The sequence below is a fragment of the Flavobacterium sp. GNP011 genome (genome assembly GCF_056428925.1).
This window is the reverse complement of the sequence record NZ_JBWJVJ010000001.1, coordinates 230,686-346,028: the sequence shown is the minus strand read 5'-3', so window position 1 is coordinate 346,028 and position 115,343 is coordinate 230,686. Positions and strand designations below refer to the sequence as shown.

Annotated in this window: 92 protein-coding genes and 1 tRNA gene (2 of these 93 only partly in view); 33 read left to right on the top strand and 60 right to left on the bottom strand. The window is 33.4% G+C overall.

The window, feature by feature from the left end:
- The 5 genes from AC061E_RS01480 to mce form a co-directional block, all read right to left on the bottom strand.
- A protein-coding gene (locus AC061E_RS01480) for a hypothetical protein (RefSeq protein ID WP_478284679.1) crosses the window boundary here: on the bottom strand, positions 1 to 1,098 show its 5' portion. The gene continues 945 nt to the left of window position 1, outside the view; only the first 1,098 of its 2,043 coding nucleotides appear in the window; its start codon is at positions 1,096 to 1,098; the stop codon falls past the left edge of the window.
- A 3-nt stretch (positions 1,099 to 1,101) separates the two neighbouring features.
- Positions 1,102 to 1,398 carry a helix-turn-helix domain-containing protein gene (locus tag AC061E_RS01475; protein ID WP_478284678.1) on the bottom strand — a complete coding sequence of 99 codons (297 nt, stop codon included), beginning with the start codon at positions 1,396 to 1,398 and terminating at the stop codon, positions 1,102 to 1,104.
- A 96-nt stretch (positions 1,399 to 1,494) separates the two neighbouring features.
- Positions 1,495 to 2,415 carry a hypothetical protein gene (locus AC061E_RS01470; protein ID WP_478284677.1) on the bottom strand — a complete coding sequence of 307 codons (921 nt, stop codon included), beginning with the start codon at positions 2,413 to 2,415 and terminating at the stop codon, positions 1,495 to 1,497.
- A 302-nt stretch (positions 2,416 to 2,717) separates the two neighbouring features.
- A tRNA-Ile gene (locus AC061E_RS01465) sits at positions 2,718 to 2,791 on the bottom strand.
- A 142-nt stretch (positions 2,792 to 2,933) separates the two neighbouring features.
- A complete protein-coding gene (mce, locus tag AC061E_RS01460) occupies positions 2,934 to 3,335 on the bottom strand; it encodes a methylmalonyl-CoA epimerase (protein ID WP_314840414.1) in 402 nt (133 codons plus the stop codon).
- A gap of 173 nt (positions 3,336 to 3,508) precedes the next feature.
- Between mce and AC061E_RS01455 the strand changes: the two genes are divergently transcribed.
- Complete coding sequence (locus AC061E_RS01455; RefSeq protein ID WP_478284676.1) at positions 3,509 to 5,179, top strand: Ig-like domain-containing domain; 1,671 nt, start codon at positions 3,509 to 3,511, stop codon at positions 5,177 to 5,179.
- Between the two features lie 2 nt (positions 5,180 to 5,181).
- Here AC061E_RS01455 and AC061E_RS01450 read toward each other — a convergent pair whose 3' ends face one another.
- Positions 5,182 to 5,952, bottom strand: a complete 771-nt coding sequence (locus tag AC061E_RS01450) for a nitrilase family protein (protein WP_478284675.1) — start codon at positions 5,950 to 5,952, stop codon at positions 5,182 to 5,184.
- A gap of 74 nt (positions 5,953 to 6,026) precedes the next feature.
- Here AC061E_RS01450 and AC061E_RS01445 point away from each other — a divergent pair, with 74 nt between their 5' ends.
- Positions 6,027 to 6,590, top strand: coding sequence for a hypothetical protein (locus AC061E_RS01445; protein ID WP_478284674.1), 564 nt, complete (start codon positions 6,027 to 6,029; stop codon positions 6,588 to 6,590).
- 130 nt (positions 6,591 to 6,720) lie between these two features.
- Here the strand turns inward: AC061E_RS01445 and AC061E_RS01440 are convergent, their stop codons facing one another.
- The 3 genes from AC061E_RS01440 to AC061E_RS01430 all read right to left on the bottom strand — a co-directional run bounded on the left by AC061E_RS01440 (position 6,721) and on the right by AC061E_RS01430 (position 10,216).
- Positions 6,721 to 7,467, bottom strand: a complete 747-nt coding sequence (locus tag AC061E_RS01440) for a succinate dehydrogenase/fumarate reductase iron-sulfur subunit (RefSeq protein WP_478284673.1) — start codon at positions 7,465 to 7,467, stop codon at positions 6,721 to 6,723.
- Positions 7,468 to 7,536: 69 nt separating this feature from the next.
- A complete protein-coding gene (locus tag AC061E_RS01435) occupies positions 7,537 to 9,537 on the bottom strand; it encodes a fumarate reductase/succinate dehydrogenase flavoprotein subunit (protein ID WP_478284672.1) in 2,001 nt (666 codons plus the stop codon).
- A gap of 13 nt (positions 9,538 to 9,550) precedes the next feature.
- A complete protein-coding gene (locus AC061E_RS01430; RefSeq protein ID WP_478284671.1) occupies positions 9,551 to 10,216 on the bottom strand; it encodes a succinate dehydrogenase cytochrome b subunit in 666 nt (221 codons plus the stop codon).
- Positions 10,217 to 10,585: 369 nt separating this feature from the next.
- Between AC061E_RS01430 and AC061E_RS01425 the strand changes: the two genes are divergently transcribed.
- A complete protein-coding gene (locus AC061E_RS01425) occupies positions 10,586 to 11,947 on the top strand; it encodes a hydroxymethylglutaryl-CoA synthase family protein (RefSeq protein WP_478284670.1) in 1,362 nt (453 codons plus the stop codon).
- 109 nt (positions 11,948 to 12,056) lie between these two features.
- On the opposite strand, the gene AC061E_RS01420 is transcribed toward AC061E_RS01425, so the two are convergent.
- The gene (locus AC061E_RS01420; protein WP_478284669.1) at positions 12,057 to 13,538 is read right to left on the bottom strand and encodes a helix-turn-helix domain-containing protein; all 1,482 of its coding nucleotides are present in this window, start codon (positions 13,536 to 13,538) and stop codon (positions 12,057 to 12,059) included.
- Between the two features lie 142 nt (positions 13,539 to 13,680).
- Here AC061E_RS01420 and aceB point away from each other — a divergent pair, with 142 nt between their 5' ends.
- Together aceB and aceA are read left to right on the top strand one after the other, a co-directional pair.
- The gene (gene aceB, locus AC061E_RS01415) at positions 13,681 to 15,300 is read left to right on the top strand and encodes a malate synthase A (RefSeq protein ID WP_478284668.1); all 1,620 of its coding nucleotides are present in this window, start codon (positions 13,681 to 13,683) and stop codon (positions 15,298 to 15,300) included.
- Between the two features lie 64 nt (positions 15,301 to 15,364).
- Complete coding sequence (gene aceA, locus AC061E_RS01410; RefSeq protein ID WP_478284667.1) at positions 15,365 to 16,645, top strand: isocitrate lyase; 1,281 nt, start codon at positions 15,365 to 15,367, stop codon at positions 16,643 to 16,645.
- 70 nt (positions 16,646 to 16,715) lie between these two features.
- On the opposite strand, the gene AC061E_RS01405 is transcribed toward aceA, so the two are convergent.
- Entirely contained in the window at positions 16,716 to 19,553 is a 2,838-nt protein-coding gene (locus tag AC061E_RS01405) for a VPS10 domain-containing protein (protein ID WP_478284666.1), read from the bottom strand.
- A gap of 203 nt (positions 19,554 to 19,756) precedes the next feature.
- Here AC061E_RS01405 and AC061E_RS01400 point away from each other — a divergent pair, with 203 nt between their 5' ends.
- From AC061E_RS01400 to AC061E_RS01390, 3 genes are all read left to right on the top strand, one after another.
- Entirely contained in the window at positions 19,757 to 21,049 is a 1,293-nt protein-coding gene (locus AC061E_RS01400; protein ID WP_478284665.1) for an aminopeptidase P family protein, read from the top strand.
- A gap of 330 nt (positions 21,050 to 21,379) precedes the next feature.
- Complete coding sequence (locus tag AC061E_RS01395) at positions 21,380 to 22,180, top strand: TIGR00266 family protein (protein WP_144890474.1); 801 nt, start codon at positions 21,380 to 21,382, stop codon at positions 22,178 to 22,180.
- A gap of 210 nt (positions 22,181 to 22,390) precedes the next feature.
- Entirely contained in the window at positions 22,391 to 23,173 is a 783-nt protein-coding gene (locus tag AC061E_RS01390) for an alpha/beta fold hydrolase (protein WP_478284664.1), read from the top strand.
- On the opposite strand, the gene AC061E_RS01385 is transcribed toward AC061E_RS01390, so the two are convergent.
- The 5 genes from AC061E_RS01385 to AC061E_RS01365 all read right to left on the bottom strand — a co-directional run bounded on the left by AC061E_RS01385 (position 23,170) and on the right by AC061E_RS01365 (position 33,476).
- Positions 23,170 to 23,841 (bottom strand): ATP-binding cassette domain-containing protein, encoded by a 672-nt coding sequence (locus AC061E_RS01385; protein ID WP_478284663.1) that lies wholly within the window; start codon positions 23,839 to 23,841, stop codon positions 23,170 to 23,172. The genes AC061E_RS01390 and AC061E_RS01385 overlap by 4 nt on opposite strands.
- A 300-nt stretch (positions 23,842 to 24,141) precedes the next feature.
- The gene (locus tag AC061E_RS01380; RefSeq protein ID WP_478284662.1) at positions 24,142 to 26,919 is read right to left on the bottom strand and encodes a PD-(D/E)XK nuclease family protein; all 2,778 of its coding nucleotides are present in this window, start codon (positions 26,917 to 26,919) and stop codon (positions 24,142 to 24,144) included.
- A 63-nt stretch (positions 26,920 to 26,982) separates the two neighbouring features.
- Positions 26,983 to 28,416 carry an OmpA family protein gene (locus AC061E_RS01375; RefSeq protein ID WP_478284661.1) on the bottom strand — a complete coding sequence of 478 codons (1,434 nt, stop codon included), beginning with the start codon at positions 28,414 to 28,416 and terminating at the stop codon, positions 26,983 to 26,985.
- Positions 28,417 to 28,526: 110 nt separating this feature from the next.
- A complete protein-coding gene (kbl, locus tag AC061E_RS01370; protein ID WP_478284660.1) occupies positions 28,527 to 29,720 on the bottom strand; it encodes a glycine C-acetyltransferase in 1,194 nt (397 codons plus the stop codon).
- Between the two features lie 48 nt (positions 29,721 to 29,768).
- Positions 29,769 to 33,476, bottom strand: coding sequence for a UvrD-helicase domain-containing protein (locus AC061E_RS01365; RefSeq protein WP_478284862.1), 3,708 nt, complete (start codon positions 33,474 to 33,476; stop codon positions 29,769 to 29,771).
- A gap of 274 nt (positions 33,477 to 33,750) precedes the next feature.
- Between AC061E_RS01365 and rbfA the strand changes: the two genes are divergently transcribed.
- The 3 genes from rbfA (at position 33,751) to AC061E_RS01350 (ending at position 37,037) form a co-directional block, all read left to right on the top strand.
- Positions 33,751 to 34,143: a 30S ribosome-binding factor RbfA gene (gene rbfA / locus AC061E_RS01360; protein WP_086453295.1), complete on the top strand. Its 393-nt coding sequence runs from the start codon at positions 33,751 to 33,753 to the stop codon at positions 34,141 to 34,143.
- Between the two features lie 3 nt (positions 34,144 to 34,146).
- Positions 34,147 to 35,346 carry an ABC transporter permease gene (locus tag AC061E_RS01355; RefSeq protein ID WP_478284659.1) on the top strand — a complete coding sequence of 400 codons (1,200 nt, stop codon included), beginning with the start codon at positions 34,147 to 34,149 and terminating at the stop codon, positions 35,344 to 35,346.
- Positions 35,347 to 35,984: 638 nt separating this feature from the next.
- Positions 35,985 to 37,037, top strand: a complete 1,053-nt coding sequence (locus AC061E_RS01350; RefSeq protein ID WP_478284658.1) for a glycoside hydrolase family 53 protein — start codon at positions 35,985 to 35,987, stop codon at positions 37,035 to 37,037.
- A 198-nt stretch (positions 37,038 to 37,235) separates the two neighbouring features.
- On the opposite strand, the gene dusB is transcribed toward AC061E_RS01350, so the two are convergent.
- On the bottom strand, positions 37,236 to 38,231 hold the full coding sequence (gene dusB, locus AC061E_RS01345; RefSeq protein ID WP_144890531.1) for a tRNA dihydrouridine synthase DusB: 996 nt from the start codon (positions 38,229 to 38,231) through the stop codon (positions 37,236 to 37,238).
- A gap of 140 nt (positions 38,232 to 38,371) precedes the next feature.
- Between dusB and AC061E_RS01340 the strand changes: the two genes are divergently transcribed.
- From AC061E_RS01340 to AC061E_RS01325, 4 genes are all read left to right on the top strand, one after another.
- On the top strand, positions 38,372 to 39,577 hold the full coding sequence (locus tag AC061E_RS01340) for a helix-turn-helix domain-containing protein (RefSeq protein WP_478284657.1): 1,206 nt from the start codon (positions 38,372 to 38,374) through the stop codon (positions 39,575 to 39,577).
- A gap of 118 nt (positions 39,578 to 39,695) precedes the next feature.
- A complete protein-coding gene (locus tag AC061E_RS01335; RefSeq protein WP_478284656.1) occupies positions 39,696 to 40,361 on the top strand; it encodes a GIN domain-containing protein in 666 nt (221 codons plus the stop codon).
- 75 nt (positions 40,362 to 40,436) lie between these two features.
- A complete protein-coding gene (locus AC061E_RS01330) occupies positions 40,437 to 40,919 on the top strand; it encodes a DoxX family protein (RefSeq protein WP_478284655.1) in 483 nt (160 codons plus the stop codon).
- A 2-nt stretch (positions 40,920 to 40,921) separates the two neighbouring features.
- Positions 40,922 to 41,281, top strand: a complete 360-nt coding sequence (locus AC061E_RS01325; protein ID WP_478284654.1) for a hypothetical protein — start codon at positions 40,922 to 40,924, stop codon at positions 41,279 to 41,281.
- 17 nt (positions 41,282 to 41,298) lie between these two features.
- Here AC061E_RS01325 and AC061E_RS01320 read toward each other — a convergent pair whose 3' ends face one another.
- Positions 41,299 to 41,937, bottom strand: coding sequence for a pyridoxamine 5'-phosphate oxidase family protein (locus AC061E_RS01320; protein WP_478284653.1), 639 nt, complete (start codon positions 41,935 to 41,937; stop codon positions 41,299 to 41,301).
- Between the two features lie 324 nt (positions 41,938 to 42,261).
- Here AC061E_RS01320 and lepA point away from each other — a divergent pair, with 324 nt between their 5' ends.
- From lepA to AC061E_RS01295, 5 genes are all read left to right on the top strand, one after another.
- Positions 42,262 to 44,058, top strand: a complete 1,797-nt coding sequence (gene lepA, locus AC061E_RS01315; RefSeq protein ID WP_230158008.1) for a translation elongation factor 4 — start codon at positions 42,262 to 42,264, stop codon at positions 44,056 to 44,058.
- Positions 44,059 to 44,559: 501 nt separating this feature from the next.
- On the top strand, positions 44,560 to 47,052 hold the full coding sequence (locus tag AC061E_RS01310) for a YbcC family protein (RefSeq protein ID WP_478284652.1): 2,493 nt from the start codon (positions 44,560 to 44,562) through the stop codon (positions 47,050 to 47,052).
- Between the two features lies 1 nt (position 47,053).
- A complete protein-coding gene (locus AC061E_RS01305; protein ID WP_478284651.1) occupies positions 47,054 to 48,925 on the top strand; it encodes a proton-conducting transporter transmembrane domain-containing protein in 1,872 nt (623 codons plus the stop codon).
- Between the two features lie 19 nt (positions 48,926 to 48,944).
- Positions 48,945 to 50,552 carry a SulP family inorganic anion transporter gene (locus tag AC061E_RS01300; RefSeq protein WP_478284650.1) on the top strand — a complete coding sequence of 536 codons (1,608 nt, stop codon included), beginning with the start codon at positions 48,945 to 48,947 and terminating at the stop codon, positions 50,550 to 50,552.
- A gap of 3 nt (positions 50,553 to 50,555) precedes the next feature.
- Positions 50,556 to 51,314: a DUF2490 domain-containing protein gene (locus AC061E_RS01295; protein ID WP_478284649.1), complete on the top strand. Its 759-nt coding sequence runs from the start codon at positions 50,556 to 50,558 to the stop codon at positions 51,312 to 51,314.
- Positions 51,315 to 51,550: 236 nt separating this feature from the next.
- On the opposite strand, the gene AC061E_RS01290 is transcribed toward AC061E_RS01295, so the two are convergent.
- The 5 genes from AC061E_RS01290 to AC061E_RS01270 form a co-directional block, all read right to left on the bottom strand.
- Positions 51,551 to 52,045, bottom strand: coding sequence for a hypothetical protein (locus tag AC061E_RS01290; protein ID WP_478284648.1), 495 nt, complete (start codon positions 52,043 to 52,045; stop codon positions 51,551 to 51,553).
- Between the two features lie 15 nt (positions 52,046 to 52,060).
- The gene (locus AC061E_RS01285) at positions 52,061 to 52,588 is read right to left on the bottom strand and encodes a hypothetical protein (protein ID WP_478284647.1); all 528 of its coding nucleotides are present in this window, start codon (positions 52,586 to 52,588) and stop codon (positions 52,061 to 52,063) included.
- Positions 52,589 to 52,604: 16 nt separating this feature from the next.
- Entirely contained in the window at positions 52,605 to 53,543 is a 939-nt protein-coding gene (locus tag AC061E_RS01280; RefSeq protein ID WP_478284646.1) for a 1-phosphofructokinase family hexose kinase, read from the bottom strand.
- Positions 53,544 to 53,621: 78 nt separating this feature from the next.
- Positions 53,622 to 57,272 (bottom strand): ABC transporter permease/M1 family aminopeptidase, encoded by a 3,651-nt coding sequence (locus tag AC061E_RS01275; RefSeq protein WP_478284645.1) that lies wholly within the window; start codon positions 57,270 to 57,272, stop codon positions 53,622 to 53,624.
- 1 nt (position 57,273) lies between these two features.
- On the bottom strand, positions 57,274 to 58,149 hold the full coding sequence (locus tag AC061E_RS01270; protein ID WP_478284644.1) for an ABC transporter ATP-binding protein: 876 nt from the start codon (positions 58,147 to 58,149) through the stop codon (positions 57,274 to 57,276).
- A gap of 259 nt (positions 58,150 to 58,408) precedes the next feature.
- Here AC061E_RS01270 and thiL point away from each other — a divergent pair, with 259 nt between their 5' ends.
- Positions 58,409 to 59,461 (top strand): thiamine-phosphate kinase, encoded by a 1,053-nt coding sequence (gene thiL, locus AC061E_RS01265; RefSeq protein ID WP_478284643.1) that lies wholly within the window; start codon positions 58,409 to 58,411, stop codon positions 59,459 to 59,461.
- Positions 59,462 to 59,610: 149 nt separating this feature from the next.
- On the opposite strand, the gene AC061E_RS01260 is transcribed toward thiL, so the two are convergent.
- The 5 genes from AC061E_RS01260 to AC061E_RS01240 form a co-directional block, all read right to left on the bottom strand.
- Positions 59,611 to 60,306, bottom strand: a complete 696-nt coding sequence (locus AC061E_RS01260) for a response regulator (protein WP_478284642.1) — start codon at positions 60,304 to 60,306, stop codon at positions 59,611 to 59,613.
- Between the two features lie 20 nt (positions 60,307 to 60,326).
- The gene (locus AC061E_RS01255) at positions 60,327 to 62,348 is read right to left on the bottom strand and encodes a tetratricopeptide repeat-containing sensor histidine kinase (protein ID WP_478284641.1); all 2,022 of its coding nucleotides are present in this window, start codon (positions 62,346 to 62,348) and stop codon (positions 60,327 to 60,329) included.
- A 103-nt stretch (positions 62,349 to 62,451) separates the two neighbouring features.
- Positions 62,452 to 62,637, bottom strand: coding sequence for a hypothetical protein (locus tag AC061E_RS01250; protein ID WP_478284640.1), 186 nt, complete (start codon positions 62,635 to 62,637; stop codon positions 62,452 to 62,454).
- Between the two features lie 47 nt (positions 62,638 to 62,684).
- Positions 62,685 to 62,930 (bottom strand): hypothetical protein, encoded by a 246-nt coding sequence (locus AC061E_RS01245; protein WP_478284639.1) that lies wholly within the window; start codon positions 62,928 to 62,930, stop codon positions 62,685 to 62,687.
- A gap of 173 nt (positions 62,931 to 63,103) precedes the next feature.
- A complete protein-coding gene (locus AC061E_RS01240; protein ID WP_478284638.1) occupies positions 63,104 to 63,916 on the bottom strand; it encodes a LytR/AlgR family response regulator transcription factor in 813 nt (270 codons plus the stop codon).
- A gap of 309 nt (positions 63,917 to 64,225) precedes the next feature.
- Here AC061E_RS01240 and AC061E_RS01235 point away from each other — a divergent pair, with 309 nt between their 5' ends.
- Positions 64,226 to 64,753: a DUF3575 domain-containing protein gene (locus tag AC061E_RS01235; RefSeq protein ID WP_478284637.1), complete on the top strand. Its 528-nt coding sequence runs from the start codon at positions 64,226 to 64,228 to the stop codon at positions 64,751 to 64,753.
- A 52-nt stretch (positions 64,754 to 64,805) separates the two neighbouring features.
- Here AC061E_RS01235 and AC061E_RS01230 read toward each other — a convergent pair whose 3' ends face one another.
- Entirely contained in the window at positions 64,806 to 66,347 is a 1,542-nt protein-coding gene (locus AC061E_RS01230) for a glycine--tRNA ligase (RefSeq protein WP_478284636.1), read from the bottom strand.
- 97 nt (positions 66,348 to 66,444) lie between these two features.
- Here AC061E_RS01230 and AC061E_RS01225 point away from each other — a divergent pair, with 97 nt between their 5' ends.
- Together AC061E_RS01225 and AC061E_RS01220 are read left to right on the top strand one after the other, a co-directional pair.
- Positions 66,445 to 67,128 (top strand): ComF family protein, encoded by a 684-nt coding sequence (locus AC061E_RS01225; RefSeq protein WP_478284635.1) that lies wholly within the window; start codon positions 66,445 to 66,447, stop codon positions 67,126 to 67,128.
- Between the two features lie 318 nt (positions 67,129 to 67,446).
- Entirely contained in the window at positions 67,447 to 68,055 is a 609-nt protein-coding gene (locus AC061E_RS01220; protein WP_478284634.1) for a superoxide dismutase, read from the top strand.
- Positions 68,056 to 68,413: 358 nt separating this feature from the next.
- Here the strand turns inward: AC061E_RS01220 and AC061E_RS01215 are convergent, their stop codons facing one another.
- The 4 genes from AC061E_RS01215 to purN form a co-directional block, all read right to left on the bottom strand.
- A complete protein-coding gene (locus AC061E_RS01215) occupies positions 68,414 to 70,312 on the bottom strand; it encodes an amidophosphoribosyltransferase (protein WP_478284633.1) in 1,899 nt (632 codons plus the stop codon).
- Between the two features lie 137 nt (positions 70,313 to 70,449).
- Positions 70,450 to 71,373, bottom strand: coding sequence for a PfkB family carbohydrate kinase (locus AC061E_RS01210; protein WP_478284632.1), 924 nt, complete (start codon positions 71,371 to 71,373; stop codon positions 70,450 to 70,452).
- 95 nt (positions 71,374 to 71,468) lie between these two features.
- The gene (rnhA, locus tag AC061E_RS01205) at positions 71,469 to 71,948 is read right to left on the bottom strand and encodes a ribonuclease HI (RefSeq protein WP_478284631.1); all 480 of its coding nucleotides are present in this window, start codon (positions 71,946 to 71,948) and stop codon (positions 71,469 to 71,471) included.
- A gap of 5 nt (positions 71,949 to 71,953) precedes the next feature.
- A complete protein-coding gene (gene purN, locus AC061E_RS01200; RefSeq protein ID WP_478284630.1) occupies positions 71,954 to 72,523 on the bottom strand; it encodes a phosphoribosylglycinamide formyltransferase in 570 nt (189 codons plus the stop codon).
- 176 nt (positions 72,524 to 72,699) lie between these two features.
- Here purN and AC061E_RS01195 point away from each other — a divergent pair, with 176 nt between their 5' ends.
- The 6 genes from AC061E_RS01195 (at position 72,700) to AC061E_RS01170 (ending at position 78,053) form a co-directional block, all read left to right on the top strand.
- Positions 72,700 to 72,936 (top strand): acyl carrier protein, encoded by a 237-nt coding sequence (locus tag AC061E_RS01195; RefSeq protein WP_007137004.1) that lies wholly within the window; start codon positions 72,700 to 72,702, stop codon positions 72,934 to 72,936.
- Positions 72,937 to 73,113: 177 nt separating this feature from the next.
- Entirely contained in the window at positions 73,114 to 74,367 is a 1,254-nt protein-coding gene (fabF, locus tag AC061E_RS01190; protein ID WP_478284629.1) for a beta-ketoacyl-ACP synthase II, read from the top strand.
- 4 nt (positions 74,368 to 74,371) lie between these two features.
- Positions 74,372 to 75,112 carry a ribonuclease III family protein gene (locus AC061E_RS01185; RefSeq protein ID WP_478284628.1) on the top strand — a complete coding sequence of 247 codons (741 nt, stop codon included), beginning with the start codon at positions 74,372 to 74,374 and terminating at the stop codon, positions 75,110 to 75,112.
- Between the two features lie 114 nt (positions 75,113 to 75,226).
- Positions 75,227 to 75,718, top strand: a complete 492-nt coding sequence (locus AC061E_RS01180) for an IPExxxVDY family protein (RefSeq protein WP_144890372.1) — start codon at positions 75,227 to 75,229, stop codon at positions 75,716 to 75,718.
- A gap of 5 nt (positions 75,719 to 75,723) precedes the next feature.
- Positions 75,724 to 77,154 (top strand): pyruvate kinase, encoded by a 1,431-nt coding sequence (pyk, locus tag AC061E_RS01175; RefSeq protein ID WP_478284627.1) that lies wholly within the window; start codon positions 75,724 to 75,726, stop codon positions 77,152 to 77,154.
- Positions 77,155 to 77,282: 128 nt separating this feature from the next.
- Entirely contained in the window at positions 77,283 to 78,053 is a 771-nt protein-coding gene (locus tag AC061E_RS01170; protein WP_478284626.1) for a Bax inhibitor-1/YccA family protein, read from the top strand.
- Positions 78,054 to 78,105: 52 nt separating this feature from the next.
- On the opposite strand, the gene AC061E_RS01165 is transcribed toward AC061E_RS01170, so the two are convergent.
- From AC061E_RS01165 to AC061E_RS01155, 3 genes are all read right to left on the bottom strand, one after another.
- Entirely contained in the window at positions 78,106 to 78,621 is a 516-nt protein-coding gene (locus AC061E_RS01165; RefSeq protein ID WP_478284625.1) for a PAS domain-containing protein, read from the bottom strand.
- 92 nt (positions 78,622 to 78,713) lie between these two features.
- Positions 78,714 to 79,784, bottom strand: coding sequence for a DNA polymerase IV (dinB, locus tag AC061E_RS01160; protein ID WP_478284624.1), 1,071 nt, complete (start codon positions 79,782 to 79,784; stop codon positions 78,714 to 78,716).
- A gap of 36 nt (positions 79,785 to 79,820) precedes the next feature.
- Complete coding sequence (locus AC061E_RS01155) at positions 79,821 to 81,923, bottom strand: transporter-like protein (RefSeq protein WP_478284623.1); 2,103 nt, start codon at positions 81,921 to 81,923, stop codon at positions 79,821 to 79,823.
- A 179-nt stretch (positions 81,924 to 82,102) separates the two neighbouring features.
- Here AC061E_RS01155 and AC061E_RS01150 point away from each other — a divergent pair, with 179 nt between their 5' ends.
- The gene (locus tag AC061E_RS01150) at positions 82,103 to 82,570 is read left to right on the top strand and encodes a CYTH domain-containing protein (RefSeq protein WP_478284622.1); all 468 of its coding nucleotides are present in this window, start codon (positions 82,103 to 82,105) and stop codon (positions 82,568 to 82,570) included.
- Here the strand turns inward: AC061E_RS01150 and AC061E_RS01145 are convergent, their stop codons facing one another.
- The 11 genes from AC061E_RS01145 to uvrC all read right to left on the bottom strand — a co-directional run bounded on the left by AC061E_RS01145 (position 82,571) and on the right by uvrC (position 99,093).
- Entirely contained in the window at positions 82,571 to 83,098 is a 528-nt protein-coding gene (locus AC061E_RS01145; protein ID WP_478284621.1) for a septal ring lytic transglycosylase RlpA family protein, read from the bottom strand.
- Positions 83,099 to 83,179: 81 nt separating this feature from the next.
- A complete protein-coding gene (locus AC061E_RS01140) occupies positions 83,180 to 83,614 on the bottom strand; it encodes a hypothetical protein (RefSeq protein ID WP_478284620.1) in 435 nt (144 codons plus the stop codon).
- A gap of 93 nt (positions 83,615 to 83,707) precedes the next feature.
- The gene (locus AC061E_RS01135) at positions 83,708 to 86,962 is read right to left on the bottom strand and encodes a TonB-dependent receptor (RefSeq protein ID WP_478284619.1); all 3,255 of its coding nucleotides are present in this window, start codon (positions 86,960 to 86,962) and stop codon (positions 83,708 to 83,710) included.
- Positions 86,963 to 87,300: 338 nt separating this feature from the next.
- Positions 87,301 to 88,953, bottom strand: coding sequence for a glucose-6-phosphate isomerase (gene pgi, locus AC061E_RS01130; RefSeq protein ID WP_478284618.1), 1,653 nt, complete (start codon positions 88,951 to 88,953; stop codon positions 87,301 to 87,303).
- Positions 88,954 to 89,110: 157 nt separating this feature from the next.
- Positions 89,111 to 90,331: a M23 family metallopeptidase gene (locus AC061E_RS01125; RefSeq protein WP_478284617.1), complete on the bottom strand. Its 1,221-nt coding sequence runs from the start codon at positions 90,329 to 90,331 to the stop codon at positions 89,111 to 89,113.
- A gap of 20 nt (positions 90,332 to 90,351) precedes the next feature.
- On the bottom strand, positions 90,352 to 91,287 hold the full coding sequence (locus AC061E_RS01120; RefSeq protein WP_478284616.1) for a tryptophan 2,3-dioxygenase family protein: 936 nt from the start codon (positions 91,285 to 91,287) through the stop codon (positions 90,352 to 90,354).
- Positions 91,287 to 92,057 carry a DUF3108 domain-containing protein gene (locus tag AC061E_RS01115; RefSeq protein WP_478284615.1) on the bottom strand — a complete coding sequence of 257 codons (771 nt, stop codon included), beginning with the start codon at positions 92,055 to 92,057 and terminating at the stop codon, positions 91,287 to 91,289. The genes AC061E_RS01120 and AC061E_RS01115 overlap by 1 nt, the downstream gene beginning before the upstream one ends.
- Before the next feature lie 292 nt (positions 92,058 to 92,349).
- A complete protein-coding gene (gene hppD, locus AC061E_RS01110; protein ID WP_478284614.1) occupies positions 92,350 to 93,510 on the bottom strand; it encodes a 4-hydroxyphenylpyruvate dioxygenase in 1,161 nt (386 codons plus the stop codon).
- A gap of 206 nt (positions 93,511 to 93,716) precedes the next feature.
- Positions 93,717 to 94,874, bottom strand: coding sequence for a homogentisate 1,2-dioxygenase (locus tag AC061E_RS01105; protein WP_478284613.1), 1,158 nt, complete (start codon positions 94,872 to 94,874; stop codon positions 93,717 to 93,719).
- Between the two features lie 181 nt (positions 94,875 to 95,055).
- Positions 95,056 to 97,254, bottom strand: coding sequence for a patatin-like phospholipase family protein (locus AC061E_RS01100; RefSeq protein ID WP_478284612.1), 2,199 nt, complete (start codon positions 97,252 to 97,254; stop codon positions 95,056 to 95,058).
- A gap of 33 nt (positions 97,255 to 97,287) precedes the next feature.
- The gene (gene uvrC / locus AC061E_RS01095; RefSeq protein ID WP_478284611.1) at positions 97,288 to 99,093 is read right to left on the bottom strand and encodes an excinuclease ABC subunit UvrC; all 1,806 of its coding nucleotides are present in this window, start codon (positions 99,091 to 99,093) and stop codon (positions 97,288 to 97,290) included.
- Between the two features lie 126 nt (positions 99,094 to 99,219).
- Between uvrC and AC061E_RS01090 the strand changes: the two genes are divergently transcribed.
- Both AC061E_RS01090 and AC061E_RS01085 read left to right on the top strand, forming a co-directional pair.
- On the top strand, positions 99,220 to 100,200 hold the full coding sequence (locus AC061E_RS01090) for a succinylglutamate desuccinylase/aspartoacylase family protein (RefSeq protein ID WP_158730414.1): 981 nt from the start codon (positions 99,220 to 99,222) through the stop codon (positions 100,198 to 100,200).
- A gap of 10 nt (positions 100,201 to 100,210) precedes the next feature.
- A complete protein-coding gene (locus AC061E_RS01085; protein ID WP_478284610.1) occupies positions 100,211 to 100,774 on the top strand; it encodes a 5-formyltetrahydrofolate cyclo-ligase in 564 nt (187 codons plus the stop codon).
- Positions 100,775 to 100,858: 84 nt separating this feature from the next.
- Here the strand turns inward: AC061E_RS01085 and AC061E_RS01080 are convergent, their stop codons facing one another.
- The 13 genes from AC061E_RS01080 to porZ all read right to left on the bottom strand — a co-directional run.
- The gene (locus AC061E_RS01080) at positions 100,859 to 101,455 is read right to left on the bottom strand and encodes a lipoprotein signal peptidase (RefSeq protein WP_478284609.1); all 597 of its coding nucleotides are present in this window, start codon (positions 101,453 to 101,455) and stop codon (positions 100,859 to 100,861) included.
- A gap of 85 nt (positions 101,456 to 101,540) precedes the next feature.
- Positions 101,541 to 101,921 (bottom strand): TraR/DksA family transcriptional regulator, encoded by a 381-nt coding sequence (locus tag AC061E_RS01075; RefSeq protein WP_086453962.1) that lies wholly within the window; start codon positions 101,919 to 101,921, stop codon positions 101,541 to 101,543.
- Between the two features lie 6 nt (positions 101,922 to 101,927).
- Positions 101,928 to 105,347 carry an isoleucine--tRNA ligase gene (gene ileS, locus AC061E_RS01070; RefSeq protein WP_478284608.1) on the bottom strand — a complete coding sequence of 1,140 codons (3,420 nt, stop codon included), beginning with the start codon at positions 105,345 to 105,347 and terminating at the stop codon, positions 101,928 to 101,930.
- Between the two features lie 420 nt (positions 105,348 to 105,767).
- Positions 105,768 to 106,310, bottom strand: coding sequence for a hypothetical protein (locus tag AC061E_RS01065; RefSeq protein WP_478284607.1), 543 nt, complete (start codon positions 106,308 to 106,310; stop codon positions 105,768 to 105,770).
- A 134-nt stretch (positions 106,311 to 106,444) separates the two neighbouring features.
- Complete coding sequence (locus AC061E_RS01060) at positions 106,445 to 106,975, bottom strand: MepB family protein (RefSeq protein ID WP_478284606.1); 531 nt, start codon at positions 106,973 to 106,975, stop codon at positions 106,445 to 106,447.
- Between the two features lie 229 nt (positions 106,976 to 107,204).
- A complete protein-coding gene (locus AC061E_RS01055; protein ID WP_478284605.1) occupies positions 107,205 to 107,822 on the bottom strand; it encodes an RDD family protein in 618 nt (205 codons plus the stop codon).
- 199 nt (positions 107,823 to 108,021) lie between these two features.
- A complete protein-coding gene (locus AC061E_RS01050) occupies positions 108,022 to 108,558 on the bottom strand; it encodes a YfiT family bacillithiol transferase (RefSeq protein WP_478284604.1) in 537 nt (178 codons plus the stop codon).
- 270 nt (positions 108,559 to 108,828) lie between these two features.
- Positions 108,829 to 109,257, bottom strand: coding sequence for a hypothetical protein (locus AC061E_RS01045; protein WP_478284603.1), 429 nt, complete (start codon positions 109,255 to 109,257; stop codon positions 108,829 to 108,831).
- Between the two features lie 277 nt (positions 109,258 to 109,534).
- A complete protein-coding gene (locus tag AC061E_RS01040; protein WP_478284602.1) occupies positions 109,535 to 110,632 on the bottom strand; it encodes a hypothetical protein in 1,098 nt (365 codons plus the stop codon).
- A gap of 409 nt (positions 110,633 to 111,041) precedes the next feature.
- The gene (locus AC061E_RS01035; protein WP_478284601.1) at positions 111,042 to 112,097 is read right to left on the bottom strand and encodes a serine hydrolase domain-containing protein; all 1,056 of its coding nucleotides are present in this window, start codon (positions 112,095 to 112,097) and stop codon (positions 111,042 to 111,044) included.
- Between the two features lie 140 nt (positions 112,098 to 112,237).
- The gene (locus tag AC061E_RS01030) at positions 112,238 to 113,374 is read right to left on the bottom strand and encodes a helix-turn-helix domain-containing protein (protein ID WP_478284600.1); all 1,137 of its coding nucleotides are present in this window, start codon (positions 113,372 to 113,374) and stop codon (positions 112,238 to 112,240) included.
- Positions 113,375 to 113,692: 318 nt separating this feature from the next.
- Positions 113,693 to 114,406, bottom strand: coding sequence for a DNA repair protein RecO (recO, locus tag AC061E_RS01025; protein WP_086455024.1), 714 nt, complete (start codon positions 114,404 to 114,406; stop codon positions 113,693 to 113,695).
- A gap of 54 nt (positions 114,407 to 114,460) precedes the next feature.
- A protein-coding gene (gene porZ / locus AC061E_RS01020) for a type IX secretion system anionic LPS delivery protein PorZ (protein ID WP_478284599.1) crosses the window boundary here: on the bottom strand, positions 114,461 to 115,343 show its end. It continues 1,406 nt past the right edge of the window; the window shows 883 of its 2,289 coding nt (coding positions 1,407–2,289); the start codon falls outside the window, past its right edge — the gene reads right to left on this strand; it ends in the stop codon at positions 114,461 to 114,463.

The following is a 115,343-nucleotide window of genomic DNA, read 5'->3' as shown; positions in this document are numbered from 1 at the left end:
TACGTTCCAATCATCAAAAAAATAATGCCCAAAATCTTCATATACTGTAAGATGTTCTCCGTAGTGTTCTGAAAATTCTATTTCAAAAAGCCTTCTTTTGGTACTGTTTCCAGAAGGAGCTTTCATAATATAATTCGATGTAATAAGCATCTTTGGAGAACGATTGAAAGGAACGTAAATTTCAGATTTATACTTTCTGTTAATGGTAAAACCGTCAGTAATTCTTCCGTAAAATTGCTCAAAATTTTGATTTTCTTTAATGTCATTAATTGCAATGATATCAGTTTGTGGACCTACTCTCTGAAAAGAAAAGGAATTCCGACCGTCAAAATCTTTCCCTGATATATCACAAACAATTCGCATAAAACTTAGTGCTTTTGCAAAAAGTGACTTCCCACTGCCTCCTGAAACTATGTTGAATTCATTGATAGTTCCATCAAGTAGAATAATTGCTTTAGATTTTGCGGGATCTTGAAAACGATGAAGTAGATAGCCAATTACCGATTCAAAAGAGTCAATTCTATCTTTAACTTGATTTGAAATATTGTCAATAAATTTCTGAAAGGGAGCAAATGTTTTTGAACTGCTGTCTTTTGGAAATTCAAAAATCCTACTATTAATTTGAAAGTCAAAAACATGATTATTTAAATCTTGATAGTCAATCAAACTTAGAGCATCTTTTTGAACTTTTACAACCGTATTTTTAAAATATAAATAACTTTCGTTTTTAGTATCAAGATGAGGTTGAATTTCAATAGTGGGAAGAAAATACAATGTCTTGTCATCCATCAAGACCCGAATTCTATTTACCCACGCTTCTTCAATATCTTTAATTGTGAAGCCATCTGTGGTAAAATCTTCAAAATTATTGTCCAACCAATCCAAAGATGTTTTAATCATAAATGATTTGTCAATTATCTTTACTATGTTGTGTTTAATATGTACGTATTCAAATACATCATTGATTTTAGCCTTGAAAAAATTTAGATAGTTTAAAAAATAAATAAAATCCATTGTTGGCACCTTGACAGTTTTGTTTTTAAAAAACCGCCATGGGGTCGAAATTTCTCTTCGAATTTCAGGTTTTTCATTTTCCATAAATTATGTTTTTAAGTTTTTAATGAATTGTTCGACTTCTGATTGTTTGTAACGGAGAGCTCCTCCTATGTTATAATGAGGGAAGTTTTTGTGAGCTTGTTTTACTTTATAAAATTGGGAAGTAGAAATACGAAGAGCATCACACAATTCATTAGGTTTCAAAAGATTTTCTTGGTTTGTAGGGGTCCCTAAAAATGAGTTAGAATGTTCCATTAGTTGGGATACAACTTTCCCAGCTATACGGTTTTCTAACTCTGAAAAGAATTTAAAAAAATGATTGTATAATGCTTGATCTTCCATAACTTTTACTTTACTGAAGGCAAATTTAGTATGGAAGGAGAGAGGTGCATTTTTAGCGTAAAAAGAGTTATTTTTTTATCCCTTTTTTACGCTAGCTTAAATATTTTGAAGTTGTGTTGTTAGATAGTCATCTATAGATTGTGAAGGATCTTTTTGATGGTATAAATTGTATGAATCTCTGATTTGAGGAAAGGTATTATACATTACTCTCATAAATTCAAGACGGCCTACACTCTTAAACTTATCATCTTTATTATATTTCCTATTGTAATCTTCGGTGAATTTTTCAACATGATTTAAAACATTGTTTTTATAGGTGTTGTTTAAATTCCTAACACATGAATTAAATATTTCTTTGTTAGCAATCTCAAAGTGTAAAAGTTCTATAGGGTAATCATTATTATGAAACGCAAATGAATTATAAAAAAATTGCTGTATTTGGTCAGGATTGAGAATAGGTTTTAAAATATTAAAAACCTCTTTCTTGAAATCGTTAAATATTGAAGAAACTCGATATTGGCTTTTCTCCGTTTCGAAATCTTCATTATTTATTTTTTCAAGTTTAACGTATAAAGGAATTCTGTATTTGTATGGTTTTGTGGATAATTGAGTTATGAAATCATCTTTGGCAGTATTATTTTTTATTGAACCTTTCAGCTTCTTTACAATTACTTTTAATTGATTTGAACTGGCAATATTGAATATTTTAGAAGCGTTTTTTGTAATTAAAGAGGTATACTCCAAGAAAGTCTGAGAAGTTTCTTGATCTACATATATTCGTTCTTGACTTTTCAGTAATCTATCCAAATAGCCACCTTCAGAACTATTAAAATATGATTTAGCGTAAACAAAAATAAAATACTGCTGTTCGAGTGTAAATTTTAATAGTTCCTCTTTAAAATAATTTTCATCTAATTGTTCTTCCTCTAGAAGAATATGAAGAAACTGGAATACCTTAGAAGCTGATTCAGGAGACAAATCAGTTATTTCTAATTTAATTCTATTGTTTTTGGGCATATTGAGGACTTTTAAAGAGACTACTTAAATATACAAAGTGAATCAAAGATAAAATTTATTAGTTGACGAAAATGGAAACATTTTCAATCTCTTTAGGAGTATGTAATAAAAGGATAATGGGAAAGATTAGTTATGAGATTTGCATCTAACAAAATCATTTTAAATTTTATTTCTGGGAAGTAATATTGTCAAACAAAGTCAATACTAGCAAGGCTTACGGAGGAAGTTTGAGCATATGTTTGAGCTTAATAAAAAAAGCCTCAATAATCTCACGATTATCAAGGCTTTACAAGCTTTACCTGTGGTCCCACCTGGGCTCGAACCAGGGACCACCTGATTATGAGTCAGGTGCTCTAACCAGCTGAGCTATAGGACCGGTTATGAGGTTGCAATATTACTACTATTTTTTAATTGCTACAAATAAATTTGACATAGTTTTTTAGTCTTTTATAAAAAAAAATCACAAAGCAAACCGAATGTATTGACTATTAACAACCTACATTTTATAGAAATTCGAATTATTGTATTTCTTGACACAATTCTATTAAAACTCCATTTGTACTTTTAGGATGCAAAAACACAACTAGTTTATTATCAGCACCTTTTTTCGGAGTTTCATTAAGAACCACAAAGCCTTCTTGCTTTAATCGAGTAATTTCGGACTCAATATCTGCTACATCAAAAGCAATATGATGAATTCCTTCACCTTTTTTCTCTATAAACTTAGCTATTGGACTGTCTGGATGGGTTGCAGCTAGTAATTCAATCTTATTAGGACCGCTCTGAAAAAAAGAAGTAGTTACTCCCTCACTCAGAACTTCTTCAAATTTATAAGCAGGTGCTCCAAACAATTTTTCAAAAACCAAGTTGGATACCTCTAAATCTTTTACAGCAATTCCTATGTGTTCTATTTTTCTCATGAATCAATTTATTTTTATTTTAAAAACAACCTGTACTTTGGTTCAGCAACCAATGCTGTAAAATTAGTATTTATATTCATAGACCAAAATTATCACTAACTCTATTCAGTTACTATTTATAATAAATCCTTAAAATATTTCGAAAGCATAAATTATAGTCGTTATTTTGTAAATTGAAATCAGAATTTATCATGTTGAAAAACAAACTCAAATACACTTTTTTTCTCTTTTTAATAATCTTAGCTAGTTGTGCAAAAAGAGGTACTATTACTGGAGGTCTAAAAGACACCATTGCGCCAACTCTTAAGGGAAGTTTCCCTAAAAATTTTACCACTAATTTCACAGGAAACAAGATTCAGTTGGTATTTGACGAAAATATTAAATTGAAAAACTTAAACAAGCAACTTATCATTTCTCCACCCATGAAAAATGAACCGCTTGTTCTTCCTACTACGCCTACAAAAACGTTAACAATTACGCTCAAAGATACTTTACAACCTAACACAACATACAGCCTAAACTTCGGGCAGAGCATTGCTGACAATAACGAAGAAAACCCCTTAAACCAATTTAAGTATGTGTTCTCTACAGGAGCAACAATTGATTCTTTGCAACTAGGAGGAACCATAAAAAGCGCCCTTGACAAAGAAGTAGAGTCTTTCGTTTCGGTTATGCTGTATGAAGTAAACGAAAAATTTAATGATTCTGTAATTTACAAACAAAATCCAAGATACATTACAAATACTCTTGATAGTTTGAAAACTTTCAAATTAGAAAACCTTAAAGCAGGGAAATATTTACTCGTAGCGCTTAAGGACTACAATAACAATAATAAATTTGATCCTAAGAAAGACAAGATTGGGTTTATAAAAGAATATGTATCCATACCAAACGATACACTTTATGAACTAGAAATCTTCAAAGAAAAGCTACCGTTTAAAGCTATAAAGCCAATACAAGCTGCCGGTAACAAACTTATAATGGGTTATGAAGGTACACTAGACAACCTTAAGAATTTACCTAAATTAACACTGAAAGACAATACTACCGAAATAAATCACTTGGTTACCAAATTTCCAAAAAAGGATTCTCTACAAATATGGTATAAACCTATAAAAACAGATTCCTTGAAACTTTTTGTAAAAAAAGACAAGTATGAAACCAACTTTACTTTTAAAATTAAGGATCAAAAAAAAGACACTTTAAATGTGACGCCTCTACAAATGGGGGATTTAAAATTTAGAGAGCAGTTTACTCTTGAAACTAGTACGCCATTAATTAATATTGTAAACGAGAAAATAACTTTATTGGATAGAAACAAAAAATCAATTACGTTTAAAACACAATATGACGTATACAATCAACGCTTGTATTTTGATTTTAAAAAAGAACCTTCAGAAAACTACGTAATGACCGTTTTACCTGAAGCTTTTGCTGATTTTTTTAAAAAAAAGAATGACACCTTAACCTTTAAATTCTCTACCCGAAACACCTCTGATTATGGAAATTTGAGTGTGAATCTTCAAAAGACAAAAAGTTATCCTGTGCTTATTGAGTTAACAAATGCAAAAGGTGATGTCCTAGCCTCTGAATATACTACAGAAAACAGCACTATCAATTTCAATTTAATAGAACCCGCACAATATACACTTAGAGCCACTTATGACTCCAATAAAAACGGCAAGTGGGATCCAGGAGACTACCTTAATAAACTCCAAGCCGAAGAAGTAATATACTTTTCTAAAGAAATAGATGTGCGTGCCAATTGGGATGTAAATCAACTCTTTGATTTAAGTATTCCGTACACCCCCGAAATTAAAAAGAAAGTAACAAACAAAAAATAACCTTAGTTATCTTTTAGTTCAAATACGTCTCGATCATTAAGAAAACCTAGTTTTTGTCTCGTTTCAACTAACTTTTCCTTATTTAATGTCACTACAAAACCACCTTCAATTTGGGTAGGTTCCTGTACATAATGACCTAAAAAATCAACGGCTTGAGAATGCCCTACATATTCATACCCATTACCATCAGTTCCTAATCTGTTAACTCCTACAACATAACACATGTTCTCGACAGCTCTCGCCTGAAGTAAAATATCCCAAGCATTCACCCTTGTTTTTGGCCAGCTGGCCACATAAACTAATAAGTCATAATCCTCTGTATTTCTGGAAAAAACAGGAAAGCGCAAATCATAACAGATTAAAGGACAAATTTTCCAACCTAAATAGTCAATAATACACTTTTCTTTACCTGAAACATAAGCAACGTTTTCACCAGACAATGTAAACAAATGTTTCTTATCATAATATTCGACCTTTCCAGAAGGTGCAACAAAAACGAACCTGTTAAAAAACTGATCTCCCTCTGTGATCACGAGACTACCCATAAAAGCACAATTTCTACTGGCAGCAAGTTGTTTTAACCAAGTTAAGGTTTCACCATCCATACCCTCAGCAACACGTTCAGGATTCATGGTAAAACCACTTGTAAACATCTCTGGCAAGACTATTATTTGCACATCAAGTTGTATTTCATTGATTTTGGATTCGAAATACACACGATTTTCCAAAGGGTTTTCCCATGACAACGGAGCTTGAATGAAGGCTATTTTCATTTTTTCTAATTTTCTATAAAAATAACAATTCTATACATACTGTAACTTCCTTACATTAGCAAAAAAACTAAAACATGAAAAAAATATTAGTTGCCATTGTTTTATTAACTCAGTTAATACTTCAAGCACAAGAAAAAACTGGGGCGCAACAATTTTGGGAAAACTTACAAAAACATTGTGGAAAATCGTTTGAAGGAGAAATCAAAGAAGGTGCTTCTAATGATACTTTTAGGGATAAAAAACTAGTAATGCACGTAAGAAGCTGTACCAAAAATACCATTAAAATTCCGTTTTTTGTTGGCGAAGACAAATCAAGAACTTGGGTTTTAACGCTTGAAAACGACAGAATTAAACTTAAACACGATCACAGACACGAAGATGGAACTGAAGATAAAGTAACACAGTACGGCGGTACTAGTCCTAATTACGGCAGTGCTGGTATTCAATTTTTTCCAGCAGATCAAGAAACATTAAATTTAATTCCGAGCGCCGCAACTAATGTTTGGTGGATTACAATTGATGAGACCTCGTTTACCTATAACTTAAGACGCATAGGATCTGATAGATTGTTTACCGTAAAATTTGATCTAACAAAAACAGTAGCAACACCCGCTGCTCCATGGGGATGGAAAGACTAGGCCACTTTTTAAACCTAACATTTAGACAAAAAAAACACAAACAAAAAAACGCATTCAACTTTGAGATTGAATGCGTTTTTTATAATTTTAAATGCTTTGTCCTAAGAATCTAATTTTTAAGACTAACTAATTATCCTTTTAAACTAGCCGATAAATATTCTCTATTCATTCTGGCAATATTTTCAAGTGAAATACCTTTTGGACATTCAACTTCACATGCACCAGTATTAGTACAGTTACCAAAACCTTCAGCATCCATTTGAGCAACCATGTTCATTACACGATCAGCAGCCTCAACTTTACCTTGTGGTAATAAAGCATACTGTGATACTTTTGCCGATACGAAAAGCATAGCAGATGAGTTCTTACAACTTGCCACACATGCACCGCAACCAATACAGGTAGCAGCATCAAACGCTTTATCAGCATCGTGCTTAGGAATCAAAATAGCGTTAGCATCTGTTGGTTTTCCTGAAGTATTTACTGAAACAAATCCTCCTGCATGTTGAATTCTATCAAAAGCACTTCTATCAACAACTAAATCTTTAATTACTGGAAAAGCTTTCGCTCTAAAAGGCTCGATAAAAATGGTATCACCATCTTTAAACATTCTCATGTGTAACTGACAAGTTGGTACACGTCTATCTGGACCATGTGCTTCACCATTGATATACAAAGAACATGATCCGCAAATCCCTTCGCGACAGTCATGATCAAAAGATACTGGTAAATCTCCTTTCTCTATTAAGCCTTCGTTAAGCACATCTAGCATTTCAAGGAAAGACATGTCCTCTTCAATACCATCTAATGGATACTCTACGATTTTACCTTCTGCTTTTGCGTTGGCTTGACGCCATATTTTTAATGTAAGTTTCATATTTTCTTTCGTTTGAAAGTCTTAGAATCAAAAAGTGGTATTACCATCATTTTTATCTCGGACTGATTCCTATTTATAACTACGCGTTACTAGTTTAACATTGTCATAGACTAATGGCTCCTTATGAAGTATAGCTTCACTTGGTTTACCCATGTATTCCCATGCAGCAACATAAGCAAAGTTTTCATCATCACGCTGTGCTTCACCATCCTCAGATTGGTATTCTTCACGGAAGTGACCTCCACAAGATTCGTTACGGTGCAATGCATCTTTAGCAAACAACTCACCTAATTCTAAGAAATCAGCAACACGACCTGCTTTGTCAAGCTCTTGGTTAAAACTAAAAGCATCTCCAGGAACTTTTACATCTCTGTAAAACTCTTCTCTTAAAGCTGCAATTTCTTCGATAGCTTCAGTTAATCCTTTTGCATTACGAGCCATACCCACTTTGTTCCACATGATTTTTCCAAGTTTCTTATGGAAATAATCAACAGAATGAGTACCATTGTTATTGATAAACTGATCAATACGTGCTTTTACATTTTTCTCAGCTTCAACAAATTCAGGTAAATCAGTAGAAATTGTTCCTGTTTTAATGTCTGGAGCTAAGTAATCACCAATTGTGTATGGCAATACAAAATACCCATCAGCCAAACCTTGCATTAAAGCAGAAGCTCCAAGACGGTTAGCACCGTGATCAGAGAAGTTAGCTTCTCCAATACTGAAACAACCTGGAATTGTAGTTTGTAAGTTATAATCAACCCAAATACCACCCATAGTATAGTGTACTGCTGGATAAATCATCATTGGAGTTGTGTATGGATCCTCATCAACGATTTTCTCATACATTTGGAATAAGTTTCCGTATTTATTAGCTACGATAGCAGCTCCTAATTTTGTTACTAACGCTTTGTCATTAGCATCAAGACCTTTAACATAAGCTTGTTCTTTACCATAACGCTCGATTGCTGCAGCAAAATCCAAGTAAACGGCTTCACCAGTTTTGTTCACACCAAAACCAGCATCACATCTTTCTTTTGCCGCACGCGAAGCGATATCTCTAGGTACCAAGTTACCAAATGCAGGGTAACGACGCTCTAAATAATAATCTCTGTCAGCTTCTGCAATTTGTGTTGGCTTCAATTTACCTTCGCGAATAGCTTGTGCATCTTCTAATTTTGCAGGTACCCAGATACGTCCGTCATTACGCAATGACTCAGACATCAAAGTTAATTTAGACTGGTGATCTCCAGAAACTGGGATACAAGTTGGGTGAATTTGTGTGTAACATGGATTAGCAAAATAAGCTCCTTTTTTGTGCACTTTCCAAGCTGCAGTAGCGTTACTTCCCATGGCGTATGTAGACAAGAAAAATACGTTACCGTAACCTCCAGAAGCAATTACAACTGCGTGTGCAGAATGACGCTCAAGCTCACCTGTTACCAAGTTACGAGCAATAATTCCTCTTGCTTTACCATCAACAAGAACTAAATCTTGCATTTCGTGACGTGTGTATGATTTAATCTTACCACGACCAATTTGACGGTTCATTGCAGAATATGCTCCTAATAATAATTGTTGTCCTGTTTGACCTTTTGCATAAAAAGTTCTAGCAACTAATGTTCCACCAAAAGAACGGTTGTCAAGCAAACCACCGTACTCACGTGCCAATGGCACACCTTGCATAACACACTGGTCAATAATATTTACAGAAACTTCTGCAAGTCTATGTACGTTTGCTTCTCTAGAGCGGTAATCTCCTCCTTTTACCGTGTCGTAAAACAAACGGAAAGTAGAGTCACCATCACCTTGATAGTTTTTTGCTGCGTTGATACCTCCTTGTGCAGCAATAGAGTGCGCACGACGAGGTGAATCTTGAAAGCAAAAAGTTTTAACGTTATATCCTAATTCAGCTAAAGTTGCAGCGGCAGAACCACCTGCAAGACCAGTACCTACAACAATAATATCAATATTACGTTTGTTCGCTGGGTTAACTAAATTGATGTGATTTTTATAATTTGTCCATTTGTCCGCTATTGGACCATTTGGTATTTTTGAATCTAAAGCCATTTATAATTTAATATTAATGATTAAAATGATGAAATAATGCAATGAAAATAAAGCCAACAGGAACTACAATTGCAAAAGCATATCCCAATTTGTGTAATGATCTAGAGTATTTATTGTTGAACCCTACAGATTGAAATGAAGAGTTGAAACCGTGCCACAAGTGTAGTGCTAACAATATAAATGAAAAACAATAAATAGCAGTACGAATAGGATCAACAAATTTGTGTTGCAACTCACCAAAATAACGAGTCTCATCAAGTGGATTTACCTCTACATACTTGTAAACCATTTCTGGAATCCAAAAATCATAAAAGTGTAAAAGCATGAAAGCTAATACAACAGCTCCAGAAATAATCATGTTACGTGATGCCCATGATGAGCTAGCTGCACCATTATTTTTTACATATTTAATAGGTCTTGCACTTTTATTCTGAAGATCTAAAACGATACCCATAATAAAGTGAAAAATAACACCTATAATAAGAATAGGTTGAATAACAAACTGCACCAACGGGTTATTTCCCATAAAATGAGAAATAGAGTTAAAAGTATCAGGACTAAAAACCGAGGTACTGTTTATAAAAAAATGTTGTGCTAAAAATAAAATTAAGAAAAGTCCAGAAAGCGCCATAGCTACTTTTTTTGCAATCGATGACTTTAATAATGAAGATTTTGCCATAAGAATTTAGTTGTATTAATTTAAAAAATCATACAAAAATAGGGCAATTAGAAATGAACTACAACCTTTTCGCTATAATTTATAATCATTTTAAAGTGTTACATCACAAAACCAAATAAACCTATATAAATCAAGACCTAGAACACTACAAAAGAAGAATTTCGTTAGACAAAACCAAAGAATTTGAAAATCTTTACGAATCAAACAAAAACATAATTCTTAAAAAAATTGGTGTTTTTTACGAGATCAATAATTTGCTCAAATCAAAAAATTAAATTTACTAAAAATAGACCGAAGGCAGTTTAAAAAACTCAAAATAAAAAAAGATTAGCGCGCTTATTTCTAATTTTATAGTCAAAATAATTTAAAATGAAAATCGGAATCGATGCCATCACTTTTGATGTTGCAAAAATAAATTTATCAATTGGCGCATTGGCAAAAGCCAGAAACATTGACCCTGAAAAACTGCAAAAAGGTCTTGGATTAGAAAAAATGACTCTTCCGGATGTACACCAAGATGTGGTAGTTTTTGGAGCCAATGCCTTGACCAAGTTAATCCTTGACCACAACATAAACCTAAATGAAATAGCTCGCATTTATGTGGGTACTGAGAGTAGTATTGACAACTCCAAACCTATTAGTTCCTTCTTAATTTCATTGATGGAACAAAAATTTGGAGAAAACACTTTGTCAGAATGCGATGTGGTTGATTTTACTTTTGCCTGTATTGGCGGCGTAGATGCGATGCAAAATTGTATCGATTTTATTCGACTCAACCCAACCAAAAAGACCATTGTTGTAACGACTGATTTTGCCAAATACGATTTAAACTCTACCGGCGAATACACGCAAGGTGCGGGAGCTGTTGCCCTACTAATAACCTCAAACCCCCGAATTATCGCTTTTGGAGAGGCCTGGGCAACGAGCACCAAAGGTGTTTTTGACTTTTTTAAACCTTACAGAACATTAGCAAAAACTGCCATAACTGGAAACGAAGCAAACGAAGCTTGGTTTGATAATTTAGAAAGCGAAATAGAAATCCACAAGGATCAACCTGTTTTTGACGGTCAGTATTCCAATCAATGTTACATGGATAGAACCCGAGATGCTTATTTTTCGTTCAAGAAATTAAAAAAAACGTCTCAAACGGTTTATAACACCTGGACCAGCATTGTCATGCACTTACCTTATGCGTATCAAGGCCGCAGAATGCTTAGTGAAATTTATGCTTTGGATGCCTCCAATAGTACCTTTTCAGTAAGTCAAGATACCGCAACCTACCAAAACAAACTCAAAGAAATCAGTAAATCAGAGGCGTACTCAGAATTTGTGTCTAAAAAATTAAAGCCAGCAGAATTAGCTTCGTCATTGATAGGGAATCTTTATACAGGTTCTATTTTTATGGGCTTACTATCAACATTAGCTCATTTTTATGATACTAAAAAAGAAATTTCTGGAAGTGTATTTGGTTTTCTAGCGTATGGAAGTGGCTCGAAGTCAAAAGTTTTTGAAGGAACGATTCAGCAGGATTGGCAATTAGCCCTGAGAGACGTAAACCTCTTTGAAACCTTAGAAAAAAGCTTTGAAATTGACTTTGAAACTTACGAAAAACTCCATAAAAAAGAACAACACCAAAGCATTCGTAGCCCAAAAAACGAGTGGATTTTAGATCGTATCGAAAGCGAAAACCCCAACTTACTAAGTGCTCGTTATTACAAATGGGCAGACTAATATTGTTTTGAAAAGAAAATTGAATTAAAAAAACACCGATTTCACCGATTTAGAGTATCCATCGGCGAAATCTGTGTTTAATATTATGCACTTAATTTAAAGCTCTTTTTTAACTAAACTTCGCCATGTATTTCTGAACAATAGCTTCGGTGTTTTCATTCCTAATTTTTTGTTCCAATTGAATAGGAGGCGAAGCACGTTCTAAACAATCTTTTACGGCACACGTTTCACAAGTAACACCTACAATTTGTTTTTTGAGCGACTCATTTTCGATGAACTTAAATTTTTTCTTCATTCCTGCTGTCATCAATATTCCAACAGAAATACTTCGGATACAATCTGTTTTAAAAGGATCTGGCGTAGCCGATGAAAAAACGAGATATTCATTTTTACTGTTTTCGTAACTAGAGATTTGAGCGTCAAAAAAGTGATTTTTACCCTGCTTTATTGATTCTTCAATCGTTCGTATAGAAACCCATCTGCGGCAGTAATGCTCGTTCATTTCATTAGCATGAGGTTCCTGCTGATTGGTGATGTGCAACTCTTTCTTTATTTGATAAGTATCTGTTCCTTTTTGGTGCGAAAGGCGCAAGAAGAACAAATTTTTGAGATTAAAATCTTTCGGTAAAATATTAGTCAAACGCTGGTAAAAAGACTCAGGAGACACATTAAACTGGTTCATCAACTGAACCATTTGTTGCGGTTTAGGATTTTCAAGAGCCAAGAATACATTTAGCTCGTCTATAAGATGTTGACGCGGCAATAACAAAGCACCAGCAAAATAAGAAGCATAAAAATTATTCAAAACCTGATCAAAATTATCAAATTTTATCCAACTAAAAGTATACAATCGCTCCTTGATTTCCATGTAGTTGTATGCAATTTCTTTGGCTAAAATAAACGCTTTTTGTCCTTCATCAATATCATTTGATAGCAACAAGGTTTTACTAGAGGGTACAAAAATAGAACGTAAATCACCCAAAGCTTCGTGCTCTGAAAAAATCAACTCTTGTATGGTATATCCATATTCTTCAACAAGAATAGCCTTGAGCTCTGTGATAGAAATATTAGTGGTTAAGTCTACATGAAACGCTTTGCAAAACAAAAGAACTTTATCCTCTAAATCTTCAAAATAATTATTGTGCGCCTCTTGATAAGAACGAAGTGCTGCCAGGAAAAAACTTTCTCTGGTAAGGTTATAATGTTGTGCAATTTCAATAATGGTACTTATAAAAGCATTGACTTTAGCAGGTGCATTGGCAATAATATCAATTAAATCAGCTTCTTGAATTCCAAACAGCTCCAGCGGAATCTCTTTTAAAATCCCTGATTTTAGTATTTCACCAATAGGTGCCAAATTATTATCCAGTTTCAATGAAACCATGTGATCATAAGTAATATCTAATTTTTCAGCCAGTAAAATAATCTTATCGGTTTTAGGATATTTCTTTCCTTTCTCAATTTCGTTCAAATACGATTTTGAGAGTGCTGTGATTTTGGCTAAACCAAATAAAGACAAATTTTTAGCCGTACGTGCTTGCTTGAGTTTAAGTCCAAAAATAAGCTTGATATAATCTTTTTCTATGTTCATATCTCAAAGATAAGACAAAAAATATTTTCGCCAAAAAAAATATTTTTACATTTTAGCGTACGTTCGCTTTTTTTATTAAAAACTTTTTGTATCATTGCAGTGTTAAAAAATACAATTGACAACAAAAACAAGATATTTAGTTATGGAAACAGATCAAAAAGCAGAAATTAAGGAAATATATTCAACCAATATGTTAAATTTTTCAATAGAGACTACAGAGCGTTATCCTGAAATTTTAACCGATGAAGCAATAACATTCCTTTCATTACTTCATGAAAATTTCAATAATGAACGTTTGTTGTTATTACAAAACAGAATAAAACAACAAGATTTATTTGATGCAGGCGCACTACCTAATTTTCCATTGGAAACAAAAGAAATTAGAGAAAACAACTGGGAAGCAGCAAGTACACCAGATGATTTAGCAGACCGAAGAGTTGAAATAACAGGGCCTGTAGATCGTAAAATGGTAATCAATGCCCTGAATTCTGGTGCCAAAACTTTCATGGCTGATTTTGAAGACAGCACTTCCCCAACATGGAGCAATCTTATGACAGGACAGCAAAACCTGAAAGATGCCGTAAACAAAACAATTACTCTTGAGGATCCTATAAAAAACAAAAAATACAGTTTAAACGAAAAAACTGCCGTATTGTTAGTTCGTCCCAGAGGATTGCATTTGCCTGAGAAGAATATTTTAATTGGCGGTGTACAAACTTCAGGATCACTTATTGACTTTGGATTATATGCCTTTCACAACTATAAAAAACTTATTGAAGATGGTACAGCACCTTATTTTTACATCCCAAAACTAGAGCATTATCTTGAAGCAAGATGGTGGAACGAAGTTTTCCTATTTACACAAGAGTATTTAGGAGTAAAAAAAGGAACATTCAAAGCAACCGTTTTAATCGAAACAATAACCGCCAGTTTTCAATTGGACGAAATTATTTATGAACTGAAAGATCATATTGTTGGTTTGAATTGCGGCCGATGGGATTACATTTTTTCATATATCAAAAAATTACGAAACAATCCTAATTTCATTGTCCCAAACAGAGATCAAGTAACCATGACAGCTCCGTTTATGAGTGCTTACTCACAACTGGTAATTCAACGTTGTCACAAACGCAACATACACGCTATAGGCGGAATGGCAGCACAAATTCCGATCAAAAATAACGAAGAAGCCAATACTATAGCTTTTAACAAAGTAATTGCCGACAAAGAACGTGAGGTTAAAAATGGTCATGACGGTACTTGGGTAGCACATCCTGATTTGGTTCCGCTTGCCATGACTGTATTTGACAAATATATGCCTGCCAAAAACCAAATTGATGTAAAACGAGAGGACGTTAACGTAACGGAAAGCGATTTACTAGAAACTCCAAAAGGAACCATCACCGAAGAAGGCGTTCGAAAAAACATCAGCATTTCTGTTTTATACATTGCATCGTGGCTCAATGGCCAAGGAGCAGCAGCATTGCACCACTTGATGGAAGATGCTGCAACTGCGGAAATTTCTAGATCACAACTGTGGCAATGGCTGCAAAACAAGGTTACGCTAGAAAACGGAAAACAACTAAACACCAATTACTACCATAAACTAGCCATGGAAGAATTTGAAAAAATAAAAAAACTAGTTGGGGATGAAAATCATGAGAAACAAAAATACATTCTAGCGGAACAATTATTAGATCAACTGGTGGTAAACAAGAATTTCATAGACTTTTTAACCCTACCAGGATACAAATACATTTAAAAAACAATTGCAATAAAATAAATATCAATAAAATATTAAACACCATTTAAACCATACAAACACTATGAAAACTACCGAAACAAGAATTCAAGAATTAGTTGCAGACTGGATTACAAACCCAAGATGGAAAGGCATTGAGCGTCCGTACACTGCTGAGGAAGTTGTTAAACTACAAGGTTCTTACCAAATAGAACACAGCGTTGCAAGACTAGGAGCTACTACTTTATGGAACAAACTTAATTCGCAAGATTTTGTGGCTGGACTTGGCGCACTTACGGGAAACCAAGCAATACAAGAGGTAGAAGCTGGACTTGAAGCCATATACTTGAGCGGTTGGCAAGTTGCAGCCGATGCAAATGTAGCAGGCGAAATGTACCCTGACCAATCATTATACCCTGCCAATAGTGTTCCGCTTGTAGTAAAACGAATTAACAATGCACTCTTGAGAGCAGATCAAATACAAGTGGTAAACGGAACTGCTGATAAAAAAGACTACCTAGTTCCTATTGTGGCTGATGCCGAAGCTGGTTTTGGAGGAAATCTAAATGCTTTTGAATTAATGAAATCAATGATCGAAGCAGGAGCAGCAGGTGTTCACTTTGAAGATCAATTGAGTTCTGCTAAAAAATGCGGTCACCTTGGCGGAAAAGTTTTAGTTCCTACGCAAGAAGCTATCAATAAATTGATTGCAGCTCGTTTAGCAGCAGATGTTATGGGAACTCCTACGCTTGTTGTTGCTAGAACTGACGCTGATGCCGCTAATTTATTGACCAGCGATATTGACCCGAGAGACGCCAAATTCATTACAGGAGAAAAAACTGCTGAAGGCTTTTTTTATGTGAATTGTGGAATTGAACAAGGAATTGACCGTGGTTTGAGTTACGCACCGTATGCTGATTTAATTTGGATGGAAACTAGTAACCCTGATTTAGCATACGCCAAACAATTTGCAGAAGCTATTCACGCACAATTCCCAGGAAAAATGCTTGCTTACAATTGCTCTCCATCTTTTAACTGGGCTGCAAAACTATCTGTAGCTGAAATGGAAACTTTTAGAGAAGACCTAGCAGCTATGGGCTATAAATTTCAGTTCATCACATTGGCTGGGTTTCATGCCTTAAATACAAGTATGTTTGAACTTTCAAAAGCTTACAAAGAAAGAGGAATGGCGGGCTACTCTGAATTACAAGAAAGAGAATTTGCTCTACAAAAACACGGTTTCAAAGCGGTAAAACACCAAGGATTTGTAGGAACTTCTTATTTTGATGCGGTACAAAATACTGTAACAATAGGAAAATCAAGCACTACAGCCATGAAAGATTCTACTGAAACGGCACAGTTTTAAATATCTAAAGAACATAAAAAAAACACGATTTCTTACGGAATCGTGTTTTTTATTTTTTGAGAAATGATATTTATTTCGATTCAAAAATTTCTAGATCAGCCACTACTTTCTCTTTCGCTTTTTGAATATTAACTTTACTTACAGAAACGGGTAAGTAATACTTTCCGTTTTTAGCTGCTTCCCATTTCAATTTCTTATCTTTAGACAAAGCTTTTTCAACAATTTCTTTTGGAACAGACAAATCATAAACTTGCTTGTTTAATCCTTTTTTTGCCATTATTTTTTGAGAAAAAAGGACTTCTTTATTACTGTTTTCAATTTGCAACACCACTTCGGCATCTTCATTAGAGTAAAACCAAATCTCAGCTTTAGGATCTGTTGGTTTAGCCCAAGCACTCCAACTATTACCCCATTCTCTTGATTTTTTTATCTTTTTTAATTCAAAAACATGAATAGTAGAAGCTAAAACTTTCTCATTAATATTTTGGACTTGATCCAAATTAACTTTGTAAATAGAGCGTCCATGAGTTCCTACTATTAAATCTTTAGCTTTCTTTTGAATGACTAAATCGTGTACCGCAACATTAGGCATTCCATTGGAGAAATCTTCCCAAGTCTTCCCTCTGTTTAATGAAACATACAGTCCATTATCAGTCCCTAAATAGAGTACATTCTCATTGTTTGGATCTTCTGCAATTACATTCACTGAACTTGCTGGAATATTACTAGCTATACTAGTCCAAGTTTGTCCGTAATCATCGGATGCGTATACATAAGTTGTAAAATCATCATTGCGATATCCGTTTAAGGCTGCATAAACGCGTTCTTTTTTATGTGCCGATGCAACTACTCTAGTTACCCAACGGTTTTGTGGCAAAGTTTCTGAAATTTTGTTCCAGCTCACACCTCCGTCTTTCGTCACCTGAATTAGTCCGTCATCACTACCGGTGTATAGCAAACCAAATTGCAAAGTACTCTCACTAATTGTAGCGAGTGTACCAAAGGCAACATTACCTTCCTTAAGACCTTGGGTCAAATCTGGTGAAATTGCAGTCCAAGTTTGTCCTTGATTCATAGATCTGTGCAAAAAGTTCGAACCCATGTACAAGATATCTTGATTGTGTGAGGAAAGCAGAATAGGCGTTTGCCAATTAAAACGGAATGGCTTCTCATCCTTCTTTGGCTTTGGAGAAATATACTCTCTTTTGTTATTGGCACGATCTATTCGGTAATAATTTCCAAACTGAAATCCTGTAAAAACAATATTAGGATTACGTTTGTCAATTTGAATTTGCATTCCATCACCACCCATTAAATTTTCATAAGGATATTTTCCTGTTTGTAACCACTCTGAAGAGAATTGATAATTGCTTGGTCCAACCCAAACCCCATTGTCCTGCATACCTCCATAAATATTATACGGCTCTTGCTCATCAACATTCACAGCATAAAACTGACTCACACTATGCGAATTGCCTTTGAACCAGTGCGCTCCATCATCATAAGAAATGTTCAAACCACCATCATTACCATTTATTAAATGCCCAGATTTATTAGGATTCACCCATACTACATGGTGATCTGCATGGACATTTTCTTCGCTAATGCTAGTAAACGTTTTCCCACCATCATCTGATTTAATTACCGGTACTCCCGATAAGTAAATTTTATTTGCGTTACTCGGATCTACCGAAATAGCTGCAAAGTAATATCCATAAGAATAAAATAAATCGTCAATGAAGTTTTGGTGTGTTTTTGTCCAACTTGTTCCCCCGTTGGTAGATTTATACACTTCGGCACCAATAACCTCGGCTTCAGCCAAACTATTAATGGATGCTAAAACTAATTTTCCGGCTTCACTTGGTTGCAAATACCCATTTTGCACCCAATGTTTGATATTCTCAGCTCTGTATTTTTCGGTTAAACCATAGTTTTTCAGAATAGAGTTTAAACTTTTGTTGGGTATTTTAAGAAACTCATCTCCAGGAACAGCAAAGGCTGCAGGTAATGAATTGCTTTTTTTAGTGTCTAAAGGTCTTTTAAATTGGTTGTCCAGAACGGCATAAACTGTAGCATCATCATAAACTGCTAAACCAATTCTACCCACACCTTCGCCTGTAGGAAAACCACTTTCAGCTGTAGAATACAATTTCCAAGTTGCTCCGGCATCTTCACTTTTGTAAATTCCTGATGCCGATCCGTTACCTTTAAAATCCCAAGCTTTTCTGTCTTTAGTCCATGCAGCAGCATATTGTACTTTGAAATTTTTTGGCGATACAGCCACATCAATAATTCCTGTTTCGTTGTTTACAAAAAGGGATTTGCTCCATGTTTTTCCGCCATCTGTGGTTTTATAAATACCTCGTTCTTCATTTTTAGTATACAAATGTCCCACCGCACCTACTACAATTTCATCAGGATTTACTGGATTTATCAAAATTCTACTAATATGGTGCGTGTCATGCAAACCCATATTTTGCCAAGTCTTTCCTTTATCCGTTGATTTTAAAATCCCAATTCCAGCATAGGAAGAGCGCGAAGAATTAACCTCTCCCGTTCCTATCCAAATCGTTCCATTTTTCCAGTCAATAGCAATATCACCTACGTTTTGCGTTGGCGCATTATCCATTACAGGTAAAAAACTCATTCCGTTATTATTGCTATACCACAAACCTCCTGATGCATACCCTACATAAAATTCGGTAGGATTTTCAGGATTTACATCTACATCAACTACACGTCCGCTCATAACCGTTGGACCCACATTTTGTAAACTTAGGTTTTTAAAAAGCGATTGTTCTTGCAGTTGTTTTTTGGATACTAAACTATTTTGAACTGCCTCAGGAGAGACTTGTGCAGAGGCAACGGTTTGCGCAATAAAGGCAGCTAAGAGTATTCCTTTTTTCATAGAGTTGGATTTTGATGCCGAAATTTAAGGATAAATCAACGGACCAAAAAATTTTATACTCTAATTAACACCTGTTTCTCTCAAAGTTACTATTTTTGAATAATCAATAAAAAATATGGATTAGCATCTAATTGTTTTATATTAAAGAGATAAATAAGCCATTCCAATTACATTTTACACCCATAAAAAACAAAACTCAACTCATGAAATACCATCAAATTGACCGCAATTTATTTATAAAAAACAGAGCTAAATTCATGGCGCAAATGAAGCCAAAAAGTGTCGCTGTTTTTAATTCGAATGATATTTACCCTGTATCGGCTGATAGTACGTTGCCTTTTGCACAACACCGAGACATCTTTTATTTGAGTGGTGTTGACCAAGAAGAAAGTATTTTACTTTTATTCCCTGACGCACCTTATGAGCACCAACGCGAAATGGTTTTCTTGAAAGAAACTAGCGAGCACATTGCCATTTGGGAAGGCGAAAAACTAACCAAAGAACGCGCTTACGAAGTTACCGGAATCAAAACCGTGTATTGGTTACAAGATTTTGAAAAAGTGTTATTCGAAATGATGACGCACGCCGAAACCATTTACATCAACACCAACGAGCATTATCGCGCCACGGTAGAAACCGAAACCCGTGAAGCCCGCTTTGTAAAATGGTGGAAAGAAAAATATCCTGCACATGCCGTTGCCAAAAGCAACCCTATCCTGCAACGCCTTCGTTCTGTAAAAGAAACCGAAGAATTAGATTTGATCCAAAAAGCCTGCAACATCACTGAACTTGGTTTTAGAAGATTATTGCCTTTTGTAAAACCAAACGTTACCGAATACGAAATCGAAGCCGAATTGATTCACGAATTCATCCGCAACCGCTCTCGTGGTTTTGCGTACACGCCTATAATCGCATCGGGTAACAATGCCAATGTTTTGCACTATATTGAAAACAACCAAAAATGCAAAGCAGGCGATTTGATTTTGCTTGATGTAGCTGCTGAATATGCCAATTATTCTAGTGACATGACGCGTACCATTCCCGTTTCTGGTCGCTATTCTTCTCGTCAGAAAGAGGTTTACAACGCTGTATTGCGTGTAAAAAACGAAGCCACCAAAATGTTAACCACTGGCACACTTTGGAAACAATACCACATCGAAGTAGGGAAAATAATGACCTCAGAATTACTAGGTTTAGGACTTATTGACAAAGCCGATGTGCAAAATGAAAACCCTGATTGGCCCGCTTACAAAAAATATTTCATGCACGGTACCTCGCACCACATGGGGCTAGACACACACGATTATGGTATTTTGACCGAGCCAATGCAAGCCAACATGGTCTTTACCGTCGAGCCCGGAATTTACATTCCTGCCGAAGGTTTCGGAATTCGTCTTGAGGACAACATCATCGTTCAAGAAAATGGCGAACCTTTCAACATGATGCGCAACATTCCTATCGAAGTCGAAGAAATCGAAGACCTCATGAACGCATAACACCTCTTTCCCATCCATAACAAGCAGTCTAGCGCAATCTAGGCTGCTTTTTTTTGGGGAGCAGTATATCTAATTTTCAAAACCACAACCTGTCCTGCTGTCCGTTCTATTCCCGCTTAAAAAACTACGGCCGAAAAGCCTTGTTTTTTATAAGCGGGAGATGCCACTGCCATCAGGGCTAAAAAGTTCGCTCTATTTCCAAAACCACAAAATGTTAAAACAATTCTAAAGTTGTAACGTTACAAAACAGTCAAAGACTTATTCTTAAAACCGTTATCAGCAACAATTAAAATATTAACTAGAAAAAAAAAACTAAAAAACATAAAAATCATGCAAGCACACGAAATTGATTACCACATTTACGGCGAAGAAATGCAATACGTAGAGATCGAACTAGATCCTCAAGAAGTAGTTGTTGCCGAAGCCGGAAGTTTTATGATGATGGACAACAACATCCAAATGCAAACCATTTTTGGAGACGGTTCTGGACAAGAAAACGGATTGTTTGGCAAACTTTTAAGCGCCGGAAAACGAGTACTTACTGGAGAAAGTCTTTTTATGACCGCATTCATCAACCAGAACAATACCAAAAGTAAAGTTTCATTTGCCTCTCCTTATCCTGGAAAAATCATCCCAATTGATCTGACGCAATTTGGAGGTAAATTCATTTGCCAAAAAGATTCTTTCCTGTGCGCAGCCAAAGGCGTATCAGTAGGAATTGAATTCTCTAAAAAACTAGGAACTGGTTTATTTGGTGGAGAAGGTTTCATCATGCAAAAAATTGAAGGTGACGGACTGGCCTTTGTACACACCGGAGGAACATTAGCCAAAAAAGAATTAGCCGCAGGCGAAGTACTAAAAGTAGATACCGGTTGTATTGTAGGATTTACAAAAGATGTAGATTATGACATCGAGTTTGTCGGCGGAATCAAAAATTCTCTTTTTGGTGGCGAAGGTTTATTTTATGCCACACTCCGCGGTCCAGGAACAGTTTATATTCAGTCCTTACCTTTCAGTCGCCTTGCCGATAGAATCATTGCATCGGCACCAAGGGCAGGCGGAAGCAGCCGTGACGAAGGTAGTTTACTAGGCGGTTTAGGCCGATTAATAGACGGTGACAACAGATTTTAAAACTCACAAGCTCTCAGAAATGGGAGCTTTTTTGTAAACATATAAGTCATTTAAGTACTGTAATGAAATGAACAAATTAGCTTACATGACTTATATGTTTATTTTTTTATTCCGGCTATCACCAATATTCATCCAAAAAAATCTAAAACTTAAATGGCTTATATGTTTTGAAAAAAATTAAAGCTTTAGCTTTGCACAAACATTACAAAATTGAAACAAATCCTCTTTAAAAACACCACCATTTCCTATACCGATACTGGAAAAGGAACTGCCATTGTTTTACTACACGGTTTTCTAGAAAACAAAAGCATGTGGGATTTTTATGTCCCAGAATTGGCGCAAAAAAATCGTGTTATTAGCATTGATTTATTAGGTCATGGTTCCACAGAATGTTTGGGATATGTGCACACCATGGAGGATAATGCCGATGTGGTTCATGCTGTTTTATCAGAATTGCGCATTCGCAAAGCTATTTTTGTAGGGCATTCTATGGGAGGTTACGTGGCTTTGGCTTTCGCCGAATTGTATCCAGATACCATAAAAGGATTAGTTTTACTCAACTCAACCGCAAGAGCCGACAGTGAAGAGCGCAAAAAAAATCGGGATCGCGCCATTAAAACCGTGAAACAATCTTTTGTGAATTTCATCTCGCTTTCGATTGCTAATTTATTTAGTGAAAACAATAGAGAACGACTGGCTACCACGATCGAAAACGTTAAAAAAGAAGCGTTAAAAACGCCATTGCAAGGTATTGTTGCATCTCTGGAGGGCATGAAAATAAGACAAGATCGAGAAGTATTGCTGCACCTTACGCCTTTTCCGAAACTTTTAATTTTAGGAGAAAAAGATCCTGTTTTGAATTATGAGGAAACCAAGGAACAAATAGAAAACACCGCAGTGCAACTTATCACTTTTCCTGATGGACACATGAGTCACCTAGAAAATCAAGACGAATTATTAGCTGTTCTATTGTCTTTTTTTAAAAGTATTTAGAGCATACCAGATTTTAAATACCCTTTATCGACGAGTTCGTTTTTATCTTTTAAATGATGCATTTTCCCATCTTTCATTAATGCCAGTTTGGTCGAAATTTGAATCACATTTTCATAATTATGCTCGGTAATCAAAATGCCTTTTACAGCAGACATTGTTGTGATTAACGCATTTATGTTTTCAATCATGATGGGCGACAAACCGTTATAAGGCTCATCTAGCAGTACAAATTTTGAATCATTGTTCAAGATTAATTTAATTTCTAGATACCGCAATTCCCCACCAGATAAATGTTTGATTTTTTTACCCAACATAGACTGTATCATGGCATCTGCACAAAAATCTTTTACCTTCGCTTTGGCAATGCACAATTGAATGGTTTTATGAATAGAAAAAGAATTTGGAATAAAAGAATCCTGAGGTAAATAGCTGATTTCTTTTAACAGCTCACTTGTTTTTGACAGCACTTTTCCACCAACCCGAACAAATTTAAAATCAACTGATTCTATCCCAAAAATTATTTTAAGCAACGTAGATTTACCGGAACCATTTCGACCCAAAATCCCGAGAACAGTACCCGTTTCACATTTCAAATACACATCCGAAAGAATAATTTTTCCTTCGTATTGTTTTTGCACGCTATCTACTTCTAAAATACTTGTTGTCATAGGAAATTCAATATAAGATTCACAACAAGAATGAAGATCATCGAAAAGAAAAAATTAATGAGGAAGCCATAAACAATCAACTGAATTTTTGAAATACCGTTGTTGTAATAAAACAAGTATTCGTTTTTAGCATTCACCTCTTTAATCAAAAGACTAATGAAAAAACCGAAAAACAAAAGAACATATTTAAAGGTTTCAAAACCTCCAAACACAGCCGCGACAGCACTTACAGCAATATTTATAGCTAAAGTACTTTTGTAAAATTCAAAACTGTTGTATAGTTTTTTGATAGTATATGAATTAAATTATTTTTTCTTTGAAAGGCGTTTCCATATCCAAAATTTCACTTAATAGTATAACCAATTGCTCCAGATAATTATTCAGAATTTCAGTCGAAATAGTAGTTTGCACCTCTTTATCGATTTTAAAATTAAAAGGTAAGAAACCAGCCTTTAAATTTTTGAAAGAGATAATTCCAGCTTCAATCGGTTTTCCTTTTGCTTCGGTTTCATACATGTACGCATAGGCAAGCACTTGAATTATTTTATCACTTTTTATATCTTCAATAAGTCCGTTCCAGGATTTCAAAGTCACATTGGCTTTATCAACTTTCCCCGTTTTATAATCTATAATTCGGATGTTTCCATTGCGCTCTTCAATTCGGTCTACATTTCCTTTTATCAATACTGGAAAAGGCAAATTCGGATGCTGTAAAATGCGCTCAAAAGTTTGTTCCAAAGCAATAATTTTAATGGCATCACCATTTTTGATACTTTCTAATTCTACTTTCAAGAAATTAGAAACATTACGTTTGGCTACTTCAAAGGCTAATAAATTACGTCCTTTTTTGATTTCGCCTTCCTTGTATACTACTTTAAATTGCTTTAGAACCTCATCGTCTATTTGCTTAAAACAATTTAAAATATCACTTTCTGAAATAAATTTATCAATAAATGGTTCATATAAAACACGCAAAGTCTCATGAATAATGGTTCCCAAGGTATTCAAAGCAATATTTTCCTCTACCTCTTCCACTTCACTGATGCGTAAAATCTTTTGGAAATAAAACTGTATCGGATTCCGAATATAACTAGTTAAAGCAGAGGGTGAAAATCCTTTTTCTGCAATTTCTTTCAATCGTACCATCACACTTTCTGATTTAGGAATTACAATAGGTTGGTACGCCGTATCGGGTAAAACTGCATTGTAAATTTCATGAGTAATCGTGTGATTGTTTTGCTTTTCTACTTCCAATTGCGTAATAAATCGACTCTTTTCACCAGCATCTAATCCCTCATTATCTGTATTATAGAGCAAATAAATAGTCTTGGCACGCTGTAGCAAATGATAAAAATGATAGGTATAAATGGCGTCTTTCTCCTTGAAAGTTGGCAAACCTAACTCTCTTTTCACATCATAAGGAATAAAGGAATTTTGAGATTTGCCGGCAGGGAATTTACCTTCATTCATAGAGGTGACAATGACTGTATCAAAATCCAAAACCCTACTTTCAAGAACTCCCATAATCTGCAAACCATTTAATGGCTCTCCCTCAAAGGACACTTCGGCAAGATCAATAACCTGCTTATAAATAGAATATAGCGTTTCTATTTTATCAATATGTTCGTGTTTAGAGTAGTAGTTAATTAGTTTATTGATCACTTTAAAAATAGCAAAAACAAAGGCCTTCGCGATTTTTTCTTCCTCATTATCGTTGCTTAAATTCTCTTTAATGATTTGCAATAATTTAGAAATTGTTTCTAAAACAGGAATCGATCCGTTTTCCCATTTTTGAAATAATAACAGAAACAATTCACTAGGCTCAACTTGCAACTCCATCAATTTATGATGCGTGATAAACGTATAATTATTTTGATTGATAATTTTTATGAGCGCACTTGTATTTGCATACGGTTCTACTAAAGGATGTGTCAAAATATCCAAAACATCTTTATAATATAAGACGTAGCTTTTAGCATTTCTTGAAAGTGCATTGGTATGCATTTTAAATAATTTACTTATCAATATTTGAGCTGGATTATTCTTGCTGGAATAACCCATGGTGATGTTCAAAGCGCCAACACTTGATGGTAACGAATATAACAGTGGAACTAAAAGATTCTCATCTCCAAGTACTACAGCTACTTTATCAAGTTTACCAGCAGCCTGAGATGTTATTGATTCAATGATTACATTTTCTATTATACTTCCTGCAATTTTAGCTTGACCTATTGTTTTGGGTGTGCCAATAACCTTTATATTTTTGGTTTGCGAAAAATCATCAACTATCCATTCAAAAGGGTTTACCTTATAATGTTTCCAGTTTTCCTTAAACCTTCTCACAAAAAGTCCTGCATCATGATACGGATCGTTGAGAAAAGTTTGATCTACATCCCAAAAAATTTCAGCTTGTTCACTTGCAATGAGGTGTTGAATTATTTTTTCTTCGGCAGCATTTAATGCATTAAACCCCGCAAAAAGATATTTTTTATTTTGAACACTTTCCGAAAAATGAATTAAATTAAGTACTGCTTCTCTATAAATTAATCCTTGATAACCAATCCCTTTAGTCAATAAATGTGCATATAGCGATTTGTAATAATGAGGTAATAACTTCCAGAAATCAATATATTTTTCTAATAAAGTCGTTTTGTTTTCCACCTCAATTCCCCATTTTTTGATGTCTTCAATATCTTTCAAATAGGACAATACATGTGTTGGATCTAATAAATACCGATCAATTTCATTAAAATCTTGCAATAAGGTTTTGGCCCAGTTGGCAAATAACTCAAATGTCTGTTGGTTAGTTTTATCAGTAACAGACAAGTATACTTCATAAAATTCAAATAATAACTCAATAGGATCAATAGTACGAATACTTGCAATGTCTTGAATAAAATCCTCGATACTGATAATTTCTGGAGAGAAAACATTTGTAGTCACCTGACGTTTTAGAGCTTCAATAAGAAATATTTTAGCTCGTTTATTAGGCAGTACAACAATGGTATCCGAAAAACGAGTTGCATATTTTTCTATTAAAACTGTAGCTATTTTATCTAAAAAGGTAATATTTGTCATTTTATAAAAATAAAAAAAACGCCCCGATAAATCGAGGCGTTTTCTATAAATATTTTGAGGAAATTATTCTTTGATCAAAGAAATCTCAACTCTTCTGTTTTCAGCTTTTCCTTTTGCAGTTTTGTTTGGTGCAATTGGTTTAGTTTCACCAAAACCAGTAGATTTTAATCTATCAGCAGAGATACCGTTTTCAACTAAATAGTTTTTAACAGCTGCTGCTCTGTTTTCAGATAAAGATTGATTTAATTCATTACTTCCATCGCTATCAGTGTGACCTTCAATTTGGAAATTAGAATTAGGATACTCTTTCAAGATTGAAGTAATAGATTGTAATACAGTGTAAGTACCTTGTTGGAAAGTAGATTTAGCAGAATCAAATAAGATTACTTTACCGTAGTTATTTATTGTTTTCATCACTTCTTCAGAAACTTCAGGACAACCTTGGTTAGCAACTGTACCTTTTACAGAAGGACATTTGTCATCTTTGTCTAATACACCGTCGCCGTCAGTATCTGGCCAAGGACAACCTGCGTTATCTTTAGGACCTGCTACAGTAGGACATTTGTCATTTTTATCAGCTAATCCGTCTCCATCAGTATCAGGACATCCTTTTAATGAAACTGGACCAGCTTCATTAGGACATGCATCATCTTTATCAGCTATACCATCTCCATCTGCATCTGGACAACCATTTAAGGCTGGTAAACCTGCTACATCTGGACAAGAGTCAGCGCTATCTTGGATTCCGTCTCCATCAGTATCAGGACATCCGTTGAATTGCTTTAAACCAGCAACATCTGGACAAGCATCTTCTTTATCATAGATTCCGTCTCCATCAGTATCTTTAGCTCCAAATTTGAAGATGATACCAGCAGAGTGTTGGAAGTGAGATGGAGCATCTGGAGTACCATTAGCATCTTGTCTATCTCCAAAAGATCTTTTGTATCTTGTTGCTAATTCAACACCCACATTCTCAGTGAACCAGAATGTTAAACCTGCACCAGGATTTAAAGTACCGTAACTACTATCTCCTAAGAAAGTGTATCCACCACCTACAGAAAGAGATGGGTCAATAATTTTTGATTTGATCATGTTCATGAAGCTATATTTAATGGTAGCATCAATTCCATAATACATTAAGTCTCCAGGATTGTTTACAACATATCCACGAGAATCTCTTCCCGTAGCTTTTGGATCAAAGTTTACGTATTTATCAATTTTATTCACAGATCCTGCAAGACCAACAGAGAAATTATCCCCAACATATTTCGATACACTTAGGTACGATACTGATGGTAAAATATTCCAGTTGTCTTTTACAGCAAATGGTTGAGAGAAATGACGATCAGCCCATCCTTTTCCTCCTCCTGCACTAGTTTTAGTATCTATTGCATTTACCCCGAAAGATATTGCAATAGGATTGTTGCTATCTTGTGCTTGAGATGTAAATCCCACCACCATCATCGCAGCAACAAAAATTTTGTTAAGATGTTTCATACTTAAATTTTTTAATTACATTTAGTTAATTATAAACAAAAGTAGCACGTAAATTTTAAACTACAAAACGAAATGTTAAAAAAATTCGATTTACGTGCTCAATGTGGGAATTATATAATATTAAGCATTGTACCCACTTCAACAAATGCTTGAATTGCCTTGTCTAAATGTGCTTGTGTATGTGCTGCAGAGAGTTGCACTCTAATTCTTGCTTTATCTTTTGGAACCACAGGAAAGAAGAATCCAATTACATATATGCCCTTTTTCAGCAATTCATCAGCCATTGTTTGTGACAATTTTGCATCGTAAAGCATCACTGGTACAATTGCAGAATCACCATCTATAATGTCAAAACCAGCTTTTTTCATCCCGTTTTTGAAATAATTTGTATTCCATTCTAGTTTATCACGTAAAGTGGTATCTTTCTCTAATAGTTCAAAAACCTTTATTGAAGCACCTACAATTGATGGCGCTAGTGAATTAGAAAACAAGTATGGTCTTGAACGTTGACGCAAGATTTCAATAATTTCTTTTTTGGCTGTAGTGTATCCGCCCATAGCTCCACCTAGGGCTTTCCCTAGAGTTCCTGTAACAATATCTACCCTTCCCATTACACCTTTTGCCTCGAGCGTACCTTTTCCGGTTGCCCCAATAAAACCTGCTGCATGGCACTCATCTACCATAACCATAGCATCATACTTATCCGCTAAATCACAAATTTTATCTAATGGCGCCACTAATCCATCCATAGAGAAAACACCATCAGTTACAATTAACTTGAAACGAGTTCCTGCCTCAGTAGCTTTTATCAGTTGCTGTTCTAAATCCTCCATATTGGAGTTTTCGTAACGGTAACGAGCTGCCTTACACAAACGCACACCATCTATAATAGAGGCGTGATTTAAACTATCCGAAATTATGGCATCATGCTCACCCAATAATGGCTCAAAAACACCACCATTAGCATCAAATGCAGCTGCATATAAGATTGTATCCTCTAAACCGTAAAACTCAGATATTTTTCTCTCTAATGTTTTATGTATGTCTTGTGTACCACATATAAAACGAACAGATGACATCCCAAAACCATGTGTATCAAGCGCATCTTTTGCAGCCTGAACTACTTCTGGATGAGATGACAATCCTAGATAATTGTTTGCACAAAAATTAAGTACCGTTTCTCCGGTTGCTATTTTAATTTCGGCACCTTGTGGTGAGGTAATTATTCTTTCTTTCTTAAAAATCCCGTTATCTTCTATGGTTTGCAATTCTGCTTGAAGATGTTCTTTTATTTTTCCGTACATAAACTAATTATTAAAAGTTCTATTTTTTGCGAATTATTCATTTTTGAGTTACAAATTTACTACTTCGATTTCTTTTCCGATATAAATAAGTGCTTTTTTTGTCACTTTATAACCCATCAACTCTATTGCCGATTGATAATCTTCTAATTGTTGTTGGTACTTTATATTGGGAGTACCTGTTTTATAGTCTAACAATTGCACCTCTTTATTTGGAGTGATCACCATACGGTCTGGCTTTATAGATTTTCCTTCTTTTTGAATGATGGTTTGCTCATTTAAAACCTCATTCCCCTCTGAAAAACAAATTTCTAATTCCGGATGGTTCACAATTTCTTGAATGGTTGCTAAAACCGTTTCTTGTTGTAAAAATGATATTAAACCATTTTCTAATGCTTTTGTAATGGCTATAGAAACATCCTTTTTTGTTTTAACAAAGGATAAAATTTCATGGATTAAATTACCATACTCAATGGCCTCTTGTTGTTGCGTTCCCCACATTATAGATTCGCGTTGAGCAATTTTAATATTCTTTGGATTCAAAATTTCTGAAACAACAGGAATTGTTTTTGAAGTATCAACATATTGCTTTACCAAGGACAACTTTACTGGTTCACCCAATTCATATTCTAATTTTTGCTCATCAAAACCAATTTTATGATCTAAATAATTAATAAAAAAGCTACACATATTATTCTTTGGAATTTCGCCTTTACTAGATAGATTCATATTTGAAATCACATAGAGCTGTTCCTCTGCACGAGTTAAAGCCACATACAAAACATTAATATTATCTAGCAATTCTTCCTGTTTCTTTTGATGGTATACCGCCGCCGCCGCTTCTCCAAATCCCTCCACTGCACTACTATTGTCAATTAAAACTTTTGGCAAACCAATATCCTCCTCCTCAGCATTCAACCAGAGTTTGTCTTTTGGTTTTCTATTGTAATCTTCCTCGGCAAAAGGAAAAATAACAACTGGAAACTCCAAGCCTTTTGATTTATGAATGGTCATTATTCGAACGGCATTGGTTCCCTCAGGTGAAGGAATACTGAATTTCTCTGCATTTTTATCCCAAAAATTCAAAAAATCTGAAATTCCTGCTTGATTGCGAATATCACGTTCCAGAACAATGTCTAAGAAATATTGAACATAAGCATTCCCCTCCCCTCCCGAAGCGCCGGGACTCCCCGAAAGAGAGGGAGATGAAACTGGAGCAATAATATCTAGAAAATTTTCCTGAACCATTAGCTCCTTTTTGATTTCTTTTAAAACCTCTGATATGTTTTTTAACACTTGCTCATTAGTAAATCGGATAACTTTATATCCTAAATTATTGAGCGTATTGGTTCTATTACTATCTAGCTCAGCTTGTTCATCGGTAAAATGATACTCTCCATCTACTTCAATAACTAGTTTTTTTGACAAGCAAACAAAATCAACAATAAAATCATCTATTAAGTGTTGCTGCCTAAATTTATGATCATCTAGTGACTTAGATTTAAGCTCCATCCAAAGAACTTTCTCAGCAGGCGTTGGTTCTTTTCTCTTTTCTTTTGCTTTTTCATTTAAAAGATGAGCATAATTTCCGCCGGTCATGTATCCTAACTTATTTGATTCAGCTATAATATTTTTATCCAAACCATTAGCCGCTTCGTCACCCTTTCCTTTGGAGAGGGATGGGAAGAGGAATTTACTTATTATAGTTTCTACCGCTTCATACAATGACTTTTTTCGAATGTTTTGAAACGAAAGCGAAACATCAAAGCCGAGTAACCAAGTTTCAAAATCAGTTTCTTTATGCAAAGCCATTCCTTGTGCAATAAAATCATGAACAGGATACTTATCTTGACTGTTTTGTGCTATGTATTGAAGGAAATTGGCCTTAGACTCTAAATCAGAGCTGTTTTTTAAATATTTTAATAAATGAATAATCAATCGTACTTCGGTGGCATTTTGAATCATCAAAGTCTCCGATGACAAAAGTGGAACTCCTTGCTCTGTTAAATAATTTGCTACGGCAATTCCTTGACTTCGTTTTCTAGTGAGTACCACAATATCTTTATATTGAAAACCTTGTTGAAGCGTTTTTTGAATGGTGTTCAAAGTGGCTTCAACGTATAAATCTATTTTGCTCTTGCTTTCCTCATCTAGATTCGTATCATATTCCTCTTCTCCTTTTTCTGGTTTTGGAATAAATGAAATGTTTACATAGCCTCCTTTTTTATCATTCGTTTTTTGATAGCTGTGGTTTTCATACAAATCTTTGTAATCTGGGTGCTCAAATTCATTTGAAATTAACTTAAAAAAATCATTGTTAAACTCAATTATCTGGGAATAGGAACGATAATTTTTGTCTAAATGTTCCAGTCTTTTATCCGGATTGCTAAACGGGTTTTGATCCTTACTTAATTCAATAAACTGCTCAGCTTTTCCACCACGCCATCTGTAAATAGATTGTTTGGGATCTCCTACTATCATCAAAGTTCCTTTTACACCGTAATCGTCCTGACCTGAAAGTGCATTGTCAATTAACGGAATCAGGTTTTGCCATTGCATTTCGGAAGTATCCTGGAATTCATCTATGAAAAAATGTCGGTAACGCTCTCCTAATCTCTCGTATATAAAGGGCGCTGGCTGATTTTGAATTTCTCTGTGAATGATGGCATTAAACTCAGCAATTGAAAGGACATTTTGCTCCTGTTGTATTTTGGCCAATTCATTACTTACTGTATTTAATAATGATAAAGGTGTAATGTTTTTTAAGAATGCTTTGTAAAAATTTATTTTATCATGCAGTTTATAAATACTATCTAAAAGCTGAAGTAAATTAGGAATGATACTTTCTATTACGGCTCTGTCTTGTGCTGTTTTATTAATTTTTATATCATCAAATTCATGATAGGTTTTATTTTTAGGATTGTATTTTCCATCTTTAATTGCAACTAAATGATTAGGGAAATGTCCTGCCGAAAAGGATTTAAGATTGATTCCGTTTTTATCAATAATTGACAACCCTTCTTCAGCTAAAGCGATGCTTTCTTTTTCAAGAATTTTACAGGTTTCGGCTAATTTTTTTTTAATTTCAACAAATTCAGTGATAGATTTATCTTGAAAATGAGTGATTTCATTTCGGTTGTTTTCATTCAAGACCAGTTTCCCAGTTTGAAGAATTTCCCGAGATATATCCCATGACTTATCATCATCTGTTTTTTCCATTGTGAAATCAATTAACAATTTTGTTAATGTTTCATCTTCTCCGGCTTGAGCAATAATGGCATCAACAGCTTCTGTCAATAAATTTTCAGTGTCCAAAGTGACTTCAAAAGTCATGGGCAGATTCAGGTCATGAGCAAAAGCCCGAATCACTTTGTGGGTAAATTTATCGATGGTAGAAATATCAAAGGCCGCATAATTGTGAATAATATGCTTAATGATTTGCTGTGATTTGGTTTTGATTTGGATAATAGACAGTTGCGTATCTGAAGCTAAATCCTGCATTAAGTCCAGCGCCTTTTGGTTGGGCTCTTCTTTTGCAAACTCAGATAAACTACCTACGATTCGGGATTTCATTTCGTGTACCGCTTTATTGGTAAACGTGATGGCCAGAATGTTGCGATAGGCATCGTTTTTTGTTGCAACAAGAATTATCTTAAGGTATTCTTTGACTAACGCGTAGGTTTTTCCAGAACCTGCAGAAGCATCATATATAGAGAAAGATGGTTTTCCCTCCCCTCCCGAAGCGTCGGGACTCCCCAAAGGTGAGGGAGCCGAAACTGGATTTATTTTAGGTTCCAAATTGATGTTGTTTTTTATAAATTAAGATTTCTGATTTAGAATTAGCGATCTAATATCCCAAATCCCTAGCCCTGATGGAAACGGCATCCTTTTTATGAGGTGATTTTTCATCACCTTATAAAAAGATATAGTGAACAGCAGGAAATAGCTCCTAAAAATACGTGTATTAATAGGTTACTTTTTAAAATTTGTGCCGAAACTTCGGGATAAAACTTAAAAGTAGTATTTTTGCAGCATGGAAACAAATAGACAGAAAAAAATAGGTGGGGTGATCCAAAAAGATTTGGTTGACATTCTACAAGGTGAAGTGAGAAAAAACGGATTGGCAAACTTAGTCATTTCGGTATCCAAGGTTACGGTGACTACAGATTTATCAGTAGCTACAGTGCATTTAAGTGTATTTCCTCAAGAAAAAGCAAATGAAATATTGGAGGCTGTAAAATCAAATTCTAAGAATATAAAGCATGACTTGTCTCAACGTGTACGTTTACAATTGAGAAAAGTTCCAAATTTGGTTTTCTTTATTGATGACTCCTTAGATTATATTGAAAAAATAGATAATGCTCTTGCTAACCGAGACAATCCTATTGAAAACAGAGATTTATTAGACAAACGTAGATTTCAATAACCTTTGAATTTTCCGCTTTATATAGCCAAACGTTACCTCAAAAGTAATAGCAAAAACAACGCTATTAACATCATCAATCGGATTGCCAGTTTGGGAATTATTGTTGGTGCCATGGCTTTATTTGTGGTTTTATCAGTGTTTAGCGGACTTAAAGTATTTAGTCTTTCGTTTGCAAATGATATAGATCCTGATTTAAAAATAGGCAGCACTCTGGGTAAATCTTTCTTCGTTTTACCAAGTCAGGAAAAGCAGATTAAAAAAATAGATGGCATTGTTTCTTATTCCAAAATTATTGAAGAGCGGGTTTTGTTTACTTTTGATGGAAAGCAAGAAGTCGCTACTCTTAAAGGAGTGGACCACAATTTTAATAAAGTAAATGCCCTTGATAAAAAACTTTTTAACGGGCAATGGCTTAGCCCAGATACGTACCAAGTAGTTGTAGGCTACGGAATTGCTCAAAAATTCTCCATGGGATTGTTGGATTTCAATAATCAATTGGAAGTTTTAGTTCCAAAACCAGGAAAAGGCGCCATTGAAAATCCTGAACAAGCTTTTAATAAAACCGATTTAATACCAGTAGGCATCTATAATATTAACGATGACTTAGACTCAAAGTATGTTTTTGCTGACTTGGGTTTAGCCCAAGAATTACTGGAATATAAACCCAATCAAGTTTCGGGAATAGAATTTAAAGTATCTAAAACAGCCGATGAAAAGGCAATTACATCCCAATTAAACTCCATTTTTAGCCATAAAATAACGGTAAAAAACCGAGCCCAACTCAACGAGGCGCTTTATAAAATGCTAAACACTGAGAATATTGCTGTGTATTTAATATTTACATTAGTGATTGTGGTGGCACTTTTTAACTTAATTGGCGCTTTGATCATGATGATTTTGGACAAAAAAGGGAATTTAAAAACACTTTATAACCTGGGTACAGAAATAAAAGATTTACGCAAAATATTCTTACTCCAAGGTACTTTATTGAGTGTTTTTGGTGGAATTATAGGATTAACTATTGGGATTATTATTGTTTTATTGCAAGAATATTTCCAGTTGATTATGATTACTCCTACACTAGCCTATCCCGTTGTTTTCTCTCTTGAAAATGTTCTCATAGTGATGGGAACCATTGAATCGCTGGGTTTTATTGCTTCACTGATAGCAAGTAGCCGCGTGAGTAAGCGGTTGTTAGATTAAAATTCACAATTGAATATTTAATGCATTCATATTGTGACTACAAACAGCCAATACCTTTTATCTCAAAAAAGAAGCTGATAAGCATAAAATAAAAATTACAATTGAAGTCACTTAAACTTTTTTTGGACTACAAAATCTCTTCTAATTGGGTTATTCAGGGTAATAATAATTACTGAATCCTTACATAAATCGCTCTTTTCAAAACACTAAATTTTTTAAAAAATTAGCAACTAAAGAAATAATATTAAAACTATTGCTGTTTTTTTCTACAATTATAATATTGCCATTATGTAAAATTATCTTTACCACGCAGTGACATATAATTAATATTCTTTACTATAAAACTATTTCAACAAACAGGTTATACCCTATTTAGATTTAAAATTTTATCAAAATAACAACTACCTAATACGGGTGCTGTTTGCTGTTATGATAAAATTAACCACCACTACCTACCAGTTTTGAGTTATAATACTTTAACTTTTTTTATAATGAACATTTAAAGAGATTTTTCAATGGTTTTTTGAAAACAATTAAACTAAGTAATTAAAAACTGGTAGGCAAAACCGTTAATATATGTAATGTGTAATTATTTTTGATAAAAAAAACATATTCTTTAATTTATAACATCTTTTTTTATGAAAAAAATAATACAAAGCAGTATCTTACTTTTCTCATTATTTTTAATCAGTTGTGACAAACAAGACGACACCGCTATTGAATCAGTAGCGCCTAAAAAAACAATTAGCAGTAAATTAATTTCAGGTTTTGCTAAAGGCGCTGATGTAAGTTGGCTAACGCAAATGGAAAAAGCAGGCAGCAAGTTTTACAATTCAGCTGGCACACAGCAAGATCTTTTTACTATATTAAAAGGAAAAGGCATGAACTCCATTAGATTAAGAGTATGGGTAAATCCAGCTGGCGGATGGAACAATCAAGCAGATGTAATAGCTAAAGCAAAAAGAGCAAAAGCTGCTGGAATGCGAATTATGATTGATTTCCATTATAGTGATACTTGGGCAGACCCAGGAAATCAAACTAAGCCAGCCGCATGGTCATCTCACAACATTAGTCAGTTATACACAGACGTTTGGAATCATACTGTTACAGTATTGACAGCCATAAAATCAGCAGGAATTACTCCAGAATGGGTTCAAGTGGGGAATGAAACTAATAACGGTATGTTATGGAATGAAGGAAAAGCTTCAGTAAATATGAAAAATTTTGCTCAATTAGTAACTAGTGGTCACAATGGCGTAAAATCAGTTTTCCCAAATGCAAAAACAATTGTGCATTTATCAAATGGATATGATAATTCCTTATTTCGTTGGATGTTTGATGGCTTAAAAGCTAATGCTGCCAGTTATGATATAATTGGTATGTCACTTTATCCAGAAACAACAAATTGGCAATCTCTAAACAATCAATGTTTAAGCAACATGAACGACATGGTTTCTCGATATGGAAAATTAGTTATGCTTTGCGAGATTGGAATGTCTGTTGGCTCACCTGAAACTAGTAAATTATTTATTGAAGATATACTCAACAAAACTAGCTCAGTAACAGGAGGCAAAGGATTAGGTGTTTTTTACTGGGAACCTCAATGTCATAATTTCCAGAATTATACCAAAGGCGCATGGGGTAGTAATGGCAGACCAACCATAGCTCTAGATGGGTTTTTATTAAATTAAGAAGTAATTCTTCTTATCACTTAAATTCCCTAAACTAAATTTTAAAAACTAGTTTAGGGAATTTTAATTAACAATTTGTTGATTGTGCCTTTTACGAGTCCAATTTATAACAAAGGAACTGAGGCTCAATATACATTTTAAAACTTTGAATTTTGTGATGAGTAAAGAACAGTCTTACAATCAAAATAAGATTTAAAACTAAACTACCTCATAACCGGCATAAGCATCCTGAATTTCATCTAAAGCTGCAAATAACTCTTCGGGACGATCGAGGGTAACTAATTTTTGTTTGTGGGTTTTAAAAGAATGGATTCCTTTGAAATAATTCGTGTAATGCGGTCGTGTTTCAACAATTCCCAATCGTTCGCCTTTCCAGTCCATGGCCCAAGTAAGGTGATTGCGCACGGCTTCTACTCGATCAATAACGGTAGGTTTTGCTAGGTGTTCTCCTGTTTTGAAGTAATGTTTGATTTCGTCAAAAATCCACGGATAACCAATGGCAGCGCGACCAATCATGATTCCGTCAATGCCGTATTCATTTTTATACTGTAATGCTTTCTCTGGAGAATCAATATCGCCATTACCGAAAATCGGCATCGTAATTCTAGGATTGTTTTTCACGCGGGCAATGTGTGACCAGTCCGAGTGACCTTTGTACATTTGGGCACGTGTTCTAGCGTGAATACTCAATGCAGCAACACCAATATCTTGCAAACGTTCTGCAACCTCATCAATATTGATAGAATTATCGTCCCAACCCAAACGCGTTTTTACGGTTACGGGCAAATGCGTGCTATCAATAACAGCTTTGGTCAACCGAATCATTAAATCGACATCTTTTAAAACACCAGCACCGGCACCTTTGCAGACTACTTTTTTGACAGGGCAGCCAAAGTTGATATCAATAAGATCTGGATTTACAGTCGAAACAATTTTTGACGAAAGTGCCATTGCTTCTTCATCTCCACCAAAAATCTGAATTCCCACAGGGCGTTCGTAATCAAAAATATCTAATTTCATTCGGCTTTTGATGGCGTCACGAATCAAACCTTCTGATGAGATAAATTCAGAATACATCATATCAGCACCATGCATTTTGCACAATCTACGAAACGGAGGATCGCTCACATCTTCCATTGGAGCAAGAAGTAAGGGAAAATCCGGTAAAACAATATGGTCGCCTATTTTAATCAAGGTGTTTTTATTTTTTTGCAAAGATAAAAAAATTAGACCGATAATTTTGGAACTATCAAGAGATTAAGACACAAGAAGTCATACTTGCAAAATTTTGACATTGGTTTACAAAAAATAATTATTTTTACGAAAACTACAAGATGCTTTTTCAATTTGGCTTTTACAGTTCCGTTTTACTTATTTCGTTTACACAAGGAATTGTTTACAGCGCTTTGTTACTAGCAAAAGCTATTAAAACCGACAATAAATCGAATTATTGGTTGAGTTTTTTCATTTTTCTTTGTAGCCTCTATATTGCACCGTGGATGCTTGGTTTTGCAGGCTGGTATGACAATCAACCCTATCGAGATATTTTATTTTACACTCCTTTTCAACACCTTTTATGGATAGGTCCAATCATCTTTTTTTATACTCAAAGTTTACTAAATCCCTCATTTACATTTTCGAAAAAAGAGGCACTTCATATTCTGCCAGGATTGCTGTATCTTATGTACATCATGGCTATTTGGATTTACGACCAATTCATTTTGGGCGATTACTATTTCTATAAAAACGGAATGGACAAAGACTTTGAGGAATGGTATCAAAAACTAGGTTTATTCTCTATGATTGTGTACTTTATTTTGAGCATCCGATATTACAATATATACAAAAGACTCATGTTTCAAGTAGTGAGTTATGCCGATTCGGTTTTGTTTAAATGGATTCAAACGTATTTGATTGCTTTTTTAGTGATGTTACTTTTACCACTCGTTTTTGATGGTGTTGAATACTTTTTTCCAGAAATGAAATCGTATCAAGGCAGTTGGTGGTTTTATCTTTTCTTTTCGATTGTGATGTATTACATTGCCATTACGGGATATTCTAATCCTACAAATGCTACGATACCGTTTAAGATGTCATTTTTTGACAAAAACCCCATTCTTTTGTTAGAAAATAGCAGTGCAAATGAACTGGAGACCAGAATTGACATTCAATATGATACTGTTGAAGCAGTTGTTTCGCCTGAAACGGAACATTGGAAATCTAAAATAGAAACCTTAATTCAGGCTGAAAAACTCTATCAAAATCCCGAATTAACGCTTACCGATTTGGCAAAAAAATTAGAAACCAACGCCTCTGTTATTTCTAAAACGATCAATCAAGGTTTTCATATGAACTTTAATGATTACATCAATAATTTTAGAATTGAAGCGGTTAAAATCCGTTTGTCAAATGGCGAACACAAAAAATCTACCTTGCTAGGAATTGCTTACGATTGCGGCTTTAACTCGAAAGCTACATTTAACAGAGCTTTCAAGAAAAATACCTCAAAAACACCAAAAGAATTTATAGAAAACCTGTAACCTCAATATTTACAATACTTTAAAACATTATTTAGTTAGTCTCAAATCATAATTTGAAGCGATTGATGCTGATTTATGGCGCAACTTTGCCCTGTTATTAATCACTAAAAAACTAATTATGATAAAATTAATCTTGGCAATAACGTTGGTCTTCGCTTCAACTTTTGCACACGCACAACTACAAGGATCAGGAAAAACGATCACTAACAATTATGACTACAAAAATTTCGACAAGCTTTCTTTGGAAGATTTAGACGGAATTATTGAGGTTGAGATTGGCAAACCTTGGAGCATTGCTATCACTATTGATGACAATTTGGAACATCTCTTGAATTTTTCAGAAAACGGTTCGGATAAAGAACTAAAAATTCAATTTAAAGGAAATCAGAACAATAAAATGTATGTTGAAGACACCAATTTAAAAATAAAAATCACGATGCCAGAGGCGAGTGTCATCAAAAACGTTGGCAATAGTAATTTAACCGTGAAAAATGTTTTGGGTCGCTATTTTAGATTAGAAAACACCGGAAATGGCGAAAGTAAAATTAGCGGAACGATTGACGATTTAGATATTGTTAAAGTTGGAAATGGCGATGTAAACGCAGAGAATCTAGTTGCTAAAAAAGCCGATTTAAAAAGTACTGGAAACGGAAATCTAACTGCCAATGTGACTGAAAAACTTACTGCAAAATTAACTGGAAACGGAGATATCATTAACAAAGGGAAAGCCCAATTCGATTCTAATTCGAAAAAATCTGGCAATGGAGATCTGATTGTTAATTAATGAAAATCGCAATGGCAAAGTTCAATGGCAATGGCAAAATTCAATATCAATAATAAAATCAAAAAATACAACATTATGAAACTACTTACCAAAATCACCAAACCTGTTTTGTTACCACATTGGTCACAAGATCTATTTATTGCTATTCCGCGAATTGTTTGTGGGTACTTACTGGCTTTTAACTTCGGAGCCGATAAATTTGGAATGCCTTGGTCACCTGTTGATGCTAATTTAGGATTGTTTGAAGTCGCTTTTTGGTTTCCCGGTGATGTGGCAAATTATGGTGGGATTTTTGCCATTGTTCCAGCTTTTTTTGCTTGGATGGGCGCTTTTGCAGAAGCTGTTGGCGGATTGTTACTGTTGTTTGGATTTCAAACCCGTATTGCTTCTTTCTTAGTAATTTGCACCATGCTTGTTGCCATATTTATGCAACAAATACAAAATGGATTATGGAATTGCCTTGCCGCCATGGGATTTCTTTGGGTAGCGATGTTCTTTTTAATACTAGGGTCAGGACGATTTGGAATTGATTATTTACTAACTAAAAACAAAGCTTAATTATGAAAACTAAAACGATATTACTAGCACTTTTACTTTGTTTATTCTTGACAAATTGCGTTCAAAAAACCTATAAAAAAACCGTTATTTTTACTTTAGATGCATCCGAAATGAAAAATGTAAAAAAGGTAGCCATTCGTGGAAAAGACAAACCATTATCTTGGGGTGAAGCTACCGAAATGAAATTGAATACTGCCAATAACACCTATCAAATAACAACCACATTTGTTACCAGCTATAAATTTACAGAAGTAAAATTTGTAGTTAATGACAGTTTAGAATTTAAAAATGAAGACAACCGCAGAGTGATTTTTTCAGAAAAAGACACTACGTATTACCAAGCGAAATTCAATAGAAGATAATTTCCCTATACTTTACACTACGGAACTGCCCAAAAACTATCTTGTAAAACACTGTTTTCATAAAAGAAATTAGCTTTTCTGTTGCCAGTAAAGTCGAGGTATAAAAATTCAAGTTCATAGACGGCACAAGCAACAACCGTGAAATTTTCTTGAAACAGATCGCTTTCAATATCTGTGGGCTTGATGGTCGAAAAACGTTCTTCATATCCCAATGTTGGATGGTCTGATTTTGAATTGGGTGGTTCCAATGTCATATAACCCAATCGGGCTTGCGGACTGGTTGCCTTCCAACGATCATTTTTTAAGGCATCGTTAGTGTGTAAAGTGGCATGCGCTTTCACAACAATTTGAACGTGTTGACGTGCATCGTAAAACAAGAGTGAAATGCGATTGTCATTTTGTAAATCATAACATTTTTGGGAGCGATTGTCCGTGTGGAAGTAGATTGTTTTGTTTACCTCATCAACTTTTCTGTTTACTACAATTCGTAATGCGGCGGTGTTGTTTTCATTTAGGGTACCAACGCACATGGTTCGGAAACCGTTTTTTTTCTTAACTGAACCGTTGACTAATTTTTTCCACGCTAGTGTTTCTAGCTCTTGTAAGTTGTAAGAAGTGTCGTTTATGGTAATAGAATCTTGTGCTGAAGTTGGCATAAATAGTTGGTATAAAAGTTCAAATGTAACTGCAAGATGTTCTTGTAAATACGAGCAAAAATACAATAAGAAAGACCCTGAAAGAGAATTGCTAAAAAATTAAATTTCAATTGCAGTAACATTAGGCATTGTTGAATCTCTCATAAAAAACTTTTAGCCTATATTTGCAAATTAATTGACTCTTAGTGGGGTTTTGCGTGAGGGATAGCAGCGGCATCCTTTTGTGAAGTGCTAACGGAACAAAAGATAAAGCGCATAGCCCGACGGCTTTTTCTGCCGGCACGCCCACAAGTTGACAAGCAAATTTATTGATATTTACTGAAAATGAAACACATAAGGAATTTTTGCATTATTGCACATATTGATCACGGGAAAAGTACGCTTGCAGACCGTTTACTAGGTGCTACACAAACTGTAACTGCTCGTGAAGAAAAGGCGCAATTGCTTGATAATATGGACTTGGAGCGTGAACGTGGTATTACAATTAAAAGTCACGCAATTCAGATGGAGTACACCTACAAGGGTGAGGAATACATCTTGAACTTGATTGACACTCCGGGACACGTTGATTTTTCGTATGAAGTTTCTCGATCTATTGCGGCTTGCGAAGGTGCTCTTTTGATTGTGGATGCAGCGCAGAGTATTCAGGCACAAACGATCTCAAATTTATACTTGGCTTTAGAAAACGACTTGGAAATTATTCCAGTTTTGAACAAAGTAGATTTACCAAGCGCCAACCCTGAAGAAGTGAGCGATGATATTATTGATTTATTGGGTTGCGACCTAGAGGATATTATTCACGCCTCTGGAAAAACTGGTTTTGGTGTCGAAAATATATTAGCAGCTATTATTGAAAAAATTCCTGCTCCAAAAGGAAATGTTGACGAGCCTTTGCAAGCTTTGATTTTTGACTCTCATTACAACCCGTTTAGAGGTATTGAAGTTATTTTTAGAGTGGTAAATGGTGAAATTAAAAAAGGGCAAAAGATTAAATTCATGGCTACTGGCAATGAATATTTTGCTGATGAAATAGGTACTTTGAAACTCAATCAAGTGCCAAAACAAGTGATTTCAGCAGGTGATGTTGGATACTTAATTTCTGGAATTAAAGAGGCGAAAGAAGTTAAAGTAGGTGATACACTTACGGATGCAAAAACGCCAACAACGAATATGATTACGGGTTTTGAGGATGTAAAACCAATGGTTTTTGCCGGTATTTATCCTGTTGACACAGAGGATTATGAAGATTTGCGTGCCTCAATGGAAAAACTACAATTGAACGATGCTTCGCTTGTATTTTTGCCTGAGAGTTCAGCAGCTTTAGGTTTTGGTTTCCGATGTGGATTCTTAGGAATGTTGCACATGGAAATTATCCAAGAGCGATTGGAGCGCGAGTTTGACATGACTGTAATTACTACGGTTCCTAACGTTTCGTATTTGGCGTATACCAAAAAAGATCCGGAGACACCGTTTATCATTAACAACCCATCTGATTTACCGGAACCTTCACGTTTAGACCGTGTAGAGGAGCCTTTTATCAAAGCAACAATCATCACTAAAGCTGATTTTGTAGGGAACGTAATGAGTTTATGTATTGAAAAACGTGGTGTCATTACCAATCAAACTTACTTGACAACAGAGCGTGTTGAATTGAATTTTGACATGCCACTAGCCGAGATTGTATTTGACTTTTACGATAGATTGAAAACGGTTTCTAAAGGGTATGCCTCATTTGACTACTCTCCAATAGGAATGCGTACTTCGAAATTAGTTAGACTTGATGTATTATTGAACTCGCAATCTGTAGATGCTTTGTCTGCTTTGATACACGAGAGTAATGCTTACAACATTGGTAAAAAAATGTGTGAGAAATTGCGCGAATTGATTCCGAGACAGCAATTTGACATTCCAATTCAAGCAGCCATTGGTGCTAAAATTATTGCGCGTGAAACGATCAAAGCATTGCGTAAAGACGTTACAGCAAAATGTTACGGAGGAGATATTTCTCGTAAACGTAAATTATTAGAAAAACAGAAAAAAGGTAAAAAGAGAATGCGTTTGGTAGGGAATGTTGAAATTCCTCAAGAAGCTTTCATGGCGGTGTTAAAGTTGAATGATTAAAAATATAATTATACGCTTTTATTATTTTTTTTTAATAGTTTTGCTTGACGACTACTTATTATTACAATGATTAAAAAATTATTATTCCTATTCACAATTCTCACATACTTTGCATGTGGGAATTTGTTGTATGGAAATAATATACATAAAGTCAGTACCAATTTTAAGAATTATAAAGCAGAGCACGCAAAATCTTATGGGTTTTCTGCTCTAAATGAAATTGAAAATGATTTTGAATTTATCAATTTTGACATTGAAGAAGATGTTGAATTTGGTGATGATCTGGAAAAATGTTTTACATGCATTAGTTCCAATTTTGATTTATTTTCTTATTCCAAAAATCAAAAAATTTACAATAAAACACTTTTTTGTATCCTACAAAAAAGTATTCCTTTATACGATCTTTTCTGTAACTGGAAGCTTAATTTAAGTTAATACAATATTCATAACTGTTTGCTATACAAGCAAAACATTATTGTTATTAACTTAATTTAGAATATAATGAATTTAACTTCATTGCGATTTGTGGAAGAGGCAACTCTTCACAAACTTTCGCATTTTCTACCTGCACAAAATCCGTTGAAAGACTTTGTGCATCACAATACATTACATGCTTTTCAGGATAAAGACTTCTTTACAGCCTTACAAGAATCATCTGAAATATTTGGTTATAAAACGTTTTTACCTCTTTCTGATTTTAGAAACAAGTTAAAAAACAACCAAATAAATGAGGCTATTCTAGATAAAATTATTTATCAGAAAAAAGGAGAAGATAACTTTTCATCTTGGAAAGAAAATGTTCTGCATAAAAATTACGACGAAGCCATTTATCCTAAAATTGGAAAACTTAGAAGTCTATGGAAAGAGAAATATGCCATAAACTTAGACAAATCTACTCACGGTATTCTTTTTAGAATCTTATGCAGTTATTTAGATCAAGGCATTTCTGTTTGGGCATTTCCTATTCATCAAGACGGGTTTTTAGCTTCTATAAAAGAATTAGATAAAAATGGTGTTTTTAGTATATTTTCAACGGCAAGAGCCAAAAAGCTACTAAAAGAAGACACTTCAATTTACAAATTACTTCAAATTTTAGTTGGAGAAGGTTTGTATTTTGAAAATTATCTCTTTGATCAACAATTTTCTCATCCTGGATGGAGCGGTATGATTGCAACTTTAGAAAGCAATCCCACTTCGCTATTAGATGAAAGAAAAATAAACCTGAAAGAACTAATTACTTTTGAGTTGCTTTTAGAAATTGACGCATTAGATAAAAAATTTGGGGACAACTGGGAACCTTTAATTACCAAAATCACTTTTGAAGCTGAAAATCTATTTTCTCAATCGGCTTACTCAGAATATTTTGAAGTGCTTTCTATTTGGCAAGAAGCTTTTGAATGGACCTTTTACAACCAAGCCTTAACCGGTTTGCAACATAAAACAAGTGTAAAAGCCTCAGAAGAAAACACAAAATTTCAAGCTTTATTTTGTATGGACGATAGAGAATGTTCGTTTAGAAGACATATTGAAGCTTTAGAACCAAGTGTAAAAACTTTTGGGGTTGCGGCATTTTTTAATTTCGAATTTTTCTATCAACCCATAAATGGCAAGTTCTTTACCAAATTATGTCCAGCACCTGTTACGCCACAATTTTTAATTAAAGAGTTGCCTAGAAAAAAGAAAAGCGCTAAAGATTATCACTACCATAAAAAATCGCATTCCTTAGTATTTGGTTGGCTTATTTCTCAAACATTAGGGTATACCTCAGCGTTTAAATTGTTTTTAAATATTTTTAAACCTAGTATGTCACCCGCTACTTCGGCTTCATTCAAACATTTAAATAAAAAGTCGAAATTAGTAATAGAAAACACCAATCCAGAAGAAAAAATAGACGGTTTACAAGTAGGATTTTCTATTGAAGAAATGGCAAATCGAGTAGAAGGGATTTTAAAAAGTATTGGTTTAGTGGAAAACTTCGCACCTATTGTGTATGTGGTTGGCCATGGCGCAACTAGCGTAAACAATACCCATTTTGCAGGCTACGATTGCGGTGCGTGTAGCGGAAGACCAAGTAGTGTGAATGCGAAAGTATTAAGCTTCGCAGCCAATCATGTAAAAGTTCGTGAAATTTTGGCTGAAAGAGGCATTGTTATTCCAGCTGAAACTCAGTTTCTACCCGCTTTACATGATACAACTAGAGATGAAATTGTTTTTTACGATGAAGAATTACTTTCTGTAGTAAATACTTTTTCACATAAAGAAAACAGCAAAACATTCACAAATGCTTTAGCCAATAATGCCAAAGAACGCTCTAGACGATTTGATACTATAAATTCAAACGAAAGCATTGCAAAAGTACATGAGAAAATAAAAAATCGTTCGGTTTCACTATTTGAACCTCGACCTGAATTAAATCACGCAACAAATGCCATGTGTATTGTTGGTAGAAGAAGTGTTTCGGACCATGTGTTTTTAGACAGACGTTCGTTCATGAATTCTTTTGATTATGAAGTAGATCCAAAAGGCGATTATTTAGCCGGAATTTTAAATGCCGTAGCTCCAGTTGGTGGCGGTATTAATTTAGAATATTACTTTTCTAGAGTCGACAATCATAAACTCGGCGCAGGTTCCAAATTACCTCATAATGTTATGGGATTAATTGGCGTTGCAAATGGAATTGACGGCGATTTACGACCAGGTTTACCTAGTCAAATGATTGAAGTTCACGATCCATTACGCTTGTTAATTGTAGTAGAACATTTTCCTGAAATTATAAAATATGCCATAACAAAAGTTCCCGCAACTTACGAATGGTTTATCAATAATTGGGTGAATTTGGTTGCCTTACATCCAGAAACTAAGGAACTATATCGTTTTGTGAATGGTGAATTTGAAATATACCACCCCGTTGCATTTGACATTCAAACTATCGAAAATTCTTTGGAATATGCAATAACAAGTTCGGAAAATTTAAACATAACGCTACTAAAATAAGATGATGACAAATGAATTTTTATTAGTATTTATCATTATTCCTATTTTAGGATTTTTGATTAGTTTTTTTATTCCTGAAAAGAAAGAGTCTTGGCTATCTTGGACGGCATTCACAACGGTTTTTATGCAGTTGTTAGTGTTGTGTGCTTTTATAATTTACTGGATAGCAAATGGCGCGAAAGATTTAAACCTATTCGAAGTATCGTTAGTTAAGACAAATGACTACGACTTCTTTATTGATTTTTATTTTGACAAAGTAACTGCGGTATATTTATTTATCGGGGCTCTATTAACCTCCATGATCACTACATACAGTCGCTATTATTTACATCGAGAAAAAGGATACAAACGCTTTTTTATCACGGTTTTATTCTTCTTTTTTGGATATAATTTAGCCATTTTATCAGGGAATTTTGAAACCTTATTTATAGGTTGGGAAATTATCGGAATTTCATCATTTTTACTTATTGGCTTTTACAGAGAACGTTATTTGCCTGTAAAAAATGCTTTCCGAGTATTCTCAATCTATAGAATTGGTGACGTTGGAATTATTTTAGCGATGTGGGCTAGTCATCACTTGTTTCATGAAAACATCACTTTTATTCGACTACACAATTACGAATTGGTCAACGAACATTTGCAAAATCACACCTTAATTGGTTCGTTCATTGCCTTATGTTTGGCGTGTGCAGCTGCAGTAAAATCTGCACAAGTACCCTTTTCTTCTTGGTTACCAAGAGCTATGGAAGGTCCTACGCCATCAAGTGCTATTTTTTACGGTTCCCTTTCTGTGCATTTAGGTGCTTTTTTAATGTTACGAACCATGCCTTTTTGGGAACACCAAACGTCTATGCGAATTGCCATTGGCGTAATGGGTTTCACCACAAGTATCATTACCACATTAATTGCTAGAGTTCAATCCTCCGTAAAAAGTCAAATTGCTTATAGTTCGATTTCTCAAATTGGATTGATATTTATTGAAATTGCGTTAGGATTCGAAACATTAGCTTTATTTCATATTGCTGGAAATGCGTTTTTAAGAACCTATCAATTACTGGTTTCACCATCTGTGGTGAGTTATTTAATCCGAGAACAGTTTTACAATTTCGTACCTAAACAAGTACGAAAAAGCATTATTCCTAAAAAATTAGAAAATGCTTTATATGTGTTAAGTTTAAACGAATTTCACTTGGAAAAAATCATTAGAATTTTCCTGTGGAATCCATTAAACACAATTGGTAACAAATTAAATTTCTTAAACCTAAGAAAATTATTCTTTTTGTTTTTAAGCACGTATTTAGCAGGAAGCATCACTTTGTATTACAAAAATTCCATTCCAAGTTACGTGACTAATTATTTACCTGAAGTTTTCGCTACCATTGGATTGGTATTCGTTTTCAAAGCCTTTTCAGAAAGAAAAAGTCCGTTTGTAGCTTGGTTACTAATTGTTTTTAATCATTTCTGGATTGTGTTAGCCATTTTGTTTAACGAAAAAGTAAGCTATTACGAAATATCGCTTTATATCACAGGAATTGTAATTGCGGGAACAATTGGTTACATCGCTTTATTGAAATTAAAAACAATGGAAAAGAGAATTTTATTAAGTCAACATTCTGGACACGTGTATGAACATCCAAAATTTGCTTTCTTTTTCTTATTAGCAGCACTTGGCGTAACCGGTTTTCCAATTACTTCCACTTTTATTGGCGAAGATTTATTGTTTAGCCATATTGAAAGTCACCAAGTAGTTTTAGCTTTTTTAGTGGCAAGTAGTTTTGTAGTTTCTGGAATAGCTGGCGTTAGAATATACACTAGACTTTTCTTAGGCACACACATTAAAACCTATCACGAATTACCTTATAAATCATCTTAATTTAAACACATTCATTTCTATGAACTCAAAAATAAAAAAATTCATCCCAGCAGACGGAATTGCGGGATTAAAAGAAAATTTCTCAGCAGATGCTATATCTGGTTTTATCGTATTTTTATTAGCGCTACCTTTAAGTTTAGGAATTGCTAAAGCCTCCGATTTCCCCCCAATTATGGGATTGATCACAGCAATCATTGGTGGTTTATTAGTTAGTTTAATTTCAGGTTCACGATTAACCATAAAAGGTCCAGCAGCTGGATTAATTGTAATTGTTGCCGGTGCTGTTGCTGAATTTGGAAAAGGCGATCCAATTTTAGGTTGGAAATTAGCTTTGGGCGCAATGGTTATTGCTGGTTTAGTTCAAATTCTGTTTGGCGTTTTAAAACTAGGCAAACTAGCCGATTTCTTTCCGCTTTCAGCCATTCATGGTATGTTAGCCGCAATTGGAATCATTATTATTGCCAAACAAATTCCAGTACTATTAAACGATAATCCAACACTTGCAAAAGGAAAAGGTCCGTTGGAATTACTAGCTAATATTCCGAATTTCATTATGAATTTAGACTATAAAGCTACTATTATTGGTGTAGTGAGTTTAGCTATTATGTTAGGTTGGCCGTATATCAAAAACAAATATATCAAAATGTTTCCAGCACCGCTTGTAGTTTTATTATTCGCTATTCCAGCTGAGTTATATATGGATTTCGCACATACTGAACCTGCTTATTCTTTGGTGAAAATTGGAAATTTAGTAGATAATATTAATTTCAATGCTAGTTTTGCTGGTATTTCACAAACAGGAACGTTTATCAAATTCGTGATCATGTTTGCTTTAGTTGGAACTTTAGAGAGTTTATTAACTGTAAAAGCTATTGATTTAACGGATCCATTCAAAAGAAAATCCAATACCAATAAAGATTTAATTGCGGTTGGAATTGGAAATGTTCTTGCTGCATTTTTAGGTGGTTTACCAATGATTGCTGAAGTAGCACGTAGTTCTTCAAATGTGAACAATGGAGGAAAAACGCGTTGGGCGAATTTCTTTCATGGTTTCTTCATTTTAGCTTTTTTATTAGTCGCTTCCCCATTATTAGAAATGATTCCGAATGCCGCATTAGCAGCCATGTTAGTTACGGTTGGAATAAAATTAGCGCATCCAAAAGAATTCATTCATACCTTTGAAATAGGAAAAGAACAATTAGCTATATTTTTAGTGACTATTTTCTTTACTTTATTTGAAGATTTATTAGTAGGTATTGCTGCTGGTATGGTTTTAAACATGATTATCCACTTATTACACGGAACTCCAATTTCATCATTTTTTAAAGCGCCAACTGAGGTAGCTTTCGAAGGAAATGAGTATTTAGTAACGATTAGTAAAGCTGCAATTTTCACTAATTTCTTAGGAATTAAAAGAAAATTAGAAGAAATCCCATACGGATTTAATGTTACTATCGACTTGAAAAACACTAAGCTTGTTGACAATTCTGTTATGGAAAACTTAGAACATTTTGTTCATGATTATGAATCGAATGGAGGAAAAGTAACCATTGTAGGATTAGAAAACCATACGGCTTTCTCGGCTCATCCAAAATCTTCCAGAAAAAATTTAAATTTTATAAATTAACAAATGAAAAAATATAGTAATTTCTTAGTAGCTCTGATAGGGCTACTAGGAATTCTGTTGCCAAATAGTTCAAGCGCACAGGTAAAAACAAGTAATAACGATGTTTGGTTTCACTATGTTGGGAAAAACATGTTAAGCCAAAAGTTATCGTTTACACTAGAAGCCACTATGCGATATGCAAACGGGGTTTCAGAAAAGCAACAATATTTTGTGAGACCATCTCTTGATTATCAGTTTACTAAAAAATTAAATGGTAGCATTGGTTATTCACATTACAACACCTATGTGTATGGAAGTCCAGCCTTAAACAAAACAGATATTCCAGAAGATCATGTTTGGATTCAAGGAACTTTTGTTCACTCGAATGGGAAATTTAAATTCACGCATCGTTTAAGAGATGAAAATAGGTTTGTTGGAATTGCAGTAAAAAATGGTACAGAATATTCCATTGATCATTACGATTATAGAAACAGATTGCGATATATGTTTTTGATGAATTATACTTTAACGAAAAAAGAAGATAAAGTCAAATTGTTCGGAATTCTGGGCGATGAAGCTTTTTTTAATATTGGTTCCAATGCTGGAAAAACGTTCTTCAATCAAAATAGAATTATTGGAGGTTTAGGCTATAATATTGATAAAAACCAACAAATTCAAATGAGTTATATCCATCAAAACATTTGGAATTACACCAATACGTTACAAGAAAGTAATCCAACCGTTAGAATATCCTACATCACTAACATTAGTTTAATTAAATAAATTTATACTTTGAAAAAAGTGGTTTTTTAAGCAAACAGGCATACATATTTTACATTCCTACAATACAAATGATGGAGCAAAATCGACCAACTTTTGTAAGCTATAAATTAGTACTATTAGATTAAGGAGTATTTATAACGGTGTTGAAATTGAATGATTAATCTTTTTTTTAGAAAATAGAATAAAGAACAAAGAATATAGAGAAGACCTGATGATGTAAAAATTGTCAGGTTTTTTTATGGTGCGGGTGCTTCAAGAGACCATCCAGCAAGTACCAAGTCTCGAATAATTTCATTAGTTTCAGCACCATCTTTTAATGAATAAATACCTTTGTCGACTGCAAACCGATCTTTTAAAGTAGCTGTTCCATAAATAGCGATGAAAATGGCAGCTATAAATCCAAATGCGAGCAACACACCGCCTACCGCTACTATGTTATAAAACAAAAGAACTACCAATGCAACAGCTGTACCCCAACATATTAGAGCTGCCTTGGTTCCTGCTTTAGAGTGGATTTCTTTACATGAATTGCAACGTGGTATTCCTATTTCAATTTTTGCAAATTTAACAGAGCGATAGACTATTAAATTTGTAGTATCCTTTGTCATATACAACGGAATAAAATAGCAATCTTCTACGTTTTGGACTGCCTCTTCATTGCAATAGGTACAATTAGTTTCAGTAGGTTCAAACCTTTTATAAAGCTCGTTAAATGTGTAATTTTCAATCATTTTTAAAAAAATTAATTATATTTCATTATCGTTGTACATAAATCTTGTTACTACATATTTAATAAGCAAAGCTGGGCCAAAAGACAATGCTATAGGTATTATCAATTCGAGAGTAAAAAACGAATCTCTTCCTTTTAAATAAAATCCAGCAACAATGGGCATTAAAAATGCACCTACTAAAAAACCCGCTAATCCAGCTAGTGGCTTTTTAGGATAACCAATAAACCCTGCAATGGATGCTGCAATTATAGAAATCATAATTAGGATATTATTCCCTTTTCCCATTATGCTTACAATTAAGCTAAGTATAATCGTAAACATCATTGCAATATTACCTCTTTCTTGTAATTTTTTCTCTTCTTTTAAGCGAAAATAAAGCTCTTCTTTGTAATCTTTAATAATATTTAATACAATTTTAGTTGCTTCAGCTTCATCAAAACCTAAATTCATTACTGATGCCACCAATTCTTGCATTGAAAATGTTTCTGCTTTAATTTTGTTTTTTAATTCTTCCTGCTGTGCGTACGTGAGTTTCTTTTCCAATTGTAATTTTTTAAATTTATATAGATTTTAATTTTAGTGAACCAAGTAATTTTTTGACATCTTCTACTTTAAATAATTGAGTTCCTTCGTTCATAGTTGCTGCAGAACCACAAGCAACTCCCCACTGAATAACTTCTTTTAAAGTTTTGTTTTGAGACAATGCCCACACCATGCCACCTACCATACTATCACCAGCTCCTACGGTGCTTTTCTTTTCTACTTTTGGCGCCTGAACAAAATGAGTTTCGTCTTGAGTGACTAAAATGGCTCCATCAGCTCCTAGTGAAACTACAACAATTTCGGCACTTTTATTTTCTATTAATTGTTTGGCTGCTTTTTCAACCTCTGGTAATTCTAATCGATCTACACCAATTAATTTTGCTAATTCGCCAATGTTGGGCTTTATCAAGTAGACTCCTGTTTCTAACACTTTTTTCAGTGGTTCACCAGATGTATCAACAATAACTTTGATGTTAGAAGCTTTAGCTATTTGGGCTATTTCTTGATAAAAACTGGAAGGTAGTCCTTCATTTAAGCTTCCGCTGATGACAAGATAATCTGTTTTTAAGTCTTTTATCTTTTGTAGAATTGTATTCTTTTCGTCTTCTAATAATTCGTTTCCCGGAAAACCAAACCGATACTGTGATTGTGAAGTATTGTCAAAAGCGATGAAGTTTTCTCTTGTCCATTTTTTGGTAGGAACCACGATACTTTCCATATTTTCATGAGCCATTAATTCTTCTAAAAGTTCTCCAGAAGAGCCACCTGATGTAAAAATACAAGTTGACGTACCTCCTAATTTTGCTATTGCTTTCGACACATTTATACCGCCACCACCGGCATCATATCGAGGTGATTCACAACGAATTTTTTGTTCTGCAATTAGTCCTGTGAAATGAGTGCTCTTATCCAAGGAAGGATTTATGGTTAGTGTTACAATGGGTTTCATTTTCATGTAATCAAATTAAATTGTTGAAAGAAATATAAATTTAGTCAAAAAAAAAGCGAAATCTATATAGACTTCGCTTTCTTTTTACAATTTCCTTCTATTATCATCAGAATTTGTATCGATCAACTTATTATAAGGGTCAACGCCAACTTCTGTTGGTTTTTCGTTCACCATCAACACCACTGTATTATCAATAGTATTAATTTTTAATTTTTTTAGATACAATTCTTTATCTGTTTTTTTTCCTTTAATGGTTTGCTCCGAAAAAATTCCAATTTCTACATAATCTTGTAAAGGAAACGATTCTGTAGGATACTTGTCGCCTTTCCTAGTGAACTTTAATGTTTTTCCTTTAGGATCTTTGAAGATTCTTTTTCCTTCCTCGTCAGCTTTATACTTTGAAACTTCAAACTGAATCGTAACTTGAAATTTGCCATTAGGCATTTTTTTAGAAGTCACAGTACTAATTCTGTTATCGTATAAAGTTATTGTCTCAAACATATCCTTAATAACATATTGTAACGAATCTGGAGTTGCTTTTTTAAATTCGTTTACCAATTCTATTGAGTTGGTATAGGGAGCATCTTGAAAAGCTACCTTACTTATATAACTCTTTAAGGTATTGTTCATTTTCTGTTCTCCAATATAATCACTTAAGGCATACAATACTAATGATCCTTTCTCATAATGAATGTATTGTTGGTTTTCGTTAAACATTAAAGGTTGTTCTTTTTTGCTTTCAAAAGTTCTTTGTTTCAAATATTTATCTAGTGCCTCTTTTAGAAATCGTCGCATTTTAGATTTTCCATACGTATGCTCTAAAACTTTTAATGAACTGTATTCTGACAAACTCTCAGAGAGTAATGTTACCCCTTGAACATTGCCACCTATAACTTGGTGAGCCCACCACTGATGAGCTACCTCGTGTGATGTAACTGCAAAAGGATAATCAACAGCGTCTTGATTTTCGTCATTTACATCAGCTATAAAACCAATGGCTTCCGAGAAGGGAATCGTATTAGCAAATGATTGTGCAAATTGACCTTGCGTTTTAGGATATTCAATAATTCGAACTTGTTTGTGCTGGTACGGACTGAAATTTTTGCTATAATATTCTAGGGATTTCTTTACACCTGCAATCATTCGATTTAAGTTGTATTCGTGTCCTTTGTGGTAATATATTTCAATGTTTACATTTTTCCATTTGTCTCGTTTAACCTCATATCTAGCAGAGTTAAAAGCATAGAAATTAAGCATTTTTTTATCCATTTTATAATGGAAATAATTTCGTCCGTTTTTCTGCCATTTCTTTTTTAAATAACCAGGTGCTATAGCTGTTTGATCTCCAGAGGTACTTACTGTGGTTTCAAATGTTAACCAATCCGCATCAGAACTGATATAAGTGTTTTTCCTAGCAATACTATCTGTTGGTTTAGCCATTCGATCTTTTGGTTTCAGCCCGTATTTTTTTCGAACATCATCATCTGTCAATTCACTTGAAGCTGAATATCCTAGAGAAGGAAAAATATCCTTATTATTAATAAACGTTCCATTATATAAAACAGGAGAGTTATTTTTAAAGAAAGTATTTGGCTTGTTCTTAATAACAAAACTCATTTGGATAGAGTCACCAGGTTGCAACGCTTGCTCTAATTTATATATGTTAAAATTATAAAGTGTATCCTTAGAAACCAGCTTGTTTTTGACATTGAAACTAACTTGGGTTCCTTCTTTATAATCTACAAAAATGGAGTCAATTACTTGGGTTGATTTATTTTTTAAAATGTATTTCCCATTAGCAACAAAATTGCGTTCCTCTGGAAACAAATCCATATCAATTTTAATATCTGTAATTCTTGGTTGAACTTTGTTCTCGAACTTTTTGTATTTCTTTTCCCAATTTACAATTTCTACCTCCTGTTCGTTTCCGCTTTTATTTTCGTTTAAAATATTATCTTGATAATACAGCGCTCCACCAATTCCTAAAAAAACGAATGTTGCCGCTACCAGTAGCAATGCAATTTGCTTTGTAAATCTGGTTTTAAAATCAGACCAACGACCCTTAAAAGATTGTACCGTACCTCTAGTCCAAAAAAGTAATGCTAAACCAAAGAAAATAATTCCAAGTGCTAACCAATATATTTTATAGAGAAAATAAGATGACAATCTGTGACCATAACCATTCATATCAGAAAAACTATAACCCGTATCACTATTAAACTGATAAATTAGTTGCTCAACCCCTATTGCTGGCAGAAAACTTAATCCGATGTAAAAAAGTAAAAGGATAAAGAATCCTAACAAATAGTTTTTAACTAATGTTTGAATAAGAACTGCCATTAATGCCCAAATTATATATTCTATCCATTTTAAGGCATACAATTCAAAAAGATAATGACCTATTTCAAAATTAAAATAACCTTTATACACCTGAAACAAAATCCCCGAAAACATAATTACTAAAAGTAACACCATTTGCATTTTGACAATGGCAATAAACTTTGACAAAAGTAAAACCCAGTTAGGAGTAGGAGTTACATCTATTAAATGAAACATTCTAGTTGTAGTAGCACGATGAATTAAAATCCCAGAAAAAAGAAAGGTTAAAATATTGATAAACAACCCAAAAGTACTTCCAGGAATTTCGAGCATTTGCCAAGTAACCGGATAGGTTTCTGTTCCAAAAAATGCACCCGAAGACAAAGCTGTAATTAAAATAAAAAGCATTCCTACAAGCACAATGCTGATAAATATCCAGTTTTTCACAATAAATTTAAAATCTACTTGAGATAAACTCCAAGCTGTTTTCAAATTTTGTTTGGTTGAATAATCATACCCTACTTTAGGCAAGTTGACTTTAGTGATTCCACCAAAATTGTTCTTTGTAATACGCTCGTTATCTTTACTTTTTCTTAATGTTAATGCTGTTTGAGTAAATGAAAAATAGCGGTACATAAGACCTAGAATTACCATAGAAACAGTCAACCAAATTGACCTATTGTAAATAATAGCTCCCTTAAAAGGCAGTAAATTTTCGTTTTTCTCGTAAACAGTCCAATACTTTGTATAATAACTTAAAGCTTCACTACCAAAAGGATCAAAAAGCGCAACCAAAAATCGATTCTCACTTTCTTTTGTAAAACTACTTACAATACCTTGCACAAATAAAAGAAGTAAAACAGTAATGAAACCAACCGAAATATTACGGGTAATTGTTACTACTGAAAAAACAATTACACCAAAAAACGCTAAATTAGGGATTATAAATATCAAATAACTTTGCAAATAGGCCATAAAACTATGCGGACCCAATAACTGTGGATTTACTCCTGGTAAAAATGAAGCTAAAAAAGCACCTAAACCAATGCAAAGCGTGATTAAAATAACAACTAATAAGGAACTGAAAAACTTACTCATTAAGTAATCCCATTTGCTAAATGGATACGAAAACAAGATAGAATGCATGTTATATTTAAAATCACGATAAACAGACGCACCTATTATGGAAGGCAATAAAAAATAAATGAAAACTGATAATGCGTTTAACATATTGTTTAATGCTATAGGCGAATTTGCCATAGCGTTAGAGGCCGTAGTAGTTTTAAAACTATCAAAAATTCCAAGACTACTAGCCATCATTAACATAGAAAATGCCATGAAAATTCCGGCATATATATAAAAAGTTGGATTTTTTAGCCACCTTTTTAATTCAAAAGTAAATAAGGTTCCAAACATTTTATAAGTCTTTTTTTAGTGCAACAAAATATACATCTTCTAACTGAGGTTCTGCCTGAACAAAACTTTCATTTGGCTTTTCCTGACTATACACTCTAATATTAAGCGTGTTGTCTTGGTTGTAATTAGAAGAAATTACATTAAAGTCTTTTTCGTTTTGTTCCAATGCTTCTCTTTCAATAATTTTGGTCCAAATTTGACCTGAAAGCTCAGCTGTTGCAGTTTTAGGAGTACTTTGATTTAATATTTTTCCACCATTTAGAATGGCCATTTCATTACATAATTCTTTTACATCATCAACAATATGCGTTGAAAAAATAACGGTATGATTTGTACCTATTTCTCTTAATACGTTTAAAAAACGGTGTCTTTCCGCAGGATCTAAACCAGCAGTAGGTTCATCAACAATGATTAACTTTGGATTATTTAACAACAATTGCGCAATACCAAAACGCTGTTTCATACCACCTGAATAGCCATTTACATTTTTCATTCTAACGTCATACAGATTAGTAACTTCTAATACTTGTTTGACAATTACTGTTCGCTCTTTTTGAGATGAAATTCCTTTTAATCGGGCAAAATAATCTAGTAAATCTTCTGCAGACATATTAGGATAAACACCAAATTCTTGAGGTAAGTATCCCAAAATTTTACGCAATTCCATTTGATTTTCAAGAACATTAATTCCATCAAATTCTATGGAACCTGAATCCGGTTTTTGTAAAGTAGCTATGGTACGCATTAAACTAGATTTACCCGCACCATTAGGACCCAAAAGTCCGAACATTCCTGTTCCTATTTCTAAATTCAAATTATCCAATGCTTTTACACCATTGCTATACGTCTTGCTCAAGTTACTAATCTTTAACTTCATGATTTATTGGTTTAGTTAAGTCAGATTAGTATCGTAATTACTAAAATGTTACCAATTGTTTCTTATTTTTATTACTAATTTATCCTTTTTCGCATTGCAAATCGCTGAAAATCATGACAATAACAAAGGAAAAAAAATGGGTTCCTTTTAGCTTTTAACCTAATTTAAAAACTGTAAAACCTTTGATCTATGATAATTCAAAAATGCTTTGAAACGTTGAGTCTTTGCGACAAACAAAAATCCTTTGTACCTTTGCTACATGATAGAAGATAAAAACCCACAACGCACCAGCATTGCTCAACTAGGAGAATTTGGACTAATAGATCATTTAACAAAAAACTTCGAAATTACACAAGCTTCTACTCTAAAAGGAATTGGGGATGACGCAGCTGTTTTAGACTTCAAGGACAAAAAAGTAGTAGTAGTAGTATCTACCGACTTGTTGATTGAAGGAGTGCATTTTGATTTGGCATACATGCCTTTGAAACATCTAGGATATAAAGCTGTAGTTGTTAACATTTCGGATATTTGTGCAATGAATGCTAAGGCAACTCAAATAACCGTTTCTGTAGCTGTGTCAAATCGTTTCCCGCTCGAAGCCTTGGATGAGTTATTTGCGGGAATTACACATGCTGCTGCAGAATATAAAGTAGATGTAATTGGTGGAGATACTACCTCATCCCAAAAAGGATTGATCATAAGTATTACAGCTATTGGCGAAGCCAATGAAGAAGAAATCGTTTATAGAAATGGTGCTAAGGAAACTGATTTACTAGTTGTTACTGGAGATATTGGTGCCGCCTACATGGGATTACAAGTTTTAGAACGTGAGAAACAAGTTTTTCAAGTAAACCCTAATTCACAACCAGATTTAGATGCATATACCTATTTAATAGAGCGTCAACTAAAACCCGAAGCTCGAAAAGATGTTCGTACATTATTGCATGCCTTAGAAGTAAAACCTACCGCAATGATTGACATATCAGATGGATTATCATCAGAGATAATGCACATTTGCAAACAATCAAAAGTAGGTTGTAATTTATATGAGGACAAATTACCTATTGACCCGCAGTTTATCAATGTTTGCGAAGAGTTCAATATTGATAGTACCACTGTTGCCATCAATGGTGGCGAAGATTACGAGTTGCTATTTACCATCTCAATACAAGATTTTGAGAAAATAAAAGCCAATCCAAACTTTACAATTATTGGTCACATGACCCAAGAAAGTGAAGGAATTCATTTAATTACGCGTGCAAATACCAAGATTCCACTCAAAGCTCGTGGATGGGATGCTTTAAGTGAATAACTACTGAAGTTAAAAACAATACCTATTTAAAAATGCCCCAAGAAGTTCAAGACTTTTTGGGGCATTTTTTATCTGATAAAAAGAATCTCTATATAGTTGTATACTAATGCACTTTGATGTTGATTCAAAATAAAATTGGTACAAAATAATTAATATAACAAACCTTTAGCTTTAGCCTCTTGAACCAGATCTTTATCTAATCCGCTTTCAATTTTTAAGAGTAACATTAAATCTTTCTTTCTTCTCTCAATTGCACCTGCTGATAAAAGAATATATTGTGGTAATTCACTTTTTTTTGTTCCTTTAGATAAGTGAAATAATATTTGTTTGTCAAAAACGTCTATCTCAACTGCATCTGCATCTACTAATTCCAACATGCTTACAATAGAATCACTGTAGTATTTTTTACTGTTGATAATCGTGTCAATTGCAAAAATCAAAACTTCAAAATTAAGATCATTTTTTACAATCAAACCAGCTGGATTGATGGTTTTAACAATCGTTTTGATTTTCAATAATTCAGTGTACATGGTCAGTAAAATAATTTTACAATTCGGCATGTATGTTTGGAGTAACTTAGCTAAATCCTCACCTGAGAAAATATTTTTACTTTCAAAAGGAGGCATACTAATATCCAGAAAAGCAATATCAAAAGGAGCCGTTTCGGGATTAGTAATAATATGATAAGCTATTTCGCAGTTTTTGGCTTGATCAATTTTAAATATGTACTGATCGGTTTTATAACGATTAATAGCATTCTTATACCCCTCAATTATAAAAGGGTGATCGTCTACGATTAATATATTATTCTTAAATTTTACTTGAGCTGGGGCTTCAATTGTCATTCTTTTCTAGTATTAAGGTTTTATACTAAATGTATTGTTATTGTAATGTGGGTTCCTTTACTAATAATAGAATTTATAGTGAAAGTCCCATTACAATCTAAGGCTCTTGACCTGATGTTTTGCAAACCTATTCCTTTTTTTGCTTTGATAGTGTTAAAACCAATTCCGTCATCAATAATTTCTAAAGTTAATTGATCTCCATTTTTTAAAAACTTTACATGGATGGAATTAGCATGTGCATATTTATTTATGTTTTGTAAACTTTCTTGCACAATTCTATAAATATTGATTTTGATAGAATTACTTATTTCATCCCAATTAATACTATTATCAATACTGGTCTGTACAGGGATACTAAATGTTTTTCTTTGCTCTTCGAGAAGATTATGCAATATGACAACAAAATTATTAATCAATTCTTTATTTTCTCGACTCAAGTCGTGAGATATTTCTCGTAAATCTTGTTCAATTTTACGAAGTTCTAATAAATATTCGTTTCTCTTTTCAACTGCATTTGCGTCTTCAAATTGGTTCAAAGTGTCTAAGTTTATCCTAAGACCAAATATTCTACCCAAAACACCATCATGCAATTCCTGTGCTAATCTTTTCTTTTCCTTAACTCTACCTAAATCTATGATACTCTGTTGCGAAATCATTAAATTGTAAATGTCTTCATTAGCTTTTTGTTGTCTTTGTTTGTAGAGTAAAACTTTATTTCTATTTCTCTGGTTTAAAATAAGATACAACAGTAATACAACAACTCCAAATGAAATCAAAACGTACAATAAATTCCTGTTTTTAGTGGTTAAATAGTCATTCTTTTCAATAACTTCCTCTGTTTCGTATTCAATTCTTGAAAATTTATTCCCTATTGCTCGATCTGATTTTTGAAGTTTTTCACTAACAATGATATATTCTTTAGTATATTTTGCCGCATTTCTAGGGTCTATGATTGAGAGTTGTTTGAAAGAATTTAAAATTTCACGATAATTATTAGTCTTTTTTGATAAAATTAAAGCGTCATTAGCAAATTGTTTTGCCTTTAAAGTATCTCTTTTCCAGAGAAGATATTCCGAAATATTTATTTTACTAGCAATAATCCCAGTTGTTATTTGTAAACTGTCTCGGATTTGTAAAGATTTAAAAAACAATTGTTCAAGACCTTTGTTTTCTTCAAGTTTAAACTTCGTATATGCTAAATTATTCAATAACATTGCATAAAGAGAAGGCTTATCTTTAAAAACGTTTTCCTGTGTTAGTCCCTCTTCAAAATACTTTTTGGCATATTTATATTTTTTTTGGTTTAAATATACAAAACCTATATTGTTATATGAAGTTGCCTTGGGTTGTGAAAATGATTTTAAAAGATAATCATCTATACTTGATAAAGCCATATTGTGATAAGCAACAGCTCGGTCATAATCCTCAAGCTCGTTATAAATTTGGCCTAAAATATTAAAACAATCATAACGAATATCATTGTAATTTTTATTTTTAATCAACTTTAAAGCTTTCGAAATTGCTAGCTCTGAACCTAGAAAATCACTCTCTTTATATTGTAATGTAGCTTTGTTAAGAATTGTTAACGCAACATTATAAGTATCGTTTAACTCTAAATATTTATTCTCAGCAATGTTATAATAATAAAAAGTGCTATCAGCTTTTACTTTCAGTAAATAATAATCCCCCAAATAAGCATTGCCTTTTGCTATACCGTATGCATCTTTTTTTTCTTCCGCTTTTTTTATAATTTGATGAACTGTATTTTTATAGTCTATAAATTGATCTAAATTATAATATCGATTGGCTATTTTAAATAAATTATTAAGATAAATAGAATCATTACTTTGACGATCAACTATTGCAGAAGCTTTTTTTATGTAATTTAGTCTTTGATGAAGTGATAAGTCAAAATTATTTGCTAAAGAAAAAAACATCTCTAAACTATCCTTTGAATATATCTTATCCATGGTCTGTGTATTTTTTTGTGTACAACTATTACACAGAAAAAAAAACATAACAACAAAAAAATATTTTTTCAATAGAATTGGAATTTAACTACCAAAAATAGGGAATTAAACGGTTGTTTAAAAAAAAAGCTGCCATGAATTTGACAGCCCTACTTAATTTTAACAGTAAAAGGAATTAATCATTTTTTTTATTTCCTCCTATTGATGCATTGCCACTAAGATCTCTTTTAAAATTATCAATTTGATATTCTGTTTTTTTAGACTCTTTTTTAATTATAGAAATAGATTTAGCTTTAAATGTAAAGGAAGTTAGCACCAATATCATAAACACTAAAAAAGTTGTAATAATTGTATTTTTCATAAATAAATATTAAAAATGATTTTTTGTGAATCGTGTTTGATTTACAATTATAAACTATCCCACCAGTCAGAAATTTTGTCTAATAAAGTAGGTTCTTGTCTAGGTCGTGCGTCATTTTTTTTATCATTATTAACAGAACCATTACCACCAAGTTCCAACTTCATCGTATTTAAATTCAAAATCTCGATTTTATCATTGTTATTACTAAATGGAGTAATATGTGCATTTGATTCTACTGAAGTCAGTACCATTAATAACGCGAATAATCCTAATGTTGCAATTGATTTTTTCATGATTTGAGGTTTTATATTTATATTATTTTAACTCTTTATAGTGCTGATTAACAGCTTTCCTTGAGGTAAAACTACTATACAAAAAGCAAATAACAATCAATAAAAATGGGTTAATGGTAGAACAGGTCCGTGTACGGGTGTACGGGTATGAAACTTGGGTAAAATGTGGGGATTTATATTTCTAAATAATTCCCATTTGCAAAATCAGTGATAATTTGATCAACATTCGCTTTGTACATTTTAGAATAAGGTATACGTGCGTTGGAGTTTTTTATATAGCAAAGAGCATTGCCGCTGTGAATTCTAGAAATGTAATTTCTGTTTACGATGTAACTTTTATGAATCCTCGTGAAGGGTTGAGACAAAACTGTTTCAAAATATTTTAGGGTTTTAAAAGCCGTTATTAATTCCCCATTGTTCAAATAAATGTCTGTAGAATTGTTATCTGCTTTTAGGAAACAGATGTCTTTTGCATCAATATACCGATAATCACCATAGGATTTAATACACAAACGCAAGGATTCAACTTCAGGAACTGAACTGAATACACTTAATACAGGAAACTGTTGATGGTGAAATGTTGCAATCTCATTTGTAATTCCTTCATTTTCTACTTTTTTATTTAACCTCAACAAAAATTTTACAATGTTAGAAGGCTCAATAGGCTTGATCAAATATTCCCTAACGCCGTATTGAAAAGAGTCATACGCCAGTTTTTTATCACGAGTAGTAACTACAAAAATGGGCATGATACTCAAATATTTATAAAGGCAATCTATAAAATGCAAACCCAAATTTAAGGTGCGGTCTATTGGATCTATCTCAATAAAAACAATGTCTGGTTTATTTTCTAATACAAGATCTAGTCCTTCTGTGGCATTAAATGCAGAACCTACATAATTCAGTACTGGAAAAACATCAGCTACAGCTTTTGTTTCCAAGAGACTTTCTTGGTCGTCATCTATAATTATGTATTTATATTGCATTCTGGGCAAATCGTTTTTATCATCCTCTACAATTCAACATTCTCAGCATTTTTAAAAATAGTATTTCAAACTAAATAAAAAACAAAAGTATACAATATCCAATACCAAGTTAAAAAAACATTTTCATCATTGAAAAACTTTACAATATAACGCTCAATTTTTTTTAAATTATTCTACAGCACGATACTGCTTGTTATCATTCTAAGATTTATACCCAATTTTATTGGAAAAATAAATATAACTTTTCTAAAATATTATTGTAAAAATAATTTTTAACTAAAATTTATCTTACTTTTATCAAAAAAAGTCATGAGAAAAATAAGTGCTTTATTATGTGTATTTTGCTGCTTCATAGGGTTTAGCCAAGAAAAAGAAGTGTCAACCTTCAAGAAAAATGAAATTAAAGGAAATGCCTTATTCCTAGTTTTAGGTGCCGTAGAGATTACTTACGAGAGATTAATTACAGAGGATAGCGGTTTAGGCGCAACCGTTTTCTTTGTTGCCGAAGATGAATTTGATAGCAATTTTAACTTAACTCCTTACTACCGTGCTTATTTTGGAAAAAAACCAGCTGCTGGATTTTTTGTAGAAGGCTTTAGTATGATAAGTACTGGTATTAGTAATAAAATGTATTATTACGACAATAATGGAAATTTAACTAATATTGATGAAGATCGCTATACTGATTTTGCCCTAGGTTTTGGACTTGGGTCAAAGTGGGTGCACAAACGTGGATTTGTCTTTGAAATCAATGCGGGAATAGGTCGAAATTTACTAAGTACCAATAGCCCGGAAGTTGTTCCGCGTGGTGGTATAACACTCGGTTACCGTTTCTAAGCAAAAAAGCTTCTCAATCGAGAAGCTTTTTTTATACTATAATTATCGTGTATTACATTTTCATCAACCAGTTTTTCATTGAAACTTCATTTTCAATAATGACTTTTAAATCCGCAATAGCCACACGATCTTGTTTCATAGTATCTCTATGACGTATGGTTACCGTTTGATCTTCAATAGTTTGATGATCTACAGTGATACAGAAAGGCGTTCCTAAGGCATCTTGCCTTCTATAACGTCTTCCTACCGCATCTTTTTCATCATACGATACACTGAAATCCCATTTCAAATCGTCAATAATTTGTCTGGCGATTTCTGGTAATCCATCTTTTTTAACTAATGGTAAAATAGCCGCTTTAGTTGGAGCAAGTACTGAAGGTAATTTCAGCACTGTTCTAGTAGATCCATCTTCAAGCGTTTCTTCTTTTAACGAAGTTGCAAAAACTGCCAAAAACATTCTGTCTAAACCAACTGAGGTTTCTACCACATACGGCACGTAATTCTGGTTTAATTCAGCATCAAAATACTGTAATTTTCTACCTGAAAATTGCTCGTGTGCTTTCAAATCGAAATCTGTTCTAGAGTGAATTCCTTCTAATTCTTTGAATCCAAAAGGGAAATCAAATTCTATATCAGCAGCAGCATTAGCGTAATGTGCTAGTTTTTCGTGATCGTGAAAGCGGTATCTTTCTTTCCCTAAACCTAGAGATAAATGCCATTTTAGTCGGGCTTCTTTCCAAAACTCATAATGCTTCATTTCTTCGCCTGGACGCACAAAAAATTGCATCTCCATTTGTTCAAACTCACGCATACGAAAGATGAATTGTCTCGCTACGATTTCGTTTCTAAACGCTTTTCCGGTTTGTGCAATTCCAAAAGGAACTTTCATTCGTCCTGATTTTTGCACATTTAAAAAGTTTACAAAAATACCTTGAGCAGTTTCTGGACGCAAGTATAAATCCATTGCCGTATCTGCTGAGGCTCCTAATTTAGTACCAAACATCAAGTTGAATTGACGCACTTCGGTCCAATTACGCGAACCAGATTCTGGACAAGCAATTTCTAACTCTTCTATCAAAGCTTTTACATCCTCAAGATCTCCGTTACCTAATGAGCGACCCATTCTTTCAAGAATTTCTCTCTCTTTGGCTAAATATTCAACCACTCTCGCATTAGTTGTAATGAATTCTTGCTCATTGAAAGCATCTCCAAAACGAACTTTTGCTTTTTCGATTTCTTTTTTTGCCTTTACATTTAATTTTTCGGCATAATCCTCTATTAAAACATCGGCTCTGTATCTTCTTTTTGAATCTTTGTTGTCTATCAACGGGTCATTAAAAGCATCAACGTGACCTGAGGCTTTCCAGGTAGTAGGATGCATCAATATTGCAGCATCAAGGCCTACAATATTTTCGTTCATTTGCACCATTGCTTTCCACCAATACTCGCGAATGTTCTTTTTTAATTCCACTCCGTTTTGTGCATAATCATAGACTGCACTTAAACCATCGTAAATTTCGCTTGACGGAAAAATAAATCCGTACTCTTTTGCATGCGAAACTACATTCTTAAATAAATCTTCTTGTTTTGCCATAGTATTGCAAAAATATAAAAAGTGAACATAAAAAAAAGAAAATTATGTACCAATGGAGCATTGATTTGTTTATTTTTATCAATAAATACCTGATTCTATGTTTGAAAGCTTTATAAATCTCTTTTTTCCAAAAGTTTGTTCAGGGTGCAATTCTTTTTTGGTTGCCAATGAATTAGTGATTTGTACCCTTTGCAGACACAACATTCCCTTGACAAATCATCATTTGATGGAAAACAATGAAGCGTTCAAAAAATTCTATGGACGTATTCCGGTAATTCATGCATCAGCTTTATTTTATTTTAGAAAAAAAGGCATTGTACAGCAAATCATTCACAACTTAAAATACAAGGGTCATGAAAAGGTGGGAACACTTATTGGGGATTGGTATACTCATGAATTAAAAAAAGTTGAAGCTCTACAAGATGTAGATGCCATAATTCCGGTTCCTTTACACCCAAAGAAGCTTCGAGAAAGAGGTTATAATCAAGTTACTACTTTTGGGAAAGCACTTTCATCAAACTTAAAAATTAGTTACAACGATACTATTTTACACAGAAATATTTACTCAAAAACACAATCAAAAAAAAACTTATTAGGTCGGACTGAGGGAATAGAAAGCGTGTTTGATGTTGTATTTGATGAAAAAGATCACAACAAACATTTTCTTATTGTAGATGATGTAATTACTACAGGAGCAACGCTTGAAGCCTGCTCCAGGGCATTACTTAAAATCCCTGGAGCAAAGATAAGTATTGTTTGTATGGCTATGGCACAATCCTAAATCAGTCTTAACGCTAATTTATCTAAGGTTTAAAATCCACGTTTGAAAATTACATACTTATCCTATTAGGTATATGTTTAGTCATTAATGGAATAAAAATAGTATCCCTCTAAATAACACATTTTAAACATTTTAATCAACAATTACCTTCAGCGCCTTTACGAACACCTGTAAAACATTCATTTATTACTACTTACATAGTAATATAGTACTTAATAAATTAATTTAATGAAATTATAACGAAATAGAATTTCCGTTTCCAAACTTTAATGTTTAAATTTGAATAATATATTAATTCACTTATAAAACAATTATATCATGGCTTTTGAATTACCACAATTACCTTATGCATACGATGCATTAGAACCACATATTGATGCAAGAACAATGGAAATACACCATTCTAAGCATCACAATGCTTACACCACCAATCTAAATGCAGCTATTGCAGGTACTGATATGGAAGGTAAAACCATTGAAAATATTTTAATTAATCTGGATTTAAAAAACGCTGCTGTACGCAACAACGGCGGTGGATTTTACAACCACAACTTATTTTGGACCGTAATGACGCCTAATGGTGGCGGTTTACCAACAGGTGATTTATTAGTAGCAATTGAAGCTGCTTTTGGAACTTTTGAAGAGTTCAAAGCTAGTTTTAGTAAAGCGGGTGCTACACAATTTGGTTCAGGATGGGCTTGGCTTTGTGTACAAAAAGGAGGGAAACTTGAAGTTTGCGGTACACCTAATCAAGACAATCCATTAATGCCAGGAGTAGGTTGTGGCGGAACTCCTATTTTGGCAATGGACGTTTGGGAACATGCTTACTACTTAAACTACCAAAACAGAAGACCTGATTATATTGAAGCATTTTTCAACGTAATCAACTGGACTGAAGTTTCCAGAAGATATGCTTTAGAGAAATAGTTTTTCTTTAGATAAAAAAATACAGAAAATAGAGAATAGACAAATGGCTGAAAAGTTGTTTGTCTATTTTTTTATACTTAAAATTAATTATCTATTTAAAAAATTTTATTCTAACAAAAAAAGACGAACCAAATAACCTAATTTGCTCGTCTTTTTTCTATAATCTCTTCTTTTTCCTCTTCCCTGACTTTATTCCAATAAAAAAGGTGGAATTGCTTCCACCCTTTTTGCCCCAAATCTACCATAAATTTAACCTACTAATATTATGGTGATATAAAAATATACAAATAACTTTAAGTTTGCAAATTAATTAGATAAAAAACCTATAAAACCGATTAAAACCCCTTTTGGGATTATTTTAATAGGCGCGAGCATCTTTGCCTTCATAAAAATTCATAAAAGCTCTATTGACCACACGATTACCACCTGGCGTAGGATAATCACCTGTAAAGTACCAATCTCCTAGGTTTTTTGGACAAGCAGTATGCAAATCTTCAACTGTTTGAAAAATAATTTTCACTTCGGCTTTAATTTCCGGTGAACTTAACATTTCAGCAATTTTATCTGAAATCTCTTGAGCTTCAAAAGGAGCATATACAGCCGTTACATAATTTACAACATCGTTATCTTGATAATTTTCTTGTGCTTTACATTTGGCATACACTTCATCTACAATATGATATAAATTCCTTTCCTTGAGTAATTCAAGCGCTGCTCTAAAAGCTACTAAACCTTCTAACTTAGCCATATCAATCCCATAACAATCAGGATAACGTATTTGTGGTGCCGATGAAACTATTACAATCCGTTTTGGATTCAAACGATCCATCATTTTTATAATACTCATTTTAAGGGTAGTCCCTCTTACAATACTATCATCTATAATTACTAAATTATCTGTAGGCTTGATTACACCATACGTTACATCATAAACGTGTGCTACAAGATCATCTCGACTACTATCCTCAGTAATAAAAGTTCTTAGTTTAGCATCCTTTATAGCTACTTTCTCAGTACGTATTTTAACTGAAAGCAACTCTTGTAGCGTTTCCTTAGTTAAAGTATTTCTGTTTTCTAAAATGAAATTGTTTTTTCTTTGATTTAAGAAATCCTGTGCCGCCTCGACTAATCCGTAAAATGAAGTTTCCGCCGTATTTGGTATGTATGAGAAAACAGTATTATCCGTATCCTCATCTATAGATTTTAAGACTGCTGGCAAGATTAATCGACCAAGGATTTTTCTTTCTTGATAAATTTCGGCATCACTACCTCTTGAAAAATAAATACGCTCAAAAGAACACGCTTTTTTAACTGTTGGCGGTAAAATTTCTTTCATCGAAATAGTACCATTTTTTTTGATGATCAATGCATTTCCTGGCTCGATTTCTTGCACCGATTCAAAAGGAACATTAAACACGGTCTGAATCACTGGTCGTTCTGATGCTACTACCACAATTTCATCATCTTGATAAAAATAAGCAGGTCTAATTCCAGCTGGATCTCTAAATACAAAAGAATCACCGTGACCTAAAAGTCCAGCCATTGCATATCCTCCATCTAAATTTTTAGCTGCACGTGCTAAAATCTTAGCTACATCTAATCGTTCTGCAATTACAGGTGATGCTTCTCTTTTACTCAATCCTTCGTTTTTGCAATCTTGGTACAAATCTGTAACTGCATTATCTAGAAAATGACCTATTTTCTCCATTACAGTCACGGTATCTGCCATTTCTTTTGGATGCTGTCCTAGATCTATTAAATTCTGAAAAAGCTCTTTAACATTAGTCATATTAAAGTTTCCTGCTAAAATCAAGTTGCGATGCATCCAGTTATTTTGACGTAAAAATGGATGTACACTTTCAATACTGTTTTTACCAAAAGTTCCATAACGCACATGTCCTAAAAACAATTCACCTAGATATGGCAATTTTTGTTTTTGTAAAGCCACATTATCAGCATACTCAGGGTGCGCTGCCATTTCTTCGTTTATTCTGTCGTTTATTTGTGCAAAGACATCTTGAATAGGCTGTGCATGATTTGATCGTACACGGCTGATATACCGTTCACCTGGTTCTACATCTAGTTTAATACTTGCAAAACCCGCACCATCTTGACCTCGGTTGTGTTGCTTTTCCATCAAAAGATACATCTTCTGGATTCCGTAAAATGCGGTTCCATATTTCTCTTTATAATATTCAAGCGGTTTAAGTAATCTAATTAAAGCTATTCCACATTCATGTTGTAAAGCATCGCTCATTGTAGTGTAATTTGTTGTGTTGTTGTGATATTCTGAGATTAGCAAAGCGTAAGTTCTATAATTTTACAAAAGTAAAAACTAAAATTTCCTACTACTATTTTTAAACAAAAAAACCCCGTTTCCGAGGTTTTAAGATATTATAATTCTATGTCAAATTGTGTTAGCGATTTGAATTGTTTTAATCGAGACACTACTTCGGTTTTCTCTAAAGTAAGCATTCTCTCGGTACCAAATTTTTCTACACAAAAAGAAGCTAAGTTTGAACCTTGAATGATAGCGTTTTTCATATTCTCAAAAGAGATATTTTCGCTTTGAGTCAAGTAACCCGCAAATCCTCCTGCAAATGTATCTCCTGCTCCTGTTGGGTCAAACACTTCTTCTAATGGTAATGCTGGAGCAAAGAAAACTTCCTTATCATGAAAAATAAGTGCGCCATGCTCTCCTTTTTTAATTACCACATATTTAGGACCCATGGTGTGAATTTTGGCAGCAGCCTTAACAAGAGAATATTCTCCAGAAAGTTGTCTAGCCTCTTCATCATTGATAGTGATTACATCAACGCGTTTGATTACGTCTAGCAATTCAGATAGAGCACAATCCATCCAAAAATTCATCGTGTCTAGCACTACAAGTTTTGGTTGTGTTTCCATTTGATCTAAAACACTGCTTTGTACCAATGGATGTAAGTTTCCTAGCATTACAATCTCAGCATTTTTATAGTCTTGTGGTACTTTTGGTTGAAAATCAGCCAAAACATTTAGTTGTGTATCCAGTGTATCCCTTGAGTTTAAGTCATTGTGGTAACGACCACTCCAAAAGAACGTTTTACCACCTTGTACTACTTCTAGTCCAGAGATATCAATATTTCTTGAAGTTAATAAATCTAAATATTCTTGAGGAAAATCATCTCCAACTACAGAAACAATGGCTGATTGCACATTAAAAAAAGAAGCAGATATACCAATATATGTTCCTGCACCACCTAAAATTTTATCAGTTTTCCCAAATGGAGTTTCAATAGCGTCAAAAGCTACTGTTCCAACAATCAATAATTTATTCATTATATACGTTTCGAATTAAGCGGCAAAGATAGTTTATAAGTTGTAAAGTTGCAAAGCACTAGACATGTAAAGTTTTGCCAATTTAAACCAACCATTTACAACAATTTAGCTTCTTCTTTTTCATAAAAAGCATCTACAGAAAGCTGTTTTTGCATGGATGCCATAACGGCCAATTCATCACACCTTTCGTTTTGAGCATGATTGTTATGTCCTTTAATCCATTTAAAATCGACTTTGTGTTTTCGGTATACTAGTAAAAACCGTTTCCACAAATCAGTATTTTTTCTATCAACAAAACCTTTTTTTTCCCAGCCTAAAACCCATTTTTTTTCTACAGAATCTACTACATATTTAGAATCCGAAACTACTAATACTCTCGTATTGGGATTTTTTAACTTCTCAAGCCCAACAATTACGCCTAGTAATTCCATTCTATTATTGGTCGTCCTACGAAATCCTTCATAAAACTCTTTTTTATACGGTTTTCCTACCCATTCCATGACTACACCGTATCCGCCATTTCCTGGATTACCCTTGGCCGCACCATCTGTATATATATGTACATCGTGTCCCATTACAATTATATACTTTGGTTTAAAATGCGCTCAATAATAATTGGGAAAAATTCTTGCTCTAGTTCATGAATCTTTTCGGCTATTGTTGCAACAGTATCTTCTGCTGATAATGCAACACTTTGCTGTGAAATTATAGCACCTTCATCGTAATTTTCATTCACATAATGTACTGTGATTCCCGTTTCTAATTCCTTATTATCAAGAACTGCTTGATGTACATACATTCCATACATTCCTTTTCCACCATATTTAGGTAATAATGCGGGGTGAATGTTTATGATTTTATTAGGGAAGGCATTAATAATATTTGAAGGAAATTGGAGTAAAAAACCAGCTAAAACAATCAAATCTGGTTGGAGAGCTTGAACTTTTTGTAGTACTTCATTTTCAAATAATTGTGTTTTGGTAAAAATCTCTATTGGTAAATTGTATTTTTGAACTCTCGTAATCACACCCGCTTTAGGATTATTTGTAAAAACTGCAACAACAGCTGCAGAGGTTGTTTTTTCGAAATATTGAATAATATTTTCAGCATTTGTACCCGATCCGGAGGCAAAAATCACGATTTTTTTCATAATTACATTCTATTTGAAGCCACAAAAAAAAGCATAATAATTGAAAATAAATAACATTGTGACACCTTTGTCAAAATATATTTCATAAATTAGATGTCACATTTATTAACTAAATAGTTGTTTTAAAATAAAGTTTTTTATTTTTGCCAACAAATTAAATTCTAAAATTAAAGATTATGTCAGACATTGCATCAAGAGTAAAAGCGATTATCGTAGACAAATTAGGCGTTGACGAAAACGAAGTTGTAACAGAAGCAAGCTTCACTAATGATTTAGGAGCTGACTCATTAGACACTGTTGAGCTTATTATGGAATTCGAAAAAGAATTTGATATCCAAATTCCAGACGATCAAGCAGAAAACATCGCTACTGTAGGTCAAGCAATCTCTTACATCGAGGAAGCTAAAAAATAATAAATCAAACACCCGCTTGCATTCATGTGAACGGGTGTTATTATTTTTTTAAATATTAAAATTAAGATTGAACTTCAATCCAAAAGATATTATTGTATTACCCATAGCTATTTTGTAGTATTTTATACAGTATCAGCGTGGGTTTTATTTGTTTAAAGATAACATAACAAAGAATTTATGGAATTAAGAAGAGTTGTAGTAACAGGATTAGGCGCTCTTACCCCTATTGGAAATACTGTACAAGAGTATTGGGACGGTTTGATTAAAGGCGTTAGCGGAGCTGCACCTATCACTTACTTTGATGCCTCTAAATTTAGAACTCACTTTGCATGCGAGGTTAAAAACTTTAATGTTGAAAATTTCATTGACCGTAAAGAAGCCCGTAAAATGGACCGATACGCTCAATATGCCATGGTTGCATCTGAAGAAGCAGTAAAAGATGCCGGTTTTGATATGGAGAAAATTGACAAAGACCGCGTGGGTGTTATTTGGGGATCAGGAATTGGCGGATTAGAGACTTTTCAAATTGAAGTTCTTAATTATGCTTCAGGAGACGGGACTCCAAAATTTAATCCTTTCTTTATTCCAAAAATGATCGCTGATATTGCAGGTGGACATATCTCCATTAAATATGGTTTTAGAGGACCTAACTTTACAACTGTTTCTGCATGTGCTTCTTCTACAAATGCCATTATAGATGCTTTCAATTATATTAGACTTGGCCATGCCGATGCTATGGTTACAGGTGGCTCTGAAGCTGCGGTAACAATTGCTGGTATGGGAGGTTTTAATGCTATGCATGCACTATCAACAAGAAATGACGATCCAAAATCGGCCTCAAGACCAATGGACAAAGACAGAGATGGTTTTGTTCTAGGAGAAGGAGCAGGTGCCTTGGTTCTTGAAGAATACGAACATGCTGTTGCTCGTGGCGCAACTATTTATTGCGAAATAGGTGGCGGCGGTATGTCTGCAGATGCTTACCACATTACAGCTCCACATCCAGAAGGACTTGGTGCTAAAAATGTAATGCTAAACTGCCTTAGAGATGCTGGATTAAAACCTACTGATGTAGATGGGGTAAACATGCACGGAACATCAACTCCACTTGGTGATATGGCAGAGTCAAAAGCTATTCTTCACGTATTTGGCGAACATGCCTATAGCATGAATTTAAATTCTACAAAATCAATGACAGGTCACTTACTAGGTGCTGCAGGTGCTGTAGAAACTATATCTGCTATACTTTCTCTAAAATACGGCTTAGTACCTCCTACTATTAATCATTTTACAGATGATGAGAACATTGACTCAAAATTGAACTTTACATTTAACAAAGCTCAAAAAAGAGATATGAATGTAGTGATGAGCAATACATTTGGCTTTGGAGGTCATAATGCATGCGTTTTGGTAAAAAAATTAGACATCTAATTGTATGAACATAATTAGAAAAATATTTAAAAAATCCCGTTCGGCTACAGACGGGATTTTTTTTGATTCTATCCAGAAAATTCTTGACTTCCCTCCCTTAAACCTTGAATTTTATACCAAAGCTTTCACCCATAGATCATCTAATAGACTTGATTTATCTGGCAATCCCATCAATTATGAACGATTAGAATTTTTAGGAGACGCTATGTTAAGCGCAGTTATTGCTGCTCATTTATTCAATGAAGCACCAGCAGGTGATGAAGGATATCTTACCAAAATGCGCTCTAAAATTGTAAGTAGAGAACATTTAAATGAACTAGGGAAAGACTTAAATTTAATTCAATTTATAGAAAGTAAAGTTCCTGTTCAACATTTTGGAGAAAATATTCATGGCAATATTTTTGAATCTCTAGTAGGTGCCATTTACCTAGATAGAGGCTACGAATTTTGTGAAAAATTCATTAGAAACAGAGTAATTACTCCTTATGTAGATATTGCACGTCTAGAAGGCAAGGTAATTAGCTATAAAAGCTTAGTAATTGAATGGTGTCAAAAAGAGAAAAAAATATTTCATTACGATATTTTTGATGACAACTCTTTTGATGGACAACGTTTTTTTGGCGTTAAACTTAGTATTGACGACAAAGTCATTGCAAAAGCAAGGGCTACCTCTAAAAAGAAAGCAGAAGAAAAAGCATCCCAACGCGCATATTTTGCATTTCAAGAAAAAATGGACAGAAAATAATACAATTTTCTATAAAACTATATCGTTTTCGTTCATAAATTAACAAAAACATCTTATTTAGAAGACTATACACTTCAATAGAAATGCTATATTTACATCTTATTTTTTGATGAAATGGCAAATCTTAAACTTAATTTAGGTGAATTTGATGCAATAGACTATCATCTTATTGCTATACATACCTCATTAGAAGATTATCGATTGGCTTATTTTATCAATCAAAAATTACCTATCAATTTGAGTAAATGTAGCAATGAAATTCAAATTAAGATTAAGGAGGGAGAAACAAATTTTTCAAGATTTTTCTATGAAGGTCCTGAAAATGAAATTTCTTGGGATTTAATCCAAAATAAAAATGAAGTGCTACAAGAGAAACAAAAAGAATTTTCTCAAAATTTATTTTCTGATATCAAGATGGATGTAGCTACAAAAGTATTTTTATTACCTGAGTTTAAAAAAGTAGACTACTTTTTTAAAATTGAAAATACAGATGACACCTTGAATTTAAACGAAATAAAAACACTATTAAATACCATAAATAAAGTTTCTGCGGTTTACAGCGTAGAGACAACTAAAATAAAATCTAAAAACAATTTAATTTTTTAATACAAATGCTTACAAACAAAAAAACTAAAATTGTAGCTACACTAGGGCCAGCATGTAGTACAAGAGAAACCATCAAGGACATGATTGATGCAGGAGTCAATGTGTTTCGTGTAAATTTTTCGCATGCAGACTACGAAGATGTAAAAGAAAAAATAAATATTATTCGCGGGTTAAACAAAGAGTTTGGTTATACAACAGCAATTCTTGGTGATTTACAAGGTCCTAAATTACGCGTAGGTGTTATGGAGGAAGGCGTTGTTGTTCATGATGGAGATTTAATAACATTTACCACAGCCGAAGATATTCTTGGTACTGCAAAAAAAGTATTTATGAAGTATAAAAACTTTCCAAATGATGTAAATCCTGGAGAAAGAATATTACTTGATGATGGGAAACTTATTTTTGAAATTGTTGAAACCGATAAAAAATCTGAAGTAGTTGCAAGAGTCATACAAGGTGGGGAACTTAAATCTAAAAAAGGTGTAAACTTGCCTAATACAAAAATCTCTCTTCCAGCTATGACTGAGAAAGATATTGAAGATGCTATTTTTGCCATTGGACAAAACGTAGATTGGATTGCATTATCATTTGTAAAAACGCCACGAGATTTACAAGATCTACAAGAATTAATAGCAGAACATTCTGAGTATAAAATTCCTATTGTTGCAAAGATCGAAATGCCTGAAGCATTAGAGAACATTGATAAAATTGTAGCCTATTGTGATGCACTTATGGTAGCTCGTGGAGATTTAGGAGTAGAATTACCAGCTCACGAAGTACCTTTAGTGCAAAAAGAATTAATACGTAGAGCAAAAACAGCTCGAATCCCAGTAATTGTAGCAACCCAAATGATGGAGACTATGATTACAAGCTTGACTCCTACGCGTGCAGAGGTAAATGATGTTGCAAACTCTGTAATGGATGGCGCAGATGCAGTAATGCTTTCTGGTGAAACTGCAACCGGTAACTACCCTGTTCAAGTTATTCAAAAAATGACTCAAATTATTGAAGCAGTTGAAGATTCTCCGCTAATTCAAGTTCCACAAAATACCCCTCAAATTAAAACCAAACGTTTTATTACAAAAACTATTTGTCATCACGCTGCTACTATGGCTAATGTGATTAAAGCAAAAGCTATTTGTACCCTTACTAACAGTGGATACACAGCCTTTCAAATTTCGGCTTGGAGACCCAATGCACACATTTTAGTTTTTACTTCAAATGAAAGAATCCTTACTCAACTTAATTTATTGTGGGGAGTAAAATCTTTCATGTATACAAAAGATGTAAGTACTGATGATACCGTTACTGATGTAAACGAAATTGTAAAACAAAAAGGCTTTGTTCAAAAAGGAGATTTCCTTATCAATCTAGCTGCAATGCCTATTAAAGATAAAGGAATGGTAAATACCATGAGAGTATCTGAAATAGAGTAACAGTAATTACAGCTTAGCTAAACCATCCCATATTATGTGGATGGTTTTTTTTGTTAAAAAAGTAAAATCGTAGGTATGAATTTACATGAAATACAATTATATTTGAAAGTATAAAAAACATAAAAATTATGAGTTTGAATTCAAATAATCCGTTTTTAAATAGTAAAAGGTTTTCAACAGCTGTTTCAAAAAGTGAAGAGATAAATCAAGCAACAATCATTGATTACAATGATGAAATGACCATTTCTGGCACAATAAACAAGAGCTTACTATTGTTTATGATTCTAATCGGATCGGCTACGGTAATATGGTGGCTTACTTTTAACGGAATGAATCCACTTGTTCCTGCAATTGGCGGTGCCGTAGTAGGTTTAGTACTTGTGCTTATAGCCGCTTTCAAACCTCAATACTCGCCTTATCTTGCTCCCGGTTATGCTATTTTTGAAGGTTTATTTATTGGTGCAGTATCCGCTATTTTTGAAGCTTTGTATCCTGGCATTGTGCTTCAAGCTGTTGGTGCTACTTTTGTAACATTTATGATTTGCCTGGTTCTGTATAAGTACAAAATTGTACAAGTTAATGAACAATTCAAATCGATTGTAATTGCGGCAACACTAGCCATAGGGACTTATTATTTAATTTCTTGGTTACTGTCAATGTTTACTAGCTTTGTTCCTGTACACTATGGTAATTCTTGGATAAGCATAGGAATTAGCGTGTTTGTGATTGTAATTGCCTCTTTAAATTTATTTTTAGATTTTGATCAAATAGAAAAAGGAGTTCAGGAAAAAATGCCAAAGTACATGGAATGGTTCGGCGCAATGGGATTAATGATTACTCTGGTATGGCTTTATATTGAATTTCTTAGATTGCTTAGTAAACTCAACAGTAAAAACTAATGCTGTTTAAATCAAAAAAACCTTTCCAAGACTTATTTTGGAAAGGTTTTTTTTATGCTGCTCTTTCAAAGGCTATGTAATGGCTTAACTCTCCTCTGTTATTAAATAAAGGATATCCTTTTATTAAACAGGCGTAGACATCTCCATTTTTTTTATAATTCATTACTACATTCTCAAAAGGTTCTTGAGCATCTATAGCTTTTTTAATCTCACTTGATGTAATTTTATTAGTAACTTTCCCTTGAAACATTTTAGGGCTTTGACCAAGGACTTCTTCCTCTACATAACCATTCATTTTTACAAGATTGTGTGAGGCAAAAACAATCTTAAGATTAGCGTCGGTTACAATAACAACATCATCTCTTAAAATGGATTGCAAATCCCAATCGGTATTTTTCCATTTATTTCTTGCTGCCAAATCTTTTATTCTAGCAGTATCTATAAAGGTGTTCTGCAGTCCTCTAGTGTATTCATGATGGAAATCAAAAGAGTATAACGGCAAAGTTTTGATGCGCATGCAGTTATAAAATCTCGCAAATGCGTCGTCGTATTGTGATAAGTTACTCATGTTGTTTACATTATTTGTCAAAAGTAAATTTATTTATAATGAAAAAATATTATTTTACCAACTTTAACCATTGTTCAACTACAAATGAGAGGTTAGAATTCAAATTTTAATTGAACAACCACAAACTTTTTTTCATCTGTATTTAAGTTATTCATTGAAATCCCTAAAAGTCGTACTGAATTTTTAAGCCGTTCTTGATACAATAATTCTTTAACAATTTCTAAAATAAGAGATTTATCCGCAATAAAATAAGGTAACGTCTTGCTTCTTGTTTGTTGTGTAAAATCACTGTACTTAATTTTTAAAGTAACCGTTTTACCTGAAACCTGATGTCTTTTTAATCTTTTTTCTAATGAGGCCGCTATTAACTCTAACTTTTCAATCATAAAAATTTCTGAGGTTAGATTTACATCAAAGGTATGTTCCGCCGCCACTGATTTTGCTATTCGGGAACTTTTTACAGTGCTATTATGTACACCTCTAACCACATCATAATAATAGTTCCCCATTTTACCAAAATGCTTTTCTAAAAAGGCTAGTGATTTATCTCTTAGCTCTAATCCAGTAAAGATGCCTAGTTGATACATTTTCTCAGTAGTAACTTTACCAACTCCATAAAATTTTCTTATTGGTAAAGATTCAAGAAAAGAAATCACTTCTTCAGGATTAACTGTTTTCTGACCATTTGGTTTGTTAAAATCACTAGCAACTTTGGCAACAAATTTATTAACAGATATCCCTGCAGATGCCGTAAGTCCTACTTCATTAAAAATCCGTATCCTAATTTCTTGAGCTAATAAAGTTGCACTCGGATTTCCCTTTTTGTTATGGGTTACATCAAGGTAGGCTTCATCCAGAGACAATGGTTCAACAAGATCAGTATAATCGTAAAAAATTTTTTGAATTTGTTTTGAAATTTCCTTGTACCGGTCAAAACGTGGTTTGACAAATATAAGATCCGGACAGTTTTTCTTAGCTACAATCCCACTCATAGCACTTTTAACTCCAAATTTCCTAGCCTCATAGCTTGCTGCAGATACAACTCCACGTACCTCAGAACCACCAACAGCAATAGGTTTACCTCTTAAAGTAGGATTATCCATTTGCTCCACTGATGCATAAAAGGCATCCATATCTACATGGATAATTTTTCTATTTGACATTTTGTCTTGCATCCAAGTCGTAGATTATTCAATTACTTAAACTTTTTTATGACTATCATCTTTAGAATAATCTATCTGTAAATAGTTTTCAATAACGGCAGTTTTATTTTTACTCTCAGTTGGAAAAAAGAAACTTAAGGGTTTCGATTTAAAATGCCTCCAAATAGAGATTGCTATAGGCCTCAACTCTAACCAAGACATTCCTCTTGAACGAAAAGCGAGACCTAAGGAAAGACTAAAACTAATGGTAAAATTGATTAAACCAATGATTCCAACACCAAAAATACCCCAAAATAACATAGTTTGACTTACTTGATAATTAGATCCATATAATGCTAAAGCAAGATTACCACTAGCAAAGGTAATGTGTCTAATGTCTAGTGGTAAACCTAAAAACAAACCAAATGAAGCTGTACTACCCATAAAAATACCAAACCAAAAATTTGAAATAATACCAGCCCAGCGTTTTTCATATAATTTCGAAAGCGCTAAAGTTCTTTTTATACCAAGGCTGCGTTTCAAAAAAGGATTCTCAGCAATTCTATAATAAACCTGATTGTGTTTGTCTCTATTTGCAACACTACCAGAAATAATACCCGATAAAAATAAGAAAACACCAGCTATAGCGGCATGCAACATAGCTAGGGAATGTATTGGACTTAAATCTTGAACTAAACTTTCCCATTTTGATCCAGCAATATTATATTTAAAATAATAATCTATGATCCATATACCAAATAACGAAACCGGAAATGCAATAAGTACGTTTCCAATAAAGGCTATAAATTGAGAACGAAAAACTCTAGCAAATAAAATGGCAAAAGCCGTATATTTTTCAATTTCTTTCCCTTTTTTTGAAACACCATCCTCTAAAGCCTTTATCAATGCTGATGCTGTCATTGCCGGTTGCTTTGTGGCTAATGTAAATCCCAAAACATAAATTAAAATAAATCCAAATGCATAATTCATACTATATAAAAAAGCATGACCAAATAGACTGGTTTCTACTTTTGAAAGAGCAATTTTAATTAAGCACAATATTCCTACTATAAAACCACCTCCTATGGCAGTCCGTAACATCTTAAAATATTCTTTTCGGGTTTCGGTTATGTAGTGTTCACCTGTTTTAGCAGTATGTTGAGTGATTTCGTAAGATAAAAGCTGTGTACTCTCGGCAATAAATTTTCGAATATTACTCTTATAACAGTTAAACTGAATTAATTGTATACCAAGTCGTATTGTGTTTGTTGTAGTTCCATTTACATCCGAAACAACAATTAAGGAAATTAAAAATTCCAATCGTTCTAACTGTTGTTTTATTTTTAATAGATTTTGATTCACCCGAAGCGATATCCCAAACTTACTACTATTATGAAACGCCTTATTTACAAAATCTAAACATTGTTTATGCAAGACTAAAAGTTGTTGATAAGACAAATCATCAGGAGTTATAAAATGTTCTTTTAATTCTTTTATTCGATCCTCAATCAAAAATAATTCTTTTTCGAAAGCAGAAAAAGGGCTTTGTAATTGCTCATATTCAGGGACCATTTTAATCACTTCTCTTTCCATGGCTCTACCACTAACACGTTGCGTTATAACATGCATCGACATCATAACCTCAGATAAGGCAAAATTAGTGGGTCCTAAATCGTAAATAGTTTCTAATTCTAATAAATTGAATAAAGACTGTAACTGTATAATCGGAATATTACTAACCCAATCTCCATCTGTTGGTAAATAAAATATTTGATTTAAAACAAACTCCAAGCTGTCTTTTTCTGGTTGAAAAGGAAGAAACTTAGCTACAATTCGTTTCTTTAATTCAAAAATAAAATCTACATCCTGCAATATAGCTGCATCTGAAAGTACCGAATTAAACTTTAAATCCTTTAAAACTAATTTCAAATACAAGGAGAATTGCTCACAAAGAGATGGATTTTGTTCTAAAAAAAAAATAAAATCCTGTAAATCAACTGTTTTGTTTACGTTTTTTCTCGAAGGCCTTACAGAACTTACCAACTGTATCAAGAGTTCATAAGACACATTAGGAATAAAACCGCTAAAGCTACTTTCAAAAAAATTTTTGAAAATAGTTTCGTAAGTAGGTATACCTGTAGATATAGAAAAAAATTTCATCAATAACAATTTATGTAAATTTACAATTCAAAAAATAGAATACACTTTCTTTGATTAAAAATTACTAATTCATAAGATAAAAAAACTAAATTTTAAAAGTAATAAAATGTAATTATGTTTTAGAAATAAGAACTTCAATTAAAAAACAATACATTTGAATAGCCAAAATCAAAAAAGCTATGATTGAAATCGAACGAAAATTTATTGTAAAAAATCAATCCTTTAAAGAAGAAATTCATACAAAAAGCGTTGTATCTCAAGGATATTTAAGTTCAAAACCAGAACGTACGGTAAGAGTACGAATCAGAAATGAAAAAGGATACCTTACAATAAAAGGAATTTCAAACGAGTCAGGAACTTCCAGATATGAATGGGAAAAAGAAATACCACTAATTGAAGCAGAAGAATTATTCAAATTATGTGAAAAAGGAGCTATCACAAAAACAAGATTCGAAATTCAAAACGGAAACCACATCTACGAGGTAGATGAATTTCATGGAGATAATGAAGGGCTAATCATAGCAGAAATTGAATTGCAATCAGAAAATGAATTATTTGACAAACCCAATTGGCTTGGTCAAGAAGTCACAGGAAATCAACGGTATTACAACTCAAATCTAAGTATTTTTCCTTTTAAAGAATGGTAATTAATTGTTTAAAACCTCAAGTGTAACAAGCATACCACCACTTCCTTTATTAGATGCAATTTCCATGAAAGCACGTTTGGTTAAATCAATTTCTCTTGATCTCACAAATGGTCCTCTGTCTATAATTTCTACAATTACTGACTTGCCATTTTTTTCATTAGTTACTCTAACTTTTGTCCCAAAAGGAAGTTTTTTGTGAGCAGCAGTAAGTTTAGAGTTATCAAATCGTCTGCCACTAGATGTTTTTTTACCATTAAATTTATCGGCATAATATGAGGCATGAGACTCTTTTTTATACAATTTGAATGTTCCCAAGTTCGCCATCATTGAATCGGCTTTTTTTTCCTGAATATCGGCAATAGCTCTTTCTTTTTTAATGGAGTCTTTTTCTATAAGACCTTTATTACTTGCTCCTTTTACAGAAGCACCTTTAGTATTAGAGACGTTCTGCTTTGTCGCTACAGATGTTTGACAAACAGCAAAACTAACCATTGCTATAAATATAAATAGAGTAATTGATTTTTTCATGTAATATGTATTAATTGAACAAAAATTGCAAAAACCATACCTAGATAAAAAAAGCTCTATTTCTAGAGCTTTTACAGGTTTTTACAACCATAATTTCCATGGAATTCTACTCAATATAAGAAGTAAACCAATACCGTAAAAAATAGAAAACATTTTAAATTTAGACTCGCTTGAAACTAATTTTTTATGCTTAGACCAACCTATAGTAATAAGAACAATGGCAATAATATTAATCAACGGGTGCTCCAATGCTAGTAATCTACTTTCTGTTGTAAGGCCACCCATTCCAACTGCTTTTATCATTTGTATTCCATTTGGGGAAACAAAATACAAAATAATTCCAACTAGTAATTGAATGTGAATTGCAATCAAAGCAAACAGTGCTATTTTACGATCTTTTGAAGTAAAATCCTTTTTAGAAAACAATCCTATTGCAGCGTTTACAACTGCAACAACTAGGATTAAAAGTGCTAGATACGCCCAGCCTGAATGAAATTTTTGAATAAAATGGTACATAAATACTTTTTTTGTTTTAACAAATATAATAAAAAAAGACATAAAAAAACCCCCATTTCATAAGAAATGAGGGTTGATTTATTTATAAGTAAACTAGTTAAACGTATAACGAACACCAGTTTGCATTTGCCATCTTGATGAGTTTAAACCCACATCATCAACTTGGTTAATATTGTTTCCAACAGTTGGATTGTAACTAAAAGTAGGTGTATTTGCATTTGCACCTGTACCAAAACCAACTTGTGTTAACAATTGAACTTGATCATTTGCAGTAAAATATCTTTTACCCCAATTTTTGTTCAATAAGTTTGTAAAATTGAAAATATCAGCAGTAATCTCGAAAGTATGTTTCTTTTTACCCACATTAACTGTGAACTCTTGAGCGAATTTAAAATCTACAACATGGCTTGTTTTTAAACGATCACCATTACGCTCAGCATAACCACCTTTTCTCTCACGTAAATATTCATTACCTTCAATAAAAGCACTTAAAGCATCCCATTGTTGTTGTGGAGTTAATGTATTAGCAGTTGTACTAACCAAAACAATATCAGACTGTTTTGCAGGGATGAAAATCAATGCTGAATTAGAAAAAGTATCCTGTAATAAACGTCCAGAGTCATTGTAAACATAACTTATTGGAGTACCTTGAGCTCCTTCATAAAAGAAACCAATTCTAGACTTTGTAAATTTACTCCATTTAATTGTAGCATTACCATTTGAAATAATTCTTCTTCCTGGATCAAAATCAGATCTTGATAATCTCAATGAATTAGCTCCATTTACAGTTTCAGTATTATTCCATTGTGAACTATTTTGAGATGAAGTAGCATCAAGTAAAACAGTTGATTTACCGTAAGAATAAGTTCCAGAGATATTACCATCAATAAAATCAGATTTGAAATTTTTAGCTAAAGTAAAAGACATATTATATGCTTTTCCTTCACTAGTATTAGACCCTAAGTATATACCTAAATATTGATTATCTACTCTTGTATTACCATTGTAACGTGGTCTTGTATCTGGACCCGTTAAGTTATTAGAAGCTGCTCTAATATTTAAATTTTCGTAAGTTACCGCACTGATGTTATCATTATATGTGATTTCAGATGTAACAACAAAACCTAAAGGTAATTTTTGATCTACAGCAAAACTTGCTTTAAATACTTGTGGTAATTTAAAATCTTTAGCAAATAAATCAATATTACCACCTCTTCCACCAGAACCTGGTCTAGGGAATGCTGTAGTGTTAGGTAATGGCGCGATTTGGCTAGCAACACTTGGATTCGGGTTGAAAACAGGCATTTGTGCAGCATTAGTAATTTGAATAGCTCCTTGAGTCACACCATTGTTGTTGTATGTTCCACCTGGCCATACAAGAGGCAATCTTGAAGTAAAAATACCCGCACCACCTCTAAATTGAGTTAACTTTTTACCATTTAAATCATAGTTAAAACCAATACGCGGAGCAATATGTGCAGTTGTATTGATGCGCTCACCTACTACAGCTCCTTGCAAGTTTTTACCCGCAGCTTGTAACAATGGAATTGTTCTGTTGTTGAAATCAGCATTACCCAATCCGTCTTCCCATACAGGGATATCAACTCTTACGCCATAAGACAATTTAAAATTATCAGATAACCTCATATCATTTTGTGCATAAAAACCAAATTGTTTAGTACCAAATTCAGCAGCACCTAATGATCCGTCTCCTTCACCTCCTATTAAAGAGTAGTTCAATTGAAATCTATTCGGTCTTCTATCTAATAAGAAATCGTCTAAGTTTGCATAACGGTATGAACCGAAATTATTACCAAAAAATACATTTTTAGATTGTGAAAACTCATTATGAGTACCTAATGTAATTTTACTTATTCCAGCATTGATTTCAAAATTATCCGTGATTGTTAATATTTTCTGATCTAACAAGTTTGCAGTTGAAAAACCTTCAGCTCCAAAAAATATACTTTGGTTAGCTCCATCAAAAATTTGAACAGTTGGAAATGGATTACCAGCTGCATCTCTATCATCCGCTACATTAGTGTAAGCTACTACCAAGTTATTTGAAAATTTATTTCCAAATCTTGAGTTCAATTCTAATGAGGTAGAATTTGTAACTGAATTAAACAATTGACTACCATTCTCAAAACTAATAGCAGTTGCTGATGAACGACTTGGAGAGAATTGTTCTGCTTTTACATAACTGTGTTTAAAAGATAACTTGTGATTATCATTGATGTTCCAGTCAATTTTACCAATTAATTTATCACTTACTAATGTACGAACATTACTATTGAAATTACCTGGATCATACCCGTAAGAAGCTAATTTCGTTCTTAACTCTCCCAATCTATTTGCTGACAATCCTGTATAGGTTGACAATTCAAATGGTTGAGGAGTTTCGTTGTCTTGTCTTTCATAGTTAATAAAGTAAAATAATTTATCTTTAACTATTGCACCACCAGCACGAACTCCGTAAGTCAAAGCAGAAAAATCTCCCAGTTTTTTTCTTCCAGCTGTACCAGCTAATGACGGAGGAGTTTTACCTGAGATTGACTCATTACGGTTTAAGAAATAAGCAGAACCCTCAAAATTATTTGTTCCTGAACGTGTAATAGCACTGATGGCACCACCAGCAAATCCTGACAATTTTACATCATAAGGAGCAACACTCACTTGAAATTGCTCAATAGCATCAACAGAAATTGGACTTACTCCAGTTTGACCTCCATTGGTACCATTTGCAGCTAAACCAAAAACGTCATTACTTACAGCTCCATCAATATAAATTGCATTAAATCTGTTGTTTTGTCCACCAATTGATAAAACATCATCACCTCTTAATTGAGCTTGTGGTGTCAACCTTGCAAAGTCAGAAATATTTCTTGATAACGATGGCAAAGCTTTAATCTTATCAGAATTAATAACAGTCTGAGCACCGGTTCTTTGAGAATTAAAAGTATTATCTCTTGAAGCTCTTACAATAACTTCTTTTAATTGATTTGACTCTTCAGCTAAATTAATTTTAAAAGTTTTGTTTTCTCCTAACTGCAAGTAAACATCACTGTCTTCAAAGTTAGCGAAACCTACAAATGAAATTGTAATTTTGTACGGACCACCAACTCTCATGTTTGAGATTCTAAAATTACCCGTGTAATCTGTAGATGCTGAATAGCGAGTACCAGATGGTGTGTGTACCGCAAGAATTGAAGCTCCCGGTAGGGTTAACTTATCCTTATCATATACACTACCACTAATAGAAGAATTAGTGTTACCTTGTGCATAACTGCTTGCTGCTGTAAGCAACAAAACGGATAACACAAAAAACGCTTTTAATAATTTTTTCATATTGATTAGTTTATTAATATTTGGCAAAATTATAACAAATTTAGTTAAGTAAGTTAACACAATGTTAAGAATCCAAGTTTGTGAAAATAAGAATTTAATAAAAATCAACAAATTTAAATTTTATGGGCTACTTTATGAATTAAATTTAACAAATATGCTAGATCTATAATTATTCGTCAAAAAAATCAATGCTTCAGAAATAGAAATATTTATTCACATTCTTTTTATTTTTTTAAATTAAAAAAAAACGTTAAATCTTACTATTCAATGCGATATAAATGCTATTGATTTTGATAAGATCTAACGTTTTTTGAAAAAAATATTGCTTACTCTAGAACTTAGTTAAAATATTTATTTTTTAAAAAATGATTTAATAAGAAAGTGGTAGAACTATCATGACTTTGAATTTCTTTTGTAGCAATCTCGGCTAAAATAGAATTTGCTAATTGTTTTCCAAGTTCAACACCCCATTGATCAAAACTGAAGATATTCCAAACAATTCCTTGAACAAAAATCTTGTGTTCATATAAAGCAATTAACGAACCTAAAGTATGCGGGGTTAATTTTTGAATCAAAATTGTATTTGTAGGCTTGTTACCTGTAAAAATTTTAAATGGTAATAGGAATTCTACTTTTTCAGCTGGTATTCTTTGAAGATCAAATTCCTTTTGAACTTGCGTGGCAGATTTTCCGTGCATCAGCGCTTCTGTTTGGGCAAAGAAATTGGACATTAACTTATCATGATGATTGGTATCTCCATATAAAGGAGTAACAAATCCGATAAAATCAGCTGGGATTAATTTTGTCCCTTGATGTATCAATTGAAAAAAAGCATGTTGTGCATTGGTACCCGGTTCACCCCAAATGATTGTGCCTGTTTGATAATTAACTGGCTTTCCATCTCGACCAACACTTTTACCATTACTTTCCATGGTACCCTGCTGCAAGTAAGGTGCAAATTTTTGCAAGTACTGGGTGTAAGGAATCAAAGCTTCACTTTCAGCACCAAAGAAATTATTGTACCAAACGCTCAACATCGCCAATATAACAGGCATGTTTTTATCAAAATCAGCTGTCTTAAAATGCTCGTCCATTTCATTAGCGCCTTTCAACAAACTGTCAAAATTATCATACCCTATTGATAAGCTGATAGTAAGACCTACCGCACTCCATAAAGAGAAACGACCGCCAACCCAATCCCACATTGGAAAAACGTTGCTGGCATCTATTCCAAAAGCAGTTACTTTCTCAAGGTTAGTTGAAACTGCAACAAAATGCTTGGCAACATCTTCTTGTTTTGCTGATTTTAGAAACCAATCTTTAATAGTTTCTGAATTCGTTAAAGTTTCCTGCGTGGTAAATGTTTTTGAAACAATTACAAAAAGCGTTGTCTCTGGATTTAATTTTTTTATGATCTCTTGAACATGATCACCATCCACATTTGAAACAAAATGAACGTTAAGATGGTTTTTATAAAACTGAAGAGCCTCGACTACCATTGCTGGACCCAAATCTGATCCTCCAATTCCAATATTTACGATATCTGTAAAAGGTTTTCCTGTAAAACCAGTTCGTATACCCGAAACAACTTCGTTTGTAAATCCTTTTATTTTATTTTTTACTTCATATACTTCAGGCATTACATTTACGCCATCTACATTGACCACTGCAGATTCAACAGCACGCAAAGCAGTATGAAGGACCGCTCTATTCTCGGTTTTATTAATCACTGTACCATCAAAATAATCAGCAATAGCAGCTTTAAGTCCAACTTCATTTGCTAATTCTACTAATAACTGAACTGTTTCCTGATCAATAATATTTTTTGAGTAATCTATTAAAAAATCATTCCATTGAATATTCAATTTTTCAGTCCTAGCCGGGTCTGACTCGAATAAATCTTGAATTGTTGCCTTTTGCATAGATTGAAAATGCAGTTCAAGTTTTTTCCAAACATTAGTATTTGTTGGATTAATTGTATCTAAAGCCATTTAAAATGTATTTTTTAGTAGTAATTAAATTTTGGTAAAAATACTCAAATTAGTTTAATGATTAAAAACCCGATTGTTTCACAAATAGAAGTGCAAAGTATTTTCATTTTAAAAGCAGATGCTCTCTACCTAACTATTAAAATAAAGTACTGTTTGCTTATAAATTTGCAATACTATCCAGTTCTTGTTTCAAAGGAGTTATTTGTTGTAAGAACCTATTTTTATTTGCCCCTGTCATGGGCTCGCCAGTAGGTAATTTGAGTCTTAATGCATCAACCTGAACTCCATTTTTCCAGAAACGATAACATACGTGAGGACCAGTTGCGAGGCCGGTGCTACCCACTAAGCCAATAACTTGTCCTTGAGTAACTCTTTGTCCTCGTCTCACAAGAATCTTAGACATGTGTAAGTACTGAGTAGAAAAAGTTCCATTGTGTTTGACTTTTACAAAATTTCCGTTTCCGGCAGAATAACCACTTTGCTCAACCACTCCTCCTGCTGTGGTTGTAATAGGTGTTCCCCTTGGCGCAGCATAATCAGTACCTTTATGTGCTTTCCAGCGATGCTGAACGGGATGAAATCTACTCGATGAAAAACGAGAAGATATTCTACTAAACTTTATTGGAGATTTGAGAAAGAAATTTTTTAATGTTTTACCCTGTTCGTCATAATAATCTACTTTACCTGATTCTGGATTTTGTGCAAAAGGAAATGCATAAATAAACTTTCCTTTGTATTCAAAAAAAGAAGCCTCAAGTTCCTCCACTCCATCATAAATAGAATCATTGATATACCTTTCCGTAAATGTTAATGCAAAACGATCGCCTTTTTTTAACTTCATAAAATCTATAGAGTAAGCATAAATTTTAGTGATTTTACTAGCCAATGCACCTTCAATTTTTGCATTCCCTAAAGTTTCTGATAAAGATTCTTTCAAGACACCACCTATTGTTCGTCTTTTAATAGTTATGGGTTTTACTTTTTTATACACCGCAATTGCAGTATCTCTAAAATCTACAACATAATAACTCAAATTATCAGGTTGATAAATAAAAACCTGAAGATCATTAGTTTTATTTTTAGATCTAAGAATGGTATAAGGCTTGTTTAGCCGAATTGTTTTAACATTAAAACTATCTTTAACTTTTGCTATAATATCATAAACTTGTCGATTACCAATATTTTGACGCTCCAGTAAAGTCCCAAAGGTATCGCCATCATGAATTGTATCATGTACAACATTAAAATCCGCATAAATAAAACCAAACTCACTTTTTTTTGATTTCGTTATACTCTTAACTGTTTCAACTTTAAGTTCCTCTTGTTTACATGACATTATCAAAAATAATGCTGCAATTATTGTTAATATTTTTTTCAAACTACCTGTTTACGTTCAATTTACACCTCAACTCCCCAGTTCTCTAATTCTTGACTGCTCCATAATTCTGGGAAAAAAATTCTCTTTTGGTATTTTGGATGCATGTATTTTTTCCAATCGCTTCCGCCAGTTGCTTCACCATCTCCTTGACCGCTTTGATCAATATACTTCTTAGCCGTATTTAAATGTTGCATAACCCAAGTAATATTAACCGTATAATCATAGTGTCTCATAGCTTTGATTAACTCTGGATTTTGCTGATCTAGTTCTGGTAACTGTTTGAATTTTTGCCAAATATTAATGGTATTGTATTCCTCCATGTAGGCCAGGAATTCTTTCTTATATTTTTTCTCAAATTCATCTAGCAAATAGGTTTTTTTACCCGTGTGATAATCCTTGCCTGCTGCTTGCCAATATAAATGTTCTAGTGCATGCTCATATGGGGTATCTCTATCTATTGTTCCTCTAAATCTATTGTCAATAAGGTTAATTAAGTCAGTGGATGAAAACTCAATAAATCTATATTGCGCACTTTGAAAACCACTTGCAGGAGTTAATGTATTTCTAAATTTCATGTACTGATCTAACTCCATACCGTCACCCATAATGCTGAAAGAAGTTGTAAGCATGTCAAAATACCTGCTAATTCTCATGACTCTTTCAGTAAAAAACTCAGCATCAATAGCTGGCTGATAGGCAATTTGCTTGATTTCCCAAAGAATCATTTTAAAAATTAACTCATTGACCTGGTGATACATGATGAACACCATTTCATCGGGAAGGGTGGTGCGCTGTGTTTGCAGGCCCAGCAAAGCATCTGTTTGAATATAATCCCAATACGTTATGGGTTTAGACCAAAGCAAACCTTCAAGTTGGGTTTCTACTTTTTGATTAATAGCCTGATATTTTTGCTCAATTTCTTTTAAAATAGTTTCAGAAACCTCTGTATTACTCATTATTTTTTTAATTTAAATGGGCTCTTTAACCCTTTATAAGCATCTAGATCTGCTTTTATAGACCCTACAGCCAAACTAGCTTTTATGCGTAACGGAACTTTATTATTATCATCTGATATCCAGACCGTAACACTTTCTTGTTCCTTAAACACACGCCCTGATTGCACTAAGGGACGAAATATCATAGTGGAAACAACGCCAAATTTAGTGGTTATATTTTCACGCCCAATAAATTTTAGCTTGAATTTTGTGGTTTCATCATCAAAAAACATGTCTACAGCTATAGATTCTCCAACATTTAACTTATCAATATTAGGATGATTCCTAAGGTAGTAAAATGTTGACAATATATCCTGAGTGTTTTTCGGAATGTAAAGTGCCTTTTCTGTTTTATGTTTGTAATCTTTTACAACTACTTTATTTGAGGATTGATTAAAAAAACCTTCTTGATTTTTTGTGTATCCGCCTTCGTCAATTTTTCTAACAAACTGGTATGGATTTCTTGTTTCTTTATCAATATAGCTTTCGTATAAATCATCTACTTTAAAGAAAAATCTTGACATACCTGTGGTGTAGCCTTTCCCCACAATATGAAACGTTTTTTTATTGTTTAAATTGGCATCTTTTACTTCAAGAGTAGCATAACCCGCATTGACAATGCCGTAGTGAATTCTGAATTTAAAAAACTCTCCTACTGCGTAGGCATCCTCTTGGGGTGAGGAAAAACCAAAGGTAATACCAATGATACAGAGTACAAGTAATTTTTTCATTTCTTAGTTTATAAATTTATATACTCGTATTACAATTTTTATTCCAAATATATTAAAACAAAAAAACTCAGTCAAATAATGACTGAGTTTTTATGCTATTAACTAACCAAAAAACTATAAACTATGAAATTTATATGAAATTAGGAAGGAAACCACCCCTTCCCTTTTTGCGAGTGCAAAGGTAGCTAACAAATCCAGTTTTATTTATAAAAAATAAAGTTTAACACAACATTTAATAAAAAATAGGTCGTTGAATGGTTATTTTTTCACAATATGTAAAAATAATTAACTTTTATAACGTTCCTCGTAATTGCTGTTCTCTTTCAATTGATTCAAATAAGGCTTTAAAGTTTCCTGCACCAAAACCTTTAGCTCCCATACGTTGAATGATCTCAAAAAATAAGGTTGGTCTATCTTGAACAGGTTTAGTAAAAATTTGCAACAAATAGCCATCTTCATCGGCATCGACCATGATGGCTAATTTTTCGATTTCGTTGATATCCTCTTTCATCATACCCATGTGCGTACCTAAACGCTCTGGAATAGCTTCGTAATAGGTATGCGGCGGCGCTGATAAAAACTCTACACCTCTTGCTTTTAATTGGCTTACTGTTTTTATAATATCATCTGTTGCAATGGCAATGTGTTGAATTCCTGGCCCACCATAAAAATCTAAATACTCCTCAATTTGTGATTTCTTTTTTCCTTCGGCAGGTTCGTTGATAGGGAATTTAATTCTACCGTTTCCGTTTGACATTACTTTACTCATCAAGGCTGAATATTCAGTATTGATTTGTTTGTCATCAAATGAAAGGAAGTTAACAAATCCCATTACCTCTTCATAAAACTTTACCCAAGTATTCATGTCGTTCCAGCCCACATTTCCTACCATATGATCTATGTATTTAAGACCTGTTGGTTCAGGGTTATAATCGGATTTCCATTCTTTGTAGCCTGGCAAGAAAATCCCGTTGTAATTTTTTCTTTCTACAAATATGTGAACCGTTTCACCGTAAGTATAAATCCCTGAGCGAACAACTTGACCAAATTCATCTTGCTCTACGGTAGGCTCCATAAAAGAGCGTGCACCGCGTTTCATAGTTTCTTCGTAAGCACTTGTAGCATCTTCAACCCAAAGAGCTGCTACTTTTACACCATCACCATGTTTTTTTAAATGATCATGTAAAGGTGAATCTTGCGTTAATGGCGTAGTTAAAACAATTCGGATTTTATCTTGTTTTAATACATAAGATGTTCTGTCTTTTACACCCGTTTCTAAACCAGCGTAAGCTAATGATTGGTAGCCAAAGGCTGTTTTGTAATAATGGGCTGATTGCTTGGCGTTCCCTACATAAAACTCTACGTAATCTGTTCCTAAAAGCGGCAAGAAATCTTGTGCTCCTTCAAATATTTTTTCTAGTCCGTATTCTACTGATTTTACTTCTTTTGACATGGTATTTATTTGTTTTTGAATTCTTTTTTTAGATTGCTTTCCTTTAAAAGAATTGATTTGTGATTTTATTAAAATGGTTTTGAAATCTGTACTCCTAGCCCTGATGGAAGCGGCATCCTTTTTCTGGTCTCGTTTTTTTAACGAGATCAGAAAAAGATATAGCGTACAGCAGGAAATAGCTCCTGAAATCCAAGGTGAAAACTTATTTATTCAACCCAAGATTTATAATATTGACCATCGTCTAGACCCATGGCCTCCTCTGTAACCATCAACGGTCGGAAAGTATCTACCATTACGGCCAACTCTTCGGTTCCGGTGTGACCAATACTGCGCTCCATAGCTCCCGGTGCTGGACCGTGCGGAATACCTTTTGGGTGCAGCGTTATGTGTCCTTGCTCTATGTTGTTGCGGCTCATGAAATCTCCATCTACGTAATACAAGACCTCATCACTGTCAATATTACTATGGTTGTAAGGCGCTGGAATTGATTTTGGATGGTAATCGTACAATCTAGGTACAAATGAGCATACTACAAAAGTTGCAGTTTCAAAAGTTTGATGTACTGGTGGCGGCTGGTGTACTCGTCCTGTAATAGGCTCGAAATTGTGAATGCTAAAGCCATACGGAAAATTATAACCGTCCCAACCGATAACGTCAAAGGGATGTGTGGCATAAACCACTTCATGCACCATGCCTTCTTTTTTAATTTTGATAAGGAAATCTCCTTTTTCGTCATGCGTTTCTAGTTCGCTTGGCAAAATAAAATCACGCTCGCAAAAAGGAGAATGCTCTAAGTGCTGACCCGATTCGTTTTTATAACGTTTTGGAGTATAAAATGGAGCAAATGATTCTACGTAAAACAAACGGTTATCATTAGTATCAAACTCTATTTGATAAATAATTCCGCGTGGAATGATAAGATAATCGCCGTACTCAAAAGGAATATTCCCTAACATTGTGCGCAATTTTCCTTTTCCTTTGTGAATGAAAATCATTTCATCGGCATCGGCATTTTTATAGAAATACGTTGTTAAAGATTTTTTGGGCGCTGCTAAACCGATGGTGCAATCTTTATTGACTAACAACGCTTTACGACTGTCTAAAAAATCATCTTCAGGTTTTAGTTCGAATCCTTTTAGCAACAAAGATTTTATGTTTTTACCAATGGCTATTTTAGGTTCAACGGAATACGATTTGAGAATTTCTTTGACTTGCGTAGGGCGGTGCACATGGTAAGATAAAGAGGCATGACCATGAAAACCTTCGGTTCCAAACAATTGTTCGTAATAAAAGCCGCCATTCGGTTTTTCGAACTGTGTGTGTCTTTTTTGAGGGAAAGTCCCTAGTTTATGATATAGTGGCATAATTTTTTGTTTAAAAAAGGTGTAATTAATTACAGCGGTAACGCTTGGTTTTTTTTCTAAATCAAAAATTGATTCGCTACTCCGGATTTCTCTTGATTAGGAATTGTAAATGCGCTAATAAACCTGTCCAATTTGCTTTCATTATCACAAATGTCGTAATTATTTTTGAATTAATTTAAGTTTAAAATAAAAAGCCTATGCTAAACCAAGTAAATCCTTTTGCAAGCTCAGGAGACCAAGTATACTTAATCTCTATGGGTCCAATAATTGTTTCCATACCATATCCTACAGCATATCCAGAGTATTTAGGAATAGAAATCCAATCTACCGATTCAAAAATTCGGTCACCGATATTAGCGAAATTTGCCGAAAAATTAAGGTGATTTTTTTTCAAGAACTCATAATCAATAGTTGCTGTAGATTTGATATAACTATTTCCGGCAACACTCAAATAATCATATCCGTACAAAAATTTGAAATTATTTATCATGTTGAAACCATATCCACCGAGAACAAAATTAAAAAAAGTGACACTTTGTTGACCAAAAGAGAAACCAGCATCAGTTTGAAACTTTACAGTTGCATTTTTAAATAAAGAAGCTGCTACCCCAAAATCACCTTTTGCAATAGAATAAGGTTGAAAACCACCCGTATAATTTGATGATGCTACATACGTTTGTAGATCACCTGAGAAATACCATCCTTTTTTTGGAAAATATTTATTGTCAAAAGAATCAGCTTTTAGATAACCAAAAAGACTTAGGTAATTACTATTGTCAATAATAGGATCTACATTGGCAAGTGTTTCAGATTTTATTTTTAAATATTTCAACTCTATACCACCGCCTATCAAAAATTTTTGAACAAATAGGGATTGAAAATAAATTTGATTTGTTAAGTCCGTAAAATCAACATTTATAAAATTAATATCAGGATTACTTGCTGTTATAGGACTAATATCATTAGACACATTTCTACTAAATTGATTGTAAAAAGACTTGAATCCAAGACTTAAATTAAAACCATTTTCAACATAATAATCTAAATTGTAACGCACATTATCTCCTAAAACTATATCAAAAGAGGCAACATCATTTTTAAAAATTGCTTTTTTCCGAGTTAAATTAATCAAGACACCACTTTTAAATAAATCATCGTAATGCAACCCAAATTTCAGATATGTTTTTGTAGCATTTTCGGTTAGATTTAAGTTTAAATCCAGTTCGTTTTGATTCTTTTCTAGCGAATAAGAAATAGCGCTGAAGTTTTGCGTGGCATTTATATTGTTTATTCCCCTGAGCAAATCAGTAAATGTGGTCTTGGCACCAGATTTAAATCTGAGTTTTCCTATGATGTATTCCTTTGTATAATTGTCTAGTTTACCTGCATTTATATTTCGGATATAGAGGCTATCTGATATTATTTTAAGACTTGGTTTTGTGTAAAATTTTACTGGATTGACAATGGCATTAATTTTATCTAAAACGAGTGTTGCCGCCTCTTCCCCTTTTTTTATGATTTCTTTACCTTTATCAAATGATACAACTCCGTATTGAGAAATATCTGGTTTTATATAGATATCCGTATTTGAAATGTTTTTTTTCATACGGTCAATAGATTGCAAGCTTGTAATTTGCACCAAGATTTTTGTAGCGTTTTTTAATTGGGTACGGTCCAGAAGACCGTCTTGCACATCAACACCAATTATAATATCTGCGCCCATTTTACGCACTTCCTCAATAGGATAATTGTTGACAACACCTCCATCTACAAGTATTTTTCCATCAATTTCTACAGGTGCAAATAAGGACGGAAAGGCAGAGCTTGCTATCATAGCCTGTGCAAGATTGCCTTTGTCCAAAACCACTTGCTCACCAGTTTCTATATTTGTACCTATACATAAAAAGGGTATGGGCAGTTTAGTAAAATCTTTAATAGTACTCACATTTCTAGTAATTCTACTCAATAAATTATAGTTGTACATCCCTTTTGATAAAGCTTCGGGGATGCCTATTTTCATTTTGTTAAAAGGAAGTACTAACGCATAGGACTCATCATTTCCACGTTCGTAAAAGTTTTTTGAAGATCTAGGAATAAAATCATTTAACAACTCATTAAAATTAGTTGTCTGAAAAATAGAATCTATTTGAGTTGCATTATATCCAGATGCATAAAGTCCACCTATTACAGCTCCCATGCTCGTTCCGCCTATGTAATCAATCTTAACTCCTGCTTGCTCTAATACTTTTAAAACTCCTATATGAGCAAATCCTTTTGCACCGCCACCGCTTAATACCAAACCTATTTTGGGACTTTTTTGCTCTTGCGAAAAAACAAGTACACTTGAAAAAACAAGTAATAAAAGCGTTAATTTATTCATAAGTAACCCATTTATCGCCTTTGAGAAAAGGTTTTATTTATTTTCATTTGATGTATGGTAAAAGTCGGTAATTTTTTTGGCTTTTGATACACCTACAACGCCTGAAATTTCTTTTTCTGTGGCTAATTTTAATCTTTTAACACTTTTAAAATGCTGAATAAGAGTTAGCATGGTTTTTTCACCAATACCTGGAATACTTTCTATAGATGAATTTAGCGCAGCTTTACTACGTTTGTCTCTATGATGGGTAATTCCAAAACGGTGGGCCTCATTACGCAGTTGTTGGATCACTTTGAGCGTTTCGGATTTTTTGTCTAAGTATAACGGAATAGAATCACCAGGATAAAATAACTCTTCTAGTCTTTTGGCAATCCCAATAATAGCTATTTTCCCTCGTAATCCTAAATCATCGATACTTTTTAACGCTGACGACAACTGCCCTTTTCCACCATCTATAATAATTAAGTTCGGTAAGGGTTGGTTTTCGTCTAATAGTCGTTTATAGCGTCTGTAAACCACCTCAGTCATAGAAGCAAAATCATCTGGCCCTTCGACCGTTTTGATGTTAAAATGACGGTAGTCTTTTTTACTTGGTTTTCCATCTTTAAAAACTACGCATGCTGATACTGGATTTGTACCTTGAATATTAGAATTGTCAAAACATTCTATATGCCTTGGTTCTACGGGCAAGCGCAAATCTTTTTGCATTTGTGCCATAATTCTATTGGTGTGTCTATCTGGATCTACAATTTGCAATTGTTTGAGTTGTTCTATTCTATAAAATTTAGCATTTCGAATGGATAAATCTAAAATTTGCTTTTTATCCCCAAGTTGAGGAACCGTTATTTTTATATTATCACCTAGATCTACTGGAAAAGGTACAATTATTTCACGAGATAACAACTGAAAACGCTCTCTTAATTCGATTATAGCCAATTCGAGTAGCTCTTCGTCAGGCTCATCTAATTTTTTCTTGATTTCCATGGTATGTGATCTTATGATAGAACCATGGGATATTTGCAAGAAGTTAACATAGGCCGCACTTTCATCGGATACGATTGAAAACACATCAATGTTTGTTATTTTTGGGTTCACCACTGTTGAACGTGATTGATAATTCTCTAGAATTTCTATTTTTTCTTTGATTTTTTGTGCCTCTTCAAAGTGCATATCAGCGGCTAAATTTGTCATCACACGCTTAAAATCTTTCATGCTCTCCTTAAAATTTCCTTTCAGTATTTCACGAATAGCATCTACTTGTTTTTGGTAGTTTTCAATTGTTTCATGCCCTTCGCACGGCCCCATACAATTGCCAATGTGAAACTCGAGACATACCTTAAACTTTCCGCTCTCAATATTGTTCTTGCTTAAATCATAATTACAGGTACGCAGCGGGTACAATTCTTTTATAAGTTCTAAAATCGTACTCACCGTTTTGAAACTGGTATAAGGTCCAAAATATTCCGATCCATCTTTAACCATCCTACGCGTAGCAAATATGCGTGAAAAAGGTTCTTTCTTTATGCATAACCAAGGGTAACTCTTGTCATCGCGTAGTAATACATTATACCGTGGTTGCAACGTTTTTATCAAGTTATTTTCTAACAAAAGTGCATCCGTTTCAGTAGGAACCACAATATGTTTTATGGTCACAATCTTCTTTACCAACACATTGGTTTTTGCAGTATCGTGAATTTTATTAAAGTAAGAGGAAACTCTTTTTTTTAAGTTCTTAGCCTTGCCCACATACAATATTTTACCCTCTTTGTCATAGTATTGGTAAACGCCTGGATTGTCTGGCAAGGTTTGTATTTGAAGGGCTAATGTTGCTGATGTCATGTAACAAAGTTAATCTCAAAATTGCTAATTACAAATCAATGGTATCAAATTCTTTATGAGATTTTTATTGAATAATTAAAGCTCAATGCGTTATTATACTTATTTTTATCATTTTAAGAGTTTATGATGAAAATAAATACAACACCTATCTTACTTTTTGGCGAAAGCATTGCTCCTGGAGAAAACAAAACCATCAATGTTGAAATTGCAAGATTACACACTACTACTAAATTAAACATTCCAATTATTGTCCGTCGATCCAAGTTTGAAGGACCAGTTGTACTCTTCTCTGCAGGAATTCATGGTGACGAAATCAATGGAGTAGAAATTGTACGCCAACTGATTCATAGAAAAATAAACAAACCAAAAAAAGGTACCATTATATGTATACCCATCATAAATGTATACGGTTTTGTTAATAAATCAAGAGAATTTCCAGACGGTAGGGATTTAAATCGGGTTTTCCCAGGAAGTAAAACTGGATCTCTTGCTAGCCGATTTGCGTATCACATTCTCACTGAAATTTTACCAGTTGTAAACTATGCTGTTGATTTTCATGCCGGTGGAGCAAGCCGCTTTAATGCTCCACAAATTAGAATTGCTCAAAATAATCCCGATTTAAAAGTTCTTGCAGATGTATTTGATGCTCCCTTCACATTATATTCTAAAAACATAACTGGATCCTTTAGAAGTTCTAGTGAGAAAATGGATGTAAAAATGCTCTTATTTGAAGGTGGCAAATCACTTGATATCAATAACACTATTGCTAATGAAGGTGTTAATGGTGCCATACGGTTACTATCTCATCTGGATATGCTTGACCCAAAACACACCGTAGTTTCACAAAAACATAAAACAATCTATATTGAAAAATCGGGATGGATACGAGCAAAGTGCTCAGGACTCTTGCACGATAATAACACAATAGGTAAATTTGTTAAAAGAGGTACTATCCTCGCCACCATTACTGATCCATACGGAAAGTTTGAACGAAAAGTAAAAGCTCCAAACGACGGTTACATCATCAATGCCAATCATTCCCCTATTGTTTATGAAGGCGATGCCATTTACCATTTATCAAACGCTCTTGGCGAAGAAGGAGAATAAAATTATCGAAATGAACAAAACAGAATTACGACAAAAATACAAAGCCTTACGAAATTCTCTATCTGAAAATGAACTAGAGGAAATGAGTTTGGCTGTTGCCAATAAAATAATCGAACTTCCTATTTGGGAGAAAAACTACTTCCATATTTTTTTACCCATAACGGAACAAAATGAAGTCAATACCGAATTCATTCTTCATTTATTATCTGGAAAAGACAAGGAAATTATTTTGTCCAAAGCTGATTTCGAAACCCGCAAAATGACTCATTTTTTACTGACAGACAACACTAAAATTAAGAAAAACAAATACAACATTCCAGAACCTGTGGATGGAATTGAAGTTCCCTCAACTAAAATTGACGTTGTTTTTGTACCGCTATTAGCTTTCGATAAAAGCGGGCATCGTGTGGGCTACGGGAAAGGATTTTATGATAACTTTTTATCTGAATGCAAACCAGATGTAATCAAAATTGGTCTGTCATTCTTTGAACCTGAAGAAAGTATAGAAGGTATTTTTAAAGATGATATTGCTTTGAATTATGTTGTAAATCCCAACAGGATTTATTCATTTTAGATCCAAAAAAAACCGCAAATTCAAAGATTATAAATCAAGAATTTGCGGTTGTAAAAATTCAATATTTTTAAACGAATACCGTTATTAATTATTTTGAAATGCTTTTTTATTAAAGAAAATCAAGATTCCAACTCCTGTAGAAATTGCCATATCGGCAATGTTAAAAATAGCGTTGAAAAAAGTAAATTCTTGCCCACCCCAGATAGGTAACCAACTTGGCAAATTTCCGTGCCAAAAAGGGAAATAAAGCATGTCTACTACCTTACCATGAAACCAAGTTCCATAAGGTTGATCTGAAAATATTGTAGCTAATTGCTGTTGACTATCATTAAAAATCACTCCGTAAAAAACAGAGTCGATAATGTTTCCAAAAGCACCAACAAGAATTAATGAAATCGCAACAATCAGATAGTTAGAACTCTTCTTTTTTACCGAATCCCACAACCAATATCCTATACCACCAACAGCTCCAATTCTAAAAAGTGTTAAAAATAATTTTCCATATGCTCCTGGTATTTTAACTCCCCAAGCCATTCCTTCGTTTTCAATAAACAAGACTTTACACCATTTGAATACCTCAACTTCTTCGCCTAAAATAAAATTAGTTTTGATATAAATTTTTGAAACTTGGTCAACAAGTAATAAAATAAAAATAAGGAGATATGCTTTTCGTAATGACATTTTTAAAATTTTAGTGGCGCAAAAATAAGAATTTAATCAAAAAAAACGCTCCCAATGGAGCGTTAAATCTTGTTCAACAAAAGGTTTATCGTTGCAAGTTTTTTGCTTCAATACTCATTGTTGCATGAGGAACGATTTTTAATCTTTCTTTCCCGATCAATTTACCTGTTACTTTACAAACTCCGTAAGTCTTATTTTCAACACGGAAAAGTGCGTTTTTTAAATCTCTAATAAATTTCTCCTGACGAATTGCCAATTGTGAATTTGCTTCTTTAGACATGGTTTCGCTTCCTTCTTCAAAGGCTTTGAATGTAGGCGAAGTATCATCAGTTCCGTTATTTAAATCATTCATGTAAGCACTTTTGATCAAATCTAAATCAGCTTGTGCTTTTTGAATTTTATTGAGTATTAACTCTTTGAACTCTGCTAAATCAGCGTCAGAGTATCGTGTAGCTTCATCTACCATCGTATTTTATTTTGAAATTAATATCATTGTTTTTATTTCGTCAAATTCTATTTCTGTACCTTCTTGTAAATCATCTACAAAAACTAAATCGTGCGTTAATGTTTCTGATTTTATATATGCTTCATTTTTGCTTATGGCTTCTTCTAGAGCTCCATTTCGCTTCAATTGCACTTTAATCATATCCGTTACTTCAAATCCTGAATCTTTACGGATGTTTTGAATTCTGTTTACTAATTCTCTAGCAATCCCTTCTTGTCTTAATTCGTCTGATATTGTAATGTCAAGCGCAACAGTAATTCCATTTGAATTTGCTACCAACCAGCCCTCAATATCTTGCGAAGTAATCTCGACATCTTCTAAGGTTAAAGTTACGGAATTTCCTGCAATTACAATATCGAGACTTCCTTCTTTATCCAACTGCGCAATTTGCTCTTTAGAAAAACCTTGTATCTCTTTGGAAATCAATCCCATATCTTTGCCGAAGCGAGGTCCTAGTGCCTTAAAATTTGGTTTAATTTGCTTCACCAAAACTCCTGATGCATCATCAAGAAGTACTATTTCCTTCACGTTTACCTCTGCTTTTATAAGGTCAGATACGGCCTCAATTTCAGCTCTTTGATTATCGTCAAGTACTGGAATCATTACCTTTTGCAAAGGTTGACGCACCTTAATCATTTCCTTTTTACGTAGTGATAAAACTAAAGATGAAATGGTTTGTGCCTTCTGCATTTTACTCTCTAACGACTTATTAACAAAGTTTTCAACGTATTTTGGAAACTCCGCCAAATGTACACTCTCGAACGTTTCAGATTGTGTTGCTTGCGTTAAATCTCTGTAAAGTTTATCCATGAAAAATGGAGCAATAGCCGCACCTAGTTTACTTACCGTTAACAAACACGTATATAAGGTTTGATAAGCAGCAATTTTATCCTGCGCGTACTCGCCTTTCCAGAAACGTCTTCTGCACAAACGAACGTACCAGTTACTCAAGTTTTCCTGAACAAATTCAGATATGGCTCTAGCTGCTTTTGTAGGCTCATAATCGGCATAAAAACCATCCACTTCCTTAACTAAAGTATTCAGTTCAGAAATAATCCATTGATCAATTTCTGGTCTTTCTTGTACTGGAATTTCCGCTTCAGCGTATGTAAAACCATCAATATTAGCATATAAACTAAAGAATGAATAGGTATTGTATAAAGTCCCAAAGAATTTTCTTCGCACTTCAGCAATTCCTTCCAAGTCAAATTTCAAGTTATCCCAAGGATTAGCATTTGAGATCATGTACCAGCGCGTAGCATCTGGTCCGTACTCTTTTAAAGTATCAAAAGGATCCGCAGCATTGCCTAAACGTTTGGACATTTTTTGTCCGTTTTTGTCTAGAACCAATCCGTTTGAAACTACATTTTTATAGGCCACTTTATCAAAAACCAAAGTGCCAATAGCGTGCAAGGTATAAAACCATCCACGGGTTTGATCCACACCTTCAGCAATAAAATCAGCTGGGAAATCTTGGTTTTGATCTATTTTTTCTTTGTTTTCAAAAGGATAATGCCATTGTGCATACGGCATAGAACCTGAATCGAACCAAACGTCAATTAAGTCGGTTTCGCGTGTCATTGGCTTACCCGATGCCGAAACCAACGTGATTTCGTCGACTACATTTTTATGTAAATCTATCAAATCATAATTTTCCTCGCTCATGTTTCCAATTTCAAAACCTTTAAAAGGATTTTCTTTTTGAAAACCAGCAGCGATTGATTTTTCTATTTCATTGTACAATTCTTCAACAGAACCGATTAAAACTTCCTCTAGTTTATCCTCAGTTCTCCATATTGGTAACGGGATTCCCCAATATCTTGAACGGGACAAATTCCAGTCATTTGCATTTTTCAACCAATTCCCAAAACGACCTTCTCCAGTTGCTTTTGGCTTCCAGTTGATGGTTTCGTTTAAGTCGAACATTCTGTCTTTAACCTCTGATATTTTGATAAACCAAGAATCCAAAGGATAGTATAAAATAGGCTTATCGGTTCTCCAGCAATGTGGGTAACTGTGCACGTATTTCTCAACTTTAAACGCTTTGTTTTCTTCTTTTAATTGAATCGCAATTTCTACATCAACGGAACGCTCTGGAGCTTCACCTTCATTGTAATATTCGTTTTTAACGTACTTACCTGAGTAACTACCAAGTCCTTGTACAAAACGTCCTTGCAAGTCTACTAATGGAACCGGAATTCCGTTTTCGTCAAGCACTAATAATGGTGGCACTTCTGGTGTAGCTTCTTTGGCTACTTTGGCATCATCTGCACCAAAAGTTGGCGAAGTATGAACAATTCCAGTACCATCTTCGGTAGTAACAAAATCTCCTAAAATCACTCTAAAAGCGTTTTCAGCATTTTGATAAGGCAATACCAATGGCATTAATTGTTCGTATTGGATGTTGACTAAATCGGCTCCTTTACACGTTGCAGTTATAAAGAATGGGATTTTTTTATCGTCTTCTTTGTAATTCAGTAATTCGCTTTCCTCTTGTACTTCTGTATATTTTCCAGCAAATTGTTTGTTTACCAATGCCTTTGCTAAAATTACATTAACAGGTTTAAACGTATATTGATTGTAGGTGCTTACTACAACATAGTCAATTTTCGGACCTACGGTAAGCGCGGTATTACTTGGTAAAGTCCACGGTGTAGTGGTCCAAGCTAAGAAAAAAGTATCTTCAAAAAGGTGCCCTATTTCAAAAATGCGTTGCAAATCTGAGAGGCTTTCTTCAAGAACTTTAAATTGTGCCACAACCGTAGTATCCGTTACATCACGGTAACTTCCTGGCTGATTGACCTCGTGTGAGGACAATCCTGTTCCTGCCTTTGGAGAGTAAGGCTGAATGGTGTATCCTTTGTACATCAAATCCTTGTTGTAGATTTGTTTTAAAATCCACCAAACGGTTTCCATGTATTTTGGTTTGTAGGTCACATACGGATCTTCCATATCTACCCAGTACCCCATTTTTTCGGTCAAATCATTCCATACATCCGTGTAGCGCATAACTGTTCTTTTACACGCTTCGTTGTATTCTTCAATAGAAATGGTTTTTCCAATATCTTCTTTGGTAATTCCAAGTTCTTTTTCGGTACCTAACTCTACAGGTAAACCGTGCGTATCCCAACCGGCTTTACGCTTTACTTGGAACCCTTTTTGAGTTTTATAACGGCAAAAAATATCTTTAATAGCACGCGCCATCACGTGGTGAATTCCTGGTAATCCATTTGCTGAAGGCGGACCTTCAAAAAATACGAACGGTTGATTGCCTTCGCGAGTGGTTACACTCTTTTCAAATATAGTTTCTTTCTTCCAAAAAGCAAGTACTTCTGACGCCACTGTTGGCAAGTCAAGTCCTTTGTATTCAGTAAATTTTGTGCTCATTTTATCCTTTTCTTTAATCGAAATGCGAAAGTAGTAAATTAAAGTTGAAAGTTGAAAGTCGTAGGTCGAAAGTTACGCTTTAAGCCAAAATCGATTTACTTGCATTTTGACAAAAAAGATAAAAACACTTTTATTCATCTCCTTCTAATTAAAAAAAATCATTGACTGGTTTCCCAAACAATTTTGATAGTTTCAGAGCTATAACGGAATCACGAGTGCGCTCGATTTTATAAATTTGATAAAACTTTTGGGCACGGGATTATAAATACAAGCTATCGGGTATCGTCCCCGCGCTACAATTAGTTTGGGACTAAATTAAGCCCATTTTTCGGATTTGCCAAATCTTCCAAATACAAGACCAACTTTAAATTAAGCCAAATACCCAAATTGCTTGTAGCGTGTGTTAGTGGTAGTGTTTATTTAGTCTATTAATTTAGTTTCAATAATTAAAAGTTTATTCCAATAACCATTTTTTAATCTAATAGTTGCAAATTTTGATTTCTTAATTTCATTAAAACTATAATCATTAATATTTATTTCCGTTTTTAAACCTTCGATATTGACTGATATTGAGTTTGAAGATCTACCATGACTTTCCTTTTTTTCAAGTATTAAAGTAGTAATTTTATATTCTTTATTATCTGACATATATTCATTTGTAAATATAAAAGTTGCTAAGAAAATTGAACCATAAGTGAAAAATTTTTGAAAAAAAATTTCTATGAATACATAATCATTTTTCTCATATTCTTTATCTGTTTTGTATAATAATGCTGTAAATACTAATCCTACTATTGTATAAAATTTAAGTATAAAATCTAAACCTATTAAAACAAAATTGTTGCATTGTCTCATTACATAAAATAAACATATACAACCAAAAAAACCAACTATAGCTTTCATTTTAAAAATTGATTCTTCTCTTTCCTTTTCTGAAAAGTGATGCTTATATTTATTATTCATTCTAGAATTTCTATTATTAAAATTGAATTAGATTTTTGATTCTGCTGTAACATTACCACTAACGTTCTAGTATTCTTTTGCTGCTGGGAACACAATGAAATTGTAGCTGTTAGCTGTTCCTTGCTTTTTTTGAATTAGTTTTTTTCTAACTCTATTTTCAGTAGCTTTTTTAGCGTGTTTAAGTCAATTTCGTTACTGTTTCCAATCTCTACAAAATATTTTGTTTGCCAATTTTGAGTTTTTTTTGCTTGTTTATTTTCTGTTATGCTCCAATTTGGATAAACTCTAATTCCACGTTTTCCTTTCCCTTTTGGGCTTGTCAAAATTCTATTTTCGCTCAAAACTGTTTTGTTGAAAATAAAAACTCCAAACCTTTCTGCTTGTCGCGTAGCAATGAAGTAAAATTCAAATTCATCGTTAACATTATGCGGCTCCGTTATACCCTTTTGATTTCGTTTCCAGATTGATACAAATTGCCCCGTTTTGGTTGGCGTAATTTTCGCCATTCTGAATTTTACTTTTTGTTTGTTCAGTTCAAAATCATGAGCAAAATACTCTTGACTTTCTTTTTCCGTTTCTAGGTTTTCAAGTTGTATTCCGCAAACTTTAAATATGGAATTATTTAAAAGTTGTATTTCAGAAAATATGTTACTGGAATTTGTCAATTTTGGTACAATTAATTTTTTTCAATTTCATTTTTCTTCGTTAAGAGGCAATGACAGTAATTTTCCTGGCACTGCAGCGGATTGCAAATCATTGCTAACTACCAAATAACAACTTCATTCGATTGGACAAAGTAGCTAATTTTTGTGATCACGAATTACAGATCCGCGCTAGCGGATTTCTTTGTTCGGCTTGCAGCCGCAACGAAACTATATCTGTTGGCAAAAGTTACTATTTAGAATCTTTTACTACAATTGTATTTGATAATTTATCGTGAAATCCACTAATAGAATATAAATAGGAAATTCCATCAAATGGAATTAATCTACTAAATGTTCTTATTGTAATGTCTACAAAATTTGGTTTTTCGCCGTCTAAATTTACAACTTTAGTTTTGGTAATAATTTTACCCAAAGTTTTTTGAAACATATTTTCTGCTAAAATGTAATACAATATAAATACGATAAATACTGTTGTTCTATTTAAAAACAATATTTCCCGAATACTTATTAAGTTAAGTAGCTTTTGTATTATAAAGGCTATTGATCTATAAATGAGAAAAATTGTCACAAGATCAATAATAAAGTTCATACTACGAAGTGTAGAATTAGCAATATTTTTAAGAACGTCTTTTTGTCTCAGAGTTTTTTTGAGATTCTCATTTGCAACTTTTTCCTTATGTATTTCATTCAGTTGCTCAATTTTTTTAAGATCGATATTCCGCAATTTAATTTCATTTTTTGCGGTTTCAACTGCTAAGGGTTGATATTTATCATAATCAGTTGTTACTAATTGAATCAATTCATCAGTTGTTTTCTTAGCCATTAAATCCGTAAAATTATTTTCCATTTCTTGTTTTTTAATTTCTCTTTTTGGCAATATAGCTGGTAATGTCTCACTACTACAGAGGGTTTGAGACTAAATTAAGCCCTCCTCTTTGGACTTGTAAAATCTCTCAAATATAATCCCATTTATGCATTAAGCCTAATACTCAAACTACTTGAAGTTTTAGCGGTTTGGATTTCTTTCTAACCAATATTTTTTATACTCATTTCCAGTTGTTTCGTGTCTTTGTTTCAGTTATATGAGCAAGATGGTGGTTGCAATGCCACGCATAAACCCCAATATTCTCGTCTATCCTAAACTCTTTTCCGTGTTCGGGATGAATAAATATTTTTGAATAGTCACTTTCTGCTAAATTGTTTAATAAAACGGTCCATCTTTCGTGAATACCTTCAATCATTTTTAATGACGGTTCTATTTGCATATTTTTGCTATCAGACAGTTCTGCCCAACGATCTTCATAATATGGTTTTATTGTTGGTTTGTCTTCTGTCAATGCAAGTTTTAAACGAATTAAACTGTTCATATGACTGTCAGCACAGTGATGAATTACTTGCCTAATTGTCCAACCATCAGGTCTGTAAGGAGTGTCAAGTTGCTCGTCAGTTAAATTTATGACTTCGCTTGATAGTCTCTGAGGAAAGGTGGAAATATCAGAAATCCATTTTTTTAAAATGTCTTTCGTTATTAATGTAGGTTTGTCAAACTTACCTACAGGGTATTTTAATAGCTCAATATTCATAAAGTTAATTTGCGTCTTTATTGTATCTGTCTTTTTATCTTGAACGCCAAAGTTGCTGCGCTACAAGCAGTTTGGAACTAAATTAAGTCCATTGTCCAAATCCGTTGCAGTATCCTGTTATAGCAAGGATTTTTATGCGGGATTAAATAATATAAAATTTTCAACGCCCATTACCATAAGTTTCACTTCGGATTCTGTATAATCATCATACTTACGATGAGCTGAATTATTACGGATAGCTAACCATGCAGTAATTTGTTTTTGATTGGCTTAAGAATATGCTTCTTCTTTTGTTAAGTCAGTATTCATTCTTTCAGCATTTTTAAAGGTAGTTTTTCCATTACCCTTATCTATTTCAATTTCAATATTATATTTAGCACATAGCTTTCTTAAGTGTGATTCTAGTGTAGAACCAATAATCACGGCTGATGAATCTTTGTAACCGTTATCTAATAAATGTCTTGAAATTTCAATATAATCGCTAAATATTTCTGAATGTAATAATTCAGAATATGATTTTAGGTAATCATTTTCCAAATCCTCCTTTAAAGCTGTAATGCTGCCAATTACATACTTTAAATTTGTGCCTAACCCTAATCTTTTTTCACTTAAAGCTGATATAATATCTTTGTAGTATTCGGATTTTTCTCCAACAACTCGAACTACAAATGATTTGGATTTAGTTATTAATCTTGTCAATAATTCTTCGCTTAAATCCGATATGTCATTATATTGAGATTGTTTTTTTTGTTGATTATATTCGTCAATGATTCCTTCTGCTTATCTAATAAAATATTCATTATTCATTTTTCTGAAGTTTTTTTTTGTATCATATGCTATAACGTTTCGTGGCTTGCAGAAGTTGGGGATTTGGTTAGCCTAAACTTTGATTAATCACTGACAAAAAAAGTACAAAACAATGTGTAAAGTCAAGACCAAAACCCCAATTTTTTCAGACCGCTGTTACCAGCAGTTTTTATTTTTGGTTATATATTTTCTTGCTTTTTCCATTTTCAAATTTCACTATTATAATTTGATTATATGTTTCAATTGAAATTTCTTGTCCTAACAAATTATAAGCTTTTACAGCTTTACTTTTATAGTTATCAATATTATATTCCGATAAACTCAAAGTATTTTCAGAATTAATGGAAACGATTTCTCCATAATCATTAGAAGTAGCAATTGGCAAAACAATAGAATTTTCAATTCCGCTATTGATATTATATTTAGTTAAGATATTTCCTGAAATGCCCCAAATTTCATTTGTTATTTTATCATAGTTTAAACTTTCAGGCGAATAGTTATTTGGATAATTTGTAGTAAAATTATAGTTATTTATTAGGTTACCGTTTGTTTGATTAATTTCTTGTAGAGAATGAATATAATTCGAAGAATTTGTATAATCACGTTTCGTAATAAATAATCTGTTATTTCCAATAATCAAATCATTATAATCCGTAAATTGAACTACTGGCAATGTAAAACCCGATTCAATTCCGGTTTCAATATTATATTTTACAATTATGTTTCCAGATATTCCAAATATTTCTTTCGTTATAACATTAAATGTTAAACTTTCTGGTGAATAACTACTTGGAAAAGAAGTCGTAAAATTATAATTACTTATTACATTTCCATTTGTTTGATTCAATTCTTGTAATGAATGAATGTATGTTGAAACGTTCAAACTGCTGTAATCTCTTTTTGTAACATATAATTTATTCTCAGCAATAATTAAATCTCTGTAATCAACATATTGAACTATTGGCAAATTAAAAGATGTTTCTGCACCAGTTGTAATATTATATTTTACGATTGTATTTCCAGCCATTCCAAATATTTCATTTGTTTGACTATTAAAAGTTAGATCTTTTACATTGTTTCCAAAACTATTCGTGAAAGTCGTAGTGAAATTGAAATTGTCAATTACATTTCCGCTCGATTGATTTATTTTTTGTAAACTTAAAATTGTTGGACTTGAACTATAATTTCTTTTAGTTAGATAAATACTTTGAGAAAATGTACAAATGCTAAATGTTAATGCAAATACAATGGATAATTTTTTCTTCATTTTTCGATTATTTTTTTACGTTATTTTTTTACGTTATTTTTTTGGGCAAAATTGCTGGTAACTCATAAATACACGTAACACTATCGCGAACTTACACCCAAAACAAGTTGCTTTATCTTGCAAGCAACAGCATTTCTTTCCGCTAATATACAAACAAATAGTACAAAATGAGCTACAAGGTTTTTGTTTTTGTATCGTTTCTCATGTGGTTTTGCGTGAAGGATGGAAGCGGCATCCTTTTATGGAGTTTGCGGAATAAAAGATACAGTGGACTGCCTGACCCGAAGTTTTACGAAGGGGCATGCCCAAGATTTTTCTGCTAAGATAAAATTTCTTGAGATAGATAAACGTGAATTTTACCAACTATTTCACAATCTCGCAAAACCGCTGTTACCTGCTTGCTTTTTATTTATTTCAAAATGGTGTTATAAATTTCTTTCAATAGTTTATTTCTGATTTCTGAGTTTCTTTGGTTTAGCAATATAATAATCCCCCAATTTTTGGCTCTATTGTAGCATATTAGTGAAGATTGCCCCATTAAATCACCAGATTTTTGATAACGTGTATTTTTATCATCGGTCATTATGTTTGTACCTAAACCTAATTCTCTTTTTTCATCTTTATAGAAGATTTCTTCTGTAATCATAGCGGCTTTACCAATTGCCGTTTCATTATTTAAGACCGCTTTGAGGTATTTAACCATATCAAAAGCAGTAGATTTTATTAATCCTGATGGTGCAGTGATATTCCAATTAAATAATTCTTGAGCACCTCCATCAGGGTTGTAACCAACAACTTTGTTTTTCACATCGAAGTTTATAGTTAAGGTATTAGTCATTTTTAATGGATTTATTATGTTGCTTTTGATAATTTTATCATAACTTTTGCCATACACTTTTTCTAGAATTAGTCCCAGTAAAGTATAGCCAATGGTAGAGTAACGGTACTTACCATAATCTTTTAACTCTGTACAATTATTGATTATTGTAGTCAATGTTTCTTCCGTTATGCTACTTACTGGCTGTTGCGGATCAATCTCAATTAACCTTGCAAAATCAATATCAGGCAAACCAGATTGATGAGAAGCCAAGTCAGAAATTTTGATTTTGTTTTTGAGATTTTTATTTAAAACATAGGCTTTCGGAAGATAGTTATCAATGTAATCTTCTAATTCGATTTTATTCTCAATAACTGCCTGTGCAATTAAATTTGAAGTTAAGATTTTAGTAATAGAGGCAATTTCGAATAGCGTATTTTTGTCTACTTTAGTCTGACTATCCTTACTCAAATTACCATACGCTGTAAAATATTCTACATTATTGCTAACGAAACCAACGCTAATGCTAACGTCAGGATTTTTTTGATAATTCGCACTTATTATAGAATCAATCTTTTTAGAAATGTCTTGTCCAAAAGAAAAGTTGCTTACTAAAAGCGCTGCTAAAATTTTTAATGAAGTTCTCATTGTATCGTTTATTTTGTGTTAATAAATTATTTCGATACAAATTTGTGGAAGAATTGAAACGTATGCGACCGAATGGATGTACTCGACCACATTTCTGAAAAAAAATTGGTACGAATAGTTAAAGTAAAAAGTACGAGTAATTACAAGTAGTTGTTTTGTAGTATTTTACGATAATAAGTTGGTGTATTTCCTGTGTGTTTTTTAAAAGCAGTATTAAAAGAAGATTTAGAATTAAAACCAACTTCATACAAAATCTCAAGAACTGTGACTTTATTTTTTGATGAATCTTTCAAAATTTCAATTGTATTTTCGATCCGGTAAGTGTTCACAAAATCATAAAAATGCTGACCCAACTGATGATTAATTAAAACTGATAATTCACGAACTGGAATATCTAAAGAATTTGAAATATCCTGAATCGTCAAAGCAGGATCAAGAAATGGCTTTTCATCAGCCATATAGTTCTTTAATCTCAAAAGATCTTCGTTTAAAGTTTCCGGTTCGATTTTTTTCTCTTCCGAGATAATATCAGCAACAAGTTTTAATTTTGAATCAATATTCCGGAATAAACTGGGATTATTTAATGCTTTATATAAATACCAAAAAATGATGAAGAATTCAAATACCAGAAGTCCAATTTTTAACCCTTCGGAGATGTTAAGATACACTGTAAACTTAAATATGTTTTTTACTAGCGCAATGAAGTAAAAGACTGACAATGCCAAGGTAAATTGAAATAACCAATTAAGCGATTCGATACTTGCTCCTGCATAATTTTCAAGATAAATTTTCCTTGCTTTTCTCAATATCATAAAAGCTGCAACGATGTATAACAGCATTTGAATGTGCATTAAAATATGATTAAACTGTATTTCTGGTATACTACTACTTTTTTCGAGCAAACGAATTTTTGAAGGCAAATCGACAGTATAAAAGTGGGGTAATAATATTAAATTTGCTATTAAAAAAGCAACACTATGAATTAAATGTTTTTGCTTGAGCTTAAAATCAGAATAGCAAACGGATAAGACATATAAATAAAAAGTGGGAAGTTGTAAGAAAAAAAATGAACTTATAAAAACTCTAACATTCAACGAGATATAAAACAAAGAGTTTATATTTCCAATCATGTCAATTGCAGTTAAAAACAAAAAAAAGGCAAAAAGACGATTACTTAATTTATGTTCTGTTTTGACTGTAACCAAAAATAATGCTAGAAATAATGAAATGAACATTGTTATTAGAGAGATTGTAACCAATAAATTAATTTTATCCATTAACCTTTTTTTTATTTTTCATTGTTTGTTTCTTGAATTCTCCACATTTTTTTTAAGCTTGCAGGTAACTCACAAATACACGAAACTCTATTTCAAATTTAAATCAAAAACAACTGCTTTAACTTGCTAACAGCGGCATTTCTTTGCGCTAATATACAAACAAATAGTACAAAATGAGCTGCAATTTTTTGCTTTTGTACAATTTATCATGTGTTTTGCGTGAAGGATGGAAGCGGCATCCTTTTATGGAGTTTACGGAATAAAAGATACAGCGGACAGCCTGACCCGGAGTTTTTACGTAGGGGCACGCCCAAGATTTTAGGAGAAAACCTCTTTTAAAACATCGAGTGATTTTGGTTTTTTGAAACCGTCTAAATGGAAACTGTAGTAATCAATCAGTATTTTTAGAAGGATTTGGCGTTCTATGACATGGAAGATTTTTTGATTGTTGTCGAATTTTAAATCAATCAGTTTTTTAAACAAATTACTTTCGTGCTCCGTGAGTGAACTGATGGCGTGAAAGGGTGTGAAAATACCTTCGGTCATTTCAAAAAAAGCCATGTCCATATCCGAAGTATCGGGGTAAAAACCGAGATATTTGGTGGTTTCTAATAACAAAATTAGATGGAAATTAGCTATTTCATCGTGGTTGTCTAACCAGTGTAATGCGGTTTCTAAAAATGTAAAAAGGGGTTCGTTTTCTTCCTCTTCGTGAATGGAATGGTGCAGCATTTCTGAAATGAACATCACCATGGTGCTCTTATAAATATCGGAGTGTATGGAATGAAAAGCCGAGCTGATTTTTATCTCTTTAAAATTTTCTAAAGTGCCTTTGTTTTTATGAACGGCCTCAATTTCAAGAATGGTCAAAGGCTGAAAATAAGCCTTTTTTTGACTTGCTTTCCGACTCGAAAAAGCATCCCGAACAAAATATGATTTTAAACCGTGCGAAAGTGTAAAACATTTTACGATCAAGCTTTTCTCTTGAAATTTTAATGAAGAAAGAACAATAGCTTTGGTTTTGACTTGCACAATTTTAATTTAAAGATTGAAAAATGTAAAGATTGAAAAATTCATCTCTCTAAATTATCTAATTATCATTACTTTTTTAATGGTAGTTTCAACACCATCTTGTGCCGAAATAAAAATCATATAAACTCCAGATGCGACCTTGTATTTCCCAAAAGCGGTTGTGTCCCATTCTATTGTTCCACCTTCGGAGGTAGTTTCATATACTAAGTTTCCGCCTACATCGGTAATTTTTACATTTGCTTTGTCTAATAATCCTGCAATTTTTACAGTTCCTTGAAAATCTGGCCGAACAGGATTAGGATACACATAAACCTTACTTAAATCTTCATTTGCAGTGGTAGAAACGCCTTTGAATGATATCATACCTTTACTGGTGGCAATAAATACTTCGCCAGTTATCCCATTAATATCAATGTCATTAATAGTGTTGCTGGGTAGCGGAGAATTGCTTGTTGTAAAATGGTATCTGGTTTCCTGACCGTTTGGTGATACAAGAAAAAGTCCCGCATCAGCGGTTCCTATCCACTTATTATTAGCGCCATCTACAACAATGGATGTGATAAATTGCTCAAACAACAATTCTTGAGGCAGGTTGTCATCAATGATAATAATAGGATTTGCTTTTAAGGGCGTATCTGACAGGAAATTATTCACGCTATTCAAAACCCTCAACCCTTTTGATGTTCCTATCCAGAGTTGGTTTCTAGTATCTATAGCTACAGTTCTTACGTTTGAAATGGGTAAATTACCCGTATCGGCACCCACTGTCATTTTTTTAAAAGTGGTTCCGTTTTCATTGAATCCTACCACACCGTCTTCACTTGTAGCCAGCCATTTTGTACCGTTTTTATCTATTACAATGGCACCATAATTATTCTCTTCGGGCACATCTAGAATTTTATCCATGGCATAGCTTTGCCATTGCCCATTGGTACGC

What these genes read in the sequence shown, in the direction of transcription:
- AC061E_RS01475 (WP_478284678.1), bottom strand. Translation starts at nt 1,398, where the DNA reads ATGGAAGATCAAGCATTATACAATCATTTTTTTAAATTCTTTTCAGAG.
- AC061E_RS01470 (WP_478284677.1), bottom strand. Translation starts at nt 2,415, where the DNA reads ATGCCCAAAAACAATAGAATTAAATTAGAAATAACTGATTTGTCTCCT.
- mce (WP_314840414.1), bottom strand. Translation starts at nt 3,335, where the DNA reads ATGAGAAAAATAGAACACATAGGAATTGCTGTAAAAGATTTAGAGGTA.
- AC061E_RS01450 (WP_478284675.1), bottom strand. Translation starts at nt 5,952, where the DNA reads ATGAAAATAGCCTTCATTCAAGCTCCGTTGTCATGGGAAAACCCTTTG.
- AC061E_RS01445 (WP_478284674.1), top strand. Translation starts at nt 6,027, where the DNA reads ATGAAAAAAATATTAGTTGCCATTGTTTTATTAACTCAGTTAATACTT.
- AC061E_RS01440 (WP_478284673.1), bottom strand. Translation starts at nt 7,467, where the DNA reads ATGAAACTTACATTAAAAATATGGCGTCAAGCCAACGCAAAAGCAGAA.
- AC061E_RS01435 (WP_478284672.1), bottom strand. Translation starts at nt 9,537, where the DNA reads ATGGCTTTAGATTCAAAAATACCAAATGGTCCAATAGCGGACAAATGG.
- AC061E_RS01430 (WP_478284671.1), bottom strand. Translation starts at nt 10,216, where the DNA reads ATGGCAAAATCTTCATTATTAAAGTCATCGATTGCAAAAAAAGTAGCT.
- AC061E_RS01425 (WP_478284670.1), top strand. Translation starts at nt 10,586, where the DNA reads ATGAAAATCGGAATCGATGCCATCACTTTTGATGTTGCAAAAATAAAT.
- AC061E_RS01420 (WP_478284669.1), bottom strand. Translation starts at nt 13,538, where the DNA reads ATGAACATAGAAAAAGATTATATCAAGCTTATTTTTGGACTTAAACTC.
- aceB (WP_478284668.1), top strand. Translation starts at nt 13,681, where the DNA reads ATGGAAACAGATCAAAAAGCAGAAATTAAGGAAATATATTCAACCAAT.
- aceA (WP_478284667.1), top strand. Translation starts at nt 15,365, where the DNA reads ATGAAAACTACCGAAACAAGAATTCAAGAATTAGTTGCAGACTGGATT.
- AC061E_RS01405 (WP_478284666.1), bottom strand. Translation starts at nt 19,553, where the DNA reads ATGAAAAAAGGAATACTCTTAGCTGCCTTTATTGCGCAAACCGTTGCC.
- AC061E_RS01400 (WP_478284665.1), top strand. Translation starts at nt 19,757, where the DNA reads ATGAAATACCATCAAATTGACCGCAATTTATTTATAAAAAACAGAGCT.
- AC061E_RS01395 (WP_144890474.1), top strand. Translation starts at nt 21,380, where the DNA reads ATGCAAGCACACGAAATTGATTACCACATTTACGGCGAAGAAATGCAA.
- AC061E_RS01385 (WP_478284663.1), bottom strand. Translation starts at nt 23,841, where the DNA reads ATGACAACAAGTATTTTAGAAGTAGATAGCGTGCAAAAACAATACGAA.
- AC061E_RS01380 (WP_478284662.1), bottom strand. Translation starts at nt 26,919, where the DNA reads ATGACAAATATTACCTTTTTAGATAAAATAGCTACAGTTTTAATAGAA.
- AC061E_RS01375 (WP_478284661.1), bottom strand. Translation starts at nt 28,416, where the DNA reads ATGAAACATCTTAACAAAATTTTTGTTGCTGCGATGATGGTGGTGGGA.
- kbl (WP_478284660.1), bottom strand. Translation starts at nt 29,720, where the DNA reads ATGTACGGAAAAATAAAAGAACATCTTCAAGCAGAATTGCAAACCATA.
- rbfA (WP_086453295.1), top strand. Translation starts at nt 33,751, where the DNA reads ATGGAAACAAATAGACAGAAAAAAATAGGTGGGGTGATCCAAAAAGAT.
- AC061E_RS01350 (WP_478284658.1), top strand. Translation starts at nt 35,985, where the DNA reads ATGAAAAAAATAATACAAAGCAGTATCTTACTTTTCTCATTATTTTTA.
- AC061E_RS01340 (WP_478284657.1), top strand. Translation starts at nt 38,372, where the DNA reads ATGCTTTTTCAATTTGGCTTTTACAGTTCCGTTTTACTTATTTCGTTT.
- AC061E_RS01335 (WP_478284656.1), top strand. Translation starts at nt 39,696, where the DNA reads ATGATAAAATTAATCTTGGCAATAACGTTGGTCTTCGCTTCAACTTTT.
- AC061E_RS01330 (WP_478284655.1), top strand. Translation starts at nt 40,437, where the DNA reads ATGAAACTACTTACCAAAATCACCAAACCTGTTTTGTTACCACATTGG.
- AC061E_RS01325 (WP_478284654.1), top strand. Translation starts at nt 40,922, where the DNA reads ATGAAAACTAAAACGATATTACTAGCACTTTTACTTTGTTTATTCTTG.
- AC061E_RS01320 (WP_478284653.1), bottom strand. Translation starts at nt 41,937, where the DNA reads ATGCCAACTTCAGCACAAGATTCTATTACCATAAACGACACTTCTTAC.
- lepA (WP_230158008.1), top strand. Translation starts at nt 42,262, where the DNA reads ATGAAACACATAAGGAATTTTTGCATTATTGCACATATTGATCACGGG.
- AC061E_RS01310 (WP_478284652.1), top strand. Translation starts at nt 44,560, where the DNA reads ATGAATTTAACTTCATTGCGATTTGTGGAAGAGGCAACTCTTCACAAA.
- AC061E_RS01305 (WP_478284651.1), top strand. Translation starts at nt 47,054, where the DNA reads ATGATGACAAATGAATTTTTATTAGTATTTATCATTATTCCTATTTTA.
- AC061E_RS01300 (WP_478284650.1), top strand. Translation starts at nt 48,945, where the DNA reads ATGAACTCAAAAATAAAAAAATTCATCCCAGCAGACGGAATTGCGGGA.
- AC061E_RS01295 (WP_478284649.1), top strand. Translation starts at nt 50,556, where the DNA reads ATGAAAAAATATAGTAATTTCTTAGTAGCTCTGATAGGGCTACTAGGA.
- AC061E_RS01290 (WP_478284648.1), bottom strand. Translation starts at nt 52,045, where the DNA reads ATGATTGAAAATTACACATTTAACGAGCTTTATAAAAGGTTTGAACCT.
- AC061E_RS01280 (WP_478284646.1), bottom strand. Translation starts at nt 53,543, where the DNA reads ATGAAAATGAAACCCATTGTAACACTAACCATAAATCCTTCCTTGGAT.
- AC061E_RS01275 (WP_478284645.1), bottom strand. Translation starts at nt 57,272, where the DNA reads ATGTTTGGAACCTTATTTACTTTTGAATTAAAAAGGTGGCTAAAAAAT.
- AC061E_RS01270 (WP_478284644.1), bottom strand. Translation starts at nt 58,149, where the DNA reads ATGAAGTTAAAGATTAGTAACTTGAGCAAGACGTATAGCAATGGTGTA.
- thiL (WP_478284643.1), top strand. Translation starts at nt 58,409, where the DNA reads ATGATAGAAGATAAAAACCCACAACGCACCAGCATTGCTCAACTAGGA.
- AC061E_RS01260 (WP_478284642.1), bottom strand. Translation starts at nt 60,306, where the DNA reads ATGACAATTGAAGCCCCAGCTCAAGTAAAATTTAAGAATAATATATTA.
- AC061E_RS01250 (WP_478284640.1), bottom strand. Translation starts at nt 62,637, where the DNA reads ATGAAAAATACAATTATTACAACTTTTTTAGTGTTTATGATATTGGTG.
- AC061E_RS01245 (WP_478284639.1), bottom strand. Translation starts at nt 62,930, where the DNA reads ATGAAAAAATCAATTGCAACATTAGGATTATTCGCGTTATTAATGGTA.
- AC061E_RS01240 (WP_478284638.1), bottom strand. Translation starts at nt 63,916, where the DNA reads ATGCAATATAAATACATAATTATAGATGACGACCAAGAAAGTCTCTTG.
- AC061E_RS01235 (WP_478284637.1), top strand. Translation starts at nt 64,226, where the DNA reads ATGAGAAAAATAAGTGCTTTATTATGTGTATTTTGCTGCTTCATAGGG.
- AC061E_RS01230 (WP_478284636.1), bottom strand. Translation starts at nt 66,347, where the DNA reads ATGGCAAAACAAGAAGATTTATTTAAGAATGTAGTTTCGCATGCAAAA.
- AC061E_RS01225 (WP_478284635.1), top strand. Translation starts at nt 66,445, where the DNA reads ATGTTTGAAAGCTTTATAAATCTCTTTTTTCCAAAAGTTTGTTCAGGG.
- AC061E_RS01220 (WP_478284634.1), top strand. Translation starts at nt 67,447, where the DNA reads ATGGCTTTTGAATTACCACAATTACCTTATGCATACGATGCATTAGAA.
- AC061E_RS01215 (WP_478284633.1), bottom strand. Translation starts at nt 70,312, where the DNA reads ATGAGCGATGCTTTACAACATGAATGTGGAATAGCTTTAATTAGATTA.
- AC061E_RS01210 (WP_478284632.1), bottom strand. Translation starts at nt 71,373, where the DNA reads ATGAATAAATTATTGATTGTTGGAACAGTAGCTTTTGACGCTATTGAA.
- rnhA (WP_478284631.1), bottom strand. Translation starts at nt 71,948, where the DNA reads ATGGGACACGATGTACATATATATACAGATGGTGCGGCCAAGGGTAAT.
- purN (WP_478284630.1), bottom strand. Translation starts at nt 72,523, where the DNA reads ATGAAAAAAATCGTGATTTTTGCCTCCGGATCGGGTACAAATGCTGAA.
- AC061E_RS01195 (WP_007137004.1), top strand. Translation starts at nt 72,700, where the DNA reads ATGTCAGACATTGCATCAAGAGTAAAAGCGATTATCGTAGACAAATTA.
- fabF (WP_478284629.1), top strand. Translation starts at nt 73,114, where the DNA reads ATGGAATTAAGAAGAGTTGTAGTAACAGGATTAGGCGCTCTTACCCCT.
- AC061E_RS01185 (WP_478284628.1), top strand. Translation starts at nt 74,372, where the DNA reads ATGAACATAATTAGAAAAATATTTAAAAAATCCCGTTCGGCTACAGAC.
- AC061E_RS01180 (WP_144890372.1), top strand. Translation starts at nt 75,227, where the DNA reads ATGGCAAATCTTAAACTTAATTTAGGTGAATTTGATGCAATAGACTAT.
- pyk (WP_478284627.1), top strand. Translation starts at nt 75,724, where the DNA reads ATGCTTACAAACAAAAAAACTAAAATTGTAGCTACACTAGGGCCAGCA.
- AC061E_RS01170 (WP_478284626.1), top strand. Translation starts at nt 77,283, where the DNA reads ATGAGTTTGAATTCAAATAATCCGTTTTTAAATAGTAAAAGGTTTTCA.
- AC061E_RS01165 (WP_478284625.1), bottom strand. Translation starts at nt 78,621, where the DNA reads ATGAGTAACTTATCACAATACGACGACGCATTTGCGAGATTTTATAAC.
- dinB (WP_478284624.1), bottom strand. Translation starts at nt 79,784, where the DNA reads ATGTCAAATAGAAAAATTATCCATGTAGATATGGATGCCTTTTATGCA.
- AC061E_RS01155 (WP_478284623.1), bottom strand. Translation starts at nt 81,923, where the DNA reads ATGAAATTTTTTTCTATATCTACAGGTATACCTACTTACGAAACTATT.
- AC061E_RS01150 (WP_478284622.1), top strand. Translation starts at nt 82,103, where the DNA reads ATGATTGAAATCGAACGAAAATTTATTGTAAAAAATCAATCCTTTAAA.
- AC061E_RS01145 (WP_478284621.1), bottom strand. Translation starts at nt 83,098, where the DNA reads ATGAAAAAATCAATTACTCTATTTATATTTATAGCAATGGTTAGTTTT.
- AC061E_RS01140 (WP_478284620.1), bottom strand. Translation starts at nt 83,614, where the DNA reads ATGTACCATTTTATTCAAAAATTTCATTCAGGCTGGGCGTATCTAGCA.
- AC061E_RS01135 (WP_478284619.1), bottom strand. Translation starts at nt 86,962, where the DNA reads ATGAAAAAATTATTAAAAGCGTTTTTTGTGTTATCCGTTTTGTTGCTT.
- pgi (WP_478284618.1), bottom strand. Translation starts at nt 88,953, where the DNA reads ATGGCTTTAGATACAATTAATCCAACAAATACTAATGTTTGGAAAAAA.
- AC061E_RS01120 (WP_478284616.1), bottom strand. Translation starts at nt 91,287, where the DNA reads ATGAGTAATACAGAGGTTTCTGAAACTATTTTAAAAGAAATTGAGCAA.
- AC061E_RS01115 (WP_478284615.1), bottom strand. Translation starts at nt 92,057, where the DNA reads ATGAAAAAATTACTTGTACTCTGTATCATTGGTATTACCTTTGGTTTT.
- hppD (WP_478284614.1), bottom strand. Translation starts at nt 93,510, where the DNA reads ATGTCAAAAGAAGTAAAATCAGTAGAATACGGACTAGAAAAAATATTT.
- AC061E_RS01105 (WP_478284613.1), bottom strand. Translation starts at nt 94,874, where the DNA reads ATGCCACTATATCATAAACTAGGGACTTTCCCTCAAAAAAGACACACA.
- AC061E_RS01100 (WP_478284612.1), bottom strand. Translation starts at nt 97,254, where the DNA reads ATGAATAAATTAACGCTTTTATTACTTGTTTTTTCAAGTGTACTTGTT.
- uvrC (WP_478284611.1), bottom strand. Translation starts at nt 99,093, where the DNA reads ATGACATCAGCAACATTAGCCCTTCAAATACAAACCTTGCCAGACAAT.
- AC061E_RS01090 (WP_158730414.1), top strand. Translation starts at nt 99,220, where the DNA reads ATGAAAATAAATACAACACCTATCTTACTTTTTGGCGAAAGCATTGCT.
- AC061E_RS01085 (WP_478284610.1), top strand. Translation starts at nt 100,211, where the DNA reads ATGAACAAAACAGAATTACGACAAAAATACAAAGCCTTACGAAATTCT.
- AC061E_RS01080 (WP_478284609.1), bottom strand. Translation starts at nt 101,455, where the DNA reads ATGTCATTACGAAAAGCATATCTCCTTATTTTTATTTTATTACTTGTT.
- AC061E_RS01075 (WP_086453962.1), bottom strand. Translation starts at nt 101,921, where the DNA reads ATGGTAGATGAAGCTACACGATACTCTGACGCTGATTTAGCAGAGTTC.
- ileS (WP_478284608.1), bottom strand. Translation starts at nt 105,347, where the DNA reads ATGAGCACAAAATTTACTGAATACAAAGGACTTGACTTGCCAACAGTG.
- AC061E_RS01065 (WP_478284607.1), bottom strand. Translation starts at nt 106,310, where the DNA reads ATGAATAATAAATATAAGCATCACTTTTCAGAAAAGGAAAGAGAAGAA.
- AC061E_RS01055 (WP_478284605.1), bottom strand. Translation starts at nt 107,822, where the DNA reads ATGGAAAATAATTTTACGGATTTAATGGCTAAGAAAACAACTGATGAA.
- AC061E_RS01050 (WP_478284604.1), bottom strand. Translation starts at nt 108,558, where the DNA reads ATGAATATTGAGCTATTAAAATACCCTGTAGGTAAGTTTGACAAACCT.
- AC061E_RS01040 (WP_478284602.1), bottom strand. Translation starts at nt 110,632, where the DNA reads ATGAAGAAAAAATTATCCATTGTATTTGCATTAACATTTAGCATTTGT.
- AC061E_RS01035 (WP_478284601.1), bottom strand. Translation starts at nt 112,097, where the DNA reads ATGAGAACTTCATTAAAAATTTTAGCAGCGCTTTTAGTAAGCAACTTT.
- AC061E_RS01030 (WP_478284600.1), bottom strand. Translation starts at nt 113,374, where the DNA reads ATGGATAAAATTAATTTATTGGTTACAATCTCTCTAATAACAATGTTC.